The 115,343-nt window shown below is 41.2% G+C and carries 87 protein-coding genes, 3 tRNA genes, 1 rRNA gene and 5 pseudogenes (1 of these 96 running past the window's edge); 40 read left to right on the top strand and 56 right to left on the bottom strand.

Features of this window, described 5'->3' with window-relative positions; all coding sequences use genetic code 11:
* Window positions 1-149: 149 nt before the first annotated feature.
* The 3 genes from rrf (at window position 150) to LC608_RS00015 (ending at window position 4,301) form a co-directional block, all read left to right on the top strand.
* Window positions 150-267, top strand: a 5S ribosomal RNA gene (gene rrf, locus LC608_RS00005).
* A 303-nt stretch (window positions 268-570) separates the two neighbouring features.
* A complete protein-coding gene (locus LC608_RS00010; protein ID WP_229551586.1) occupies window positions 571-1,530 on the top strand; it encodes a ribonuclease Z in 960 nt (319 codons plus the stop codon).
* Window positions 1,531-2,087: 557 nt separating this feature from the next.
* Window positions 2,088-4,301: a polysaccharide biosynthesis tyrosine autokinase gene (locus tag LC608_RS00015; RefSeq protein WP_229551587.1), complete on the top strand. Its 2,214-nt coding sequence runs from the start codon at window positions 2,088-2,090 to the stop codon at window positions 4,299-4,301.
* Between the two features lie 274 nt (window positions 4,302-4,575).
* Here the strand turns inward: LC608_RS00015 and LC608_RS00020 are convergent, their stop codons facing one another.
* The gene (locus tag LC608_RS00020; RefSeq protein WP_229551588.1) at window positions 4,576-4,920 is read right to left on the bottom strand and encodes a hypothetical protein; all 345 of its coding nucleotides are present in this window, start codon (window positions 4,918-4,920) and stop codon (window positions 4,576-4,578) included.
* A gap of 481 nt (window positions 4,921-5,401) precedes the next feature.
* On the opposite strand from LC608_RS00020, the gene LC608_RS00025 reads away from it, so the two are divergent.
* On the top strand, window positions 5,402-6,547 hold the full coding sequence (locus LC608_RS00025) for a SpoIID/LytB domain-containing protein (protein ID WP_229551589.1): 1,146 nt from the start codon (window positions 5,402-5,404) through the stop codon (window positions 6,545-6,547).
* An 82-nt stretch (window positions 6,548-6,629) separates the two neighbouring features.
* Here LC608_RS00025 and LC608_RS00030 read toward each other — a convergent pair whose 3' ends face one another.
* The gene (locus tag LC608_RS00030) at window positions 6,630-7,928 is read right to left on the bottom strand and encodes a hypothetical protein (RefSeq protein ID WP_229551590.1); all 1,299 of its coding nucleotides are present in this window, start codon (window positions 7,926-7,928) and stop codon (window positions 6,630-6,632) included.
* 217 nt (window positions 7,929-8,145) lie between these two features.
* Here LC608_RS00030 and LC608_RS00035 point away from each other — a divergent pair, with 217 nt between their 5' ends.
* Window positions 8,146-8,625 (top strand): hypothetical protein, encoded by a 480-nt coding sequence (locus LC608_RS00035; protein ID WP_229551591.1) that lies wholly within the window; start codon window positions 8,146-8,148, stop codon window positions 8,623-8,625.
* An 89-nt stretch (window positions 8,626-8,714) separates the two neighbouring features.
* Here LC608_RS00035 and LC608_RS00040 read toward each other — a convergent pair.
* From LC608_RS00040 to murA, 10 genes and pseudogenes are all read right to left on the bottom strand, one after another.
* Window positions 8,715-8,786 (bottom strand) — tRNA-Gln (locus LC608_RS00040).
* Window positions 8,787-9,474: 688 nt separating this feature from the next.
* Window positions 9,475-10,320, bottom strand: a complete 846-nt coding sequence (locus LC608_RS00045; protein WP_229551592.1) for an FAD-binding protein — start codon at window positions 10,318-10,320, stop codon at window positions 9,475-9,477.
* Window positions 10,321-10,431: 111 nt separating this feature from the next.
* On the bottom strand, window positions 10,432-11,574 hold the full coding sequence (locus LC608_RS00050; protein ID WP_229551593.1) for a polysaccharide pyruvyl transferase family protein: 1,143 nt from the start codon (window positions 11,572-11,574) through the stop codon (window positions 10,432-10,434).
* A 163-nt stretch (window positions 11,575-11,737) separates the two neighbouring features.
* A complete protein-coding gene (locus LC608_RS00055) occupies window positions 11,738-13,219 on the bottom strand; it encodes a lipopolysaccharide biosynthesis protein (protein WP_229551594.1) in 1,482 nt (493 codons plus the stop codon).
* Between the two features lie 468 nt (window positions 13,220-13,687).
* On the bottom strand, window positions 13,688-14,485 hold the full coding sequence (locus LC608_RS00060) for a WecB/TagA/CpsF family glycosyltransferase (protein WP_229552059.1): 798 nt from the start codon (window positions 14,483-14,485) through the stop codon (window positions 13,688-13,690).
* Window positions 14,486-15,387: 902 nt separating this feature from the next.
* Window positions 15,388-15,471: transfer RNA gene (locus LC608_RS00065), tRNA-Leu, on the bottom strand.
* 109 nt (window positions 15,472-15,580) lie between these two features.
* Window positions 15,581-16,702 (bottom strand): alpha-hydroxy acid oxidase, encoded by a 1,122-nt coding sequence (locus tag LC608_RS00070; RefSeq protein ID WP_229551595.1) that lies wholly within the window; start codon window positions 16,700-16,702, stop codon window positions 15,581-15,583.
* Between the two features lie 84 nt (window positions 16,703-16,786).
* Window positions 16,787-17,904, bottom strand: a pseudogene (locus LC608_RS37425) (hypothetical protein).
* 177 nt (window positions 17,905-18,081) lie between these two features.
* Window positions 18,082-18,960 carry a M48 family metallopeptidase gene (locus tag LC608_RS00090; RefSeq protein ID WP_229551598.1) on the bottom strand — a complete coding sequence of 293 codons (879 nt, stop codon included), beginning with the start codon at window positions 18,958-18,960 and terminating at the stop codon, window positions 18,082-18,084.
* A gap of 308 nt (window positions 18,961-19,268) precedes the next feature.
* Window positions 19,269-20,636 carry a UDP-N-acetylglucosamine 1-carboxyvinyltransferase gene (murA, locus tag LC608_RS00095; protein ID WP_229552060.1) on the bottom strand — a complete coding sequence of 456 codons (1,368 nt, stop codon included), beginning with the start codon at window positions 20,634-20,636 and terminating at the stop codon, window positions 19,269-19,271.
* 409 nt (window positions 20,637-21,045) lie between these two features.
* Between murA and LC608_RS00100 the strand changes: the two genes are divergently transcribed.
* Window positions 21,046-21,127: transfer RNA gene (locus LC608_RS00100), tRNA-Leu, on the top strand.
* 228 nt (window positions 21,128-21,355) lie between these two features.
* Entirely contained in the window at window positions 21,356-22,153 is a 798-nt protein-coding gene (locus tag LC608_RS00105; RefSeq protein ID WP_229551599.1) for an RNA methyltransferase, read from the top strand.
* A gap of 3 nt (window positions 22,154-22,156) precedes the next feature.
* On the opposite strand, the gene LC608_RS00110 is transcribed toward LC608_RS00105, so the two are convergent.
* The 4 genes from LC608_RS00110 to LC608_RS00125 all read right to left on the bottom strand — a co-directional run bounded on the left by LC608_RS00110 (window position 22,157) and on the right by LC608_RS00125 (window position 24,555).
* The gene (locus tag LC608_RS00110; RefSeq protein WP_229551600.1) at window positions 22,157-22,414 is read right to left on the bottom strand and encodes a hypothetical protein; all 258 of its coding nucleotides are present in this window, start codon (window positions 22,412-22,414) and stop codon (window positions 22,157-22,159) included.
* A 181-nt stretch (window positions 22,415-22,595) separates the two neighbouring features.
* Window positions 22,596-23,021, bottom strand: a complete 426-nt coding sequence (locus tag LC608_RS00115; protein ID WP_229551601.1) for a thioesterase family protein — start codon at window positions 23,019-23,021, stop codon at window positions 22,596-22,598.
* Window positions 23,022-23,414: 393 nt separating this feature from the next.
* Window positions 23,415-23,759: an HNH endonuclease gene (locus tag LC608_RS00120; RefSeq protein WP_229551602.1), complete on the bottom strand. Its 345-nt coding sequence runs from the start codon at window positions 23,757-23,759 to the stop codon at window positions 23,415-23,417.
* 112 nt (window positions 23,760-23,871) lie between these two features.
* Window positions 23,872-24,555, bottom strand: coding sequence for a reverse transcriptase/maturase family protein (locus tag LC608_RS00125; RefSeq protein WP_229551603.1), 684 nt, complete (start codon window positions 24,553-24,555; stop codon window positions 23,872-23,874).
* A 785-nt stretch (window positions 24,556-25,340) separates the two neighbouring features.
* On the opposite strand from LC608_RS00125, the gene LC608_RS00130 reads away from it, so the two are divergent.
* Window positions 25,341-25,652 (top strand): S-layer protein, encoded by a 312-nt coding sequence (locus LC608_RS00130; RefSeq protein ID WP_229551604.1) that lies wholly within the window; start codon window positions 25,341-25,343, stop codon window positions 25,650-25,652.
* A gap of 120 nt (window positions 25,653-25,772) precedes the next feature.
* Here the strand turns inward: LC608_RS00130 and aroB are convergent, their stop codons facing one another.
* Window positions 25,773-26,885, bottom strand: coding sequence for a 3-dehydroquinate synthase (gene aroB, locus LC608_RS00135; RefSeq protein WP_229551605.1), 1,113 nt, complete (start codon window positions 26,883-26,885; stop codon window positions 25,773-25,775).
* Window positions 26,886-27,112: 227 nt separating this feature from the next.
* Here aroB and petL point away from each other — a divergent pair, with 227 nt between their 5' ends.
* Window positions 27,113-27,208, top strand: coding sequence for a cytochrome b6-f complex subunit PetL (petL, locus tag LC608_RS00140; protein WP_109007553.1), 96 nt, complete (start codon window positions 27,113-27,115; stop codon window positions 27,206-27,208).
* An 81-nt stretch (window positions 27,209-27,289) separates the two neighbouring features.
* Here the strand turns inward: petL and bioB are convergent, their stop codons facing one another.
* A complete protein-coding gene (gene bioB / locus LC608_RS00145; RefSeq protein ID WP_229551606.1) occupies window positions 27,290-28,297 on the bottom strand; it encodes a biotin synthase BioB in 1,008 nt (335 codons plus the stop codon).
* Between the two features lie 389 nt (window positions 28,298-28,686).
* On the opposite strand from bioB, the gene LC608_RS00150 reads away from it, so the two are divergent.
* The gene (locus LC608_RS00150) at window positions 28,687-29,262 is read left to right on the top strand and encodes a GNAT family N-acetyltransferase (protein ID WP_229551607.1); all 576 of its coding nucleotides are present in this window, start codon (window positions 28,687-28,689) and stop codon (window positions 29,260-29,262) included.
* A gap of 108 nt (window positions 29,263-29,370) precedes the next feature.
* On the opposite strand, the gene LC608_RS00155 is transcribed toward LC608_RS00150, so the two are convergent.
* Window positions 29,371-30,042, bottom strand: a complete 672-nt coding sequence (locus tag LC608_RS00155) for an SMI1/KNR4 family protein (protein WP_229551608.1) — start codon at window positions 30,040-30,042, stop codon at window positions 29,371-29,373.
* A gap of 122 nt (window positions 30,043-30,164) precedes the next feature.
* Between LC608_RS00155 and LC608_RS00160 the strand changes: the two genes are divergently transcribed.
* Window positions 30,165-31,643, top strand: coding sequence for a YdiU family protein (locus LC608_RS00160; protein ID WP_229551609.1), 1,479 nt, complete (start codon window positions 30,165-30,167; stop codon window positions 31,641-31,643).
* A 211-nt stretch (window positions 31,644-31,854) separates the two neighbouring features.
* Here the strand turns inward: LC608_RS00160 and LC608_RS00165 are convergent, their stop codons facing one another.
* From LC608_RS00165 to smc, 3 genes are all read right to left on the bottom strand, one after another.
* On the bottom strand, window positions 31,855-33,579 hold the full coding sequence (locus LC608_RS00165) for an ABC transporter ATP-binding protein (protein WP_229551610.1): 1,725 nt from the start codon (window positions 33,577-33,579) through the stop codon (window positions 31,855-31,857).
* Between the two features lie 281 nt (window positions 33,580-33,860).
* Window positions 33,861-34,859: a PRC-barrel domain-containing protein gene (locus LC608_RS00170; RefSeq protein WP_229551611.1), complete on the bottom strand. Its 999-nt coding sequence runs from the start codon at window positions 34,857-34,859 to the stop codon at window positions 33,861-33,863.
* Window positions 34,860-35,058: 199 nt separating this feature from the next.
* Window positions 35,059-38,697 (bottom strand): chromosome segregation protein SMC, encoded by a 3,639-nt coding sequence (smc, locus tag LC608_RS00175; RefSeq protein WP_229551612.1) that lies wholly within the window; start codon window positions 38,695-38,697, stop codon window positions 35,059-35,061.
* A gap of 400 nt (window positions 38,698-39,097) precedes the next feature.
* Between smc and LC608_RS00180 the strand changes: the two genes are divergently transcribed.
* On the top strand, window positions 39,098-39,406 hold the full coding sequence (locus tag LC608_RS00180; RefSeq protein ID WP_229552061.1) for a DUF433 domain-containing protein: 309 nt from the start codon (window positions 39,098-39,100) through the stop codon (window positions 39,404-39,406).
* Window positions 39,407-39,633: 227 nt separating this feature from the next.
* Here the strand turns inward: LC608_RS00180 and LC608_RS00185 are convergent, their stop codons facing one another.
* Window positions 39,634-40,107 (bottom strand): BON domain-containing protein, encoded by a 474-nt coding sequence (locus LC608_RS00185; protein ID WP_229551613.1) that lies wholly within the window; start codon window positions 40,105-40,107, stop codon window positions 39,634-39,636.
* Between the two features lie 467 nt (window positions 40,108-40,574).
* On the opposite strand from LC608_RS00185, the gene LC608_RS00190 reads away from it, so the two are divergent.
* Window positions 40,575-41,495 (top strand): ribonuclease D, encoded by a 921-nt coding sequence (locus LC608_RS00190; protein WP_229551614.1) that lies wholly within the window; start codon window positions 40,575-40,577, stop codon window positions 41,493-41,495.
* 359 nt (window positions 41,496-41,854) lie between these two features.
* The gene (locus LC608_RS00195) at window positions 41,855-42,697 is read left to right on the top strand and encodes a tetratricopeptide repeat protein (RefSeq protein WP_229551615.1); all 843 of its coding nucleotides are present in this window, start codon (window positions 41,855-41,857) and stop codon (window positions 42,695-42,697) included.
* 100 nt (window positions 42,698-42,797) lie between these two features.
* On the opposite strand, the gene LC608_RS00200 is transcribed toward LC608_RS00195, so the two are convergent.
* The 5 genes from LC608_RS00200 to LC608_RS00220 form a co-directional block, all read right to left on the bottom strand.
* On the bottom strand, window positions 42,798-44,453 hold the full coding sequence (locus LC608_RS00200; protein ID WP_229551616.1) for a sodium:solute symporter family protein: 1,656 nt from the start codon (window positions 44,451-44,453) through the stop codon (window positions 42,798-42,800).
* 8 nt (window positions 44,454-44,461) lie between these two features.
* Entirely contained in the window at window positions 44,462-44,716 is a 255-nt protein-coding gene (locus LC608_RS00205) for a DUF4212 domain-containing protein (protein ID WP_229551617.1), read from the bottom strand.
* 214 nt (window positions 44,717-44,930) lie between these two features.
* Window positions 44,931-45,158: an exodeoxyribonuclease VII small subunit gene (gene xseB / locus LC608_RS00210; protein ID WP_229551618.1), complete on the bottom strand. Its 228-nt coding sequence runs from the start codon at window positions 45,156-45,158 to the stop codon at window positions 44,931-44,933.
* 613 nt (window positions 45,159-45,771) lie between these two features.
* Entirely contained in the window at window positions 45,772-47,037 is a 1,266-nt protein-coding gene (xseA, locus tag LC608_RS00215) for an exodeoxyribonuclease VII large subunit (RefSeq protein WP_229551619.1), read from the bottom strand.
* Window positions 47,038-47,193: 156 nt separating this feature from the next.
* Window positions 47,194-47,511, bottom strand: a complete 318-nt coding sequence (locus LC608_RS00220) for a hypothetical protein (RefSeq protein WP_229551620.1) — start codon at window positions 47,509-47,511, stop codon at window positions 47,194-47,196.
* 1,183 nt (window positions 47,512-48,694) lie between these two features.
* Here LC608_RS00220 and recA point away from each other — a divergent pair.
* Complete coding sequence (gene recA, locus LC608_RS00225) at window positions 48,695-49,774, top strand: recombinase RecA (protein ID WP_118170154.1); 1,080 nt, start codon at window positions 48,695-48,697, stop codon at window positions 49,772-49,774.
* An 896-nt stretch (window positions 49,775-50,670) separates the two neighbouring features.
* Here recA and LC608_RS00230 read toward each other — a convergent pair.
* Together LC608_RS00230 and LC608_RS00235 are read right to left on the bottom strand one after the other, a co-directional pair.
* Window positions 50,671-52,272, bottom strand: a complete 1,602-nt coding sequence (locus tag LC608_RS00230; RefSeq protein ID WP_229551621.1) for a serine/threonine-protein kinase — start codon at window positions 52,270-52,272, stop codon at window positions 50,671-50,673.
* Between the two features lie 1,208 nt (window positions 52,273-53,480).
* Entirely contained in the window at window positions 53,481-54,311 is an 831-nt protein-coding gene (locus tag LC608_RS00235) for a squalene/phytoene synthase family protein (RefSeq protein WP_229551622.1), read from the bottom strand.
* 1,110 nt (window positions 54,312-55,421) lie between these two features.
* Here LC608_RS00235 and arsM point away from each other — a divergent pair.
* From arsM to LC608_RS00255, 4 genes are all read left to right on the top strand, one after another.
* Window positions 55,422-56,390: an arsenosugar biosynthesis arsenite methyltransferase ArsM gene (gene arsM / locus LC608_RS00240; RefSeq protein WP_229551623.1), complete on the top strand. Its 969-nt coding sequence runs from the start codon at window positions 55,422-55,424 to the stop codon at window positions 56,388-56,390.
* 118 nt (window positions 56,391-56,508) lie between these two features.
* Entirely contained in the window at window positions 56,509-57,540 is a 1,032-nt protein-coding gene (locus LC608_RS00245) for an inorganic phosphate transporter (protein ID WP_229551624.1), read from the top strand.
* 44 nt (window positions 57,541-57,584) lie between these two features.
* A complete protein-coding gene (gene arsS, locus LC608_RS00250; RefSeq protein WP_229551625.1) occupies window positions 57,585-58,574 on the top strand; it encodes an arsenosugar biosynthesis radical SAM (seleno)protein ArsS in 990 nt (329 codons plus the stop codon).
* Window positions 58,575-58,695: 121 nt separating this feature from the next.
* Complete coding sequence (locus tag LC608_RS00255; protein WP_229551626.1) at window positions 58,696-59,631, top strand: alpha/beta fold hydrolase; 936 nt, start codon at window positions 58,696-58,698, stop codon at window positions 59,629-59,631.
* A gap of 109 nt (window positions 59,632-59,740) precedes the next feature.
* Here the strand turns inward: LC608_RS00255 and LC608_RS00260 are convergent, their stop codons facing one another.
* Window positions 59,741-60,109, bottom strand: coding sequence for a BON domain-containing protein (locus LC608_RS00260; RefSeq protein WP_229551627.1), 369 nt, complete (start codon window positions 60,107-60,109; stop codon window positions 59,741-59,743).
* Between the two features lie 345 nt (window positions 60,110-60,454).
* Between LC608_RS00260 and ilvN the strand changes: the two genes are divergently transcribed.
* On the top strand, window positions 60,455-60,973 hold the full coding sequence (gene ilvN / locus LC608_RS00265) for an acetolactate synthase small subunit (RefSeq protein ID WP_229551628.1): 519 nt from the start codon (window positions 60,455-60,457) through the stop codon (window positions 60,971-60,973).
* 299 nt (window positions 60,974-61,272) lie between these two features.
* Here the strand turns inward: ilvN and LC608_RS00270 are convergent, their stop codons facing one another.
* On the bottom strand, window positions 61,273-63,558 hold the full coding sequence (locus LC608_RS00270) for a PhoD-like phosphatase (protein WP_229551629.1): 2,286 nt from the start codon (window positions 63,556-63,558) through the stop codon (window positions 61,273-61,275).
* A 285-nt stretch (window positions 63,559-63,843) separates the two neighbouring features.
* On the opposite strand from LC608_RS00270, the gene LC608_RS00275 reads away from it, so the two are divergent.
* A complete protein-coding gene (locus LC608_RS00275; RefSeq protein WP_229551630.1) occupies window positions 63,844-64,683 on the top strand; it encodes an Rpn family recombination-promoting nuclease/putative transposase in 840 nt (279 codons plus the stop codon).
* Between the two features lie 119 nt (window positions 64,684-64,802).
* Here the strand turns inward: LC608_RS00275 and LC608_RS00280 are convergent, their stop codons facing one another.
* From LC608_RS00280 to LC608_RS00295, 4 genes are all read right to left on the bottom strand, one after another.
* Window positions 64,803-66,194 carry a malic enzyme-like NAD(P)-binding protein gene (locus LC608_RS00280; RefSeq protein WP_229551631.1) on the bottom strand — a complete coding sequence of 464 codons (1,392 nt, stop codon included), beginning with the start codon at window positions 66,192-66,194 and terminating at the stop codon, window positions 64,803-64,805.
* Between the two features lie 467 nt (window positions 66,195-66,661).
* On the bottom strand, window positions 66,662-67,744 hold the full coding sequence (gene psbA, locus LC608_RS00285; protein ID WP_229551632.1) for a photosystem II q(b) protein: 1,083 nt from the start codon (window positions 67,742-67,744) through the stop codon (window positions 66,662-66,664).
* 354 nt (window positions 67,745-68,098) lie between these two features.
* A complete protein-coding gene (locus LC608_RS00290; protein WP_229551633.1) occupies window positions 68,099-69,598 on the bottom strand; it encodes an MBOAT family protein in 1,500 nt (499 codons plus the stop codon).
* A gap of 126 nt (window positions 69,599-69,724) precedes the next feature.
* Window positions 69,725-72,736: a DUF1574 family protein gene (locus LC608_RS00295; RefSeq protein WP_229551634.1), complete on the bottom strand. Its 3,012-nt coding sequence runs from the start codon at window positions 72,734-72,736 to the stop codon at window positions 69,725-69,727.
* 479 nt (window positions 72,737-73,215) lie between these two features.
* Here LC608_RS00295 and LC608_RS00300 point away from each other — a divergent pair, with 479 nt between their 5' ends.
* The 4 genes from LC608_RS00300 (at window position 73,216) to LC608_RS00315 (ending at window position 77,533) form a co-directional block, all read left to right on the top strand.
* Window positions 73,216-73,452: a hypothetical protein gene (locus LC608_RS00300; protein ID WP_229551635.1), complete on the top strand. Its 237-nt coding sequence runs from the start codon at window positions 73,216-73,218 to the stop codon at window positions 73,450-73,452.
* Between the two features lie 102 nt (window positions 73,453-73,554).
* Entirely contained in the window at window positions 73,555-76,623 is a 3,069-nt protein-coding gene (gene ppc, locus LC608_RS00305; protein WP_229551636.1) for a phosphoenolpyruvate carboxylase, read from the top strand.
* A gap of 88 nt (window positions 76,624-76,711) precedes the next feature.
* Window positions 76,712-76,966: a hypothetical protein gene (locus LC608_RS00310; RefSeq protein ID WP_229551637.1), complete on the top strand. Its 255-nt coding sequence runs from the start codon at window positions 76,712-76,714 to the stop codon at window positions 76,964-76,966.
* A 261-nt stretch (window positions 76,967-77,227) separates the two neighbouring features.
* A complete protein-coding gene (locus LC608_RS00315; protein ID WP_109007959.1) occupies window positions 77,228-77,533 on the top strand; it encodes a DUF4090 family protein in 306 nt (101 codons plus the stop codon).
* A gap of 392 nt (window positions 77,534-77,925) precedes the next feature.
* On the opposite strand, the gene LC608_RS00320 is transcribed toward LC608_RS00315, so the two are convergent.
* Entirely contained in the window at window positions 77,926-78,645 is a 720-nt protein-coding gene (locus tag LC608_RS00320; protein WP_229551638.1) for a response regulator transcription factor, read from the bottom strand.
* 647 nt (window positions 78,646-79,292) lie between these two features.
* Between LC608_RS00320 and LC608_RS00325 the strand changes: the two genes are divergently transcribed.
* A complete protein-coding gene (locus LC608_RS00325) occupies window positions 79,293-79,919 on the top strand; it encodes a CPP1-like family protein (protein ID WP_229551639.1) in 627 nt (208 codons plus the stop codon).
* A 169-nt stretch (window positions 79,920-80,088) separates the two neighbouring features.
* Here LC608_RS00325 and LC608_RS00330 read toward each other — a convergent pair whose 3' ends face one another.
* From LC608_RS00330 to LC608_RS00360, 7 genes and pseudogenes are all read right to left on the bottom strand, one after another.
* On the bottom strand, window positions 80,089-80,769 hold the full coding sequence (locus LC608_RS00330; RefSeq protein ID WP_229551640.1) for an HAD family hydrolase: 681 nt from the start codon (window positions 80,767-80,769) through the stop codon (window positions 80,089-80,091).
* A gap of 77 nt (window positions 80,770-80,846) precedes the next feature.
* Window positions 80,847-81,902, bottom strand: coding sequence for a 4-hydroxyphenylpyruvate dioxygenase (gene hppD / locus LC608_RS00335; RefSeq protein WP_229551641.1), 1,056 nt, complete (start codon window positions 81,900-81,902; stop codon window positions 80,847-80,849).
* Window positions 81,903-82,008: 106 nt separating this feature from the next.
* Window positions 82,009-82,713, bottom strand: a complete 705-nt coding sequence (locus LC608_RS00340; RefSeq protein ID WP_229551642.1) for an SDR family oxidoreductase — start codon at window positions 82,711-82,713, stop codon at window positions 82,009-82,011.
* 81 nt (window positions 82,714-82,794) lie between these two features.
* Window positions 82,795-83,907, bottom strand: a complete 1,113-nt coding sequence (locus LC608_RS00345) for an NYN domain-containing protein (protein WP_229551643.1) — start codon at window positions 83,905-83,907, stop codon at window positions 82,795-82,797.
* A gap of 354 nt (window positions 83,908-84,261) precedes the next feature.
* Window positions 84,262-85,041, bottom strand: a complete 780-nt coding sequence (locus tag LC608_RS00350; protein ID WP_229551644.1) for a phosphate ABC transporter ATP-binding protein — start codon at window positions 85,039-85,041, stop codon at window positions 84,262-84,264.
* A gap of 332 nt (window positions 85,042-85,373) precedes the next feature.
* A pseudogene (locus LC608_RS00355) lies at window positions 85,374-85,565 on the bottom strand (phosphate ABC transporter, permease protein PstA); the annotation flags it as partial.
* A gap of 270 nt (window positions 85,566-85,835) precedes the next feature.
* Window positions 85,836-86,789 carry a stage II sporulation protein M gene (locus LC608_RS00360; protein WP_229551645.1) on the bottom strand — a complete coding sequence of 318 codons (954 nt, stop codon included), beginning with the start codon at window positions 86,787-86,789 and terminating at the stop codon, window positions 85,836-85,838.
* A 76-nt stretch (window positions 86,790-86,865) separates the two neighbouring features.
* Here LC608_RS00360 and LC608_RS00365 point away from each other — a divergent pair, with 76 nt between their 5' ends.
* Entirely contained in the window at window positions 86,866-87,711 is an 846-nt protein-coding gene (locus LC608_RS00365) for a hypothetical protein (RefSeq protein ID WP_229551646.1), read from the top strand.
* Between the two features lie 48 nt (window positions 87,712-87,759).
* Window positions 87,760-88,545 (top strand): RDD family protein, encoded by a 786-nt coding sequence (locus LC608_RS00370; protein ID WP_229551647.1) that lies wholly within the window; start codon window positions 87,760-87,762, stop codon window positions 88,543-88,545.
* A 104-nt stretch (window positions 88,546-88,649) separates the two neighbouring features.
* Here LC608_RS00370 and LC608_RS00375 read toward each other — a convergent pair.
* Both LC608_RS00375 and LC608_RS00380 read right to left on the bottom strand, forming a co-directional pair.
* A pseudogene (locus LC608_RS00375) lies at window positions 88,650-88,748 on the bottom strand (VapC toxin family PIN domain ribonuclease); the annotation flags it as partial.
* A 207-nt stretch (window positions 88,749-88,955) separates the two neighbouring features.
* A complete protein-coding gene (locus LC608_RS00380; RefSeq protein WP_229551648.1) occupies window positions 88,956-89,744 on the bottom strand; it encodes a DUF1868 domain-containing protein in 789 nt (262 codons plus the stop codon).
* Between the two features lie 197 nt (window positions 89,745-89,941).
* Here LC608_RS00380 and holA point away from each other — a divergent pair, with 197 nt between their 5' ends.
* Both holA and LC608_RS00390 read left to right on the top strand, forming a co-directional pair.
* On the top strand, window positions 89,942-90,931 hold the full coding sequence (holA, locus tag LC608_RS00385; protein ID WP_229551649.1) for a DNA polymerase III subunit delta: 990 nt from the start codon (window positions 89,942-89,944) through the stop codon (window positions 90,929-90,931).
* Between the two features lie 110 nt (window positions 90,932-91,041).
* The gene (locus LC608_RS00390; protein WP_229551650.1) at window positions 91,042-91,524 is read left to right on the top strand and encodes a DUF4168 domain-containing protein; all 483 of its coding nucleotides are present in this window, start codon (window positions 91,042-91,044) and stop codon (window positions 91,522-91,524) included.
* Between the two features lie 290 nt (window positions 91,525-91,814).
* Here LC608_RS00390 and LC608_RS00395 read toward each other — a convergent pair whose 3' ends face one another.
* The 3 genes from LC608_RS00395 to LC608_RS00405 form a co-directional block, all read right to left on the bottom strand.
* The gene (locus LC608_RS00395; protein WP_229551651.1) at window positions 91,815-96,134 is read right to left on the bottom strand and encodes a PAS domain S-box protein; all 4,320 of its coding nucleotides are present in this window, start codon (window positions 96,132-96,134) and stop codon (window positions 91,815-91,817) included.
* 187 nt (window positions 96,135-96,321) lie between these two features.
* The gene (locus tag LC608_RS00400) at window positions 96,322-98,772 is read right to left on the bottom strand and encodes a glycoside hydrolase family 31 protein (RefSeq protein WP_229551652.1); all 2,451 of its coding nucleotides are present in this window, start codon (window positions 98,770-98,772) and stop codon (window positions 96,322-96,324) included.
* A 169-nt stretch (window positions 98,773-98,941) separates the two neighbouring features.
* Window positions 98,942-100,201, bottom strand: a complete 1,260-nt coding sequence (locus LC608_RS00405; protein WP_229551653.1) for a transposase — start codon at window positions 100,199-100,201, stop codon at window positions 98,942-98,944.
* A gap of 38 nt (window positions 100,202-100,239) precedes the next feature.
* Between LC608_RS00405 and LC608_RS00410 the strand changes: the two genes are divergently transcribed.
* Window positions 100,240-100,488 carry a hypothetical protein gene (locus tag LC608_RS00410; RefSeq protein WP_229551654.1) on the top strand — a complete coding sequence of 83 codons (249 nt, stop codon included), beginning with the start codon at window positions 100,240-100,242 and terminating at the stop codon, window positions 100,486-100,488.
* A 39-nt stretch (window positions 100,489-100,527) separates the two neighbouring features.
* Here the strand turns inward: LC608_RS00410 and LC608_RS00415 are convergent.
* Together LC608_RS00415 and LC608_RS00420 are read right to left on the bottom strand one after the other, a co-directional pair.
* Window positions 100,528-100,878, bottom strand: a pseudogene (locus LC608_RS00415) (response regulator transcription factor); the annotation flags it as partial.
* Between the two features lie 199 nt (window positions 100,879-101,077).
* The gene (locus tag LC608_RS00420) at window positions 101,078-101,365 is read right to left on the bottom strand and encodes a Mo-dependent nitrogenase C-terminal domain-containing protein (protein ID WP_229551655.1); all 288 of its coding nucleotides are present in this window, start codon (window positions 101,363-101,365) and stop codon (window positions 101,078-101,080) included.
* Window positions 101,366-101,668: 303 nt separating this feature from the next.
* Between LC608_RS00420 and LC608_RS00425 the strand changes: the two genes are divergently transcribed.
* On the top strand, window positions 101,669-102,286 hold the full coding sequence (locus LC608_RS00425) for a class I SAM-dependent methyltransferase (RefSeq protein WP_229551656.1): 618 nt from the start codon (window positions 101,669-101,671) through the stop codon (window positions 102,284-102,286).
* A gap of 200 nt (window positions 102,287-102,486) precedes the next feature.
* On the opposite strand, the gene LC608_RS00430 is transcribed toward LC608_RS00425, so the two are convergent.
* On the bottom strand, window positions 102,487-102,999 hold the full coding sequence (locus LC608_RS00430; protein ID WP_229551657.1) for a GNAT family N-acetyltransferase: 513 nt from the start codon (window positions 102,997-102,999) through the stop codon (window positions 102,487-102,489).
* A 270-nt stretch (window positions 103,000-103,269) separates the two neighbouring features.
* Between LC608_RS00430 and LC608_RS00435 the strand changes: the two genes are divergently transcribed.
* The 8 genes and pseudogenes from LC608_RS00435 to LC608_RS00470 all read left to right on the top strand — a co-directional run bounded on the left by LC608_RS00435 (window position 103,270) and on the right by LC608_RS00470 (window position 108,394).
* Window positions 103,270-103,461 (top strand): hypothetical protein, encoded by a 192-nt coding sequence (locus tag LC608_RS00435; RefSeq protein ID WP_229551658.1) that lies wholly within the window; start codon window positions 103,270-103,272, stop codon window positions 103,459-103,461.
* Between the two features lie 457 nt (window positions 103,462-103,918).
* Window positions 103,919-104,248, top strand: coding sequence for a hypothetical protein (locus LC608_RS00440; RefSeq protein ID WP_229551659.1), 330 nt, complete (start codon window positions 103,919-103,921; stop codon window positions 104,246-104,248).
* Between the two features lie 72 nt (window positions 104,249-104,320).
* Window positions 104,321-104,869: a GIY-YIG nuclease family protein gene (locus LC608_RS00445; protein WP_229551660.1), complete on the top strand. Its 549-nt coding sequence runs from the start codon at window positions 104,321-104,323 to the stop codon at window positions 104,867-104,869.
* A 49-nt stretch (window positions 104,870-104,918) separates the two neighbouring features.
* A complete protein-coding gene (locus tag LC608_RS00450) occupies window positions 104,919-105,071 on the top strand; it encodes a hypothetical protein (RefSeq protein ID WP_229551661.1) in 153 nt (50 codons plus the stop codon).
* A 94-nt stretch (window positions 105,072-105,165) separates the two neighbouring features.
* A pseudogene (locus LC608_RS00455) lies at window positions 105,166-105,432 on the top strand (YARHG domain-containing protein); the annotation flags it as partial.
* A 796-nt stretch (window positions 105,433-106,228) separates the two neighbouring features.
* On the top strand, window positions 106,229-106,588 hold the full coding sequence (locus LC608_RS00460; protein ID WP_229551662.1) for a Mo-dependent nitrogenase C-terminal domain-containing protein: 360 nt from the start codon (window positions 106,229-106,231) through the stop codon (window positions 106,586-106,588).
* A gap of 22 nt (window positions 106,589-106,610) precedes the next feature.
* Window positions 106,611-106,883 carry a cupin domain-containing protein gene (locus LC608_RS00465; RefSeq protein WP_229551663.1) on the top strand — a complete coding sequence of 91 codons (273 nt, stop codon included), beginning with the start codon at window positions 106,611-106,613 and terminating at the stop codon, window positions 106,881-106,883.
* 764 nt (window positions 106,884-107,647) lie between these two features.
* Complete coding sequence (locus LC608_RS00470) at window positions 107,648-108,394, top strand: creatininase family protein (RefSeq protein WP_229551664.1); 747 nt, start codon at window positions 107,648-107,650, stop codon at window positions 108,392-108,394.
* 74 nt (window positions 108,395-108,468) lie between these two features.
* Here LC608_RS00470 and LC608_RS00475 read toward each other — a convergent pair whose 3' ends face one another.
* From LC608_RS00475 to LC608_RS00490, 4 genes are all read right to left on the bottom strand, one after another.
* Window positions 108,469-109,146 (bottom strand): Uma2 family endonuclease, encoded by a 678-nt coding sequence (locus LC608_RS00475; protein WP_229551665.1) that lies wholly within the window; start codon window positions 109,144-109,146, stop codon window positions 108,469-108,471.
* A 525-nt stretch (window positions 109,147-109,671) separates the two neighbouring features.
* Window positions 109,672-113,694 carry an NACHT domain-containing NTPase gene (locus LC608_RS00480; RefSeq protein ID WP_229551666.1) on the bottom strand — a complete coding sequence of 1,341 codons (4,023 nt, stop codon included), beginning with the start codon at window positions 113,692-113,694 and terminating at the stop codon, window positions 109,672-109,674.
* 451 nt (window positions 113,695-114,145) lie between these two features.
* On the bottom strand, window positions 114,146-114,619 hold the full coding sequence (locus LC608_RS00485) for a hypothetical protein (RefSeq protein ID WP_229551667.1): 474 nt from the start codon (window positions 114,617-114,619) through the stop codon (window positions 114,146-114,148).
* 323 nt (window positions 114,620-114,942) lie between these two features.
* Window positions 114,943-115,343, bottom strand: the end of a protein-coding gene (locus LC608_RS00490; RefSeq protein WP_229551668.1) for a hypothetical protein. 1,213 nt of this gene lie beyond the right edge of the window; only the last 401 of its 1,614 coding nucleotides appear in the window; its start codon lies beyond the right edge, outside the window; it ends in the stop codon at window positions 114,943-114,945.

Below are 115,343 nucleotides of genomic sequence, written 5' to 3' on the forward strand. Positions count from 1 at the left end.
TTCGTAATTCGTAATTACCAATTACAAGTTATGAAAACATTTGGTTTCGCGTTACTGTGCAGTCTTCAGGGTTGCTGTTAAATTCTGATTTCTAATTCTTTAATTACGAATTACGAATTACGAATTACGAATTAGCAATTACAACTTTTCCTGGTGTCTATTGCGCGGTGGAACCACACTGAACCCTTCCCGAACTCAGAGGTGAAACGCTGCTGCGGCCACGATAGTTTAGGGGTAGCCCTACGCAAAAATAGCTCGATGCCAGGATTCATAATTCAATAAAAGCCTTCTCGAAGTCATTTGAGAAGGCTTTTGTTTTTGCTGAAAATCATTGGGCTAGAAAGAAATACTATTAACAAATTGGGATTACTTGTATGGATAATTATCTAGCAACAGTGCCTTCGCGGTTCGATAAATTGAGCTTTTTAGAGATTTTTGGGTAAGTCCTATAATCTTTATTGGGTGTTGGGTTTAAAAAAGCGATTTCCTCTCAAAAGTATTTTACTCATTAAGCATGTCACTATAGAAAATAGAGCAGCAAATTGAGCAAAAGGAAGGCTAAAGAACACTGTGCAGATAACATTCTTAGGCACAAGTTCCGGTGTACCCACGCGATCGCGCAATGTTTCCAGTGTCGCCCTGAGATTACCTCAAAGGGCAGAACTGTGGTTATTCGACTGTGGCGAAGGCACCCAGCATCAAATTATCCGGAGTGAACTGAAAATTAGCCAACTCTCGCGAATTTTTATTACTCACATGCACGGCGACCACATCTTTGGCTTAATGGGACTTCTTGCTACTTGCGGCTTGGCTGGCAATGTGGAACGAATTGATATATATGGCCCACCTGGATTAAATGATTACATTCAAGCCGCCTCCCGTTACTCCTACACACACTTTTCCTATCCCATTAAAGTCCATGCCATCCGTCCAGGGGTAATTTATGAAGACGATGACTTCACCGTAAGCTGCGATAATTTACATCATCGCATTACAGCTTTCGGCTACCGCGTAGCCGAAAAAGACCGATCAGGACGCTTTGATATTGAAAAAGCCAAGGCGTTGCAAATTCCTCCCGGTCGGGTTTATGGTCAACTTAAGCGCGGTGAAACAGTGACCCTTGCGGACGGACGAGTGATTGATGGCACTCAATTATGCGGTCCTACAGAAATTGGTCGAAAAATTGCCTATTGTACAGACACAATTTATTGTGATGGTGCAGTGAAGTTGGCAAAAGATGCAGATGTATTAATTCACGAAGCAACCTTTGCTCATCAAGATGCAGATATGGCTTTTCAGCGGTTGCATTCCACAACCACAATGGCAGCGCAAACAGCTTTAGCTGCTGGGGCACATCGGCTAATTATGAGTCATTTCAGTCCCCGCTATGCTCCTGGAAATATCTTGGAATTGAAGGATCTTCTTCAGGAAGCCCGTGCTATTTTTCCCCGTACTGACATCGCTTATGATTTCATGATTTATGAAGTACCGAGGCGGCGGGAAGTAGAGTTAACCAAGGTAAGCGTTTAAATTTTGGATTTTAGATTTCTTATTGAACGCTTCTAATCTAAAATTAACCAGGCTCTATCTTGGAGTTTAGTAGTCTAATTCATAACGTCTAGCAAATAGACAACAGTTTAACTTGAGGAGGAAGTCAAATAGTTACCTAAGAATTTACGTTTCCCTAAGTGTATCAATAATCTACAACTACTATGAGTTAGATATTTTTATCAATGTATTTCTTCTATTAAAAGTTATTTTAATAACTTTAATAGGATAGTACTATTGGAAATCAGAGAACTTTATACTTAAATAGTTAAGAAAAATAATTAATTTTCCATCAAGATTTTTCTTGCTTAAATAAAATATTTATTAAAAATTTATTCTTCCAACACTGATTAAGAATTTATATGCATGAATTGATGAACATGAAAGCGCCAATTGGCATAATATTGTGCCAAGTGAGCTTGTCATTATTGGAAGAATAATTAAGTATGCTATTGCAGCTATAGGTGTAAAAAAACATTTCACATTTTTCATAAATCTTCCAAATAAATATAGTGTTTCGATATTAGAGGAGTTTGATAGTGGCTAAGACTAGTCTGAATCAAGAGCAACAGGTTACTACTTCAGCACAAGGCGCAGTTGACATCAGACAAATATCTACTATTTTGCTTCGCCGACGTTTGCTGATTTTGGGGGTTTCCTGTGTAGTTATGTCAGCTGCTAGCCTTTTAGCTTTTATTGCCAAACCTACTTACCAGAGCAATATGCGGATATTGGTGAATTCCAATTTATCTGAAGGCACACAGTCAAATAATATCCCAGAAAGCGCAGACACCAAGGTTACTGAACCAAATTCTCAAGTTGTTGATTCCACTACTCAGATGAAACTCATGCTGAGTTCTAAGTTGCTTCAAAAAGCCGTAAATTTACTTCATCCTAATTATCCTGATATTACCTTAAAGGATATCAATGATCAAATAGAACAGAACAAAAAAGCACCTCTAGAAGTGACTCCAGAAGAGGGAGGTTTAGGATCTAATAAAGTTTTTAGTCAATTATTTAAAGTTTCCTTCAATGATGACGATCCAGTCAAAACACAAAGAGTACTTCAAGCTCTACAAAAAGTCTATCAAAACTACAATAAAGAGCAACAAAAAGAACGTGTCAATCAAGGACTGGCTTTTACAAATGCTCGCTTACCTGAAATCAAAAAAGAGGTGAGTAAAGCTGAGAAAAATTTGGAACAGTTTCGCAAGAAACATAAATTACTCGATCCTGAAGTCCAAAGTAAAATCCTGCTAGAATCTCTAGCTGATATTCAAAAACAGCTACAAAGCACTCGTGCCCACCTTCAAGATGTAAACGTTCGCTACGAGAATCTAGAGCAACAAATAGCCTCCTCATCTCAGCAGAATGCACTAATTTCTTCTCGTTTAAATCAGTCAAGTCGTTACCAAATGCTATTAAGTGAAATTCAAAAAACTGAACTAGCCTTAGCTAAGGAACGGCTGCGCTATACAGACGATTACCCATCGGTACAGAAACTAAAGCAGCAACGTCAAAGTCAACTGTCGCTATTACGACAAGAGGTGAAAACTATTACTACTAGCAGTAAGGGAGAACCGCTTTTAAAAGAGCAAATGCTAGGGGTTGAGCCAAAGCTAGTAGATGAGTTAATTTTGCTACAGACAACTGTCTTAGGACTAACTGCTAATGAAAAGAATTTAGCCGAGTCAGAACAGCGACTTCGCTCTGAGTTAAACAAATACCCAAGCTTAATAGCAGAGTATAACCGTCTGTTGCCAAAGGTGGAAACTAGTCGTAAAACCCTTGAACAATTACTCCAAGTGCAACAGTCTTTGGGTTTGAAAATAGCTCAGGAAGGATATAACTGGCAAGTTTTGGCAGAACCTGCTCTGGGTACTTATATGGGGAGCAACAGATTATTATTTTTGGTTGGAGGGGCGGTAATTGGGCCGATTCTAGGTATCTTAGCAGCCCTGATTTTGGAAAAGTTTAATGACGCTATTTATTGTGTCGGAGATTTAAAGAAACTGACGAATCTACGTGTATTGGGGTCAGTACCAAAACTACCGTCATGTAATGTCAAAAAGCGGCGGCTGGTCTTGCCTTGGAATGGGCGACGAAGCTTAGATTACTCTATAGTAGAAGCCACTACTAGATTACCTGTCCATGAAACCCTGGACATGATCTACCAAAATATTCAAATATTAAAATATCCCTTACCCTTTAAGTCATTGATGTTGACTTCAGCACTACCAGGGGAAGGGAAGACAACTTTAGTATTAGGGCTTGTAGCTAGCGCTACCCGAATGCATCGACGGGTATTAGTTATTGATGCTAATTTACATAATCCTAGCCTGCACAAAATCCTGGAACTATCCAATGACTGGGGACTATCTCTGTTATTACTTGATGAGACGACAACTCATTTTCAAGATTACATCCAGCCTATTCACCCCTGCATTGATATTTTGACTGCTGGGCCTGAAGCAGAAGACACGGTGAAGTTGCTCAGTTCTCAACGAATGAAAGAACTAATTGAGTTGTTTGAGCAAAGTTATGATCTAGTACTGATAGATGCTCCACCTATTTTAGGTACAGTTGATGCCAGAATTGTGGCAGCTTTTTGCAATGGGATCGTAATGGTAGAGCGCATGGGGAAAGTGACCCAAACTGAACTGATTCAAGCAACAGAAATTTTGAGTAAATTGAATTTAATTGGAATTATCGCTAATGAAGTGAGCAATTCTAAAAATTTATTGGCATCGTAGGCTGAAGAAGACACGGGGGGCTGATTTACCCGCGTCCTCTTTTGGACGATGACCGAATCAAACAGGGGTGTAGGGGGCAAGGGGGAAAAAAAGATTGAGAAAATTTGTTGTCCCCTGTATCCCTGCAATCTGGTCACAAGCCCCGAATTTATTCGTGGAAAAGTTGTACTGACATTTGATGCTTAGTTGGACAGTTGGGGGAAAAGGTTTGGTGACATCAAAGGTGGGTATGTCGGACGCGTAAATAAATTTTTCTTGATTTGCTTTTCTTTGCTTAGAAACAGTCAATATCCAAACAGAAGAGAAAGGTAATCGCACCATCTACATCTTTGCCATCCTTATCCTTGCTAAATTTTTCTTTAGAAGTAAGCATAGTGATCGGCAACTTAGATTTGCTCCAAGTCGCGCCAGCAATAATGCCAAAGTTATCAAAAAAACAAGAATCGTAGGCTTTTTCCCCTGAACTCTTTTCCAGTAACCAATAGCCAACCAATCCTGGTTCAATATTTTCTAAACGGCGAGAGAAATTGCCTTGGATTTGCATCTCTGACAAAAGCCCAATGAGTCCAGACATTGTAATCAGTAATTTGCACTGGTTTTTCAATGCGATCATACCCATTCTGATTACCCCCATCCCAAAAAATCCGACTAGTAGCTTGCTTAATGGCTCAATAGTTTTACTGAAAAAATAACTAATTACACATTTACTTTATAAATTCCTGTGTACTTTTTTGTTGAAAGTTTAGAAAATTAGGGATAAACTAGTAGTCCACTAAGCAAACATTGACACATTGACAGGTGTAAGTTTGAGGAAAAAAGGTTAAATATTGTCAGTTACCTTACTGCCGACAACATTTGCTCAAGGGTAAAATCACTGACTCCTTTAGCGAATTTTAAGTTTTGGATTGAAGATTCAAAATTTAAATCAGGTCTAAGGGCAAGGAAATTTATTTGTGGAACAAAATTACCCTATAGCTAAAGCAAAATGCATAATTAGTAGGAGGTGGCAACCTCCTACGTTGGAGAACTGTCTCATCTTAAAGTAGTAGACGCCATAGTTCGGAGCGTCAATTAGATACTAATGTGATTAGATGATCAGCATGAAATTCCAACTTTACTTAGGCTTTTTATTTTCCCAGGTTAAAGTACGTTATTGGTGGGTAAGTATCCTCTTGTGGATTGCTTTGGTTGCCCCAGCTCAAGCGTCTGTAATTCTGCGCGTGGCAATTGAAAGGGGCGTTAATCAGGTAAAAGTGGGTAGTTCCACCACTGGGATCATCAAGGATAGTACTGGCCGGACTCTCGGACAGTTGCCAGCGATGAGTGCATATTATGCCCAAGCCATTCCTGGCGGAGTTGCTTTAGATAAGTGGCAATCTGGTTTATTTTGGATTGAGCCAACAGGTAAAGGATTCGTTTATATTGGCGATCGCTGGTATCGCGGTAGAACTCTGGTTGTCCCCACAGACAAAGGCTTAACGGCTGTTAACTGGGTTGATGACCAAGAATATCTCTACAGCGTTCTTGGTGGTGAAATGGATGCTAGCTGGCCCCAAGAAGCTTTAAAAGCCCAGGCGATCGCAGCTCGCACTTACGCCCTCTACGAGCGAGAAAAACAACGGAATAATCCCGTTTACGATTTAGGTAATAGCCCGGATCGTTGGCAAATTTACAAAGGCGTCATCAGTGAAGCTCCTGCAACTTACAAAGCAGTTGATGAAACAGCAGGACAGGTATTAACTTACAAAAACCGGATTATTCTCTCAGTTTTCCACGCTTGTTCTGGGGGGCATACCGAAAATGTTGAAGACGTTTGGGGAAACACCCTGCCGTACCTGCGTGCTGTTCAAGACTACGATCAAAATATCCGCGAGTGTAATTGGATAAAAACTTTCTCCCCCAGTGAGATGAGCGCTAAATTCCCTGAAGTGGGCAGTGTGACGGCGATGATTCCAGAAACATTCTCACCTTTTCGCAGTGTTAAAGTTTTGAAAATTGTCGGCAACAAAGGGACGAAGGTGTTACAGGGCGAGGAAGTGCGGACAGCCCTCAAGTTAAAAAGTACCCGCTTTAGCGTCACCAAGGGAGCCGATGGTAGTTTTGTACTTCAAGGGCTTGGCTTCGGTCATGCTTTGGGCATGAGCCAGTGGGGGGCGTACAATCTGGCTCGGCAAGGAGTGAACCACCTGCAAATTTTGGGACATTATTATCAAGGTGTAGCTTTAACACCAATTCAGGCGAAGTAAAGAGAAAGTTAGGAGTTAGAAGTCAGGAGTTAGGAGTTTAAATAAATCTTAATTATTCACTCCTCACTCTCAACTCTTCACTCTATTCCCCACTCCCGCGTTCCAAGCGTTTTTTCCATTCAGCGTCAATTTTTGCGGAACGCTCAACTTCTTGGTCGAGTAAGTCAGTTTCGCTAGAATACACTAAATCTTCGTTGCCAATGACTTTTTCTCCTGCAAATTGTTGGGCATAGTCGATTTTTTGTTGCAAAGCTGCATCAGGACTTGCCAATATCCTTGCTCTGGAAAGGCGATCGCGATTGCGATCGCCTATTTTGCGATTACGCCACTGAATCCAGAAATAACGCAATAACGGGATGCCTAAGAAACCTGCTCCGTAAGCCAATAGTAGCCAATAAATTCCTTGCACAAAAGCTACCAGTCCACCTAATTGCACGGCAATAGTGCCATCTCCCAACAAACTTCCCAGTACTAACGCAAGAACAAAATTTAGTACACCCAACCCAGCACTCAGCATAATTTGCCCGGAACTTGCAGCACTAAAACGCCAGGGAAATTCCTCCAAGTGATCTGATATTGCATAACGGGGCTTTTTAACTGCACTCACCTGCAACTCTGGGAAGTAATAAACAATTTGCCCTTCTGGACTTACCGATGGTTGCCCATTAAATCGCGTCAGAACAGGCAGTATATAATCTTCGTACTCTCTTGTATATCCCTCGCCAATGTCATCCAAATATGGGGCAATTTGTTCCGCTACCACTGCACCACGGTTATTCCGAATCACCGTAGCAATTTCTTGCCACCGACGTTCTTCTAAGTTGGTGTTAGGATTACCATCGCCAAACAAAAATGAAAAGACAGCTTCAAAGAAATTCAGATTGCTTTCTTCTCGCCTTTCACGTTGCCGTTCCTGATAGTGGGCATCATAATTTGGGCTAAAATACCAAAATAAATTTGGAAAATAGAAGAAACCCCCACCGCCGTAATTACTGCCCCGATTGTCCCCGTTCCGGTCTGAATTAATAGAGCTAATGATAATGTAGATGGCTATAGTTATCAGGGTGATAGAAACAATTAAGAAAATTAGAAAAGAAATGCGAATCAGGTAAAACAGAACACTCCAGACTTTTTTCCACCATTCCTGCAATCGTAATCGGAAGTATTTATTACGCAAAATTGCTCGAAAATTTTGTGGAAAAAGGTAAACAATATCACCTGAATCTGCTACTTGCAAATGTCCCCCAGCATCAGATGCCAAGGTTAACAAGCTTTGATTAGCTTCAGCGATATTCAATCCTGCCTGGGTTGCCACATCACCAACAGTGACACGGTAGCCCAGTTTTTCTACAGCTTGCATGATGGTGGGACTAGGAGCCATTGCTCTCCCCTCCTGTTGAAACTTAATTGCCTTTCTTAAGTATAAAGTTTTATTTGAAGTGACTTGGCAGGAGCAGGGATGAAGCAGGAATTATTAAATATAGAAAATACATAAATTAGGCAAACCGACAAGTATGTTTACCAATAAATAAACGGACACGTAGTATGTTATAATTGTTTGCCTCAGCTTGGTTAACCAGCAAATTTTCTGCTCAAATATGGTTCAGTATACTCTCGCTCAAAGCCCAGAAATTATCCTTACTGTTTCTGGAAAAGATTCGGCAAAAGCCCGTGATAAAGCAATGGATCAGCTGATGGAACTGATGGATTCAGGAAAGCTACCTACGGAACTAGAAGAAGGATTTGGCCCTCAACAATTAATTGAGGTTAAAGAGTCAACTATTGATACTGCTAGCGGTGAGGATACCATTACACAAGCTGTCCAGGTTCTAAGTAACCTGGCCACACTCAAGCTGAAAGTTCAGGAATCACGAGCCGAAGCTTTGGAAATTCGCAAAGCGGTTGATGTTCTGTTCACCGACGAATCGGTGACAGAAGAGGAAATTACTCGACTCAAGGAAGGTTTTAAAGTTCTCAAAAATTTTGCCCAAGCTAATGTGCGTTATCAAGAAGCGCGATCTAAAGCAGAACAGGCTCGGCAGACTCTAGATCAAGCTCTCAAATCGCCTGACAAGTAACACTTACAGACTTAGATGCATTGAGATGCGTCTTAAAAAAATAATTAAACACTTCAAAAGACAGGCTCTTATACCTGTCTTTTGGTTTACTGGGGCGCTAGGATTCGAACCTAGGGATGGCGGGACCAAAACCCGCTGCCTTACCACTTGGCTACGCCCCAACGACTTTACTCTAGTTAATATAGCAGTTAGACCTAGGTTATTGTCAAGTACTTTTATAGTTAATTTCAGACAAAGGATTTTTACAGCAGAAAATTGATTGATTTAAATTCCTATAGTTCAAGTTAAGTTTACGCAAACAGGCAAAGGCAGAAAGTTTAATGAGTATGATACCTGTAATGCCTTCGCATCTACATTTGCTTCTGCTCTGTTTAAGTATGAATGGCTTTGGGAAGGTAATCATAGTATATCCTTATACTAAGGATAATTAATTGGGGAGGCAGGGAAGGTTATTGAGGAAAGAAAGAGGGTTATTGTTCAGAAATTCTTTTCTTCCCCTGCTTCTCTACCTGCCTCAACCAAAAAATTCCTTAACCGAACAGTATTGATAATCATCTTAGATAGGCGAATTGAGTAATTTAATTTTTTGATTTCTCTTATCTTATCCAGGGCTTGTTGCTAAAGTGCCATCATCTGCTAATAAACTCGCTTCAGGAACATATTTAGCCTTACTTCGAAGGGTAAACAAGTTGCTCCATCCTCTACAATTTCTACTATGTTACCTAATCTGGACATCAGTACAGCTAGACCACAGGTAAAAGCTTCAGCGATACTTAAAGTTATATCTGTGACTTATTTTCGCAAAAAAGTCAAACTTTAGGCATTATGTAGTATTTTGGCAGCAACTAATTAATCAATGGTAATTAGTTCAAGAGCAATTTTTTGTCCAGTTATAAAATGCAAAACTTTAGCTATTTTAATTAGCATAATTATTGAATAGCTACTTTGTGATTTAGCGAGTATCCAGTTACTAGTTTTAGCTGAAAACATAGATTTCCCTATAGATAGACCTTTGAGCTTTTCAAGTATTGCATAGTTAGCAGCTTTGAATACCGAGCCGCAGTTAGGTGCTGTGTTATCTTGATGTTCTTTTGCCCAAATTTGCCTTGAAGTTAGAGGATTTTCGGTAAATTCTGTTGGTTCAAACTTGAAAATTGCACTCAATATCAGTTTTGAGTGTATACCAGTAAACATAGTTTCTCGATAATCTCGTACAATTTGACTATTTTCAAGTGTTTTTATACATCCATCCTCAAAGAAGGTTACACTTTCAACAAAGTCATATATTGTACATCCATGTTGTCTTCCTCTGCCAGCGTTCATTGCTAATGCACCACCAATAGTTGCTGGTACAGATGCAAGATAATAGAAAGAATTCATGGACTTTTGATAACAATACTTTAATACTTCCATCACTGAAGCAGAAGAAGATACTTCAAGTCTGTTATTAGGTAATGGATTTGTGTACTTAGGTAGTTTATTTTTCAGTATCAATGATTGGATATTTTTTTTAACAAACAGCGTGTTAGAGCCATTTCCAATTATATAAATCTTTACTTTGTTTTCTTTGGCCCAATTACAGTATTCCTGAAGGTCATCTACACTATTGATCTCTCCCACTCGCTCAAAGTAATGTTGCGTTCTATAGTGCGAAAGACTGTTTGATGTTAAAGACTCAATCTTTAAATTAGACATCTTAATTCTTTCCAATCCTTTTAGATTTTTGATAAAGATAAAAAGTTGGCTTGCTATTTAGCAAACACAGTACAGCCATAAAATACCCTATTTTAAAACATTAGTTATTCTTTATTCCTGCTTTGATTTAACATTAATTTTAGTATCAGTTTCTCCTTGTAAAATCGCTTCAATTAAATGTTTTTTTGATTCCATAATTTTTGATTCTAGAGAAATAGATACCGATTCATAGTTAATATCAAAGATTTCCTCGCTGAATAATTCAGATTTTGATTTCTCCGAAAATATACGGTTTGTTAAGCCAAAATCATTAAGCAAATCTCTTACCTTATTCGATTTATCGCTAGGAAGAAATACTGTAAAAGGTTTTTGAAAAATAATAGAAAATACAGTGCCGTGAAAAGTATTAGTCACAATATAAGATGCTTCACTATGTAATCCAATCCACTCTTTTGGACTAGCAGTTTCTAAATTTATTTCTGCTAACGGTTCATCTCTACCGACTGAAACTATAGTTAAATTTTGTTCTTCTGCCAGGAATTTAATAAACTCTTCTTCCTCTGGTTGTATGTCAGCTTGAACATACAATAGAAGATATTTATTTGTTATTTTTGGCGAATTCTTAAGCGTATCATACTTAATTAAAAAAGTGGGATCTAGAACTTTTATCGCTTTTTTATTGCATTCATTAGCAATAATTTCTAAAGTATTAGAATCACGCACTAAAATGGTTTGAAACTGATTAATCAATGTATATATTTCTTTTTGATAAGGCCCTAATTTTGTCGTATTACCAAAACTGGCTGCATAACTTATCTTACGAGTAGTTTTATTGCTAACAAAGTCTAAAAAGAAAGAAGAATTATACCCTCTAAAGGAATCTATACACCATATTTGGTCACTGCCACATATCACTACATCATACTTATCATGATAGTATTTCAAGCCTTTTTTATCATAAAATCTTTTATGGCTTAACTTAACATGAGAATGGAGAAATCTTCTCATTTTCCAATATTTTGAAATATTAATTAAGGATTTTTGATTAATACGAATTTTCTTACTTTCATTAATGCTATTTACCCTTTTAATCGGAAGTAAAGGTCTGAAATACATCCACGCTATTTTAAGAGGTCGATAGTCTATTATTTCAACATCATAGCCTTGACTGTTAAGAAAAGTCCAAAGAGCACAAGCCTGGAGTGTTGCTCCATAATTGTCTACATGGTGAAAAGTTAGAATTCCGATTTTCATCTTTGCTCCCTTTGATAAACTATAAATCTTGTCTTAAATAATTAGTTTTATGAGATTAGATAGATTTAATTTCTTCGTTAAACTAACATAGCTTAATGTATATTAAATTAATTTATAAAGATATATTTATATTGAAATTCGCTATTATTTCTACATAATAAAGTTATACTTTTCTTTTGATTTTGATATTCAAACTTTCTCCTAACTCAAGTACCTGTCTGAAAAGCTTGGGCGATATTACTGAGAGAGTAAGAATATAAATAGAGATTCCAAATATCCCGGCAATAGCTAGTAACATCCATGCTTCAAGGAATTTTCCTAAGAAATATTTAGTAATTAATATAGTTACAACCATTGCTCCAGAAGCTACTAAAGGTACTATGTATAAACGCAAATAGTTATATAAATTTATTTTAACAAGTTTATTAATAGCTAATAAGGAAATAGGTAATATGAGGTAACCACGAACTACATAAGCAGAAGCAACCGCTACAATACCTAATCTTACTACTAGAGCAAAACCAATGACATTAGTAACTGTATTTATCACTTGTATCCATAGCCTCCACGAAGGTTTGCCAAGCGCCAGAATTACAGAATTGTTATAAAAGAAAATTAGATGAACAGGGCCAATAAGAGATAGTATTTGCAATACTGGAATGCTCTGAATCCACTGCTCACCAAAAAATACTTTTATAAATTCAGTTGCTAATACTGGTACACAAAGAAATATTGGAAAGGCAATGAGACTTGTGAACTGAGTAGCAGTATAGAAAGCGTTTAGTAATCGTTCTGGCTCTGCCTGTAACCTAGAAAATATGGGTAGTGCAACTTTAGTTGTAGTACTGATTAAAACCTGCATCATTACTAGCAGCAATTTATAGGCAACCGAGTAATAACCTAATGCAACTAGTCCTAGATAGTAGCCAATTAGTAAGTCATCGGCTCGGCGATTGAAAAAGTTAATTATGTTAAACGCAGATATATTAATGCCAAAGCTAAAAAGTTCTTTAACATGTATCCTAGAAAATTGGAATCCTGGTCGCCAATCGCTAACTCGCCACAAGACTACAACCTGTATAAAACTACCTGATAGTTGTTGACCTACTAGGCTCCAAACGCCATAACCTAAAAAAGCCATCCAAACGCCAACTATTCCACCTATTATCACTGCCAATAGTGAGCGAATTGCTAAACTTTTGAAGGCAAACTTACGTTCAAGAATCGCTTGCTGCACGCTGCTCAATCCATTAAATATAAAGCTTATAGATAAGCATTGAATGATTGGTACTAAATGCGGCTGTTTAAAGAAATTAGCTGCTAATCCAGCGCCAGCAACACTTAATACAGTTAAAAGTATACTGATTCCTAAAGTTGTCCAGAATGCAGTGTCTAAGTGTTCTGAATTTATCTCTTGACGTTGGATAATTGCTACAGAGAACCCTTGATCGACAAAAATTTGTACAAATTCAATAAATATAGATGCTAAAGCAATTAAACCAAAAGTTTCTGGATTAAGTAAACGAGCTAAAATAAAGAAAACAACTAAAGAGACTACTTGGCGCCCCCAACTTTCTATAACAGTCCAAATTACACTTCTAACAGCTTTTTGTCGTAAATTTGATGAATCTTTAGGTGATTCCATTACATAGTTTACCGATGAAAGAACCTAGAGTATATAGCTTTGATATTGCTAGCTATGAGCATTTGGATTATTTTTTTTCACGCCAATCAGATACACCTTATTTTATTTAGATTTTAGTTATAATCAAAAATTTTTACTCGAAAAATAACATAAAAACTATGTAAGGCAATGATTATCGGAAAGAAAATATTTTTGAGCTTAAGTAATTCTTCATAGAAGAGTCTACCACAATCTTCTTGTAAATTTGCAGCAATTCAAGAAACTATTAGCATAAAATTTACTGATGAGCCAGCCTATTGAAATTTTATATAAAACGCTCTGTTACTTATAATTTCTGGTTTTGAGCGGTAGCTAAGTTTGCTAATCAGTGGTTAAGACAACATAAAGTTTTTGATTTTTTGGTTACTGAGTTGATGTGTGTCTCAATAAGGTTGTGTTCCACAGAATACATATTCCCTTTGCTTTTTCTTAATCCCCAGTCTCGTGAAGGAAGACTGCTGCAATACGACTTGATGATAGTAGTTGCTTCGTAGCTAGCCATATAAATAGTGGAATAGTTTTAGCATAGCGGCCGCAAAGTCGGCGTGGTTCTTGAATCCATCGATACAGCCATTCAAGCCCTAAGTCTCGAACTATGCGGGGTGCCCGCTTGTGAATTCCTGCATAAACTGGGAAAACTCCACCCAGTCCAATCATTACAGCTTGTATCTTACCCTTATGTTGAGCTATCCAATTTTCTTGCTTAGGACATCCCAGAGATACTAATACGGCGCTAGCACCACTAGAGTTAATCTTTTGAACCAAAGCTTCGTCTTCAGTTTCAGTCAGAGGGCGAAAGGGTAGAGGTTCCATAGCCGCAATATTCATCTGCGGAAATTCCTGTTCTAACCTTTTTCGCATCCGAGAAAGAACTTCTGTTTGGGAACCTACAAAGAAAATACTAAGATTTTGTGTTTGAGTTAAGTGACACAATGCTAAGAAAATATCCATTCCTGCCACACGGTCTTGACGAAGCGCTCCCATCTTTCGCATCATCCATACCAGAGGCATACCATCAGGAGTAACTATGTCTGCATTTCGTAATACGCTGGCAAACTCTGGATTCCAATGAGCTTCAATGAGCATGTGTACATTGGCTACATATACAGTTTTACTTTCACGTCTCCTCGCCCACTTCAGCATTGTTTGTACTTGATCGTCAAAGCGTAAAGCAGTAATGGGAAAATCCAGTACTTTTTTAGTAGGTAGAAGCACTCTTGCCACCATCAATAACTCCTGTGTCCAAGAAAAAAATCCATAGATTACGTAGACCATTCCGAATATTCAATAATTCAGATGAAATGACTCCTGACTTTTTGTAGCCTTGTGTGATCGTTGGAAGTTAACACATGGAGATGCAATTGCTTTCTTAGTATACTTTTGACTTAACCGTTAATATTAGAATTATTTTGCTACTGTGTCCTAGTTTACTGTTTTAAGCTAAGGATTTCAGACGCTGTTTGACAAAATTCATACTTCCTTCATAATTAATTTTTGGTTTGTTCATGCAAGCATTACAATTGCGATAAATTGCTACAAACATTCGTAGTACTTTATACTTGCTTTAACTAGATAAGATGAAATACCAGACACTCAGCTTACCGATTTTGATACGTACATATGCGCTTAAAAGGTCTAATTCTAATTAGTATATTTTAAAGAATCGCTAATAGTTTTTTATTATGACTTTCCAAATTTATTACAAATTTAATTTAGGGACTGACAGATAATAAATATTCAATATAAATATTCAATTATTTATTGTGGGGTGGACGACACTCGTCATATAAGCTAGGCGGGCTTTTCGGTTCACCCCACAAAATTGGATAATTTATTTCTTAGAGTTCCCTTAGTCTATATATTGAAAAATCCCTAAATTTTATTTTTTTCTCAAATAAAAGCCCAAAAAATAAGGGGAAGATAAACTTATCTTCCCCTGCTCTATTATTTTTGTTATTTTCTGGCTTGTTAGCTTCTTTGAGTCTTTGTCGTAACATTTGCCTTTGTTTTTTGAGTTGTCTCTTCCTTGCAGAACCGCCTCTACCTTTGTCATTCCTGCCTTCTTTACGGGGAGACTCCCATCTTTTCAGTCGCATAACTTTTTTATCTCTCTTGTACTTGTTTGGTAGTGGGCAGGAGGAGAATCGAACTCCTATGACCGCAAGGCCGCCACATTTTGAGTGTGGTGCGTCTACCAATTCCGCCACCCGCCCATATATCTAACTTTAAACTATTATACTATAATTAAGTGATTTTGTAACAACTTTGAAAATTTATTTTCAAAGTTTTGCTGGAATAATGTAGGTCTAAGAGTTTTTGAGCTTACAGGCGTGGCAAGGTCAATAAGCTGGGGTCAATATCCTCTAGTTTGGCGCAGCCGCTAAGTGCCATTCCCAGATTTAACTCATCTTGTAGCAGTGAGATGACATGAGATACACCAATTTGCCCTGCTACTGCTAGTCCCCATAAAATGGGCCGTCCGATTAGTACGGCTTTTGCTCCTAATGCCAGAGCTTTCAGAATGTCTGTGCCCCTACGGATGCCTCCATCCAATAGTACTTCTACTTTACCATCCACTGCTGCTACTATTTCAGCTAGAGCGTCTAAAGAAGCGATCGCACCGTCGAGTTGTCTGCCACCATGATTGGAAACGATAATTGCTTTGGCTCCATATTCCACAGCCCGAACAGCATCATCTCCCCGTAAAATTCCTTTGATGACTAAAGGTAGTGGAGATAAAGATTGTAACCATTCTAAATCGTCCCAAGTTACTGCTGGGTTTAGCTGTTGGGCAAAATAGGTAAATAATCCAGATTCGCCTTTTTCATGGGAAATATCTAGCCCTGATATTGTGGCGAGATTAGCTAGATGTAAGTCTGAGGGTAAGGCAAACTCGTTACGTCTATCTCTTTCTCGCTGTCCGAGAACAGGTGCATCTACAGTTAGACAAAGTGCTTTGTAGCCTGCTTTATAAGCTTTTTCTACTAAAGCACGAGTTAATCCCCGATCTTTATGGATGTAAAGCTGGAACCATCGCAGAGAATCTGGAAAATTATCACATGCACTTGCCACTTCTTCAATGCTCTTTGTGGCCATTGTACTTAACACCATGCCCACACCAGCTGATGCCGCAGCTAGAGCCGTGGCAATTTCTCCATCTGGATGAGCTAGACATTGAAAAGCCATCGGCGCAATTAATAAAGGTAGTTGCAGGGGTTGTCCTAAAATGGAGGTAGTAAGATTGCGATCGCTAACATTGACTAATACACGAGGTCGTAGTTTGACTCGCTCAAAGGCAGCACAATTATCCCGTAATGTAACTTCATCCCAAGCACCACTGCTATAGTAATCAAGCGTCATTTGAGAGAGATGCTCTTTTGCTAGCTTTTCATACTCAAACAGATTTATGGGTTGAAAGCGATGGTCGTTGGATACAACTGTCATGGTAGAGGTTATGGGTTAAGCAATGGGATGTTTTTTAATCCGATTAGTAAAGCTATAAAACCCAGTATCTCCGACTGAGTTCTTCTAAAGGAATCTATTTAATAATTCTTCTTTAGATAGTTGCAGTAATAAAAAAGTAAATTCCTCTGGAGATAATGCCAATAAAGCTTCAGTAATTCCTCTTAGTTCTGCATCAAAAGAGCCAAAGCGAACTTGCAACAGATTTTCTATAACATTACGACGTTCTGCTAGAATTCCTTCTTGAATTCCTTCTTGTTTAACTTCTGCTAATTTTTGCTCGTAAATAGCTGATAAACGCATAATTAAATCTCTGTCTTCCTCGTCTATATTTTGATTGAATTCTAAGGTAAGCTGTTCCACATTTTACTTGCATATATTGGGCGGGCGAGAGGCCTACCCCACAAGAAATGTACAATTTCAGATTATGCAAACTAGATCTGGTTTAGCTTATCTTTAAATTCAATAATAAATCAATTGCTTTGGAACGTAAGGGATTATTTTGGGGTAGTGCTTCTAGTTCGTCTATCGCTTGTTGCTGGACTCTTCCCTTACCTAAAATTCTCAACCATAGTGTTTCTTTTGTACAGGGTAATTGGTGAATTACCACAATTGCTGTTTTAAAAAAATCGCCTAAAAAATGTACTCCTATTCCCCAATTTTCTTCATCTAAGTTAGTTCTAAAACCATCCAATATAGATTCAGAAGCCGTGGGTGATAAAATCCACAAACGTGGTAATTCTGATTCTGTAAGCCGAGTTTTATCACCTTTAGCTTGGCGTTTGAATTCAGCAAAGATATCAAACAAGTTATTTATGCAACTGCGGATCTCCGCAATTGTAGCTGCATTTCTAAATGGTTCAAATAATGCAGGTTCAGCCGCAAATCTTCCTAACAGCCCTAATTCTATAGGACTCATATTTGATTTTGAACAAAACTCAGTACACCTTTATCCCTTCTTCCCAGTCCCCAGTCCCCAGCCCCCAGTCCCTTACCTCTACGAGTGATTCAGAAATCAAATCGGATTGCTATATTGTATTTGTCCATTGGGGCGAAGGTACAAAATAAACATCAATTTCTCGGATTTGAGCCGGAACTTTCCGACTTGTTTCCACTTCTCCCAATGGTTGTAACAATTCTTTGAGATAATCTTTGGCAAACTGGTCGTAAGGAAACCTGATCATTAGCTGATTTGTGGGCTGTACCAGCATTTTACATTACAGCGAATCGCCCACAGCTTGCCTGAAGAACTTTAGCAAGTGCGATGTCTACTACGGGCTCCGCCAACGCATGAGCGAATCATCTGAAGTATTGTAAGTTAAAGCACATCTAATTTAGATAACCAAATTCCGTTAGTCCTTTTACCAGTTGCGCCATCCGCCTTTGGGTGCAACTTCATTACTTGTAGACTTCAGTCCATGACTTTGGATTAAAGATTGATATTCTGTACTGCTTGCCCAACGGTCGATTTCTCGCGCCCGCAGCACTGGCACTGGATGGGTTAATTGGGCTGTGCGGGCAGCTTTGACCATTTCACCTAATTCGGTCTTGCTAATATCATCGTAAGCGCGGGCTTGGGCAACAAAGGCATCAAGATTCAGTTGTGGCGCTAAGGTGGGGGAACCACCCGCCAGCTTCATCAATACTGACATGACAACTTTGGGGTCTTGGGTTGCTAGTAATGCGGCGCGATCGCAGGTAAACTCAGCACAGCGTACCCATTCTAAAAGTTGTGCCTGTATTGCTTGAGCAACTAAGGTTCCAACATTGGGCACAATCGCCGCAGCTAATATTAATAAATTTACAGGAGTCAAATAAACGCTATGGTCACACTTGAGATGCCCCAACTCGTGGGCAATTACTGCCTGTATTTCCTCTGGTGTGAGGATATCAATCAGGGATGTGTGTAACACAACAAACGGCTGCTTACCCCGCACAGCAAAAGTATAGGCGTTGGGAGCCGGATGTTGCCGGACGTACAACTGAGGAGGCTCTATATCCAGGATTTTACAGGCATCTAACAACAGCTTGTATAAATCGGGCAGTTGCTTTTCACCCACCAGAATGCTGGAGGCAATATTTTCCACATAGAAAACCTGCTCTGCCATTGGCCCAAGCCAATTTCGCACCAACATATCTATGCCTGGTATTTGCTTGAGCGTTTTGGTAGCTTCCAGGTCTAATGGATGACGAAATGAGTCAGCTTTTAAACCAATTAGCGGGGTTTTAAAGAAGGACATAGTGCAGCAAGCTATAAAAAACACAACTATAGAATCTGGCTGGTTAGACAGCCACCCACAGTTAGTATAACGATTTAACTAGGCTCGACAGGGGGAATTGGGGGAGAAAATTTTACCTTGTCTCCCTCATTCCCCTAGTTCCCGCCTCAGTCTCAACGAAGAGGCAGAGGGCAGGGGGCAGGGGAGACAAGGTGACAAGAGGTGAGAATTTGCAACAAGTCTTTCCCTTTGTCCCCAATTCTCCTTGTCCCCAATTCTCCTTGTCCTGAATTCCTCTTCCCCCTGCTTCCTGCTCCCTTGCCTCTTCTTCAACTCGACAGGCTACTGATAGTGGAAGCGATTTCGGCATCTGCTGATGTTTCGCCCACACGCAGGATTTTAGCTCCCAATTGCTGCAATTTCATATCAAGTCGATCATAGCCGCGATCAAGGTGCTGTAATCCTTGAATTGTGGTTTTTCCTTCTGCCGCCAGTCCTGCTATGACTAGCGCTGCCGATGCTCGCAAGTCTGTACCTAATACTGGTGCGCCAGACAATTTCGGTACTCCCCGAACGAAAGCAGCGTTGCCTTTAACACGAATGTCTGCCCCCAAGCGATTTAACTCTGAGGCATGACGCAAGCGATTTTCAAAGACAGATTCGTTAATCACGCTGTCGCCTTCGGCCAATGTCAGCAAAGCCATGAATGGCGCTTGCATATCTGTGGGAAAACCAGGATGGTATTGAGTTTCAATATCCGTTGCCTTGAGAGTTTCCGCCGGCAGAATATGTAAGTGTTCAGGCTTTTCCTCAATTATAGTTACCCCAATATCCCGCAGTTTGGCAATCACTGGTATGAGATGTTCTGGAGCGACTGGCGAGAGAAGAAGTTCGGAACGGGTAATTGCTGCTGCCAGCAAAAACGTTCCGGCCTCAATGCGATCGGGAATGATACTGTAGTCAACAGAATGCAACTTGGGGACTCCTTCGATAATAATCCTGCTAGTCCCCGCGCCCTTAATCTTCGCTCCCATTGCGTTACAGAAGTTAGCTAAATCAACTACTTCTGGTTCTCTGGCAGCATTTTCGATGATCGTTTCGCCCTCTGCTAGGGTAGCCGCCATCATCAAGTTTTCCGTAGCTCCGACACTGGCGATGTCTAAGTAAATCTTCGCACCTTGTAATCTCCGGCTGCTGCCAGGGACGTAGGCATTACAAATGCCATGCTCAATTTGTACTTCCGCTCCCATTGCTTGCAGTCCTCGAACATGCAAGTCAACTGGTCTTGCCCCAATAGCACAACCGCCTGGTAAGGGCATCTGCGCTACTCCCAATCTTGCCAGAATGGCACCAATGGCGAAGAAACTCGCCCTCAGTTGGGTAACTAGTTCATAGGGAGCTTTTGATGTTTTAATTTCGCTGGCGTTGATGTCTAAAATATCGCCTTGCCGCGTTAAGGTTACACCCAAAGCCGATAATACCTGACCCATCCGCTCTACATCCGCCAATAAGGGAACATTGCGGATACGACAATCGCCCGGACACAGCAAGGCTCCAGCCATGATTACCAGCGCTGCATTTTTTGCGCCGCTAATTTTCACATGACCTCGCAAAGGATGCCCACCCCAAATTTGCAAGACTGAGGAGTCTGGTTCTGGGGCAATTTTGACATCTGGTAAGCTGGTAGAAGGATTGATAAGCCTACCTCCAAAAGTAATACGTATTTTATATGTTTGAAGTTGGTTTTGATTCTACAGTAAAGATTCAAATTGTCCACATTTTAGAGCAGCATATTGCATAAAAAAAATGTTTTTTTGGGGAAAATACAGGCTAAAATGCAGCAACAGCAAGCATTTTGAGAATTTAAAAAATTTAACAAAACTGGACGAATGAGTAGTAGTTTTAAGCTAAATTAAATACTCAGTAAAATAACTTAAGTGTTCTCTAAAAATCAATGCTGTATTGTTCAGTTAATATTTTGATTCGGACTAATGCCCTAAAAAACTTGTTTCCAGTCTGAACCTCTTAAACGAGGCGTTATGTTTTAACTTGACAAAGGTAAAACATAACGCAATAATAGGAAATTGTCGATAAAGATAAATGCCAGCGGAACTGGCGGAATTGGCAGACGCGCTAGATTCAGGTTCTAGTGCCGCAAGGCTTCCGGGTTCAAGTCCCGGGTTCCGCATATGAATTTTAGATTTTAGATTGCCGATAGGGCAGCGTAAAGCCTTCTCTACGAGACGCTGTGCGTAGCTTGCTTCCACGTTCGCGTAGCGTCCCGTAGGGAAGTGGTACGGCATAGCTTGTCTGTGACACGCTGCGCGCAGCTTGCTTACCCGTAGGGGTATGCTTAGAGCGAGTCCGCGAGCGTCTTTTCGATTAATCTAAAATCCAAAATCCAAAATTTAAAATCGTGTTGACCAGTTTACAAAATTCCCTAGTCAAGCAAATCCGCAAACTCCACTCCACCAAGGAGCGGCACAAACAGCAGTTATTTTTACTAGAAGGGACACACCTGTTAGAAGAAGCTTGTGCGGTGAATTACCCACTAGAAACAGTGTGTTGTACTCCAGATTGGCAAGCAGCCCACGCCTTACTCTGGGAAGAAGCTTGTAGCCGATGCGATCGCACCGAAATTGTCAGTAAAGAAATTTTGGATGCGATCGCTACTACAGTCCAACCAGATGGTGTAGTTGCAACCGCAAAACGAAGCGGAGTCCAAACTCAACTACCATTTACTGGTATAATTCTGGCTTTAGAAACCGTGCAAGATCCCGGCAACCTGGGCACGATGATCCGCGCTGCTGCTGCTGCTGGAGCATCCGGGTTGTGGGTAAGTGGAGACAGTGTAGATTTAGACAGTCCTAAAGTTCTCCGGGCTTCAGCAGGACAATGGTTTCGCCTCCCAACAGCCGTAACAGAAGATTTAAAAGCTACAGTTCAACAAAGTCAGCAGGCAGGAATGCAAGTAGTGGCAACCTTACCTAGTGCGACTTTAACTTATTGGGAGGTGGACTGGCGCAAACCCAGTCTGATTTTACTGGGAAATGAGGGTGCTGGATTGTCGGCAGAATTAGCTGCGATCGCAGACAAACAAGTAAGAATTCCTTTGAGTCCTGGGGTAGAATCTTTGAATGTAGCGATCGCAGCCGCTTTAATGTTGTACGAAGCTCGGCGGCAAATAAGTCAAGAGTTAGGAGTTAGGAGTTAGAACTCATAACTTTTCTTTAGTTTTTGTTATTTCTTCGAGATATTGTTCAATATCAGCAACTGCGTCCTCAAGAGCCGCTAAATCAATATCTATCAACTCTTGATCGAGTTCGACTCCACTGAGACTACTAGTATGCAGCTGTGCTTGGGGGATTTCTTCATCCTCAGTTAAATTTTCTTGTAAGATATCCTCCAACTGATCGAGGGATTCTTGAAATACTTGATCGGCGACACGGCGCTGTTGTGGCTGACTTTGCTCCATAATATTGACTTGAAAATCCTGATTTACTAAGCTAATTTTGATTGCAGTTCCTACAAATTTAAATTTTGCACTTATAACATCATAGTTGTGTATTCTTGCTCGTCAGCATTGCCTAGGTAAAAAATCATTTGTTTTCATTAGAAGAACTAAAATTTATTAAATGGCGAATAACAAACCATTTTTAGTTTGTAACACCTGAGTTTTGGATTTGCAAAAATTTGTCTAACATGACACTGGGAATTGGTCGTGGGCGCATTGTCTGTGCATCCACCCAAACCCATAGCGCCTCTGCCGTTACTAACAAATTATCTTGGTTTTGTTTACGAATCTCGTAGCATCGCAAGGCACGAGTCCCGCGCATTTCCTTCAACCAGGTAGTGACTTCTAGGGTATCGCCTGCTACTGCTGGGCGTAAATAGTCAATTTCCACCCGCCGCATCACAAATACGCCACCTACTTGCCGATATACATCCAAAGTTAAGCCCAGGTATTCTGAGTGTTCTATGGCTGCTTGTTCTAGATAATTTTGGTAGACGGCGTTATTTACATGCCCAAGGGCGTCCATCTCATAGTGGCGGACGCGTAGCAGAATTTTGAACGGTAGCATAGTTTAGTTGGTAGTGCGGCGCTGTTTTTTACACTTCTCTATATTAGTTTTTCTATTTCAGTGCCTTTACTACCTCATGCGTAGGCATAGCCTAGGGTGTTGACGTCGCCTGTTCGTGTTCAGCGCGAGTAGTAATTTTTAATGGCTCAACCACCTTGATTTTATATAGCTCTGCGCTCTTGAGGGGCACACCACTGGGCTATTAGTTCAATTCGTGCCTGCTGAATTAATTCCAAAACTTCTGATTGATTACAACCATAGGTAGATGCTAACAATTCCTCACCTTGTTTTTTTGCATCGTCGGCTGATGCACCAAAGGGGTAGGGTCGAGGTGTGCATTACTGCAACACCCCTCCCATTCGGAACCGTGCTTGCGACTTTCACCGCACACGGCTACTCAGTGTGTTGCCCATTTGTCATATCGGACTTCCTGACAGCATGACCTATGAAATTAGGAATATCATTTATCCACTCCCAATCGAACTTTTTCCAGAATTGAGATAATTTCTCTAGAAATTTTGAGTGGTTTTTCTTCTGAATTTCTTTTAAGTCAATTGCGGTCTTTTCGTCGTGACAATGCCGATGCAATAGTTGCAGATTTTTGTATTCATCCTTGCCGCTTAACGCTCTGGGGATGATGTGGTCTACCTCTAAAACATCCCATTCTTGGAAGCTTAAGCCGCACCAAGGACATTTACCCTTTTGAAGTTTTAACAACTTAGCCTTACGATTAGGCATTTGGGGGTATGTCCCTAGTCTTTTACTCCAATAAACTGTGTCGCCATCGTAGGGGCTTTTATCGCTTTTAACTTTTACATAATCAGTGCTACTGCAAGCAAACTCATTATGATTAAGGTGTATGAGTTAACCGAGTTTTTTCTGGTTTTAATTCAAGTCCTATACCAGCTAACCATTCTGAGATTATTTCTCGGCATCTTTGGACAACGGCTTTATCTTTGTGGAACACTACGAAGTCATCTGCATATCTTATGAAAGCAAGTGACGTCCTTCTTAGGTCTTTTGATAATGTCCCCTTGTTTTTCTTAAGAGGTAGTGTCTCGGCATATTGCTTTAACTTTTCCTCTAAGCCGTGGAGGGCTATGTTTGCCAGTAGTGGAGAGATGACCCCACCTTGAGGCGTTCCCTCAGATGTGGCAGTGAATGCTCCAGAATCTATAACCCCGGATTTTAGCCAAGCTTTAATTTGTTGCCTGACTTTGCCCTTGATGTTCAGCTTTTGGAGCAGTGGGTTGATGCGGTCAAAACACTTGGCTATATCCGCGTCTAGTACGAATTTTGCCTTGCCTTGAATACAGTTTTTAATCTGTTTTATCGCATCGTGGCATGACCTTCCAGGTCTAAAACCATAGGAATTCGGTTCAAATACCGCCTCCGATTCTGGTTCAAGTGCAGCTTTTGCTACAGCTTGTAGTGCGCGGTCGTACATTACGGGTATTCCTAATGGGCGTTTTTCATCTCTTCCTGGTTTTGGAATCCAAACTCTACGGGTAGGTAAAGTGCGAACTCTACCCAAAGGGGTTACTCAATCAAAGCCAGTCATCCTCCTTATTCAGGTTTCTCATGATTTCTTCGTCTTGGTTAGCTGTAATTCTCTCGATTGGAATGATACATATATATTGCGGTTCATTATGTCTTATTTGTTGCACCATTATTTACCTGCCTTTTTCCTGTTAGTTATGTATATTTTCAAGTCTAGATAAATCACGAGTCAAAGTGAAACATCGTCAATATTTAAGTAGTTTGTGATTTGAAAACACTAACTTTTATACATAATTAAGACAACGTTAAGAATTTTCTCAAAATCGCAAAATTTTGGAGTGTAAACAGTTACGTATGGGAAAATTAATTTAAGCATCAACAAATATCTTTTTGTAAATTTTTGTTAGTTTTTTAGATTTCAGTAATGCGTTGAGATACATGCATTCGCACTGGCTGGATGAATTAATTTAAATCTCTGTTGGTTAATCTCTGGGATTCAGTAATAAAAGCTGATATCCCTAAAGATTAACTTTTATTTCCTCAATACAGGCTTAATGCATTGAGTCAGTGCAAGTTTAATAAAAATTGGAGGTTATAAAATGGCAATTCGGAATAACTTATTTAGCAATTTTTGGCAAAAAGTACAAAAAGATTCAGTTAGTTGGGGATCGTTAGCTCTTTGGATCAGTGCATTAGTTGTTATGTTAGTAATGCTTACCATGTTTTCTAACGCTTAATCTCAGCAAGTTTATTCTAGTTCCTGGGCAACAGCCTGGGAACTAACATAGGGTAGACTTTCATCCCTAGAAAACTTAAATTATGAACTACAAACTTCTAGCAACAGTCGTAGTGCTAGCTACTAGCTTTATAACCCCTGTTAAATCTCAAGAACCTACTACCGACACTCCAGCAAAATCGAATCAAGTTTTGAATGCTTGTGTTCAGAATCAAGCAGAAACTTTACCGAATCCCTTTAGTGATGTGCCAGCAGACCATTGGGCTTTCAAGGCGGTTATGACTATGCACTACTGCGGTGCTTTCCGCAAAGCTACGCCACCAGCTTTATTTCAAAAACTGCAACCAACAAATAGCCAGCAGCAACCGCAGAAAGAACCGCAGCTTCAAAAATAGGGTGTTGCTGACTAAAAATGTAAAAGTTTGAGTAGTAAAAGCCGCCGAGTAAAATTTCGATGGACTTTGAGATGAAGAGAATTGTGGTAAATGTAAAAAGTTTACTATTCTTCAAATTCTTCACATTCCTCGCAAAACTTGCCGAATGATATCTGATGGCACTTCATCGGTAACTGTTACTACACCAATCTCTGTTGGTAAAACGAACCGCACTTTCCCCGCTTTGACTTTCTTATCTAACTGCAAAGCGTCAATAATTGCTTCAATATCTACCCCACTTGGTAACTGAGTCGGTAAACCTGCTTTTTGAATTAAAGCATTTTGACGTTCTGTGTCTTCTTTTTGCCACATTCCCAATTCCACAGCAATTTGACCGGCTGCTACCATGCCAATGGCCACCGCTTCACCGTGATTTACTAGACGATAACCAGTCAAACTTTCCACTGCATGACCGATAGTATGTCCGTAGTTGAGAATTGCCCGCAATCCGCCTTCTTTCTCATCTTTGCTAACAACATCAGCTTTAGCTTGACAAGACCGCACCAATATGGTCTGTATCAGGTCAGATTTTACATAGCGGAGTTGGTCGAGGCGTTTACTTGCTTCCAATTGGGCAAACAATTCGGCATCCCAAATTACACCATATTTAATAACTTCTGCCATTCCTGCGCGAAACTCACGCATAGGAAGAGTTTTTAACACATCTGGGTCAATCAAAACCAAGCGCGGTTGATGGAATGCCCCAATCAAGTTTTTGCCGTGGGGATGATTCACGCCAGTTTTGCCACCAATTGCCGAATCCACCATCGCTAAGAGAGTAGTAGGAACTTGGACAACATTAATGCCGCGCAGCCAAGTTGCGGCTGCAAAGCCAGTCATATCGCCAATTACACCTCCGCCCAAAGCCACCATTGTAGAAGAGCGTTCTAGGCGGTTTTCTAAGGCGATATCGTAAAGTTTTTGGATGGAATTGAGGGTTTTGTAGCGTTCCCCTGGTGGTAGGGTGTAGCTAGCAACTTCAAATCCAGCAGATGTCAGGGATGCGATCGCTCTTTCCCCAAAATGCTTAAAAATAGTAGGATTAGAAACCAGCAATACCTTCTTGCCTAGCTTGAGACTGGCCATCTGTTGACCCAGTTGATCTAAACTCGAAGGTGCGTTAGCGTAGCTCAACGAAGTTATCGCAATCTCATAAGACTGCTCTGGTAAATTCACATTAATTACAGAAGTCATTGCCCAACCCCTAAACAAGCGCCCGTGGGCTGTATTGTATCGCAATCTGGGGAGTGGGGAGTGGGAGATGAGGGAGCAGAGGGAGCAGGGGAAGCAGGGGAAGCAGGGGAGGCAGGGGAAGAAATTGACTAATGTCCAATGACAAAGGACAAAGGACAAATAACTAATGACCAATGACCAATGACTAGTGATTCAATAGATTTAGGAAGTATTGTGGAGAAAAATAAATGTTTGCCATTGCAGCTTACATCGGATTTTTAGCTTTGTTCTTTGGTTTGGCTGTCGGTCTGCTGTTCGGTCTACGGACTGCCAAGATAATTTAACCTAGACTCTTGTGGGGCGGGCATCTTGCCTGCCCTCAGTTTACTAAGGACGGGCGAGACACCCATCCTACAAAAAGATATTTATCCCACAATAGCCGGACTTGCTACCTTCTCTTGCCTTTGGGAAGGCGGACGCATTCCCAAACCAAGTAAATTCAGCATTTCTCGATCGCTATCATAATCTGGACAGGGAGTTGTCACTGTCAACATTTTGTTGTCGTCGCTAGAAAAGATAGAATTGGCTCCTGCCATAAAGCAGAAAGCTTGTTCAACTTGAGAAAGTCTAGCCCTACCTGCACTAAGACGCACATCAGAAGCTGGCATTAAAATTCTGGCTGTGGCAATCATCCGCACAATATCCCAAATGGGGACATCAGGCTGATTTTCTAAGGGTGTGCCCGGTACTTGTGAAAGAATATTAATTGGTACTGACTCTGGATGTGGATGTAAGTTTGCCAGAGTTTGTAACATCCCAACCCGGTCATCGACAGTTTCGCCCAAACCGAGGATACCGCCGGAACAGACAGTAACATTTGTCTGACGGACATTCTCAATTGTGTTCAAGCGATCGCTATAAGTTCTCGTGGTAATAATTGTGCTGTAATATTCCTGCGAGGTATCTAAGTTATGGTTGTAGGCGTAAAGTCCCGCTTCTTCCAATTTCCTGGCTTGATTTGCTGTCAACATACCTAGAGTGCAGCACACTTCTAAACCCATTGCGGTTACATCCTTGACCATTTCTAGGACTTCCTCAAATTGTGAGTTATCCCGGACTTCGCGCCAAGCAGCACCCATGCAGATGCGACTAACACCAGTTTCTTTCGCTTTCTGAGCGATATTAACTACCGTTTCCTTTTGTAGGAGTGCTTCCGCCTTTACCTCTGTTTTATAGCGGGAAGATTGGGCACAGTAGCTGCAATCTTCTGGGCAACCTCCTGTTTTGATAGATATAAGCTTACAAACTTGTATTTTTGTTGGGTCATGATATTGGCGATGCACGCTAGCAGCTTGATAAATCAGCTCTAGCAATGGCGTGTTGTATATCGCCCGAATCTCTAATTCCTGCCAATCGTAGCGTATTCCCACCACATCACTATCCTTCTTGTAAACTGGGTTAAATCTTGAGCTGTTTTTTGGTTGAATTTCCTGCGGTACAGCGTTTGGGCAAAGCGATTTTATCGAAGTTATGCCGCGTACTGTGCTTTATCACCCATTGGCTCTCAATCCTTGCGCTCTAGATATTAGACATCAGCTTATCAAGATTTTGGTGGAATGGCAGATTCACAGCCAAAATACTCAGCCTATCTGTTGCAAGTAAAGCGAAAGCATCACGTTTTCGCCAAAGAAGCCATACCTACACCACTGATTATCTAAGTGAAAAAAGAATACAACTCATCTTGCTGCTGCTAAACCACGGTATGAGAGAATTTAAAATCTAGAGAATGTTTTAGGAACAGATCCCGCCGATTAAGTAATTTATGATATCCGAACTGCCACTAATTACAAGCGATCGCCTGTTCTTACGAGCGGCTATCCATGAAGATATACCCCAAATTCTCAAATACTTCATTCATCACAAAACCTATCTCACTCCATTTTATCCTGTTTGGGTTGATGGGTTTTTCACCCAAGAGTATTGGCAGTATCAGATAGAGAACAATTTCCTGGAATTTATTAATGGTCAATCGTTAAAGCTATTTATCTTTACTAAAAAAAATCCTACCGTAATTATTGGAACTGTAAATTTTAGTAATTTTATCCGAGGAGCCGCTCATTTTTGCTATGTGGGATATAGCCTTGCTGAAAGTAAACAAGGTAAAGGATATATGACAGAAGGGTTAAAATCCGCCATTCAATATCTTTTTCAAGAATTAAATTTTCACCGAGTTATGGCTAATTATATGCCTCACAATCGGCGCAGTGGCAATGTACTCAAAAGACTCGGTTTTGCCATTGAAGGATATGCTAGAGATTATTTGTTAATTAATGGGCAATGGGAAGATCATATTATGACAAGTCTGATCAATCCTAATTGGCAAGCACCTAATTTTTAAAATCATCCTTAATTGAAGTATTATATTTATAAATCCCGAACTAACTCTAGCTCATATATTTTTCAATATGGTGTGGTGTTTAGCCTAAAATAAATAAGGAATTACGAATTACGAAGACTGACGTATTTGATCCAAACTTCGGTTGAGCCAGTCTTCATACCACTCATAAAAACTTAAAGGCTGCTCCTCATCGCTATTTGGATAAGAATCATCAGGGTTGATGTCATGAAAAGCATGGCAAAAACTCAAACAAGCAGGATATATTCCATTATCATTAGTGCGGTCATCTATCCAGATTTTTCCTGACTGCTCACCAGTAACAACTAACATCGCATAAATTCCACAACCATAATTTGTAATGGGAAGAGTACCCTGGATAAATTTATCATCGAAGTAGTCATCATTGTTGGTAACAAAATCTGTATTATTCTTAACAATTAAATCCAAATCATTCCATGCTTTTGTGAAAGGAAATGGTTTAGAGAGAATTTCGTAGTTCTCAGGGTATACTTTTTCTGAGATCACATCTTCAGATTCAATTCCCGATAGTCCAGATAAGCCGTATCCTGGCCCTGCACCACCATTACCAATTTCTAAGAGAAAGTTTCGATATTCACTTGGTAGCGTAATATTATATCTAGATTCAAACACCTGAATATCCTTGTTACTCAAGCAAGGTTTAAATTGATATTGGTGTGATTCTGAGCCAAAAACCTCAAATGTAGCGTCTAAAATAGCTAATTGAGTTAAGTTTTTCTTTAATTGCAAAACTTTATCCATTATGCGCTCTAGATTTTGATGGTGGCGCTGCCATATTTTAGATATGGGTCGCTTTTTGCGTCTATGCTGATGCCAAAGCCAGAGCTAGTATTAAGGGAAGAATGAATTAAGCTTTGCTCGTAATGACTCTGGCTGAAACTCCGAACTACAAAAATTCTAGCAATCCTTTTCTCTCCCTCAACTACGAAAGCGCCTTGGAATCTCTAGGCGACGACTACTACGACGAGGTTGCAGCAGAGGAATTTCCTCAACACCTGTTGCGTTGGCGTAACGATGCGCTACTACCCCGCTTGGGTTTAGACCCCCAAGTAGTCAAAGACGAAGATTTTATCACAGCTTTTGGCAAATTTCAGGGGCGTAAACCCTTGCTGGCGCTGCGTTACCACGGCTATCAATTTGGTCAATATAACAGACAGTTAGGTGATGGTAGAGGCTTCCTCTACGGGCAAGTACGCGCCACTGATGGCGAATTGTACGATTTTGGCACAAAAGGCTCTGGGAGAACACCTTACTCCCGTGGTGGCGATGGTATGCTGACGCTCAAAGGTGGGGTGCGGGAAGTTCTGGCTGCGGAAGCACTACACCACTTGGGTGTACGTACCTCGCGCTGTCTGAGCATGATTGAAACAGGTTTACCCCTCTGGCGAGGCGATGAACCTTCGCCTACCCGCTCATCTGTGATGATTAGGATGAGCAGTTCTCATATTCGGTTTGGCACTTTTGAGCGACTGCACTTTTTCCAGCGTCCAGATTTAACTAAGAAGTTATTAGACCACGTAATTGAGCAGTATTATCGACACTTAAGTGCTGAACAAAATAAATATGTCTTGTTTTACGCCGAATTAGTGAAACGAGTTGCAGAACTAGTAGCGCAGTGGATGGCGGCTGGCTTTTGTCATGCAGTCCTAAATACTGACAATATGTCGATTACCGGAGAGAGTTTTGACTATGGCCCTTACGCATTTATCCCGACTTATGACCCATCCTTTATAGCTGCATATTTCGACTATTCTGGACGCTACTGTTACGGTAATCAACCAATTATTTGCCAGTTAAATTTAGAAATGCTCCAGGAACCTTTAAAGGCGATTATCGATAAAGGCGAAATGGAAGCTGGATTGGCAATGTTTGCTGAGTATTATCAAGCTGAATACAGTTCTTTGATGTTGAAAAAATTAGGTTTTGAGGATTTGCCACATCCAGAAGCACTGAAACTGTTGAATCTAACGATTGAATTTTTGAAAGATAGTCAAGTTGGTTATCACCAGTTTTTTTATGAAATGGCTCGGACTTTTTCATCGAAATGGCGAGATGATCCAGGTTTTGTGATGAATGGTTCAGATATTGTGCCAGTACCGGGTGCGTCAGGATTTTTTGATGATTGGTGCATACTGTATCATAAAATTTTGAATGATTTGGAGAGCGATGTCTACGACGGGCTACGCCTACGCATTGATGGAATTGCCCAAACTCTAGCTGTTAATAATCCGAAAACGGCATTATTAAGACCTGTGATTGAATCTATTTGGGAAGCAATTGCTCAGGAAGATAACTGGCAACCTTTTTATGAGTTAATCAAGGCAATTCAGTCTAGGGGGTAGTTAAAGTCAGATAGTTGTGTTTACTGACATCCCGCCCGGAACTGAAGTTCCAGGCTGATAGCTTAAGTCCACTCAAGTGGACTAGAATCATCTATTCAGTCCGCGTTTACAGGACTTTAGCTATTAGCCTTGGAATTCTATTCCGAGGCGGGATAGTAACAAAGTGAGGATTGTCGAATGTGGGTAATAAGCTCATAAGTCTTTAATCTGCCTAACTAAACTGCTGGGCATAAAACCGCGCATAGCGACGTTCTAAGGCTAATAATTCTTCATGGGTTCCCGATTCGACAATTTGCCCCTGTTCGAGAACTAAAATGCGATCGCACCGCCTAACTGTCGATAAATGGTGAGCAATAATAAACACCGTCCGTTTTTCCATCAGTCTTTCCAGCGCTTCCTGTACCAGTGCTTCTGACTCAGAATCGAATGCTGATGTCGCTTCATCCAGAATCAATATTTGGGGATTGAGCAGAACAGCACGAGCGATCGCAATTCTTTGTCTTTGTCCACCTGATAAGTTTACCCCACGTTCACCCACCCAAGTCTGATAACCTTCTGGTAGTTGGCTAATAAACTGATGGGCATTAGCAATTTTCGCCGCTTCTTTAACTGCTTCCATGTCAAAAACATCTTGCCCAAAGGCGATATTTTGGGCAATTGTCCCGGAAAACATAATGGTTTCTTGAGGAACAATCCCAATTTGTCGCCGCAGACTATGCAGCTTGACATCTCGAATATCAACACCGTCAATTAATATTTGACCAACTTCGGGATCGTAAAAACGGGGTAGAAGATTAACAAATGTGGTTTTACCAGCACCAGAAGCACCCACAAGAGCGATCGCTTCACCTGGGGATACTAATAAACTGATATCTTTTAATACAGGTTCACCCGGTTTATAGGCGAAGGAAATATGACGATATTCTATTTTGCCTTTGACTGGGGGGAGAGCGATCGCATTTATCTTTTCGATCACCGTCGGCTGAATTGCCATCAATTCAAAAACACGGTCAACAGATGCTTCACGCTGCTTAAATTCGTTGTAATTATTAGTAGTATGACCAATGGGATCAATTAACAGCGCCGCCGCCGCCAGATAGCTGAAAAAATTCGCTACTGTTAAGTTATTTTGGGAAATTTGCCACGCTCCCACAATGAGTAACGATAACGCACTTAAGGCTTCCAGAAATCCGATGATGGGAATCTGAATTGCTTTGAGGCGTTCGGCTGAGTATTTGGCTTTGAGACTGCGTTCTGCTTCATGGCCAAAGCGGGCGATTTCGTAATTTTCGGCTGCAAAAGCCTGTACCAAACGAATACCATTGAAAACTTCCGCGAGGATAGCTGATAAACCCGATACGCGATTTTGACTTTTTAAAGAATATTTGCGTAACCGTTCACCAAACCAGCCAACTAAAATACCCATCAGTGGTGCAACTATCACCGTTGCTAGCGTTAGTTGCCAATTCAGGTAAATCATGTAAATCGGAATTGCTAGCAACTGCAAAATGCAGGGGATAAAGTCGTGAAATACTTTATTTACAACTTCGCCAACGCGGTCAACATCTTCAGTGAGGCGGTAAGATAAATCACCTGCTTTTGCCGTTTCAAAATAGCTGAGATTTAGCTTTTGGAGATGTGTGTACACTTGCTGACGGAGATGAAAAGCAATTCTTAAAGCAGCTTTTGCCATGTACATATCTTGTATAGACTGAAACAAGCCTCTAACAAGAAATACTAAAGCACAACTGCCAGTTATTTGAGCGATCGCTACTACATTACCTTGGGCAAAAGGAGTTGCCAATTTACCGGCAACATTTATCAACACTAATGTCGCCAGAACGTATCCCAAAATACTAATAAGTCCCTTGGTGATGGTTCGCCACTGGAGCCGGATATAAGGCAGCAGTTGCCAGTAATTAGAACGCGTTTTCAAGCTCGAAAGTCCACAACGATATTTTCCTTTGTTTGACGCTAGCAGTTTTTGGTGAGTTTCTGAACAGTTAACTAATTAGTTACAAACTGTTTTAGCGTTGATCCTAGAGTTAACTAGTTCATAAGTACTAGATAGATCCATTGTAGAAAACTGGCTCTAACCTCGCTAAAATCAGAAATATCTAAAAAATTAGCCCTCTCCTTGCTTGCAAGGAAAGGGCTGAACTTATCGGAGAAATACTTCCTAATTTTCTAGTTGAATTACGAATTACGAATTACGAATTAATATCCGCCTTCTTCTTCGTATTCTGGCTGTCTTTCCTTAACTTTCTTGGGAATATTCACGGGTTTCGGCGCATCTTCCCAAGCATCACCGTCTACATCGTCATAATCATCGTATTCATCAACATAAGGCTTCTTGCTATAGGGCTGGGCATCATACTTTAGCGGCTGCGGTTGTTGATACCTGTCGCTGCCTGTTGCCTCGCTCCAGTTATCTTCTTCCTCGTCTTCTTCGTATTGAATAGATTCATACTGCCGCGCTTTCATTACCTGACGCTGTGGCCTTTCTTCTTCCACATAGTCTTCTGTCCATTCCTCTTCCCGCGCTACGGGTTCAGGGGCGCGAACTTTTTGCCTGGGTGGCTGCAATGGCACTCCACTAGGCAGTTGATTGGCTGGTGCAACTGTACGCGGTGGAGTATAGCCGTATTCTTCTTCTATATCTCGCTCCCAAGGTGCTTTGCCAATACCCAAACGCTCTAGTAAACCAACTGTCAACTGGTTTACCCGTTCTTCGGCTCCCTCAAACACAATCAACCGATTGGGGCCAGTGCTGACAATTTCATCCACTGAGAACTCGTAAGTACTCAGAAATTGATCGGGAATTTGGGGCAATCCTAAAGAAGCAATAACTATGGAGTTAAGCTTCCCGGTTTCGCCGTTGAACTTGAAGCCCCGAACTTTGCCTAAGACTTCACCTGTTTCTGTAATTACTTCCCAGTTAATTAGATTACTGAGAGATTCAACTTCGATATCTTCAATTACATCTTCGTTATCAACCAGGATGACATCACCAATCTGGCTGATGTTGTTGAGGTACATATAGCGCGGTATGCCCGAAATGGAGATCAGGCTGTCTCGCAAACCAAGAGCCACAACCTCTCGTTGATCTATATCAACCCAGACTTGACTGATGATGCCTAGCCGCTTGCCGTTGTCGCGGGTAATCACCTGGGTATTTAATATGTCGGAACGCCTAATTATCTGTTCAGAGGTCATTCTATACCGAGTCCTGATCTCGAATCCGGTTTAACGCGATGTGCAACTTATTCTTAGAACCCTTCTCCAAACCTCTCTGCCTGTGGGGGAGAGGCTTTAATTTTTGCTCTCTTTCCGTGGTAGGGAAGGGTTTGGCGGTTAGGTTTGAGAGAAACTCGCACATTACGTGGTTTATCTATACACTATTATTAACAAAAACTCAAGCAGATGTATTGGATGATTGTAACTTAATCCCCAAAACTTGAGTGTAAGCTCCTCGTGCTTGAGTAACGCCAATTGTGCGTTCGGCTGATTCTATCATCGGACGACGCAAACTCACAACTATAAATTGCGCTTGTTGTGACTGTTGTTTAATCATTTTAGCTAATCGCTCTACGTTTGCCCCATCTAGGAACATATCTACTTCGTCAAAGGCGTAAAATGGCGATGGACGGTAGCGTTGCAGGGCAAAGATAAAGCTCAAGGCTGTAAGTGATTTTTCTCCCCCAGACATGGAAGCTAGGCGCTGTACTGGTTTACCTTTGGGATGTGCGACTAAATTTAGCCCACTACTAAAGGGATCTTCAGGATTTTCAAGTTGCAAGAAGCCGTCACCGTCTGAAAGAATGGCAAAAATTGATTGAAAGTTTTCGTTAACAGCATCAAAAGCTTCTTTAAAGGCAAGTTGCCGCAATGTGGTAAAGTTTTCAATCCGCAAAAGTAGTTCGGTGCGTTCCCCTTCTAGTGTCTCTAATTTTTGCGTCAGTTCTTGGAGACGGTTTTGAGTGCGTTCGTATTCTTCCAACGCCAGCATATTAACAGGTTCCATTGCCTGTAAACGTTTGGTAAGCGATCGCAATTCTTTTTGCAATTCTTCTAAATCTACCTTATCTGGAACTTCCGGCAAAGGATTTGGTAATTCTGCTCCCACATCTCGCAACTGAGTTCGCAGTGCAATTAGTTCTTCCCGCCGCTTCTCTTGGGTTTCTTTGAGTTTTTGGATTTCCCATTGCAATTGTTGTTGGCGCAAAAGGTGCGATCGCACTTCTAGTTCTGTAGCATCGCGTTTTTGTTTCTCTTCTCCCAAATTTTGCTCCATTTGATTTAACGATAAACGGGTTTGGGTGATTTGCTCGTCTATCGTTGTGATTTCTGTGGAGACGCGATAAATCGCGTCTCTACAAGAGATTTGTTGGGTTTCGTATTCGGTGATTCGCGTTTCTGCTTCTTGGATTTTTTCTTGTAAACGTTGTTGCTGATTTTCTAAATTTTTTAATCTTTGTTCAGCTTCGCGTAATGCCGTTTCCCGTTGTTGCAATTGTTGCTCTTGAATTTTAATTGTCGCCTGGATTTGCTGCCATTCGCTGGGAGTTTGGGATGCTTCCAACTCTGCTAAAGCGTGTCGCAATTGTTGCAATTGATTTTCTTGTCCAGGTAATTCCCGCTCCAAAATTTCTAATCGGGATTGAGCAGTGGCTAATTTTTCGCTGTTTTGGGCGAGTTGCGATCGCGTCCCCTCTAATTGCGCTGTCAAATTCTTAATATCTTTTTGCAACTGTTCCAATTGCAACTGCTGTTCGCGTCGCGCCTGACGCGCTTCTGTGAGTTCTTGGGTGAGTTTTTTGGTTCTGGCTGACAAAGTAGCGATCGCTTCTGTACAACGCTCTAAAACCCGCTCAATGTCCACCAAGCGATTTTTTAAAGCGATCGCTTCATCAGATTCTGCGGCTTCCGCATTGCCAAACCGCAACGCCGAACGCTGGGTATTGCTACCACCAGTCATTGCACCACTGGTTTCTAAGAGTTCCCCGTCTAAGGTGACGATGCGATATAATCCTAAATTTTTCCGCGCCGTCTCCAGGTTGGCGAATACCACCGTGTTACCGAAAACATAGCTAAATACATCTTTGTAACGGCGATCGCAATCGACTAAATTAACAGCATAATTAACGAAACCGCTAGCAAAACGCAGTGTTGCATCTTGAGTAAATTTGGGAGCGTGAATTTTATTCAGGGGTAAAAAAGTCGCTCTCCCTGCACGTTTCTGTTTGAGCAATTCAATCCCTGCGGCGGCGATGCTGTCATCTTCCACCACAATATGTCCCAAACGTCCACCGGCAGCCATTTCTAAAGCTAGTTGATGACGGGGTTCCACCTTTGCTAACTGCACAACTAAACCACAAAGTCCAGGCATTCCGGATTGTAAAATGACTTTACTGGCTTGAGTTCCTTGGACTTCTTGCTGTGCCTGCGCTTGCGCCTCTATTTTATCCAACTGACGTTGTTTTTCTCGTTGTTCAAAAAGTAACCGTTTTTGAGTTTCCTGTTGGATTTGCAGTTCTTGTTCTGTAGCTGAGAGATTTTGGGCTAAATTTTGGATGGGTTCGCTAGAGGCGTTAAATTCCGTTTCAATTTGACTACACTCAGTTTGTTTTTGGGCTAATAGCGGTTCGTCGCGTTCAATTAACTGGGTTTGTTCTTGGATTAACTGCTGTAACTGATTATTGCGTTCCCTGAGTTGTGCTTGTTCGGTACGTTGAGGTTCTAGAGTTTGCAGTAAAGTTTCAATTTGACGGTTGAATGCCGTTTGTTGCTGCACCCACGCTTCCGAAGCCGAGGCGATTTCTGCGGCTGCTTCGCGGGAAGTTTCTAAAGCTTGCTGTGCCTCATCCCTTTGCTGCTGACAGTAGACAATAGATTGTCCCTCTACAACTTGTGTTTTGGCAATTTCTTCAAGGGAATGACGGTATTTTTGAGTTTCTTGCTGAGTTTGAGTCAGACGTTTGGCAGTTTCTTGAGAAGCTGTTTCTAATTCCGTTAGCTGACGCTGGAGTTGTTTCCGTTCTGCTTCTTGGGTGGCGAGGGTAGATTGTACTGCCAAAAGTTCATCTTCTCCCAATGCTTTTACATGAGCATTGAGTTGTTCAAGTTCAGCCGTTTTTTGGACGATTTCGGAATTTAGGTTTGTGAGTTGGGTAGTGAGTTCATTAAAATTACGATCACCTGTTTGAATTTCGTGAACTAACTTTTCTTGTTGTGCTTGTAGCGATCGCCATGATAAAACAGCTTCCCAGGATTGTTTCGCTAGAAATTCTGTGCGGAGTTTTTGATATTTCTCAGCTTTAGCACGATCTTGAGAAAGGCGATCGCGCTGTGCAGTTAATTCCGTCTCAATAATCCGACAGCTATCTTCTTTTTCCTTTACCTCATCTAAAGTTGATTTGGCTTGGACAATCTTGCGATCAAATGCAGCCACCCCAGCCAATTCATCAATAATTTCCCGCCGTTCTCGCGCATTCATCGAGATTATGCTGGTGACATCCCCTTGCAGCACCACGTTATAGCCTTCAGGATAAACCCGCAGGTTACTTAGTTGTTCATGCAATTCCGTCAGCGTGCAAGGTACACCATTGATATAGTAATTCGATGTGTAAGTACCTTGGTGAGTGACTCGCAGCCTTCTAGTAACACTCCATTCTGCCGATTTTGGATTTTGGATTTTGGATTTTGGATTTTCTTCCCCTGCTTCCCCTGCTTCCTCAACTTCCCCTGCTGCATCACTCTGCGCTGCGACTTTGGGTGAGTCCTCTCCTGACAAATCAAACGTTACCGTGACGCTAGCTTCAATAGAAGCTCGTCCTTTAGAGGTTTGGGTGTTATTTACCAAATCCGGGAGGCGATCGGCTCGCATTCCCTTAGAACTGGAGAGTCCGAGGCAAAATAGCAGTGCATCTAGAATATTAGACTTACCCGAACCATTTGGCCCAGATATGACAGTACACCCCGGTAGCAAAGGGACTGAGGTAGTGCCACCGAAGGATTTGAAGTTCGTAAGTTCCACGCGCTTGATATGCACCATAGGCGCTGGTCACTGGGCTAATGAAGAACAAGTGTATCAACTAATTAAAAATTCGCAAGAGGGTAGGGGGAAAATTAGAGATTTTCACACCACAGAGACAAGAGAGAGGCAAAGAGGGTAGGAGAATCGTGGTTTAGAGAAAAAACAATACTGCTAAAGTTAGCACAAGCACGAGATTTCATTGCAGGCGTTCAGAAGCAACTATATCAAATCATTCCAGTTTTAATTGACATAACTAACTGCCAGGACGATCACCTAATGTAGCAAGTTGTTGGCAAAGCGATCGCTATCAGTTTATTACAAGAATATTTTACAAGTATGTAAGATGATTTTAGGGGTAAATATAATAAAGTAAATTATGCAACTATAAGATTACTTCGACTTTCAGCGTCCTGATGATATTCGACTCAAAGGTACAAGAGTAGGAATTGAAACTATACTCTATGATTTTATCCATCGGTGTCGGACTCCAGAGGAAATTTCCCAAAGTTATCCATCAGTAACTTTAGAGCAAGTATATGCAACTATTCTTTATTACCTGCATAACAAGGAAACAGTCAGTGCTTACATAGCTAATTGGCTAGAACATAGTCACCGAATGCGAGAAGAACAGCGATGCAATCCACCGCCAGTTGTAACCAAATTGCTAAAACTGAAAGCTGAAAGAGAAGCAATGAAAAAAATGCATTACTCTCAAATATCTTCTTGATGAAAATGTTGATAAAGTCTACAACCGTCAATTTGTCCAGCGACTAAAACTGACGTAAGTTGGATTGAGGAACTAAATCCAACATTATCAAATCTTTGGGGCGTGACTACTAATTAACTCACCCTTATTTAAGCAAAAAAACAGGACTTACGCAGATGTAAGTCCTGTTTAAATTTTATGACGATGTAAGCTGATTCCACCGTTAACTGAGAGCTTCAGTTATTCTTTTATGGCATTTTTACAGCTTCAACTTTTGCTTCTATCTTCACTGTCTTCACACCTTGAACTTCTTTAGCCAAGGTTTCAGCTTTCTGGAGTTCTTCAGCAGAAGTTGCTGTGCCTTTGAGGATAATTTCACCCTCTTTATTTTCAACTTCTAACTTATTGCCTGGTAAGCCTTTATTCAACTTTTCGCTAACTTCAGTTTTCAAGTTGCTTTTAGCTTTTGTTGCTGCCGTTTTTTCAGAATCGGTTTTAACTTTAGTATCTGTACTAACTGCTAAAGGAGTTGTTTGTGTTCCGGGAATTTTGGCAATAAATTTATCCGCAGTTTGATTTATCTGAGAAGCTGGTGTTGCTGGTGCTTGAGCGGCTTCATTAGTAGTACTAGAACTTTCTGAACCAGTTTTAGTAGCCTCTTGGCAGCCAAAAGTACCAACTACCAAAATGCTACTAACTAGCAATAGAATTAGCTTTTTCATTATCTTCTCCGAATTGAATACTAGAAGCGATTAATTGAGGTGTGTGATTGTGAGGAGCAGATGTTAAAAAGCAATTAAATGTGAAGTAGCAAAAGTTCCCAAGCAATTGCTCAGGTTACTGGAAATTGAAACTTAGACATTTCTTAAGGCTAAGATTTTGCAGCCATTTCTCAGAAGCGCTAATCCAATTTTCCTGACGGTTGCTAACCAGGATGCGTCTACATACAGTCTGTAACTCTCTATGAATTTAATGTAGATGCCCAGTAGCTCTTTCAGTGGTAGACTATGCAGCCTTGCAGTAGTGACTCGATGTTATCAGATTTAAGTCAGTTTGGCGATATCTAAGCCTATGCAACTAAAAACTTCAGCATTTTTGCAATTTTGTGGCAGCAAAATTACCAACAAAATGTTACTTTAGAAAACTATGGCTTACTTACAATGCCCCAAATATCAGGAAATATTAGCCAATGCCATACCTTACTTCCGCCCGCGAAATTAGTGCCATTGTCGCTGAATATACCAGCGCTAAAACGCTGTGGATAGATACAGAAGTTGCTGATTATAAAAGCCGTAATCCCCGACTATCGCTGATTCAGGTATTAGATGATCCCAAAGATATGAGTGGCGATCGCGTCTACCTTTTAGATGCCCTAGATCAGCCTAATATTATAGCTGAATTTATTGAAAAAATTATGATCAATTCTGACATTGAAAAAGTTTTTCACAACGCTAGTTATGATCTAAAATTTCTCGGTAACAAGAAAGCCAAAAATATTACTTGTACTTTAGATATGGCAAAAAAAATTCCCTACTATCTTTTACCTTTACCTAATTACCAACTCAAAACCATAGCTACATCACTTTGTAGCTTTAACAATATTGAGAAACAAGAACAAACAAGCGATTGGGGAAAACGCCCCCTGACTGAAGAACAGATAGAATATGCTTACTTAGATTGTATTTATCTGGCTCAAATCCATTCAAATTTATTAGATTTAGAAGCCCAAGCCAGCCCCGATCCTGCAACGGAAGACTTAATATCACTAAGTAGCAGATATTCGCAACTTGAGCAACAATGCAAGTTGTTAAATTCAGAATCTGAGCATTTACAAGAACGCATGAAAAAAGCCATGCAAATTCAGAATATATCTGAAACTGCCTATTACAAACTGACTAGTTATGAACGTACTACAGTCAAAGCTACTTTTACAGAATTAGCAAGGCTAGCGCAAAATGAAGGTATTAATTTAGATTTCCCAATCACACTCACTCAGAAACTCCAAAAAGACTTAGGGCAAAATCTGGAACAACTTTCTGTAGATATTGAAAAAACCACCTCTTGGCGGCTAAATTCCAAAACTCAAGAAAATGATATTGAGGATGATTAAATTGTTTAGTTGGCTACAAATGCCAGATTTTCTAGAGTTAGTATTTAGAATAAATCTTAATATTATTTTTCTCAAAAAGTATTCTAAAAAACACGATAAACACTAGGTTACTGCTCATAAAGCCATTGTCAAAAATTACAGAGATGAAAATAGCACAGAGCCAAAATGACAAGTTTTATACTTTATCTTTTATGATTTTTCATTACTATAAATATTAAATAAATTTATTGAAGTTCAGGGAAATTTATAAATTAGTTTTACATGTCTATCCAAAGTTAAAATAACTATTGAGTTAAAGAATTAAAATATAGGTTTTGGTAGTAATTACGTTCAGATGTTATGGCAGCTTATATTAAATTATGAAACGGCGTTTATTTAAACAAAAGCGAACAAAGGTAAATCAAGTATTTACCATAGCTATTTTTACTACATTGACTGCAATTAGCAGTGTTTCTTGTAGTAAGAATGAAAATGTTTTGGTAACAGAAATAGGAGTAAGTCAACCTAGCCGTCGTTCAGCTACAGCATCCATTGGTGGGGAATTTTATCTTCAAGGAAAGAATCAGCATTTAAACGGCGATTTACAAGCTGCGATCGCTTCTTATGGTAAGGCAATTGCTCAAAACTCTCAATATGGCGCTGCCTACAACGGCCGGGGATTAGTCTACTTTGATTTGGGAGACAAGGAAAAAGCGATCGCAGATTACAATCAAGCACTTAGCATCAACCCTAACGACGCGGAAGCCTATAATAACCTGGGAAATGCCCGCGCCTCACTAGGAAATAACAGAGAAGCAGTAAAAGATTACAGTGAAGCGATTCGCCTGAATCCCAATTATGCCGAAGCCTACAATAACCGAGGAAATGCCCACGCCGCCTTGGGAGAAAAAAGAGGCGCGCTAGATGATTTTGACCAAGCAATTCTCCTCAACCCCAAATATGCGATCGCCTATAATAACCGAGGAAATGCCCGTGCTGCCAATGGAGAGCCACAGGGTGCGATTGAAGATTACAATCAAGCCATTCGCCTCAACCCTAACTTTGCCGCGGCCTATAATAACCGGGGAAATGCCCGTGCCACCAATGGAGACAAGCAGGGAGCGCTCAAGGACTTACAACAAGCAGCAAGCATTTTTCAAAGTCAAGGTAACAACGACTTATATGAACAAGTGATGAAAAATATTAAAGAACTTGGGCAGTAGGGAGTGGGGAGTGGGGAGTGGGGAGCAGGGGGAGCAGGGGAGGCAGGGGAGGCAGGGGAAGAAATAAGCAATGAATGCCCCATGCCCTATTCCCTATTCCCTATTCTTCAATAATCGGGCTGCGGAGGTCTTCTACCAGCGCTTGAATTTCTGCTGGAGGAGGTGGCGTTAGGCGCGAAACTACTAGGGTGACAGCGAAGTTGATTAGCATACCCAAAGTACCAATTCCTTCGGGAGAAACCCCAAAAAACCAGGGTTGCATACCCCCAAACTTGACGCCGATAATGTAGATTATCGTAAAAATTAAACCCGTCAACATGCCGGCGATCGCACCTTCAGAATTGGTACGCTTGTCGAAAATCCCCAGAAAAATCACCGGAAAGAAACTAGCGGCGGCTAAACCGAAGGCAAAAGCTACCACTTCACTCACAAATCCCGGCGGATTCACCCCAAAATATCCAGCGAGGACGAGGGAAAAGCCTACCATGATCCGCCCGATAAACACCCGTTTTTGTTCTGAGGCTGATGAATCTATGATGCGGTAGTAAATATCGTGGGCGATGGAACTGGAAATTACCAGCAATAAACCTGATGCTGTAGACAAAGCAGCAGCCAAACCGCCAGCCGCTACCAAGCCAATTACCCACGGAGGCAGGTTAGCTACCTCTGGGGTAGAAAGCACAATGATATCTCGGTCAATCTTGATTTCATTGGTGTCTTTATTTGGTGTTAACTGGAGACGCCCATCTTTATTTATGTCATCAAAAGCCAACAGTTTAGTTTTTTCCCACTTGGCCGCCCAGTCTAGCTGCTGCACTTCTGCAACTGTATGATTGTGCAGGGAATCGATCAGGTTGTAGCGGGCAAACATAGAGAGAGCTGGAGCAGTCGTATAAAGAATGGCAATAAATAGTAGTGCCCAACCAGCAGAAAAGCGAGCTGCACGTACACTTTTTACTGTGTAAAACCTGACAATTATATGGGGTAAGCCAGCCGTGCCTACCATCAAAGCAATGGTAGTAAACAGTACATCTAGCATCGACTTGTTCACAAATGGCTCAGTATACGGCTTAAACCCCAGGTCAACCTGGATTTTATTGAGTTTGTCAGCAATATCACTGAAGGTAAATGCTAGCTGAGGAACAGGATTACCAGTAAGAAACCAGGCGAGCGCGATCGCTGGAATCAGGTAAGCAAAAATCAACACACAGTATTGTGCTACTTGTGTCCAGGTAATGCCTTTCATCCCCCCCAACACAGAGAAAAAGCCGACAATCACCATACCGATGATTACGCCTGTATTGATATCTACTTGTAGGAAGCGGCTAAAAACAATGCCCACGCCCCGCATTTGTCCAGCAACGTAGGTGAGGGAGACGAAAATGGCTGCAACTACTGCCACCAGACGAGCGATATTAGAGTAGTAGCGATCGCCTACGAAATCTGGCACCGTATACTTACCAAATTTCCGTAAGTAGGGAGCTAGTAATAATGCTAGCAGTACATAGCCGCCAGTCCACCCCATTAAATAAATAGAACCATCGTAGCCCAAAAAAGAAATCAGCCCCGCCATTGAAATAAACGATGCTGCGGACATCCAATCGGCGGCGGTAGCCGCACCATTAGCAATTGAAGGTATCCCTTGGCCTGCTATAAAGAAGTCTTTACTATTTTCGACTCGTGATTGCCAACCAATATAAATGTAGGCAAGGAAGGAAAGTCCAACTAATACAATAGTCCAAATTTCAACTGACACGGTTTTCCTCACTTCTTAATATTGTATTTTTGGTCTAACTTGTCCATTTGAAAGGCATAAATGAAAATTAAGGCCACAAATACCAGGATTGATCCCTGTTGCGCCATCCAAAAGCCAAAGGGTACGCCAAAAAACCGTATCGCATTCAAAGGTTGAACCAACAAAATACTAAAAACTAGAGAAACCAATGCCCAGACAATTAAAAGATTACGAATTAAAGCAGTATTAGCACGCCAATAAGAACGGCGCTGATTCTCATCCATCGTTGTTCATCATCATTGCGTTAGTGCATCAAAATAATACCAATAAGCCGTTAATATCCTGCTTAATAACTGTATTAATTTTTAAATTATTTAGTAAATAATATTTACCACTTGAGTAATAAATGCAACTAAGTAAATGAGATGTATCTTAACTTATTCATGTCCGCTTGATTACTTATAAAACCCGAAGAACCCCACCAGATGGTTCTCGCTCCTACTCATCGCTTAAGGTTTCAATCAACAACTCTACCTGTTGCTGTCGTTGCTGCAAAAAACTTTCGCACTGACGCAAATACTCAACAGCACTTGCAAATTGCTCAAACACAGCTTCCAAATCCAACTCACCCGCTTCAATGCGAGCAATAATTCCCTCTATTTCAGCAACCTTTGCCTCATAATTCCAACCTTCCTCAGAACTAGAAGCATTCTTACGTTTAACCATCAACCTCTCTGTGTCCTTTGCCTCTGGAGCGGTTCGTTTACCGAAAAATTGGGTCTAGAGCTACGTTCTTCTAGCACGGCTTTTGTTCTATTAACGATCGAAAAAACTCCCTTATAATATCTGTTTTGGTTCGCTAAGATTTTTTCCATATCGCTCAAAAGCTAACATCTCTTAAGAGGGAAACTCTAACGTGTAACTGTTTTTTAAGCATTTAGTGTAGCACATTGGTACACTAATTATAGTGGAAAGGTAATCAACCACTTAAAAAACCTTGTTGTCGAAAGACGCCTGAACCTTCTCCCAAAGGGAGAGGCTTCGCCAAGACAATTAAATCTATGCGGTTCTACTGCATTGTTCTAGTTTCCTCCTAGCAGTAGGTAAAAGATTTATACCGAGCGTGACGACTCAGAATTTTGAGACTATTTGTTTCAAACTAAACAGGACTTGCACGGCAGTTGCTTCTCCCAAGGGGAGACGCTACGCGAACAAGTCGGCATAGCCGCTCAACGCACTGCCTCAGCAATGCAACTACCGAGGGGCACTCGGAAAGTTAACGCTTGGGGAGAGTCTCACCTCTGGCTTAGATGACGCAAGGACTCTAAGTTAAGTGATCTCATTGAGCCAAGAATCCCCGTCGATTTATCGCGGGGAGTGTCAATTCCATAACCTTCACTTTAACCCCACCCTGCCCCAACTGAATCAACAAATCTTCTCCCACAGTCAACTCCGCAGCAGAACGAGCGATCGCCCCATCTTCTTGCCTCACCACCGCATAACCACGCTGTAACACCGCTTTCGGGTCAAGACTAGCTAACTTTTGCCGCAACAACTCTAAATGCTGCGTTGCTTGCTGCGATCGCCCCGTCGTAATTTGCACCAAATGCTGACGCTTCCAAGCTAACTTGTCCATCTCCAGCTGCACTTGCCGATCTAACCGCAAACGTCGCAAACGATTTCGTAATACTTCCAGTTTATTAAGAGCAGTTTTTCCAGAGTCATATATCGCTTCATGTAAAGCCACAACTCGTCCCCGATGCTCAGTATACAACTCTGAAAGTGATGGCACAACCATTTCTGCTGCCGCAGTTGGTGTATGCACACAAGCATCTGCAACTAAATCTGCTAAAGATTCATCTCGTTGATGACCGATACCAGTAATTACAGGGATAGAACAAGTAGCAAGCGATCGCACTACTCGTTCATCATTAAAACAAGCCAACTCTTCCACCGCGCCACCACCCCGCGATAAAATTAGCACTTCGGCGCGTCCATCTCTTTCCACTCGCTCAATTGCCTTAACGATAGATTCAGGCGCTTGCTCACCTTGTACTGTTGCGGGAGAAAATAAAACCTGTAAACCTGGATACCTTTGTCTGAGAGTTTTTTGAATATCACCCCAAGCAGCCGCAGTGGGTGAAGTGACAACAGCGATTGTTTGGGGGTGAGTTGGGAGCGATCGCTTTCTTTGCGCGTCGAACAACCCCTCAGCCAGCAAGCGATTTTTGAGTTGTTGATAGCGCAACGCCTGTAAACCAACACCAGCAGGTAGAGTCTGCCAAACTGATAACTGATACTCTCCCCGTTGCGGATACAGGCGAATACTGCCCAAAATGATTATCTGCTCACCGGGAACTGGTATCTGGGCGAGTTTTGGCAATTGGCTATTCCATACCACACATTTAATTCCGGCGGTGCGATCGGTATCTTGCAGCGTAAAAAATAAACCACTGCGATGATGGTTAGCGCTGGAAACTTCGCCAGTTACCCAAACTTGGCGTAATTGTTCATCTTGCTCTAACAGCAAGCGGATATAGTCAGTTAATCCAGAAACTGAAAGTGCAGTATCGAGAATTAGAGAGTCGGGAAGGTCAAAAGTCATCAAAGATGCGCGGGAGCAAAAACCTAATCAAATCTTAGCAAATAACGTTAATTATTTTTTTTGTGTTGAATTATAAAATTGGAAATACCCCAAAGTTAAATGGATAAGACCCTGACAAATTTTACATTTTTGTACATTTATTTCTTAACGCATCCTTTATATAAATCTCGCTTTTTTTATTTGTATTAAAGTCTTGTGCGATGAATGAATTTCCTGATTTACTGTACGAATAGTCAAATACTGAAAATGATTGCTAGATATAATCTCATTTAGAATATTATGAATTGCTTCTTCTGTTTGTAAATTAGTTACAAATTTTTGAAATAATTTTGATACATCTTTGTAGCTTTTTTGAACAGACCTATATTTTAAATAAATTTGCTGAATCAAATAATCATATTTTATGAGGCATTCTTCAAACTGTTCTCGTACTTTAATGAAGTCATTGATTTTTTGTCTTTTATCAAGTTCCATTACAAAATCAACTACAGCGAGTAAGGATAATGTTCTATGTCGTCCAGGGTAAGCGCATCTCAAACCCTATTGACACGGTAGTTTTGAGGTTCACCTAAAGCACAAATAAGTTCAAAATTACTACACTGAGCCAAGGGGTGGGATTGACATTCTCGTATTTATGTGGTCAAAAAACATAAAAACCGATTTGACCGATGTTTTTTCAATCATTTACAACAATTCGTCCTATTTTGAATGAAAAATTGATATTTAGATAGAGTTTAAAACTTCTTGTCTGTATCAAGAGCTACAAAATTAGATGCGCTTACCCTGCTATGTCGTCCCTCTTTTGAGTAAAAGTATATAACTGGATGTAACCCCAAAGATGAGGAATTATTACTATTTAATCTATACACAATCTTTCTGGTCTTCTTTAAAATCTGTATTGTTGCTTCACCAGTTAAATCACCATTAATTCCTTTATTTATTAAAATCTAGATTGTTAACAAAATTCACAAAATCTAAAATTATTCATTAGTTTCTCTTTGAAAATCAGGTTTTCTGATGTTTGAAAAGAAGAATGAGTCTATTTAAAGGTCTTCAATAGAAATTGTTTCTTTTTTCTTACCTAGATTAATATTTTCTTCTACATCAAAATCTTCTCGTGGAATCAGAGCATCTAGATTAACTTTAGCCATGATGTTTTCCCCTGTATTGGTACAATTATACGTCAAGCTCATAGTCAGCAAGTACGACTGAACATAATAGCCTCTCAAAGCTGAAAGTCACTTCAAGCATTGTAAATCCCTTTACTACTACCCTAAAAGCTTTCTATATCTAACCCCGACCCGATGAAGCTGCTGTAGATGATATGATAATTGCCATAGCGATCGCCCCTAAATTGAGCAACCTCCGCAAATGCTCACGAGTCTGGTTCTACTGACAGTGTTGTTTCGGTAATTTATTTTTTCTTTGAAAGCCCTTGCTTACCCAGCCAAAAAAAGCTATCTCTGAATGCTAGTTGGTATCATTGTGCAAGACTACCCTAATATGGTAGCGATCGAGTTACGATCTTGTTACACCCCTTTTTTGATTTGAGAAGTCCTATTCCAGAATTTTCTGGTTAAAATAGTATATCTGTTCTACTCAAACTTCCAGAGCAACACTCCTTAAAACCATATATTTAGAGGCATTAGAGGCAGGAATGGCTATCAACACGGATACTTCTGGCAAGCAAAAAGCGCTGACTATGGTGCTTAACCAGATTGAGCGCAGCTTTGGTAAAGGAGCAATCATGCGCCTGGGCGATGCCACCCGGATGCGGGTGGAGACAATTTCTAGTGGGGCGCTCACCCTAGATTTAGCATTGGGCGGTGGTTTACCCAAAGGGCGGGTAATTGAAATTTATGGGCCGGAAAGTTCCGGGAAGACTACAGTAGCGCTACATGCGCTCGCCGAAGTGCAAAGAAATGGAGGTATTGCAGCCTTTGTTGATGCAGAACACGCCCTTGATCCCACTTATGCTGCGGCATTGGGTGTAGATATTGACAATTTGCTGATTTCCCAACCTGACACAGGTGAATCAGCTTTGGAGATTGTCGATCAGCTTGTTCGCTCTGCTGCGGTTGATATTGTAGTCATTGACTCAGTAGCAGCACTGGTTCCCCGTGCTGAAATTGAAGGCGATATGGGTGACACCCACGTTGGCCTGCAAGCGCGGTTAATGAGCCAAGCCCTGCGTAAAATTACTGGCAACATTGGTAAATCTGGTTGTACAGTAATTTTCATTAACCAGTTGCGCCAAAAAATCGGTGTTACTTACGGTAGCCCAGAAACTACCACTGGCGGTAACGCATTGAAATTTTACGCTTCGGTGCGCTTAGATATTCGCCGAATTCAAACCTTGAAAAAAGGTACAGATGAATATGGTAATCGCGTTAAAGTCAAAGTTGCCAAAAATAAAGTAGCGCCGCCTTTCAGAATAGCGGAATTTGACATTATTTTTGGTAAAGGTATTTCTACCTTGGGTTGTGTTGTTGACTTAGCAGAAGAAACTGGCATTATTGTCCGCAAAGGAGCTTGGTATAGTTACAACGGCGATAATATCTCTCAAGGACGAGACAACGCCATTAAGTATCTAGAAGAAAAGCCCGAATTTGCTGACGAAATTAAGAAACTGGTGCGGGAAAAGCTAGATAAAGGTGCTGTTGTTTCTGCTAACTCTGTAGCTAAAGCCAGTGAAGAGGATGAAGAGGAAGAAGTGGATTTAGAGCCAGAAGAATAAGGAATGCGGATTTATCTGCAACTTTAATATGCAGTGGGTTACATAGACAGCTAACCCACGTTTTATAGCAAGCCTTAGAGAATGATTGCCACTATATGACGAGCAATCATTTTATTTTTATGGCGTTTGTCCTTAGAATCAGTTAAAAGATGGGACACAAAAATTTTATGTCGTGCCCCTGCAAATTGTGTATACTTCACGCAATTAAAAATTGCTATAATTTTCAATTTTTTAGTTGAGATTCTATGGTATTTGTCTGCTAAAAAAGCGGTCTAAAATTTCTGATTTCTGTTCTGAACTGAAGTTGTCATACCAATGTTCAAACTTCTCAACTAATCCAGAATTTCTGAAAATCTCTGAATTATCGTTTTTCAATCAAAAGTTTTGGTCTGTTACAGGTATAAGTAAATATTTTTACTTGATTATCCCTCTTTCGATGTATAAGTTGCATCAATAGCTCCATTGCTACAGTTGGCAACATGCGGCAGGTAGAACTCATGAAAAAATCAAAAGTCATACTACCTAGACGGATGCGATCGCCATCTTTGAGCTTGATCGGCCCAAAAGTGCGATCGCCTATCTATTTGGTCAGTTCTGGATAAATCTGAGTTTTCTTGATAAGAATAAGGGCTGATTTATCTAAGCTCATAAGAAAATAGAAGGCTTGTGAGCTTTATAAAACAATACACTTGAGTTTAAGACTTGGCTTAAGTACCCTTAAAAAGACCGAACTACTTACCGCAAGGCGGAAGTCAAAAGCCAAAAGTAAAAAGTCACATATACTTTAATTTTGGGCTTTATAACTGTAATGAAATGGTAGGTTTATTTCCGCCTTGCGGTACTAGTCTGGGAGGCAGGGCAAGCAAGTAACTCTCAAATATTATTAAACTTTCAACTTATAACAAGCCTCGTTTCCCATTGGGGCGGATGGTCATCCAATTTGTTTTTGCTAGTGCAAGCTGCTCATCTGAAATTTTGGCACTGGTGAGATTAGCACCACAAAGATTAGCTCCTCGGAGGTTGGCATTACTAAGACAAGCATTGCTGAGGTCTGCGCCTCGCAGGTCTGCCCCTTCTAAATCAGCATGGTTAAAGTATGCTTTGGTTAAATTAGCATCCTTGAGATTTGCTCGAGTGAGACTGGCTCTGCCAAAGTCACTATTGTGAAGATTAGCTCCCTGGAGATTAGTTTTTTGCAATTGAGTGGAATGGAAATTTGTTTGGGATAAGTCAGCACCTTGCAGATTCAGCAAACTTAAATTGTGTAGAGCAAAATCTCGTCTTCCTTTCTGATAGGCAGTTAATAAAGCTTGAGTATCTAATTTACGCTCAACTTTAGAAGTTTTAACTTGTGAACCATTACTGTTGCTGTTAACAAAAGTTGTTGATTTGGCCATCCCAGAAGCCTGGTGTAATCCACCTGCTTCCGTTGCTGCCTTGGCTCGTCTAGCGCGAATTGCTGCCGCTACCTGTGCTACTCCTGTACTGGTAGCAGCAGAGTTGTTACATAAAACAGCAGAATTATCCAGGTGGTTCTGTGTTCGCTCTTTAGACCCAGTATCTGATTTAATTAATAAACCCTTTGCTAAACTTTCTAAATATGGTTCTATTTCCAATGCTCTGAGAGCTTCTGTCGCTGACTGATAGCGATTACGTACAGACACCTCTAACATTTTTCGCAATACATTGCCCAAGTGGTCACTCACTTGCACAAGTTGCTCCCACATCATCTCGCCAGTGTTGGGATTGTAATCTAAATCTTTAGGAGTTTTGCTAGTCAGTAAATAAATGCATGTCACCCCCAGTGCATAGATATCACTGGCGTAGACTGGACGCATAGCCATTTGCTCTGGAGGTGCAAAACCAGGAGTACCAATAGCATAGGCAGTTAATGCTGTCTGTCCTGATTGATTTACCGCACCTTGGCTGATCTGGTTTTTTACGGCACCAAAGTCGATTAGTACCATTCTGGCATCTTGAGTGCGGCGAATTAAGTTGGCTGGCTTGATATCACGGTGAATCACCTTTTGCTCGTGGATGTATTGCAGTAGTGGCAAAGTCTCGCTCAAAAATTGCTTGACTCCAGTTTCGCTTAAGATGCCGTTAAGTTTGACCTCTTCCTGCAAGGTATCACCACTAATGTATTCTTGAACTAAGTAGAATTGTTCATGATCTTCAAAATAGTCTAACAATCTTGGTACTTGGGGATGATTGCCAATCTTACCTAAAGTTTTGGCTTCTCGTTCAAAGAGTTCTCTAGCCATCTGTAAAACGTGTGGGGCGCTTCCTGATGGGCGTAATTGTTTGATTACGCAACTCGGTTCTCCTGGTAAGCCTTGATCGTTGGCTAAGAAGGTTGCTCCAAAGCCACCCTGACCTAATGGTTTGATCACCTGATAGCGATCGCGCAACAGTAGTTGCGAGCCACAAGACTGGCACTTTTGGCTATATACCAAATTTTCTGGATTGGGACAGGTAGGATTTAAGCAGTAGCTCATGCACTGTCAACTCGCTGCACGAAGAATCACGGTGAGTTATTATACTCTCTTTCAATTATTTAGATATTAATCAACTCTTGCCAGGTAATTTTTGCTGGAAATGCTTTGAAGATTTATTAAAGTTTAGCTAATATTACGTAAACTGTTTGCCAAATAAGAAATTTATTATACCCAGAATGTTAAATAGTATTTAAATTACTTTATAGTATATACTAATTGGTTATAATGCTCTCTTAAGAGTAAGAGCTTTTTACACGTAACGTGCTGCTCTACCAACTGGCTAATGTCATTCAATAATTGTGAAAGTCGGCTTTAATTTAGGTTTTTGGATGATTTAAGACTTACACACTGTACAAATGCATCCTGATGTGAATTAACGATCTTGAGGTTGTTTCAGGCTTTTGTTAATTATTCTGCGAGCGGAAATAGACCATGCTGTAGGCAACATTGCTATGTCCTTACGAAAGATGTAGTTTTTAAATTTATGCATATTTTGCATTGATTATCAATGCCTAATACCAATTCTGCATGAAGATGCACGTAACAAGACCCCCCTGTAGTCCCCCCTTGGTAAGGGGGGACGGCTTAGCCGGGGGGTAAATATATGCAGCTTCACAAAGAAACGGTATAAGTCCTAGATTGTTTCTGTAGTCTTATTTTCAAGAATTGGTATTTAAAGCTATTGAAGGGCAGTGCCCAACGCCAGTTGCTCTACTTGAAGCAAACTCGAAATGGCGGCTTAGACTGATAGCGCAGCATTAGCGGCGTGCTATCGACCTACACCTAAAACGGGCGTCTCCTCTTCTCGCAAAGGGCAAGGTTAGCACCAAGGGATAATATCAAGTTCGGGTGATAAATTATTATAATAAAATCTATCAATGTAAGTTGGTTGGGTTTTAGCAAGATCCCTGTAGGAATACAGCAGTGAAACCCAACATAAACAAGGATAAAATGTTGGGTTTCCCTGCGGAAAAGCCCTTCTTTACCAGACGCTGTTCGCGTTTGGGTCTATGTTTCTAATACGCCATTTGCTTGGTTGTCCAGAAACCGTAAGGGCGCAGTGGCTCCCCAAGCTACAGACATTATAAGTGTTGAACCGAACCTGATATAAGACCACACTAACTCCCTTAGAGAAAATCGCTGTAGAATTTTGGATGCCCAAATTTGGAGGCAATTTAGAATCATCTCCATTAGTTGTTAAGAGACTATTAGCTGGCTTTCATATTTACACTAATTAGTTGTTCGAGAAGTGCAAAAACATCACTGCGACTGAGTTTCTCTTTCCCACTAGCAAGGGCATCAAGAGTGCCATTAGCCAACGTTAAGGGAATTTGGCAAAAATCTAAGGCTGGGCCAGTAGGAAGGTTTTTGGTATAAACTTCTGCCAGGGCTAGATTGCGCCGGGCATACTCTTGCATATTTTCTGCACTCCAACCCTCTGGAAAAAAGTCTACCCCACGCCCTAAATCTTCAGTATGGTTACGCAGGATATTAACTGCTTGTAAACCCCGGCCAAAACCGATCGCCTGGGTACGGTTAGTTTGCGTTCCATCGTACCATGTCCATAGATCCGATAGTAACAATCCGACTGCACCTGCAACCCCGAAGGTATAACGATCCAAATCAGATTCTGTATAAATTTTCCAGTTTCTTTCTGCCCAGTAAGCCATCCGGTCTGCCATTGCAGCAGTGGCATCCCAAATTCGAGGCGCAATAGTCTCTGGTGCTAGTATCGACCATTCTCTAATCCTCACTGTAACTTCTTCTAAGGTATTCTCATACCCACTAAATCCTGCAAAGAAAGCATCTACTGCGAAGCCATCAACCCCTGCCTGTAATGTCAGGCTAATCGTTCTTAACAGCTTTGCTTTAGTAGCGTTATCTAATTCGGGATGATCTTCTATTTCATCAATGGCACGCATACACAAATATGCTGATGCTACTGCTTCTTGTAATCCTGGCGGTAAAACACTAATTGGGATATAAAAAGTTCGGCTAGTTTCTTTGAGGATTTGCAATGCATCTCTACGTAAATTCATGTTTTCACTCCCCGATTGATTTTTGCACCACATGAAGTTTGCAGTTTTTTGATGATACTGGATATAGTTTTGACTAAACTTTAAAAACTATAGACTATAAGATACGCTAGTATTTCATCTAAAAATTAATAGTTTTTGGTGTTGCAATTAACAAAACTCTCAAATTTATCAAAGTCTAATTTAGTATATAGGGTTTTGGTCGCAAAAATTTTTAATGTGCCGTTTGATATAGCTATCATCAGGTTTTAGTGGATATATAAAGAATTATGCTAATATTTGGTTGATTAGTGCGAATTTTTTCCATGAGGAAACATCCATAGTCTGGATTTGAAAGTATTTTAAGTCTGCGTTAAATTGACTAAGAAATTATAATTATTGTATATATAAAGACAATTGAAGAGAAGCTGGTAATAGATAACAGTAAGTGTAAGCACCTTTAGATGCGAACGGCGGTATGTCGAAGAGTTAGGGTAAGTAAGAACCTATCCCACTAATATAAAAATGTGGTAACCCCCTGGGAAAGGAGGAGCTGAAGAAGTTGCGTATAGTGGCAAAGGAAAAGGTATTCTTATCCACACGGTCACTGAGGGGAATGGAATGCCCTTGTCTAACTCAACAACTCCAGCTAAGGGCAACGAGAGGGAACAGGTATTACCAATACTCGAATAAAGTCAAATTAAAAACCTTGAAACGCGGTAGACCACGTAAACGGCTTAAGGTGTTGGCTGCCGATAAGGGGTATGACTCGAAACAACAACGTGCAAGTCTACGCAAACGAGGGATTCGACCCCAAATACCAAAAAGAGTTTGGAAAACTAAGAAAAATAAAGGTAGACCGATCAAAATATCTGTGACAAGATACTGGCAAGAACGTTGTTTTGCTTGGTATCAACGCAAATACCGTTGTTTAGCTGTTCCTTGGGAACGTCGAAAAGTGTATTTTGATTCTCCTTCTTTCCCCCCCTTCCAGTGTGAAACAACGGTAAAATCCCAAAGTTTTCTATTCTAGGAAGATTTAGGGTTTTTGGCAATCTGAGTAAAAACTCATCCAACTCCGGGTTAATTATATTAGGATGCACAAAGCTGTCATCATCTAAAATCTAAAACTGCATGACCTATCTAGAAACAGCAGCGCAATTCTACCGCGAAGTTGCCGAAACCCCGCAAGTTGGACTTTGTTGTGTGCAAAGTACACCCCTGCAACTACCAGGATTAAAAATTCCTGTGCCAATGCAGGAAATGAACTATGGTTGTGGCACTACCGTTCACCCCACTGAATTAGGAAATCAACCTACTGTGCTGTATGTCGGTGTTGGCGGCGGCTTAGAAGCGTTGCAATTCGCTTATTTTTCCCGCCATGCAGGAGCTGTAATTGCTGTTGAACCGGTTGGGGCCATGAGGGAAGCTGCTGCACGCAATCTGGAAATTGCTGCTCAAGAAAATCCGTGGTTTGACACCAGTTTTGTAGAAATCCGCGAAGGCGATGCTTTTAACTTACCTGTTGCTGATCTTCGCGTCGATATTGTGGCGCAAAATTGCCTTTTCAATATTTTTGAACCAGAAGATTTAACCCGTGCTTTAAAAGAAGCCTATCGGGTATTAAAACCAGGCGGGCGTTTGCAAATGAGCGATCCAATTGCCACTAGTCAAATTCCAGCACATCTTCAACAAGATGACCGACTAAGAGCCATGTGTTTATCAGGCGCACTTACATATCAAGAGTATACTGAACGGATTACAAATGCTGGTTTTGGTCAAGTTGAAATTCGTGCCCGTCGTCCTTATCGTTTACTAGATTCCCAGACTTATAATTTAGAAGAACACCTACTTTTAGAAAGTCTGGATTCCGTCTCCTTTAAAGTTGCTATTCCAGAAGATGGCGCTTGTATATTCACGGGAAGAACAGCAGTTTATGCTGGCTTAGAACCCTTCTTCGATGACTCAGCAGGTCATCTACTCCAGCGTGGTATTCCCGCCGCAGTATGTGATAAAACTGCTGCTAAACTTGCGGCTATCAACCCAGCAGAAATAATTGTGACCAATTCAACCTGGCACTATAGCGGTGGTGGTTGCTGTTAATTTTGTAAAAAAGAATTCAGGTGTCAGGAGCGGAGCTGGAGCCGCTCCGCCGAGGCGTCAGAATGGGCTAAACGCCCCGCTACCTCTAACAGAATTATTCTGTACGACTGGGGTATGAATGCATAATTGGAATATTTTACAAATTGCATTCTTAATTCTGGATTCTAACTTCTTCTTTATAAACCCCAAAATGTTGTTAATTAGTGTATTTATCGCCACGCTTTTTTTAGCATATTCCAATGGTGCAAATGACAACTTTAAAGGGGTAGCAACGTTATTTGGTAGCCGAACAAGCAGCTATCAAACAGCAATTTTGTGGGCAACTTTTACAACTTTAGCTGGTGCGGTTGCTGCAACTTTTTTGGCAAGTACATTAATTAAAAATTTCTCTGGGAAAGGACTAGTGCCTGATGCGATCGCAAATTCACCGGAGTTTCATCTGGCAGTTGCGATCGCTGCTGGTTTAACTGTACTGATAGCCACCTTCATGGGGTTTCCCATTTCCACAACTCACAGTTTAACAGGTGCGCTGGTTGGCGCTGGATTAGTTGCGATCGGACTCCAAGTTAATTTTGCAGCTTTGGGAACTTCTTTTATTTTGCCTCTATTACTCAGTCCAATTATTGCTATTCCTTTGGGAGCAGGAATTTCCAGTTTATATAACTATATAATTTTAAAATGTAATCTATCAGTCAATCAAAAAATGATTGATATTTTCCATTTTATCAGCGCTGGGATTGTCAGTTTTGCTAGAGGCTTAAATGATACTCCCAAGATTTTTTCACTCATTCTAGTTATTGAGTACTTTTCGGTTCAGGGGGGAATGATCACGATTGCGATCGCAATGGCACTTGGTGGTTTACTTAACTCCCAAAAAGTTGCAGTAACCATGAGTGAAAAGATTACCTCATTAAATCATACTCAGGGCTTATCAGCAAATATAGTAACTGGAATTCTAGTAATTGCAGCTAGTCACTTTGGGCTTCCGGTTTCTACCACTCATGTTTCAGTTGGTTCTATTTTTGGAGTAGGGTTGACAGGCAAAAAAGCCAATATGCGTGTTTTTTATCAGATACTATTATCGTGGGTTCTAACTTTACCAACTGCTGCAATTATTAGTGCAATAACCTACAGATTATTACAAAGATAGAAAAAAATAATATATTTCTACTATATTAAAGGAGTAGTTAATTAATGCAAACTCAATCTAAAGTTACACCATTTAAAAACAAACTCAATTCTCCTTTCACAAAAAAGGGAATCACTGTTTTACAAATTAATCTAGGTAAGCGTTGTAACCTTGCTTGTACCCACTGTCATGTCGAAGCTGGGCCAAAACGTACAGAAGAACTTTCTCCTGAAGTTTGCGAACAATTGATTTCGCTAATCCATAAATTTCCTGAAATTAAAATTGTGGATTTGACTGGTGGCGCACCAGAAATGAATTATGGATTTAAGCCATTAGTAGAAGCAGCAAGAGCAACTGGTAAACAGGTGATTGTCCGGTCTAATTTGACCATTTATTTTGAAGATGGATTTGCTGATTTACCAGAATACTTTGCTCAACACCAAATAAGAGTTGTGGCTTCCCTACCCTGCTACCTAGCAGATAATGTTGATAAAATGCGCGGCGCTGGTGTTTTTGATAGTTCAGTCAAAGCTTTGCAGTGGCTTAACCAACTCGGCTATGGTAAAGAGCCAAATTTAATTTTGGACTTGGTATTTAATCCCCAATTACCCACGGATGAAAAATTTTCCTTAGCTCCCGAACAGACTAATCTAGAACGAGATTACAAAATGTTCTTAAAAGAACATTTTAATATTGTGTTTAGCAACCTCTTCACCATTACCAACCTACCAGTTGGTAGAACCAAAATGCATTTAGAACGTAAAAAACTGTACACCAGCTATTTGCAGTTTTTAGAGTCGCATTTTAATCCCGGCACAGTTGAACATTTAATGTGCCGCGATGAACTCTCAATTGACTATCTAGGCAATATATATGATTGCGATTTTAACCAAATGATGAATTTGCCTGCAAAAAGTCGTAATGGTGAAACTTTGACAGTTAGCAAACTATTAGAAGCTGACAGTTTAGACCTGATTAGTGATATACAAACTGCTGCTTATTGCTATGGTTGTACTGCTGGATGTGGTTCTAGTTGTGGTGGTGCTTTGCTCTAAAGATAAATAAAATAGCATGAGAGTTTCTTTCAACACTCTCATTTTTTAAGACTTTTAAATCTCTGTCTCAATTCAAGAACGTTTTATATAGTATTTTCACGCTGCTGAATTAAAGGAGACTGTGACCACTACATTACACTGGCAGGAACGAGTTGGTAATCAAAGAGATTGGGTTTGGCGTGGCTGGCAAACACGCTACACTTACATTCGCCCTAGCCAAAATTACCAAAAGACAACACCACTGATATTGCTACATGGCTTTGGCGCTTCTATTGGTCATTGGCGACATAATTTAGAAGTGTTAGGTGAGCATCACACAGTGTATGCCATCGATATGCTGGGTTTTGGCGCTTCTGAAAAAGCCGCAGCTAATTACAGCATCGAACTCTGGGTTGAGCAGGTTTACGATTTCTGGAAAACATTTATCCGTCAACCAGCAATTTTGGTGGGCAATTCCAACGGTTCACTGATTTCTATGGCTGCCGCCGCTACTCACCCCGATATGGTGCTGGGTATGGTGATGATGAGTTTACCCGACCCTTCACTAGAGCAAGAAGCAATTCCGCCTGTACTGCAACCAGTTGTCAGAGCAATTAAAAATATTGTCGCTTCGCCGTTGATTCTTAAACCTGTATTTAACTTCGTGCGTCGTCCAGGGGTGCTGCGTCGGTGGGCTAGTCTTGCCTACGCTAACCCAGAGGCGATTACTGATGAACTCATAGAAATTTTAGCAGGGCCTCCCCAAGATAGAGGTTCCGCCAGAGCTTTCAGTGCTTTGTTCAAAGCGGCGATTGGTATTAACTTTAGTCCCAGTGTCAAGACAGTATTACCAACCTTAACAATTCCCATGCTGTTAATTTGGGGACAAAAGGATCGGTTTGTTCCCCCAGCCCTTGCTAACCAATTTGCCCAATATAACGAGAAATTGGAAGTGCTGAATTTAGAGGATGTGGGTCATTGTCCCCATGATGAATGTCCCGAACAAGTCAACCAAGCTATTTTAGATTGGATTGGGAGGTGGGTTAGCGTAGGCGTAGCCCGCCCCAGGCATCGCTAACCGTTGCTTACTCCCTAAATATTATGCAATGGGAGCGTAGGCGTAGCCCGCCGTAGGCATCGCGCCAACCAATACCTTTGCCGCTATTGAATTTTGAATTGCTTAATACCTAGCCAATCGTGGCTTGGTTAGTGTCAACATCTGTAGCCCCACTAACAGAACTAGCTACAGAAACCATCTTGTTGAGAATTTCTTGACTAGGAACTTTACCTTTCAACACCACAGTGCTACCCGTTTGAGCAACCCAAAGGGTATTAACATCATCGAGTTGGGGGTCTTGATCAAATGCCAACGCTACCCGCTTTGCCAACCCACTTTGATCATATTCCCCGCTTAACCCCACACGTTCTGGGGGTATTGATTGAGTAGCAGTAGACCCAACGTTAGTATTAGGAGCTTGCGCTATTGACTGTGCAGTAGGATTTACTTCTGCATTTTGAGGTTTTTCCATCCCAAATAGTCTTTTTAACCAACCCATAAAAACTTTTCTCCTATTAGAGCCTTATGAAGTCTGAGTATAAAAGCTTCATAAAAATACCGCATCTGCCAAAGAAAAGAGATGCATTCAATGAAATTACTCCTTGCAGGATGATTTCTGCCCAATTATTTATCTCTAGACAATGCAATGAGTGCAGCTATTGAGTTTACAATAAAAGGTCGCACTGACAATTAGTGCAGTAGTACGCTACGACAGAAGTAAACATACATTTCACAAAATGTCAAGAGTTTGTAACTCAAGGAATTTTGATTAAATGAGTGAATTCTGCAAAGCGGTGCTAGAGTCTGCGTTCCTCAAATCCTGTGCTAGCCTCTGTTGGCGAAGATGAAACATACCCTTTCAGTTCTTGTAGAAGATGAGGCGGGTGTTCTTTCCCGCATTTCTGGTTTATTCGCCCGTCGCGGCTTTAATATTGAAAGCCTTGCTGTTGGCCCTGCTGAACAAGGAGGAGTCTCTCGAATTACGATGGTTGTACCTGGTGACGATCGCGTTATCGAGCAACTCACCAAGCAACTATACAAGTTAGTCAATGTCCTTAAGGTACAGGATATTACTGAAACTCCTTGTGTAGAGCGGGAATTGATGCTCTTGAAGGTGAATGCTACTACCAGCAATCGTTCAGAAGTGATCGAACTGTCTCAGATTTTCCGGGCGCGAGTCGTGGACGTGGCGGAAGATTCTCTCACCTTAGAAGTTGTAGGAGATCCAGGTAAAATGGTAGCGATCGTGCAGGTGTTGCAAAAATTTGGTTTGAGAGAAGTCGCCCGCACTGGCAAAGTTGCCCTAACTCGTGAATCGGGTGTGAATACAGAGTTACTCAAGTCTTTGGAAGCAAAAGTTTAGTTGGGAACATCAGAACCCCACCCCTAGCCCCTTCCCCACTTTTCGAGCGTGTATACACAAGTCGGATGTAAAGTAGGTGGAGAGAATGTTTGAGAAGCAAAAACTATGGATAATCCAATCTTAATTCAAGCTTCGACGACCCCAGAAAGTTTATACCTCTGGTAGACGTCCTAGAATGCCTACCCTTTTTCATGATTTAAGACAATTTGAATCCATCTTTGCTTGGCTGGAAACTCGCTCTGGATGCACTTGTGTATACACGGTAGCTTTTTACGGGGGGTTGGGGGGATCTTCCGGGGTTATCGCAACAATAGCTGATTAGGCGTTAACTGACTCTCAAAACGGCTGTAAACAACTTGGGTTGGATACCAAGAAGAAAACCAATACAAATCTTGAATAACTTTGCAATAGCTACTCCCATCTACTAACTCAAAGTGAACCAGACCTAAATTATTAAATCCAACTACTTCTCGCCCCTCCTGAACCCAACGAAATTTCCAAAACATTAGGGGTTGTAACCATTTCCATTTTGCATTTTCGGCTCGTTTCCAGGGAGCTATCAACGATGATATATCTGCTCCGAAGCAAGAAGTCTGAACACTGTTTCGAGGTATCCACTTCAACACACAATGCCATTCAGAGTTAGTCAGTAACTGGCGATTATGCTGTAATTGTTTATCTGAAATTTCTACCATATTGGGTGGATTAATCCAACCTATCCAATGTCGCACCTTTTCTGGTAGCAGCCAATGTTTCAATCGTGTATGAATGAGCCGTGTCAAAATCTCTTCATTCTTCAATGCACTAGCGGTTAGCTGCACTAAGACAGACTGTAATTTGGAATGAGTGCGTGCATAAGACAAGTGAGCAACAGAACTGTAGTGAATATCTCCTGATAGAATAACGACTTGTTGACGTTCCTCAAACAAGGTGGTTAGGAATTTCGCCAGTGCTTCAGTATTAATGTTCCAGGCATCTCCAACATCGGTTGAAAAAACTTTCTCCCGTTGTAAGTGCCAATGGTGTATCCAATCAATCACTTGTAGTCCAAATACATTCGTGGGCGCAATCACAAATGTAGTTTGAATCTGAGTTTGTTCAACTATTTCTTGTAAAGGTAAAACTAGTTGTTGCTCAAAGGCTTTTGGAGACAGCAGCATCGGTGGTGCAATTGGTTTTTGATCGGCTGGATAACCCCGCCGAGTCCGCGTATCCAGCACAATTACTTTATAGCAGTCGCTCCTGACTATGTAGTGCCAAGTGATTGCTTCAGGATGTCGATCTAAAATGAACACTGCACCATCTCGAACTAAAATCGGTAAGTCTGTGTGGGGATCGTAGGCTGGCATACCTACATAATGAGCGATCGCCTCATCAGCCTTTGCATCTCTCCCTTGAGAAGCTGACCAAGCTTGTGCAGCCTCCAACAGCTTTTCACCTGGTTTACCTTCTGCAAATTGCTCAGGTGTATTGCCCCAACCTTGAAACACCGTATAGGCTAACAATGCATTTTGGACTATTCTTCGCCCCAAGGGACGCCCTAGTACTCGCAAACACCAAGCTTGGTTCAAATTCCAGTCATCAGTAACATCATGGTCATCAAAGATGGTGTACATGGGAATATTGGCAAGGGCGCGGCGCACTTTCCCAAGGGTATAAATAAATTGTCGCAAATGCTGGACTTCCCGGTTCCATTTCTTGATAGCTTTGCGATCGCGCGTTACTTGGTGTCCTTTGGGAAATGCGGCCGGCCAGCACACTGGCGACCAAGCTAGTAAATAAGTAGCGTAATATTCACCCAGGCTGAAAAGATGACTGCTAACTTTCTCAGATTTATTATGTAATCCTGCGGTCAATCCAGCTTGATTTGTCGCAACATCAGTCCTCTGTCCAGGGGGTAGCTGCTGGGGAGTGCAGTATACTCCATTCACAGAAAGTTGTTCTTCCCAACCCAAGAGGGCATCACCAAGAGTACTAGCAACCCACAGCGATGGTTCTGCTACATCATCGCCGTAAATTTGATCTCCGGTGAGGAATAGCTGGTGGGGGCGGTGTTGGGGTTGATTTGCTTTTGACTCAATCAAACCGTCGAGAATCGGCAGTGCATCAAATCCATGACCATGAGGTTTACGGCAGGAAGCATGGATAATTTGCAAATCTTGCAGACGGTTTGGCGGCAAAACAAAGGTTGGTTTTTGATGCTCAAAGTAGCTGATGCTGACTGTAGGAGAAGAGTTTGAGCATAATGCTTGTTGCATTTGCAGGCAATGGTGAGCGAGAGTAAATTGGAGATCGTATGCATAGATGCGGTTATTAGTTAAACGATGCTCCTCTATAGACCGAGCTGTTATAGCAGCAATGTGAAGATACTTACCCAAAGCAACTGTGAAGTATTCCCCCTCCAACAAGCAATTTCCTACTACTTCACCATCATTTGTTGTGTCATAAACCTTGAGTTCTATCTGACAAGACTGTTTTAGTGCCACCCATACCGTCACTGACTCCGGTTCAGTATGTTTTAGAATTGGCCCCGCCAAAATTAGTGGCAGTTCTCGTAAAAACTCGTCCCCAACTTGATACTTCATTACAAACAGTTGACATGATGGTATTTTGGATGATCCTGCTTTATTTATAATCCAATCACCAAATGGGGACGAGTGTTTCGCCAGCCCTCAATCATATTGAGCGATGGCAAAAGTGTAAAATAAGTAGGTGGGCGCTAAAAAATACAACTAAATTAAGAAATGTAAATCGCTTAAAAGCTTATATTCAAAGCGTTTCTGGTGCTTTACATAAGTTTACATAGTTTGGCTTAATTGTGCCTACCTACTTATGCTCATCAACTGTAAAACTAGCTTCAATTGTCTAGAGTGAAAACCGACAGTATCTTTTATCGCATCTTTCAAAGCTTCCCCAGCACGTTCTTTGAACTAATTAACCAACCGCCATCACTAGCCAGTGCTTACCAATTTTCTTCAGTCGAAGTCAAACAATTGGCATTTAGAATTGATGGTGTATTTTTACCCAATACTCTAGAACTACCCATTTATTTTGCTGAGGTGCAATTTCAACCAGATAAAAAAATTTATTCCCGTTTATTCGCCGAAATCTTTAACTATCTCGACAAAACTGAATTAACTAACACCTGGCGTGGTGTTGTCATCTTCCCCAATCGCAGCGTTGATAGTGGAGATACAGAAAGATACGCAGAATTACTTAACTCACAACGAGTGACTCGCGTTTACCTCAACGAATTAAGCTCAATTCCCACATCATCAATCGGGATTGAGACAGTCAAACTAATCATAGAACCAGAATCAACTGCAACAACGAAAGCTATAGAGATTGTAAACAGCGCCCGAAAAGAAATTCTCAATGCCGCCCAACAAAGGGAAATTATACAATTGATAGAAACGATATTAATCTACAAATTGCCGCGCTTGAGCCGGGAGGAGATGGGAAAAATGTTCGGATTAAGTGAGTTAAAGCAAACTAAATTTTACCAAGAAGTTTTTGCAGAGGGTAAAGAAGAGGGTAAAGAAGAAGGCAAGCTAGAAGGCAAGCTAGAAGGCAAATTAGAAGGCAAGCTAGAAGGCAAGTTAGAAACAATACCTCAGCTATGGGCGTTAGGATTGAGTATTGAACAGATAGCTCAAGCGTTAGGTTTGGACGAACAAGTTGTTAGGCAAGCTGTACAACCCAAATCATAAAATGATTGGGACTAACCAAAATGGTTTGCTGGTTTTGGCAATTTCACTATAGGAGATTGCGTATAAAAATGTGCTGTGGGACGGGCGAAATGCCCATCCCATAAGAGTCATTACTTGAATTAATTTCCAGCGATACCTTCTTGACGCGCTGCTTGTTGTACAGCAGCAGCAACAGCAGTGACGACGCGCTCATCAAAGACGGAAGGTATAATATGTTCCCGATCCAAGTCTGAAGGCTTAACTAAAGAAGCGATCGCACTTGCAGCTTCTAGGTACATTGTGGTGGTAATTGTATGGGCGCGACAATCTAAAGCACCACGGAATACCCCAGGAAAAGCTAAAACGTTATTGATTTGATTCGGGTAATCACTGCGACCGGTAGCGATCACAGCTACATCTTTACTGATTAATTCTGGCTGAATCTCTGGAATCGGATTTGCCATTGCAAAGACAATTGGATCTTTCGCCATCGCTTGCACCATTTCTGGTGTCAAAACTCCCGGTGCGCTGACTCCAATAAACACATCTGCCCCTTGCATTGCACCCGCTAATGTACCCTGCGCTTTCACGGCAAATTCGAGTTTTTCTTCTGTCAAATCGCTGCGACTGGTTGAGATAATTCCTTTAGAGTCGCACATCCAGATTTTTTCTGCCCCAGCTTTCCGGAGTAACCGAGCGATCGCTACTCCAGCCGCCCCAGCACCATTAATCACGATGCGGATTTCCGCCATTGACTTATGTACCAGCTTTAGGGAGTTAAACAATGCTGCCAAGGTGACAATTGCTGTACCATGCTGGTCATCGTGAAAAACGGGGATATCTAACTCTTGGCGCAATCTCTTTTCAATTTCAAAGCAGCGAGGTGCAGCGATATCCTCTAAATTCACACCCCCAAAAACTGGCGCGATATTCTTGACTGTCTGGATAATTTCTTCTGTATCTTGGGTGGCCAGACAAATGGGAAAAGCATCTAGCCCCGCAAATTCCTTGAACAGCATTGCTTTACCTTCCATGACTGGTAGAGCTGCTGCTGGGCCGAGATTTCCCAATCCCAAAACGGCGCTACCATCGGTAACAATGGCAACAGTGTTTTGTTTGATGGTTAATTTGTAAACTTCCTCTGGATCTTGAGCGATCGCTGTACAAATTCGACCAACTCCGGGTGTGTAAGCCATTGCTAAATCAGACACACTTCTTAAGGGAATTCTGCTAGTAATGCTGATTTTGCCACCGCGATGCAAATTAAAGGTGCGATCGTAAACGCTGAGTAACTTGATGTCTGGCAATGCTTTGACTGCTTGCACAATGGTTTCAGCATGTTCGGTACTAGCAGCATCCACAGTCAGATCGCGGGTGGATTCTTTGCGGGTTTGCTCGATTAAATCAATTTGACCGAGATTACCGCCAGTAGCTGCGATCGCCTGGGTTATCGATGCTAACATTCCCACACGATTGGGAATCTGCAAGCGCAGTGTCAAACTAAAACTAGAATTAGGAGTTAGGTTTGCCATGTTGATTTTGGATTTTAAGTTTTAGATTTTATATTGAATTGAGACAAAACTAAAATTTCAGAGTTGTAGTCAGTGGAAATACAATGAATATTAACTCTGGAGAGAACCGTCAGTAGTTAGTTTACTCACTGATTACAGTTTTGATAATTATTTTTATTTATACCAATGCATTTACTAATATAGATGAGTAACAATTTAGTAATTGTACCCAAATACACCAGATATTTTTTTAAAATTTTATCTGTGTAAATTTTTATATAAAAAAAGCGCCCTCTAGACGGAGAGCGCGGTGAATTTTAAATTACAATTAACCGTGAATTGCAGGTGCGTAGGCGTAGCCCGTCGTAGACATCATTGCCAGAGGTACTGCCTCACCAGTCGCTAAATCCAGGGGGAAGTTGTGAGCATTAACAAAAAAGCGCCCCCCATTTCTGGAGGACGCTTTTTATTCAGCTAAATCTTCAGAATTAACCGTTGATAGCAGGAGCAGTCATCGCTACAGGTCTAACTTGACCAGCAGCTAAATCTAGGGGGAAGTTGTGAGCGTTACGCTCGTGCATTACTTCCATACCCAAGTTAGCGCGGTTGATTACGTCTGCCCAGGTGCTGATAACGCGACCTTGGGAGTCAATTACTGATTGGTTGAAGTTGAAACCGTTCAAGTTGAATGCCATCGTGCTGATACCCAAAGCGGTGAACCAGATACCGACGACAGGCCAAGCTGCTAGGAAGAAGTGCAGTGAACGGCTGTTGTTGAAGGAAGCGTATTGGAAAATCAAACGACCGAAGTAGCCGTGGGCTGCAACGATGTTGTAGGTTTCTTCTTCTTGACCGAATTTGTAACCGTAGTTAAGAGATTCGGTTTCGGTGGTTTCACGCACCAAGGAAGAAGTTACTAGAGAACCGTGCATTGCAGAGAACAATGAACCGCCGAATACACCAGCCACACCTAACATGTGGAAGGGGTGCATCAAGATGTTGTGTTCTGCTTGGAACACAATCATGAAGTTGAAGGTTCCAGAGATACCCAAAGGCATACCATCAGAGAATGAACCTTGACCAATTGGGTAGATCAAGAATACTGCGGTAGCGGAAGCCAAAGGTGCGCTGTAAGCTACGCAAATCCAAGGACGCATACCTAAGCGGTAAGAAAGTTCCCACTGACGACCAAGGTAGCAAGCGCAACCGATCAAGAAGTGGAAAACTACCAATTGGTAAGGGCCGCCGTTGTACAACCACTCATCTAAGGAAGCTGCTTCCCATATTGGGTAGAAGTGCAAGCCAATAGCGTTGGAGGAAGGAACAACTGCACCAGAGATGATGTTGTTTCCGTAGATCAATGAACCTGCAACAGGTTCACGGATACCGTCGATGTCTACTGGAGGTGCGGCGATGAAAGCGATTACGAAGCAAGCAGTAGCAGCTAGCAGGGTTGGGATCATCAGTACACCAAACCAACCAATGTAGATACGGTTGTCGGTGCTAGTAATCCACTCGCAAAAGCGATCCCATACGTTAGCGTCGGAGCGCCGTTGTAAGGTTGTGGTCATTGTTTTATAAGTGCTATATGTTGTTATTAAAAATCGAACAAGCAGATTGTGTTTTAGCCTGTTGAATTACAGTCTACATTAATTTACTTTGACGCGATCTCTGACTTAATATTGTGTAACAAAATTCTTTAACAAGCTCATCGAACTGTAAAGTTTTCCTACTATAACCAATAGTGATAAAAGTAGTAAATTAAGGCTTTGTCAGCCGTTTCAACACCAAACTAGCTATAACTTTCAATGACGCGATCGCTTAGTTAATTCTCTTTACATTCCTTTACAAATAGTCTGTTGCAAAAATTTTAAGTTTTGTTGATTTGTAAAGAAATAATAAGTTGTAAGTTGTCTTATGTTTTATCAAAAATCAAAGTAGATGTAGGGCAAACTGCCTTCAGGAGCTAATAACCAAACAGCGTAGAAACATAGGGGAACGAAGACAAGTTTAAGAGGCCAGTTAAACTCTAACTTCAGTATTCGGTTGAAGGTATAGACTACAGCCATAAGGGTAGCTATAGCTACAAGTACCCAAGCGAGTTGAGATTGGCTCATATTTAAGGCATCCACATAGACTTTTTGAGCAAACTGGGCGTCAGCCGGATAACCCCAAAGATGCCGAATTACCAAAGAAGAGTCTTCGAGGTTAGGTAGACGGAACCAAATCCAAGATGTAAAAACCATCAGTTGGGTTAATAACCAAGCGACAAAGATACCCAGAGGATTTTGCCAGAATTGTTCTAGATTTTCAAAGCGATCGCTCATAGTATCTGTAAGTCGATGAACCACCAAGGCTAACCCGTGCAATATGCCCCAAACTACATAACCCAAAGCAGCACCGTGCCAGATACCAGCGATTAGCATCACAATAAATAAATTCCAGCAGGTACGGACTAAACCCTGACGGGAACCACCTAAAGGAAAGTAGACATAGTTACGTAGCCAATCTCCTAGAGTGATATGCCAGCGCCGCCAAAATTCTGAAATATTGGTGCTGAAGTAGGGAAAATCGAAATTCTCAGGTAGAACCAAGCCAAAAAGCATAGCACTACCACGAGCGATGTCTACATAACCGTTGAAATCTAGATATAACTGCAAACCGTAGGCAAATGTAGCTAACCAGAGATCGGTACTACCCGCCCGTTGTAAATTACCAAAACATAAATCGACAAAAATACCAAGATGGTCTGCAAAAATACCTTTTTTGACTGCGCCTCTAGCAATCAACCACAGCGCCTGGGCGACTCTATCGCTATTGGGTAATTCTATTGTATTGAATTGATTTGCTAAGTTGTGGTAGCGTGTAATCGGCCCTGAAATCAGTTTGACGAAGAATAATTTGTAGGTAGCAAATTTGAGAAACTGCTCAGTAGCAGGGGCACCGCGATAAACATCTATTAAATAGGCAATGCATTCAAAGGTAAAAAATGAAATTCCCAAAGGTGCAATTAATTTAAAAGAGCTATCGGGTGAGTTTGTTTGCACATTAAAAACAAACTTGAATAAAGGGGTAAAATACTTATAACCTAATAACAGTAAAACATTTAGAACTATCCCTAGCCACAAAACTTTTAAACGACGGCGATTCCAGTCACCTTGGGCAAATTGCCACTCTTCATTAGAAATTTGCCAGTCAAGAGAATGTTTTCCTGGTGAGGTATTTTTACCAATCTCTAGCCCCACACGGAAATTAATATATGTCAATGCTAATAGTAATGGCATGTACTGGATCTGCAAAGATCCGTAGAAAACCAAGCTCGCAATTAGCAGCGTCCATAATCGCAATTTCTGTTGTGCTAAAGACCAATAAATTCCTAACACACTCAACAAAAACAGCCCATAAAAAATTGATATAAAGTTCATTTTTTAGTTATTTGTCATTTGTCATTTGTCATTGGGCATTGAAAAGAGGCAAAGGTGAAAATTCTTCTCCCTTGCTCCCTGCTCCCTGCCCCCCTGCCTCTTCCCCACTCACCACTCCCCACTTCCCTACTTCACTGGCCAGGGAATCATCGGATCATTAGCCAGCTTTTTGGAGACTTCGTATGCTCCAAAGCGGTTGAGGTGGCTGGGATCAGAAAAGTAATCATTTGCTTTTGGCCACTGTTGGCTCAAATCTCGATAAATAAAGTTGGGACTAGTAGCTAGACGCAACATATATTCCTGAAATTCTTGCTCATGTTGTTTACGCACTGGATCTAAATAGTCTGCCGTGAGAGGCATGTTGACAAACACTAAGGAAATTTTCTGAGACTGGGCAAACTGAAGCACTTCTTGAAAGGCAGCATCTTGCTGTCCTTCTATTTGGAAAGATTTATAGTCGTTGTCGTAATTTCCGGGAACTCTAGAATGTTTTTGATAGTATCTTGCAGGATTGAAGCGAATCGACAAAGGTAGAAAGCCATCAAAATCAACTGCTTGCTGGGAAGTAATTTCATCTGAAGTACCGTCTGTTAACTGTTTTTGTGATCCAACCGTCTGATTGCGACCACTTATAAGCAGTTGTTTTTGCAGTAAACTTTTAATTTGGTCGCGGTTTAGATAGCTAGCAGAAAGAGATGCTAAAGCCTGATTTAACGACTGATTCACAGCCTCATAGGCGCTAACCTCTGGTTTTTCTTCTTTTATCTTTTCTTCCCCCGAATTTACCGTATTTTCGGGCAAATCGCTGCTATTGGCAGTTGTTGGCGCTTTTTGAAATGCTTGTTTATAACCAGCCGATGCAGCGATGGATTTAAAGGTAATATCCTCACGTCCACCGTTGAAGGCACGGGCCCCATCTGCCCAGATAATTACTTTAGGCAGTTCTGATGCTTCCAGTACGTAGCGAATCACAAAGTCTACAACTTGTGCAGTAGCACCGTTGATTCCAAAGTTAAATACATCAAGATTTGGATAGCCCTGAGTCGCTAAAGCTTTAGAAAGCGCTGCGGGATCTACTCCCCTGAGAGCGCGGGAGGAGCCAATAATCAACACATCTGGCGGAGTCCCAGTTCTAGCCAAACGCTGTTTATACAGTGCTAGTTGCTCGTCTAACTGCCTGACATTAAAACTTGGCATCTGCGATCGCGCTGCTAAAAGAATAGCGGTAGCGGTTGCTTTTTCCTTCAGTGGTGCGGCTGCCAAATTATTTGTCGGGGTATCATCACTTTGGGTAAACTCAGAAGCATTAAATACAGAACTCTGATTTGGAGAAGATTTTGTTTTGGAAGTGCTGGTAAAAAATGTTGTTTTCTCACTCTGAGTTTTTCCCGATGTCAAAGATGCCTCTTGACCAGAAGATGATGAAGGCAAGACACTGGCTACTTTTGGTGCCGACATAGTACTTGCAATAATTCGACCCAATACCCAATCAGTTTGAAGGGTAAGTAATAATCCCAGTGTTCCCCACACTAAAGCAACCTTAAGTCCTTTAACATCAGGGCTTTGTTCTGCTGACTGATCGCTTTCGATAAATAACTGGCTTTGTAACAGGAATTTTTTCGCGGTTGCACTCGCCGTTGTTATCCAATCTCGCGCGATTTCTGTGACAAAAGTTTGAACTTCTTCTGTGGTTAAGTCAGGGCGCAAAATTGGTTCACTAGTCTCAGAGGTTACTAAATCATTAACGTATTTAGAAGTAGCAGCAAATTCTGGAGTTGCTTCTGGGACTAAACGTTGGCGATGTTCAATATCAAGCCCATAGTTCCAAAAAGGCTCTTTATTCCCAGCCCGACGACCGTAGACACGTACCCCCATAATACCGGGAATTTTTAACTGGCGGATAAACTGTGTAACTTTACTTGCTACTTGTTGACGCCCTGGACAAACAGGTGCATCACACATGATGTGCAATAAATCATTTTTGTTCAGCAGAAGTACGCGAACTCCACCCGTTAATAAACGCCAATCCAGGTCAGGATTTAGTAAACGCTCTAGTAAAAATATGATGGCTGGTTCATCGCCAGTATTCGCCAAATCTAGCGGTGATGTGGCAAAGGCGGGATATTTTGTAGCAGGTAAAGCTACCCAATCAATCCAAGTTGGTTCATTGTCGCCTGCTTTTTGTCCGTATATGGTGGCGGCGAGAATGCCTTGAGGTGCGATCGCTTCTAGCTGCGGTAAAATCGCCTCTAAGCACACTTCTTTGTCGGGGATTGGCGCTGTTCCCAAAGGATCAAAAGCTGGGCTACAAAAGATATGTAGTGTTGATTCTTTTAGAAAAGCTTGGACAGCAACTTTTAACCCAGACAACACCTCAGTTAATAATCGCGCGATCGCTTGTATATCGCCCCAACGCGCCCATTCCTTCAGCATTACCTCTGGTGGCGTCAAATCCACCCGCAGCAGCCAATCAGGGGCAGTTTCGCCGTTCACCTGGGAAACAATTACTGCATCTTGGCAGCCAGTCAGCTTGAGATAACGCAACTTCTGTGCTATCGGTTCAGCAAGCAACGATGCATCAGGGCTATAGCTCGACTGACAAAATATCCACAGACGATTTTCTTCTGGCTGAGAGTTCTTTGGCTTATATAGCTTAATCTTTGCCTGTACTGATACACCTAACGTACTCAGAGTTTCGCTCAGATATCGAGCGATCGCTTCTGGGTTCCCTTGGCGTGCCAAACTTTCATTAGAGACAATCAGCGCCCCAGCCGACTGTTTTGATTTTTCCGAATCTTTTAGCAGCGCTTGCTTTACCTGCTCTAGATGCTTATCTATTTGATTCAAGTAAACCCGATGACACCATAAGGGGCGCTGTTCCCCTTTTCTTCGGCCATAGACAAATACTTGATATATTGAGGGTTGTTCGTCACTTGTGAGAACATCCAAGTCTGTTTGCTGTAATGCTTGCAGCAAGTCAGATAAAGTATGCCAACGCTGCGGACATTCTGTACCTTCACAAAGAATGTGAAGGTTATTTCCCCGTAACCGGACTTTCACCCCGAAAGTGTTGATCCCTGTTGCTTGGCTTATCCACTGCACTAAGGATTGCTGGCGATCTGGTAATACTGTTTTCATGCTCAGTTAACTTTACAAGAAGCGATTGTTGGGGGATAGTGCCTGCACTTGTAAACTAGAACCATAGGTCTACCACACTCTGACGTTTTTTTTTAACAATTTTGTTACCTTCGTAGCTCATAAAATCGGCCAAGATAGTCTTGTATAGGTTGCAAGTCTGACTAATGTTGAGTTTTGCGTTTATTTTACTAATAGGGAGTCAGAATTAAGAAGTTAGGAGTTAGGAGTTAGGAGTTAAAAGTTATGAGCCAAGAGTCAGAATAATTCTATATGACTGGCTGATGACTTGTCCTTTAAAACCAGACTCGTATCCCAATGTGCTAACGCCTCTGATGGGCAAAACAAACAATAAGCTTATCTCATTTAAACTCCCTCCCTTTATCGTTGGAGTCATCTTAACTCCAAACTCTTAACTCCTAACTCCTAACTTTTAACTCCAAACTTCTTTTGACTCATATTCCCATAATCAAGAATTAGCAATGCCTCCTGCCTACCAACAACCCTCAACTAACCCCGCATCCAATCTGGATTTCTTTAGCATTCCCCAATCTTTCCTTTTACAAATAGGTACAGCGTCTATATTACTGCTGCTCATTACCGGAAAAACTACAGTAAGGGCACTAGAAGCCATAGGGGAGGCAAGTGAAGAATTATTGCGAGGCGATCGCTTACCCAATCTCGACTTTCCAGAGGATAGCGAAACTAATCAAACTTAGAAAATATACACTAAATAATTATTTGCTCAGGAACAACTTGGTGAGCATTAATTGCACAACCTAAAAGCGTAAACAGTAATTAGCTTTACAACAATAGAGAATATGGGTTCCCTTTTATACTCTTCGTCTCAAACTGCGGATATATACCCGGTGTCGGAATTATTTTTGCGTCATCGTCTCCAGGTAGTGGAAGAATTGTGGGAGTCAGTTCTCCGGCAAGAATGCGGTCAAAACATGGTAGACTTGTTGCGGGAGTTGCGAGATTTGTGTTCACCAGAAGGACAAGCAACAAATGACCAAGCATCCTCAGCCGTAAAATTGATTGAACAACTAAATATCAACGAAGCAATTCGCGCGGCTCGTGCTTTCGCTCTGTATTTTCAGTTGATTAACATCATAGAGCAGGAATACGAACAACGGCAGCAATTAAGTCGCTATGAGGCAGAAACAGAGGCTACAGATGCAGAAAGAGCATCTAATGTCAACTATTCTTCTAATCAAAGAGAAGATGACGCGCCTGTTAGCAGGGGAATAGCAGCAGAGTTGCTCAGAAAGAATTATTTAGAAAAAGCGCAAGTCAAACCAAAAGGTACTTTTGCTGCCTTGTTTCCCTATTTATTCAAACTAAATGTTCCACCCCAGCAAATTCAACGTTTAATTGCACATCTGGATGTGCGCTTAGTTTTCACAGCGCACCCGACGGAAATTGTTCGTCATACCATCCGGGATAAGCAGCGCCAGGTGGTACAACTTTTGCAAAAACTGGATGCCTTGGAAAACCATTCTGGTGCAACAGCTGGGGGATATGCTTGGGAAGCAGCAGATGTACGCGAACAATTGCTCGAAGAAATTCGCCTCTGGTGGCGTACAGACGAACTTCACCAGTTTAAACCCACTGTGCTAGATGAAGTAGATTATGCCCTGCACTACTTCCAAGAAGTTTTATTTGATGGCATTCCTCAACTTTATAAACGTTTTAAACACACCCTGTCTAATACCTTTCCTTGGCTAGAACCACCGAGTAAAAACTTTTGCTCTTTCGGTTCCTGGGTAGGCTCAGACAGAGATGGGAACCCATCAGTCACACCAGAAATTACTTGGCAAACAGCTTGCTATCAGCGCAAAATGGTGCTTGGGAAATATATTCAGTCAGTGAAAAATCTGATTGAATTATTGAGTGTGTCGATGCACTGGAGTGATGTCTTACCAGATTTACTAGAATCTCTAGAATTGGATCAGTCCCAGTTGAGTGAGGTATATGACGCACTGGCGCTACGTTATCGGCAAGAACCATATCGGCTCAAACTGGCTTATGTGCTCAAACGGCTAGAAAATACTCGCGATCGCAATCTAGCTTTGTACAATCGGGAAACGCCAAAAAATCAAGATAGTCCCCTGTATCTTTCAGGAGCCGATTTTTTAGCAGAACTGCGGATGATTCAGCGCAACTTGACAGAAACAGGTTTAAGCTGTCGAGGATTAGAAAATCTGATCTGTCAGGTAGAAATTTTTGGTTTTAATTTGACACAGCTAGATATTCGCCAAGAATCATCTCGCCATGCTGATGCGCTCAATGAGATATTGGAATACTTGCAAATATTACCTCAACCTTACAACGAACTATCTGAGGAGCAAAGAGTCGCTTGGCTTACAGGAGAACTGCAAACCCGGAGGCCGTTAATTCCGGCAGAATTGCCATTTTCTGAGAAAACCAACGATGTAATTGAAACCTTTCGCGTCGTGCGATCGCTGCAACAAGAATTTGGTCTAAATATCTGCCAAACTTACATTATCAGCATGTGCCGCGACGTGAGCGACGTGCTGGAAGTATTACTTTTAGCCAAAGAAGCCAGACTTTTTGACCCCGCCATTGCTGTCGGCACAATTCAAGTTGTCCCCCTATTTGAAACAGTAGAAGACTTACAACGCTCCAGAAGCGTCATGCGGAAACTGTTTGAACTCCCCTTATATCGCGCTTTATTAGCTGGCGGCTACGAACAGACAAAAACAGAAAGTGTTGTGGATGAAAATTCATCCCCCCCTGCACCCTCCCCCCTCTCCCCAAACTTACAAGAAGTGATGCTGGGGTATTCTGATAGCAACAAAGACTCTGGGTTTTTAAGTAGCAACTGGGAAATTCATAAAGCCCAAAAATCACTGCAACAAATAGCAGAAAACTATGATATAAATTTGCGAATTTTCCACGGACGCGGCGGTTCTGTGGGACGGGGTGGGGGCCCTGCTTACGAGGCGATATTGGCTCAACCGGGTCATAGTATCAATGGGCGAATCAAGATTACCGAACAAGGGGAAGTTTTGGCTTCTAAATACTCCTTGTTGGACTTGGCTTTATACCACATGGAAACCATCACCACTGCGGTGATTCAAGCTAGTCTGTTGCGGACAGGGTTTGATGATATTGAACCCTGGAATGAAATTATGGAAGAATTAGCAGTGCGATCGCGTCAACATTATCGTGCTTTAATCTACGAACAGCCTGATTTTGTTGACTTCTTCCACGAAGTAACTCCCATTGAAGAAATTAGCCAGCTACAAATTAGTTCCCGTCCAGCTCGCCGTCCATCTGGTAAGAAAGATTTAAGTAGTCTACGAGCTATTCCTTGGGTATTTAGCTGGACACAAACCCGCTTTTTACTTCCTTCCTGGTACGGTGTTGGCACAGCTTTACAAGAATTTTTGAACGAAGAACCAGAAGAACACTTGAAATTGCTGCGCTACTTTTACGTTAAATGGCCGTTCTTCAAGATGGTAATTTCTAAAGCTGAGATGACCTTGGCAAAAGTAGATATGCAAATGGCACATCACTACGTCCAGGAATTATCAAAACCAGAAGATCAACTTCGTTTCGCCAAGGTTTTTGACCAAATTGCTAGCGAGTTCTATCTCACAAGAGATTTGGTATTAAAAATCACCGATCACAATCGACTTTTAGATGGCGATCCTGTCTTGCAACGATCTGTGCAGTTACGCAATGGCACAATTGTCCCCTTGGGATTTATCCAAGTTTCACTACTCAAGCGGCTACGGCAGTCCCTAAATACTACTGCTACTTCTGGAGTCATTCACTCTCGTTACAGCAAAGGCGAGTTACTGCGAGGAGCATTGTTAACTATTAATGGCATTGCAGCTGGAATGAGAAATACAGGTTGATTGGGAATGGGGAGTGGGGAGATGAGGCAGCAGGGGAGGCAGGGGAAGAATTTCTAACTCTTGACAAATGACTAATGACAAATGACTAATGGCAAAAAATAGAATTTTAATTTGCACTATTTTGGCGCTATCAGCAGGTTTTTTTGGTGCTTACACCAGTGGGCAAATCACCATAATCCTGCATAGCCAAAAGTGCCAAAACCAACCTTGGGGTTTAAAGGAGATGTGCAATGCTTGGATGACACCAGGAGCAATATGGCAAGGTAGCACAACAGGACTATGGACAGGTACTATCTTAGGGGCGTTTGTTGGTGGTTTAGTGACCCGACAAGCTCGTGATTAGTCTAGTGTGAGTTCGATGAACCTTTCCCTGCCTTGAACTAAAGTTCAAGTCTGTCCCTCTCCGACTCAGAGAGGGACAGGTTTTGCGTAGTAAAACCTTCTTAGAGGTTTTTTTGATTCAGATCACTTAGACAGGCTTAATTAAGATAGATTTATCACGCGAAGAATTGCAAATAATCCTCGATCGCAAAAAAGCCAGTAAGCAGGTTTGGTGTCAACAAGGCTGGTAAAATCTACCCATAACGAAGAAGAGTAAATCACCATGCCTACCGAAACTAACCCAGGAAATCAAACTACCACAGGTGCTGATGCTATTGATGAAGCGATCGCACAGGGAATTGATTTTGATGGTTCTCCCATTCCACCTGCCAAACTAGAACTTTATGGTAAAGTTATGGCGCTAGAAGCCAATAGACAGCGCAGTGGCGTATCTAATACTATGCGATCGCGCATTGTGCGAATTGGTGCAAAACACATTCCCCAAGCAGAACTCGACCAATTACTTGTAGATGCTGGTTTCGCACCCCTAAAAGAAAAAGAAATTGCCTTTTTCTATAGTGGTAAATAATTGTTAATGTTTTACAACAGTTTTCATTTATTTGAACCAAATATGTTGTAGGGGCGCAGCAATGCCCATTGGTGTCAAATTAGGAAGATAAAGCCCAAATATTGTTGGGTGTTGACACCAATGATAGTTGTGCGCCGCTACAAACTCCAACCTAAGCAACGTTGTATCTACCAAAATGGTCTAGATGCAAATAAATATTTTCCAGTGGACTCTTTCCCCTGCTCAGTGTCTTAAACGCATAAATAAATATCTCAAATAACTAGCTGGTGTGTATTTGAGCAATATTTACCTATTTGACTGTTTAAATTTGTCTTTTACTAAAGCCAAAGAAATTCACAAATCACTCCCCCGAGAATTAACAGTCAAGAGTTAAAAAACTCTAGACTGTTAACTCAAGACTTAGCTTCCAAGTGCTGGGGATGAGCAGGAGATTCAAACTTATACCCTACGCCACGTACAGTTTGAATTAATGCTGGCTGACTAGCATCAATTTCAATCTTCTTGCGAATTTGCCCAATATGGACATCTACAACCCGTTGGTCGCCGACGTATTCATAGTCCCATACCTCTTGGATTAACTCCGCACGCCGCCAAACTCGACCTGGATGACTGGCTAAAAAATGCAACAAATCAAATTCCAGAGCGGTTAAAGGTACTGCTTGGTTATTAAGCGCCACCTCCCGCCGCACTGGGTCAATCATCAGTTTTTCAAATACCAAGCGTTTTTGCTCGGCATTAGTTATCACTCGTTGACGCCTCAAAATAGCTCCGACTCTGACTTCTAACTCTCCTAGCCCAAAAGGCTTGGTGAGATAATCGTCAGCACCTTTAGCAAAGCCGCGAATTTTGTCAGCTTCGTCAGCACGGCTAGTCAACATCAAAACAAACACACCATTACGACTTTGCATCTCTTGGCAGAGGTTAAACCCAGTTACATCTGGTAAATTCACATCTAGAATCACCAAGTCGGGGTTAAATTGCTCAAATAGAGTTAAGGCTGTCTTTCCATCTTCGGCAGCCTCCACCTGATAGTTCTGCTTAATCAGAAAGCGTTGGATTAAATTCCGAACCGCAGGGTCGTCGTCAACTACAAGAATCTTGGCAGGAGCCATGACCATTACTTTGCACAAAAATTCGTAAGATTAACAAAAGGTTTGCGTAAAAACGCAGTTGCCACTTAGAGGCTAACTAAGAATCTACATGTCTACGGTATGAGATTCCTGATTATTCAAAAAGAAATACTCTAATCAGGATTGTGGGCAATGAGAACGCTAAATATCTGTTAGGCACAGTATATAAGCGCTCTGAGTTTAGCCGCAACAGTTCTTAACACCAAGACACGTTCTTGATCCCAGTTAGGTGGTAACTCAAAACGTCTCAATTTTAAATCGATATGCGGATATATACCACAAGCGATTATTCAGTATAATTAAAAAAATTCTATTAGGGCACAGTAAGTTGCCAAATTTGAAAGATTAAAGTTGATATTTTCATGAAAAACTATGTGTTTTAGGTACTCTCCGTTCAAATTCTAGATTAGAGCCAGAACCAGACAACGACATGAGGGTATACACGGAGTTATAGCGATATGTTAAAGTGGCTATAGTTAAAATTACAAAGTCGATTAAACTAACCCGTGCTACTATCCTGTTAGGGCATAAAATAAGTCGAGACTTTAGTTTCGATTAAAAGAAAACCTAAAGCTGTTTTTTATTCGACAAAAGACTGCCGCTGACTGAGGCTGAAGTAACAAACTCCCATGAGCGATCAAAATCCCTACGAAAAACTTGGGGTATCAGAAGAGGCTAGCTTCGATGAAATTCAGGATGCTCGTAATCGCCTATTCGAGCAATATAGTAGCGATGCCAAGCATTTAGAAGTAATTGAAGCTGCTTACGATGCGATTTTAATGGATCGCTTACGGATGCGCCAAGAAGGTAAAATTAAAGTCCCTGAGCGTATTCGGTTTCCAGAGTTGCGAGTGCAATCGCCTCCTAAAGAAAGCCCAGCCCCTCGTGAGCAGTCACCTGCATGGCTGCAACGGATGCTGGATCAGCCAACACCTGCCGATATATTCTTACCAGGAGCTTGGTTTCTTGGTTTGAGTTCTATCAGTGTGTTTTACCCAGAGGGAGGCGATCAAGTTTTGCAGTTGGCATTGGTAGTTGGGGTAGGCACTAGTATTTACTTCCTCAATCGCAAGGAAAGCAAATTTGGCCGAGCAGTTTTGTTCACCCTAGTCAGTTTAATAATTGGCTTAATCGCTGGGGGACTAGTTGCTGGCTGGCTTTTACTACAAATACCATTCCTCAATTTGTCATCAAATCAGTTCTCTAGTGTAGTAACGTTTATATTGTTGTGGTTGGTTAGTAGCTTTCTACGGTAAATGCTACCTGTAAGCAACTTTCCGTAAAGAAGACATGGTTTATATGTGTTCTTCTCAAAATTTGAGAGTCAGGAGTCAGAATACCTATTTTGACTCCTATTTTAATTTGCAACCTGAATATCGATTAATTCAATCTGTTGCAGCTAGAAAGCTTTTCTAGACAAATTGTTTAGGTTTTAAGACTTAAATCTACAGCAGCGCTGAAATCCTTAACAATTAAGTCGGGGTGGTAAAGTTCCAATTGGGTGCGATCGCGGATGCCACATTCCACAGCCATCACCTTAACCCCATAATTTTTAGCTGCGGTGATGTCGGCTTCCGTATCTCCCACCATCCAGGTATCAGTAGCCGGGGGCAGTTCTTTTAATGCCCTAGCCATTAACAAGGGCTTATCTTCAATATCACGAGTTTTAACGTAGTCGTTACTCAAGCAATAACAACGGTTTTCTGGGAAAAATCTTCCTAAATCGTGTTTTTTGAAGGCATAATCTAGTTCCCGAACTCGGCGCATGGTCATTACTGCTAAATCAATTCCAGCTTGTTGAATTTTTAACAGTGCATCTACAGCACCAGGCGCAAGGGTGTCATAGTCAAAGTAGGGTTCTGTATGCACAGTTTGCCGCCGCAGTTGGGTAAATTCTTGGGCTTGGGCTTCGTCTAATCCAGAATTCAAGGCAATTTGTTTTTCGGGAACGCGCGATCGCTTTAATCGCCAAAATTCCGCTTTCGGAAGTTCTTGCACTACTTGGTCTGGGCGACGGGTTTCCTTTAAGCAGAATTGATAAACACGGTAGTACCGTTCGGAAACATCAATAATTGGGCCGTCGAAGTCAGTAATAAGTCTTAGCATCGGCGGAAAATGTTAATTTTTATTAAGTTTATCTCAGATGCCTGGCTGAATTTCAATTGATATTTTGTACTCAGGCATTATTGCAACGTACCGCGTTTGATTTGTTCGCTTTCAATGGCTTCAAATAAGGCGCGAAAGTTCCCTTCGCCAAAACCTTGAGCTTGGAAACGGCGCTCAATAAACTCAAAGAAAAATGTCGGCTGTTCAAATATTGGTTGGGTAAAAATTTGTAGTAATAAAGGAGCGATATTTCCTCCCTCTAAAGGAGTAGATTCTTGCCAATCCACCAAAATTTCCTGTTGAGCGATCGCTTCCAATTCTAGAGGTGATAAGCTAAGTCCTGGACGTTGTTTTAATTGCGAGTAGTAGGTTTGGGGAACTGAGAGTAAGGATAAACCACTGGCACGAAATTGAGCGATCGCACTCACAAGATTAGTCGTCCGCAAGGCAATATGTTGAATTCCTGGCCCCCGATTAACATCTAAAAATTCCTGAATTTGGGAATTTTTGGAAGCTGGTTCATTAATTGGCAATTGGACACTGCCATTGTGCGAAACCATCACTTGACTGTGTAAAGCAGAACGATTGGTTTTAATTTTAAAAGCCTGCTGGGGTTGAAAATCTAGGATTTTTCCGTACCAAGCTACAGCATTTTCCAATTCACCAACTGCCACGTTTAACACTATGTGGTCTATGGCGGTAAAAGTGTTGTCATTAGTCATTTGTCCTTTGTCAAAAACCAATGACCTTTCGATCAACGTATGAGTCAGTCCACCCCAGGCGGCAATTTTGCCACACTTGAGTAATTCCGTACCCACCAGGCGTTCTTGGATGGGTTGTAGGATTGTAGCACCGTGTTTTTGAGCTAGTGCGATCGCGCTTTCTACATCTTCGACAGCAAAAGCGACATCTGCCACACCAGGTGGATATTGACGCAGAAACTCAGCTACTGGACTTGTGCGTAACAGTGGAGAAGATAGAAAAAAGCAGACAGCACCACTTTTTACTACTTCTGTACAAGTGTGAAATGAACTAATGCGATCGGCTACTGCATGAAAACCAAGATGGTGTATGAACCAATCCCGCCATACTTTGGCGTCTTCTACATAGAAGTGAACGTGATCAATTTTCATAGATACTGAAAATCCAGCATAACAGCTTATATCTCTGTAAATTTTGCCTTTTTTGCTAAATTTTCAGGTCTTTCCCAGGCAAGAATTATGTAGGCGTACTGCCACTTTAAAAGAACAGATGACTATCAGGTTGAATATTAATTTCCATTGGTACAGCTTGCGGTTCGGCAGAAAGGGCAAAGAAAATCGCATTGGCAGCAGTTTCAGGACTAAGCATTTTTTTCCGGTCTACTTTTAGGCTGACGTTATCCCAGAAAGGAGAATCTACCCCACCAAAGTAGAATAGCGTGAACTTGATACCAAAACGCTTGAGTTCCTCTGCCATGCATTTGCTGAAACCGACAACACCAAACTTAGAAGCAGAATAAGCTGCTGCCATTCCCATCGAATGCTTGCCCAGAATTCCAACCACATTACAGATGTGACCAGACTTGCGCTTTTGCATCTCTTCAGCAGCCGCTTGAGTCGTGTAAAAGCTGCCTTTTAAGTTGATATCTAACATCTTGTCTAAATCAGCAGGTTCCAGGCTGTTGTAAGGCTTGAGTATACCAGCACCAGCCGCATTCACTAAAACATCGATTTGACCAAACTCAGCGATCGCCTTTTCTATTAAAATATCTACTTGTTGCGGGTCAGTAATATCGGTGGGAACACTCAAAACTTGCCCTGGTAAATCAGCAGCCAATGTTGTTAAACGAACCGCATCTCTGGCAGCCAATACCAACCGGACTCCGGTAGGCGCAAGTTTGTGTGTTAAAGCTGAACCAATGCCACCAGTAGCACCGACAACAACAACGACTTTATCCTGCATTAGATTATTTATATTTCTTTACATGTTTATACATAATACTGAATTACAGACTCAGGGTGTACGTAAACATCCAGAAAGTATTTACTCGCTCAGTAGCGCCATTACCTCATATTCCTTGCCACTCATTTTTAATGTAAATGTGGGAGATGATTCTAAATATTTAGTAAAGCTAGAACCTAACTTTAATTTTTTGATAATTGAATTAGGAGATTCTCCAGTTATTTTCTGTAACTCTGAGCCTAGCTTAGGCACAGATAATTTCGTTTTAGGAGACTTTGTTTTTATATTTTGAATAATTTTTAATAATAATTTATCTAATGTTTTTAAATTAGGAACTTTCACATAATCTTCTTTTTTTACTTTTTGAATAGATTCTGTAAAAGAGTTATCTAAAACAGGGATGATTTTCTCACTTTCTGGTTGCTTTGGATTATGTTTAATATTAACATCACATTTCTCTTGAAATAAAGTTGCAACAGCCACTAAACTGTTTAATCGAGCATTGATTGATTCATGTTCACTTTTAATTAAATCTTGAATTTGCTCAACCACCTTTTCCAAAAATGGAACTTCTGTTGCCATTGTTAAAGAATAATAAGTTAATTTGCCAGTATTTCGGTTTTCTATATGCAAAGTTTGTCCTTGTCTACGTACCCAATAGACAATCAATCCCTGGTTTTGGAGTTCGTTACAGAGGTGAATTAAAATTCCATCGCTAGAACAGACCAAAATTTCTTTAACTGTTGGATAAGAGCGTAAAACACAAGCACCGAATGCAATCATTTTTGCATCAGCACTATCCTTACCCTCAGGCACATGGACAAGTTGATAGCCACGGTTATATAGTTCAATATCTTGTTTTCCAATACTTGGATTTCTCCAGTTAGCAAATGCTATTTTCACTTGGAGAGGATACTCACAGACACTAGCTAAAAATAATTCTGAATTAATATCTAATTTTAAGTTTTCTGCATCCAAAAGTAGAAGAGAGATTCCCGTTTCTAACTGATGTTTAATTTCATTTTTTTGCTGAAATTTTTGGATAAATTGGCTGAACACATCAGATTCTAGGCAATCAGGCGATAATATAGCTTGCAGCAGTTCTTCAGCTAATGTAAGAGAGCCAAGACTCTTCTCTGTAATTTTTTCTTCTGGCAAGTCTTTTACTAAAGCAGCTTCTGTAGTTGCGTCCATAGAGACTTTAGTCTGTCCATTACTGTTAACAAGCAACTCACCTTCCAAGGAACGAGGGAATGCAGGTTCAAGAAATTGTTTACCACAATTTTTGCAGAGGTAATTCTGCTTGTCATTCCGACGACCATTTTTACGATATAAAGTAGATTCGCACCGAGGACATTTCATTTTGTGATTCAAGTGGTCTAGAGTAGATGCTTGCCTCTAAATATACAGTATAAAAAATTACTGTCAACATCACTTTGCATTGCTCAACACAACAAAAACTCAAAACAAGCGGAAATTAAATTTAACTCTTAATTTCCGCTTGTACTATGTGGTAGTTCTCTGAATAGCTAGATTTTTAAAATAACTTCAACTAACCCGGGCAAAAACATAGTCACGCGTGCGAGAATCCACGGGGTTAGTAAAGATTTTATTTGTAGTACCAAATTCAACCATTTGAGTAATGCGATTTTCATGACTGTAAAAGAAAGCCGTAAAATCAGATAGGCGAGTAACTTGCTGCATATTGTGAGTAACCATCACAATTGTCAACTCAGAGCGCAAGTTATGGATCAAATGCTCAACTTTCATACTACCAACAGGATCAAGACCTGAACAAGGTTCATCCATTAATAGAACGTTCGGTTTGACTGCTAAAGCACGCGCAATACATAGTCTTTGTTGTTGGCCGCCAGAAAGATCTAAAGCAGATTTGTGCAGCTTATTTTTCACTTCATCCCAAAGTTCGGCAGCTTTGATGGCAGATTCAACGATTCCATCTAATTCTACTTTTGGATGCCATCCAACTAATTTCACCCCGTATGCAACATTATCGTAAATGCTCATGGGAAAAAGATTTGGCTTGGGAAAAACCATACTGACTTGGCGACGTAAACGATTGATGTTGACACGACGTTCATAAATACTTTGTCCAAAAAATTCTACTTTTCCTTCAACCTTCACATCTCCTTCTAATTCACTCATGCGATTTAACGATTTAAGAAAAGTAGACTTGCCACAACCACTAGAACCAATAATTGCCGTGACTTGGTTTTGGTAAATATCCATTGACACGCCTTCAACTATCTTTTGAGTGTCGTAAGAGAAGCTGAAGTTTTTGACTCTGATGGCTGGAATTAGTTTACTCATATCCCCAAAACGTGTGAAATAAAAGTTGACGAAGTAAAGTAGTACAAATCAGGAACGCTGTTTCACTATGTTACTCCTAAAAGGGAATATTCATGGAAATTACGTAGTTACACAGTACTCATCAAGCAAATAAACTGTTAATAAGTATTTGTATTAAAGCTATGCTTTAAAAATAATCTTTTATAGACTTCTTTTATAGACTTTTTATACCAGCCTTTGGCACATTTGCCTATATATAGCAATCCCATTTGATTATTGAAAAAATTTAGGTAATAGAAATAAAAATATTAATATTATATACCCCTCATGGGTAGTGAGGAGCTAGTTTCTCTAATAGAGATAAATATTCCGGGAATTGCAGCAGTGACAACAATTCGAAGAGTAGTTTGAAAGCGAGTTCCACCCAAAGCAGCAGAGGCTAGACGTTGTGATATGGGAATCAGTTTTAAGGATTCTTCTGTTGTCAGTATAATTACAGGTAACATAATTACGGCTAAAGCAAAACCACCTGCGATCGCACCAAAAAATGGACTAAGTGCAACAGAAGTTGTCACCACTGAAGTAGCGACGACACGATTCAAAATGGTGGTCGAAAAAATCATATAACCTCTGACTTAAAGGAATACTTTCCTGCTGTAATTTCAGCCTTAAAATAAGTTACATTTTTTTCGGTTAACGATGAATAAACAAAACATTAACAAGAGTTTAATTTTGTTTTAAATATAACTATTTTTACTTATTAATATTATTAGTTGGATTTTGCAATTTTCCAATTAGATGGTATCTAGATTATTTCAAGTTTCCTTACGGCAACAATACAGCACCAAAAGTATAAACAATCCTATTCCTGCCAAATATTTAATTGCATCAGGTACGCTGGGATTAGGTGAAAAAAAGCCTTCGATCGCACCAGCAATAACTAACATTGGTACAATTCCAAATATTAGCTGTACTGATTGAGAACCATAAAATTTCAGTGCATCCCCACGGCGATATTTACCAGGAAATAAAATTGCTCTTGCTAATAAAAATCCTGCACCCCCAGCAAAAAAGATGGCGGGTAATTCTAAGGAACCATGCGGCAACACAAACGCCCAAAAAGGATAAGCCAGATTATTTTGACCCACTAAAGCGCCAACAGCACCAATCAATAAGCCATTAAATACCATCAAATAGACTGTGTATAGCCCAGCCGTGATGCCACCGGCAACAGCACCAAAGGACACCGACAGATTATTGATCATAATACTGCTGGATGCTAGAGGTTCAACGCCGACAATTGACCCCATCCATAATTTATGATCATCTCGCACCTTGGTAATCAAACTTTCAGGTACGATCAAACGCATAAAGCTGGGGTTTTGCCAAGAATACCACCAAGCCACTAATGCCCCTAGTAGAAACAGCGCTGTTGCAGCAGCAATATATGCAAATGTTTTCTGAACTACAGATGGTAATCCCCATTCGTAAAATTTTAGGATTGCCTGCCATTCCTGTCGCCGCGAACCTTGGTAAATCTGCGTATAGGCACGAGTTGTTAAAGATTGTAAACTTTGTATCAAAGTGTTGCCGATTTGCTGAGTTCGGGCACGGGCCAAATCTGCCGCTACTGAACGATACAAACTCGCTAACTCTCTAATTTCTGCTGCTCGTAGGGACTTTAACCCTTTTTTTTCTATCTGCCTTAATAGGGCATCTAAACGCTGCCAATTTGGCTCTCGTCGCGCAATCCAACGTTGAATATTCATGAATTTTGGGAAGACTTTAACTTAACTTAAGATAACCTCAAATTAATCTCCGTAGTTTCAAGGGAAATTTGCCATTATGTCTGAAAGTTTTGGATCTCCTGGCCAAATACAACCACTGAGTATTGGTAACGTTGTTAGTGCTGCCGTGCGGTTGTATCGTTCTCATCTGAAGACTTATCTTAATCTGGCTGCGATCGCTCACTTGTGGATTCTAGTTCCGATTTATGGCTGGGCAAAATATGCAGCCATTTCTGGACTTATTTCACGCTTGGCTTTTGGAGAATTAATTTACCAACCTGAAAGCGTTCAAGCGGCCAGGAGCCATGTTAATCCGCGTCTGTGGTCATTTTTAAGAGTTGGGTTTCAAATAGGAATATCTTTACTGGTAATTTATTTTGGATTAGCGATCGTCGGTGGCATTGTGGGTGGCTTGCTGGGAGTGGTATTAGGAAGCATATTAGGTACTACAGGCGTTGTAGTCGCAACTACATTGGCAATAATCTTAATGGTATGTATTTTGCTGTTGGGGCTAACCTGGTGCTACTCGCGTTGGGTGATAGCTGAAGTGCCCTTAGCAGTTGAGGAAAATATTAATGGTAGCGAAAGTGTTGCCAGAAGTTGGGAGTTAACTAAAGGCTCAGTATTTCGCATTCAAGGTGTTGTTTTAGTTGCTTTTATCGTTACATTGCCCTTGGTGCTTGTATTAAACTATTTACCTAGCATATTCCTTATAAGGCTTGAGTCAGGTTCTACTATTTATTCAATTGTGTCTTTTATTTCTTGGATTGGAAGCTTGATAGGTGGGATTTTAATCATGCCATTCTGGCAAGCACTAAAAGCTGTTTTATATTTGGACTTGCGTAGTCGGCGTGAGGGTCTGGGTTTGCAATTAAGAGAACCTCCTTTGCAAGATTTTCGTTAACTCAACGCCTTAATTGAACTCTATTAATTTTGAATTATTTAAAATATTATGCGCTTTTTTAATCGCATTACATTCCAGACTCCAGAAAGTGTAGAGTTGGAATTCACTTTAGCGGGAATTGGCAATCGAGCTTTGGCACTGCTGATAGACTATACAATTTTGGCTGTAACCTTGCTTGTTTTTCTCCTCACTTGGACTGTCTTTTCGACGCAACTGTTCAACTTTTTTGAGGACTTAATTACGAATGCTCAAAATTTAGGAATTTGGTTAATAGCAGTTTTTTTCCTAATCGCCTTTGCAATTTATATTGGCTATTTTGTATTTTTTGAAACCTTCTGGTTCGGGCAAACCCCTGGTAAACGGGTTGCTAAAATTCGCGTAGTTCGAGATGATGGGAGACTAATCGGGCTACAGCAAGCAACTCTACGTGCCTTATTGCGACCTTTTGATGAAACTTTGTTTATTGGCGCTTTTTTAATTATGTTGAGTCATCGAGAAAAGCGTTTAGGTGATTTAGCTGCTGGCACAATTGTAATTCAAGCCGAAACACTCACCGCATCGGCGACATTGATAATTTCAGAACAGGCAAAAGAACTGCATGAAAAGTTAATCGAAGTTGCTGATTTTTCGCAATTGATGCCAGATGATTTTGCTGTAATTCGTGAGTATTTACAGCGACGTGGTGCAATGTCGTTAAAGGCAAGAGCATCACTATCTCTAAAGCTAGCCGAGCAAGTTAAAGCTATTATTAATTTAGAAAAGTTGCCAGAAGCTGTTACACCTGATGTATTTTTAGAAGCTGTTTATCTTCTTTATCAACAACCGGAATTTTAGGCTAGAGATGTTATTGAGAGCATTGGCAAAAATTTAGGTTTACGCGAAAAAAATTATCTTTGAGCTTATTTTGTCTGCTATGTATGTCTACAACTAGCACGTAATTACGGGTTCTCGCTTTCCAACTCATACACCACTAAAACCCTTAACTCCGTCACCCGCTTCAAAGCTGCATCATTGGTCAAAAACGCCTTACAACCAGTCCCAATTATTTCAAAAATCCCAACATTCCTATAGATTAACTTAAAGGATGTTTGTATTGGACTAATACCATTTCACTTTAATAATGATACAAATACACTGGTAGGGGCATTTAAATAAACAGGATTTTAATAAATTTATCTCAAGTGGTTGAGGAATTGAGTAGTCAGTAAGTGGAAACTACTGACTACTAACTGCTAACTAATCACTTAAAAATCTAAAATCGGCCAGTCTGGTTCACGATAATAGCGTGTCATGTTGTCAAACTTCCGCAATTCGACGCGATTGATCAAAAATTCTGGCAAATTTAACAGCCATTGATCATTCAATTGAGAAAGCATTGTGCTGAAACTTGTGCGGTCTAAGTCAGATGAAACCTCCCCAAAATAGGCTAATGTAACATGGGCTGTCAAGTGATAATGCTGCTCAATACCCAAAGCAATTAACTTGGGATTTTGATAAATTGTTCGGCGAAATTTAATAATTTCCTCGTAACAACGTTCGTCTTGGGGTATTAAACAAACGGCTACAGCCCTTGGCATCAGTATCAGTCCCAGCATCTGCCATTTAATCGGATGACTCCTATTTGTCATCAATTGTTGATATTGCTGAAAGGTTTCGGCTAAACAAGAGTGTAATTCTTCGTCAAATTTGGGATTTTTTTCGCAAGCGTCAAGGTAAGCATTGTCCCAAATTAAATCCGCTAAAGTCATGTGGAAACTAGCAGGAGGTAAAGGCACAATCAAATCACGGCTTACAGGCAACTGCAAAAGTTCCTGTTGGTAAGCCTGTAATTTGGCATAGAAAGCAGAATTTTGTGATTCTTCTCCTGCTGGCGGGGTAATTAGCGTATAGCCAGGAAAGGACGCTGCTTGTCTCAACCCAGAATGTGGCTGAAATTTAGAAGATTCCTGGATATGCTGGACTTGGGATCTGTAGGCTTCTGGCAGCGTTAGCCGTGCTAACCGATTTAAGTAAGTTTGATAGTTGTCGTCCAATCTTCATAGCCTCATGCTCTCACTTGATAGATTTTAGGGAAAATTACCTTGATTAACAGAATGATTTTAAAAGTATTTAATTTTGGGAGTGGGGAAGAGGCAGGGGAGCAGGGAGCAGGGAGCAGGGGGAAATGAGGGAGATGAGGAAGACAAGAAGAATAACCAATGCCCCATTCCCTAATATACGAGGTTAGTCTATGCCAATTTATGTTTACTGGGGTGAGGATGATTTTGCTATGGAAAAGGCGATCGCTATGCTGCGCGATCGCGTCCTCGATCCCCAATGGATAAGTTTTAATTACACTGCATTCACCCCAGACCAAGCTGATGCTGCTATCCAGGGGTTAAATCAGGCTATGACACCCACTTTTGGGGCTGGTGGGCGCTTGGTATGGCTGATAAATACTACTCTGTGCCAGCAGTGTCCAGAGAATGTGTTAGCAGAACTGGTGCGATCGCTATCTGTCATTCCCGAAAACTCATTTTTATTGCTCACCAGCCGCAACAAACCAGATGAACGCCTCAAATCCACAAAATTATTAAAACAATTTGCTACCGAATTCCGAGAATTTCCCCTCATTCCCCCTTGGAAAACCGAATTGCTGGTGCAATCTGTTAATCAAGCAGCTCAGACTATGGGCGTAAAACTAACTGCCAATGCTGCCCAGTTTTTAGCAGAATCTGTAGGAAATGATACACGCCTGCTCTATAATGAGTTAGAGAAACTGCGGTTATATGCCCAAGGTAGCAACAAGCCTTTAGACACAGATACTGTTACCAAGTTAGTAAGAAATACTACTCAAAATAGCTTACAATTAGCAGCAGCAATCAGAACAGGAGATACACCTAAAGCTTTGACGACACTGGCAGATTTGAGCAATGCTTCCGAGCCGGGATTACGGATAGTCGCCACGCTGATTGGGCAATTTCGCACATGGCTGTGGGTAAAGATTATGATAGAAAGTGGGGAGCGCAATCAACAAGCGATCGCTATGGCTGCTGATATCGGTAATCCCAAACGGATCTACTTCTTACAGCAAGAAATCAGGCTGCTTTCTGTGCAACAGTTAATTTCTTGCTTACCCCTACTATTGGAATTAGAAGTGAGTCTCAAGCAAGGATCATCAGAAATGTCAACACTCCAGACTAAAGTAATCGAACTTTGTCAAGTTTGCCGAGGGAATTGACAATCAAATATAAAAGCTTGATGTATTGAGCAGTTGCTGGAACTTCCAACTCCGAAAATAATTCAACGTTCTTAATAATATCCCTGATGTAGTTTTGTGTCACACACTATATGAATAAAATTTCTGATTTATTTTCTCGATCTAGCCGAAAGCGAATCCTTTCCCAATCATTATTTTTCGGCGCGATCGCTACTGTGGGTGTAATTTCCAACGCTTTTTCCTTTAGTTCAAAAGCTTATGGTCAAACTCCACCACCAATAGTTAACAATACTGAAATCAACAGCTATGCTAAAGCTGTGCTAGCAATGGAGCCAGCGCGTCAAAATGCCTTTGAAGAAATCAAAAAACTTATTGGCAATGGAGAAATTCCCCAGATTGTTTGTAACGACTCTAACAGCATAAATGGTCTTCCAAAGAAGGCTCAAGATATCGCAGTGAATTACTGTAGCTACGCTCAAAAAGTTGTCGAAGAAAAGGGTTTGAGATTTGAGCAGTTCAACAAAATCACTATAGAGCTACAAAATAACGATGTCTTAAAACGGCAGGTTTACAATACCTTATTACGCCTGCAAAAAAGTCCTGATTCTCCATAGTTAAAAGTGCATAAAAATTAGAAAGGAACGCCTTAAAATTAACTAAAGCTGCATGAAAATGAAGGCTAGTATTGCATTTACATAAAAGTCTGCGAACATTAATTCATGAAACACTTGTTTGTGAATATTAGGTTAATTGCTAATCAGCTATTGCATTTTACAAAGGAATTTTTATATGCAGGTATTTACCTTGTAATAAAATTGGTATTTTGTATAAATTTTGATATTAGTAACAAAGAGAATGGGACATGGAGTAGAATTTAATTCCTATTCCCCATACCCCATTTTCTCTAAGTCCGTCCAGCAAGTCTGGCAACTACTGTAGCTAACTCAGCTGCCTCAATAGGTTTAGGTAAATGTAGCTGATAACCTTCTTGTATAGCTCGCATCCGATCCTCTGCCGTGGTATAAGCTGTTAACGCTGCGGCGGGAATATTTCCGCCTAGTTCTGGTGGTTGCGATCGCAGTTTGCGGATCAAAGAATAACCATCCTCATCGGGCATACCAATGTCGCTAACTAAAACATCTGGTTTCCACTGTGTAATTAGCTGTAATGCTTTTGCAACTGATTCTACAGCCTGAACTTCGGCTTGGTACTGTTCGAGGATTGTGGTGATGAAGTCACGGGTATCGGCTTGATCATCTACAACTAGCACGCGTACACCAAGGAGGGAGAGAGGGATGGAGGGAGAGAGGGGCAAAGGGGCAATGGGGTGGAGGGGCGGACTCTTGAGAAGTGGTAATTTGACTGTAAACGTCGCCCCTTGTCCTTTTCCGGGACTATTTGCGTGAATAGTACCGCCATGTAATTCTACTAAATTACGCGCGATCGCTAATCCTAGTCCTAATCCACCATAAGATCTAGTGCTAGAACTATCAGCTTGACGAAAGCGATCAAAAACGTAAGGAAGAAAATCAGGGCTGATACCAATACCTGTGTCAACTACTTGAATCTGGGCGTATTTATCCGTTGTGTCTTGTTTTTCTTGACTAGTGACTACAGACAATTGCACCTCTACCCGTCCTCCTCTGGGTGTGAATTTGATGGCATTGGATAGCAGATTCCAGATTATTTGCTGTAAGCGCTCGAAATCACCGGATACTAAGAATTGAGAATTTTCGCCTAACATGGTTTGGGATTGTGATTCTCTTGATTCTAAATTTTCGTGATTGATTCCTAATTCCAAATCTGAATTTTGCGTTTCTTTTGAAGGAATAAGAGAAAATCTTAAATCGATTTCCTTAGATTGGGCGGCGAGGCTGACAGTCTCTAGGCTCGACTCAATCATTGGAACCAAATTACAAGTACGGACATTAAGGCGTAACTTGCCTCTCATCATCCGTGATATATCCAGGAGGTCTTCAATTAGCTGGGTTTGCGCTTTTGCATTGCGCTCAATTGTCTCCGTAGCCCTAGCTATTAAGGTTTCACTAAGCTTACTTCGTTGCAGTAATTGCGCCCAGCCAAGGATGGCATTGAGAGGCGATCGCAATTCGTGAGACAATATTCCTAGAAACTCATCCTTCATGCGGTTAGCCTCTTGCAACTGCTCAGTTTGTTGTTGCAAAGAAGCAATTAAACTAGCTCGTTCCATTGCGATCGCTATTTGGTCGCATACTGCTTGCATCATCCCTTTTTGATTCTCGGTGAAGCTTAACCGAGTGCGGCTGCCAAAAGAAAGAGTGCCTAACAAGCGTCCTTGGGCGATCAATGGGTATGCATAATAAGCAGTTATCCCTAAAGAGCGAATCAATTCTGTTTGCGAGTCAGTAGATTGCTGCACATTCTCTACAGCTAAGGGATGGCGTTTCTGCGCTACACCACCGGAAACCCCTTCACCCACTGCCAACCATTCGATTTCCTTTGCTATCTCCTGGGAAATACCACTGTAAGACCCCAACCGCATTATTTGAGACTTATCCTCAACCAAATAGTTCAAATAAACTTCTATTCCAATTTGCTCTCTTAGTTTTCGGTAGACACTATCGATTAGTAATACTGGTTCCTGGCTTGATAGCAAATCGTTAGCTGTGTCAAATAGTAGCTTTAGCCTTTTGTAACCTAACGAGAGGGCTTTTTCTGCCTGCTTGAGGTTGCTAATCTCTTGGAACACCAAGATACAGGTAGCAGGATGACCATGCATTGCTGGCAAGGTGTCAGCAAATACTAATAGAGAACGCACACCACCGGGGGTGTGCCAGTCTACCTCCAATCCATTTAGGCGTTCGCCAAGGGCAACCCGGACTCCTGGCATTTGTTCATTGGGGATGCGATCGCCAGCCGCATCTGTATAGTGGTAGACTGTGTGATACTCTGCGGCTGGTACACCTTTGGGAAATTCTCCCCCAGCTAATTCGTTAGCAGAACGATTGGCAAAAGTTACCCGCGCCGTTCCTGGTTCAATAAACAGCAAGGGTCTTGGCATCAGATTTAAGACATTCTCTAGCCATTTTTGCTGATTTAGGAGTACTTCCTCTGCCTGTTTACGCTCCGTAATATCTAAAAATGCACCAACGCTTCCTCTAGTTTTACCCTCTTCGTCAAACAAAGGTGCAACGTACTCCAACAGGTTGACAATTGTTCCATTTTCATGCACAACATCGAGTTCACAACCTAGAACTTCAACACCATGAGTTGCAGAGTATTGCATTGGGAGTTCTTCTGCTGACAGTTCCCTTCCCTCGCGGTAGATTTTAAAGCTTGTCGGTTTTTCGTCTAAAGGAGCGTTGAGGGAGGCATTTGTATCTGACGATATTCCCAACTGCTTGGCAAAAGCAGGGTTAACCTTGATATTTTGGCATTCTGGATCTTCGGCAATGCCAATTCCAATCGGAATTACTTCCAACAGAGTTTGTAACTCAGTAATGCGGCGCTGTAGATCCTTGTTTAGTTGTAAGATTTTTTCTTTAGCTACTTTTTGTTCGCTGATGTTGCGAGTCACAGTTGCTAAGGCAATTGGCTCACCTGTTTTATTGTCTGTAACAGTGAAGATATTGTAATCAACTGGTATTGGTTGACCTGTTTGGAGATGGCAAAAGCAGAATTCTCCTTGCCAGCGCCCTTCTAATAGCACAGTCGGCAGTATATATTTTTGAAAATAGGCTTTATCTTTGGGCATGAAGTAATCTGATACTACCTTTTGCCTGACTTCATCAAGGCTGGAAAGCCCTACCAGCTTTTGACCTGCATCATTTATGTAGAGTAATTGACCCTCAAGGGTGGCGATGCCGATAAAGTCAGAGCTATTTTCTACCAGCGATACTAATTTTTGTTGCTCTGCTTCTGCTTGCTTGCGTTCGCTCAAGTCGAGAATAAACGCTACTGACTCTTCCCGTTTTTCTCCTAGTAGCACGTAACCAACTAAAACCGGGATGCGCCTACCATCCTTGTGAATATATTCTTTTTCGTAAGGCGTACAAGCAGCGTTGGTGCTTCCCTTTGCTTCGGCGACACCTCGCTCATCCAAGTATAAATACTCTGGTGGTGTGATATTGCTCCAACTTAACCTATCTGCTAACAAATCCTCCTGCGTGTAACCAATCATCCTCAGAAATTCGTCGTTTGCCTGTTGGATATTGCCATACACATCGCCAAATAGAATGCCGATAACGTTAGAATCTACGAAACTTCCCAGTTTAGCTTCGTAGGTTCTCAGTGCTTCCTGGGCAAGATCGCGCTGATGGCTGAGGCCTTCAATAACCCTGGCACTTTGCCAAATCAAAATAGTAAAAATCACAATCAGGACGATCGCAAATACCGATACTGCAAAAGCCGGATCGTATTGTCCTGCTCGTTGACCTTCAACAATTACCCACCCCAATATAGAAGGTACTGCGATCGCGGCAATTAATAAACGACGTGCAAGTAAGCCGCCATAACTATCACTTGTAACTACTTTCATTAACCCCTGTTCTGACCGCGCCCACAGAACCCCTACACTTAATAAGCTGAACAACACCGCCGTGTGTAAAGCCATTGATGTTGTATAAGGGGCAAGTCCGTATAGAACTTTCACTTTGTAGGCATAGCCCATGAGCGCCTGAAAGGAAATTAAAGTAGCTATCAGAGCGATAATCTGAGCATACCAATAACTGCGGTGGGTTTTTGGATGAATCAAAATCTGTAAGGCAACGCTAACCAGCATAAAGTTCAGTGCTGTGTTCGCGCCCATTCGCCCTGGATGTGATGTCGCTATGCTAGTTGACAAATCACGAAACAGTAGCTCGTCAATGCCAAAATTCCAGCCAAACAGATATTCAGAAAGTGTAAGCGCAGCTATTGTGGTGACAGCTATTGCACAGACCCTAGAAATTAGAAGGGAGCTATGGGGGTAATTTTCAATTCTTCTTTCCCCCCTGCTCCCCTGATTTGTTGCTTTTAAAAATAGCCACAGTGACACACCACATAGCACAAAACACAGCGCTGTATTTACTTTCATTGTGGCAGGACTACCAGGGAAGCCACGCTTAAGAACTTCAATGCCAAGACACCAACCAACTAGTACCAAGCTGCCAACAAAAACAGCGATCGCACTTGCGAATTTTGCCAAAAGTGAATTTGTAGAGATTTTAGATATATCTTGCAGCCGCAAGCGGTTAACATTTAACATTGATTGTTCTCTAACCGCATGTATCTAGGGTAGTAAACTTAGGTATTTCTTACGGTTTAGCCATTTCTATCCTTTGCATTTTATGTTACCCATTGACTTTGTTTTCATCTATCTCTATGCATATTTTTTCTTGCACAATTTAGAGTAGGAAATAATTGTGGCTCAAAAAACCACCTTTGCGAGTATCTCAAAATTGCAGAGTATGTTGCTTACCATCATCTTGGAAACGTTGCTCCCCAACCCCAACAAGTTCTACAATTACTTCACGCGGTGGAGGTGTCCATTCTCCCATTCTCGCTCCAATTTCCACTACTGTTTGATTAGATTCAGTAAATACGCTGATAGTTGCTAGCGAAAACTTTTTATCTAGATACTCGTTGGTCTGTCCATCATCTTCAAATAGCTGATATTCGTTATTACCAGGCCAAATCCGTAATCGGATCTCATCGAGTGGGGCTTGATCAACGTATTGCCTGACAGGTTGCATAGGAACGATCGCACCACCACGGACATACAGTGGCATTCTTTCAAGCGGTGCATGAGCAAGAATGTGAATCGGACCTTGGTAGCGATCGCCGCTCCACCAATCATACCAAGTGCCAGCAGGTAAATAGACAGATCGATGCTCAACTCCAGGGCGGTAAATTGGTGCAGCCATCAGCGACGCACCTAGTAATACTTGATCGTAGAGGCTATAGGTTTTCAGATCATTGGGGAAGTGGTATAGTAGTGGTCTTAAAATCGGTGCGCCCGTCGTTGCCGCTTCCCAGAAAAGACTATAAATATAGGGAAGTAATTGGTAACGTAGATTAATGTATTCTCGACAGATATTTTCAACGCGATCGCCAAATACCCAAGGTTCATGACGAGCAGTAGACATTGCCGAATGAGCGCGCATCAATGGGTAGAGCATTCCTACCTGCATCCACCGAGCGAATAATTCACCTGTAGCATTACCAGCAAACCCGCCAATATCGCAACCCACAAACCCCACACCCGAAAGTCCCATATTGCAAAGCATCGGCAGAGACATTTCTAAATGCTCCCACAACGATTGGTTATCTCCCATCCACACAGAAGACCAGCGTTGCACACCAGCATAACCCGATCGCGTTAACACAAATGATCGCTGTGAACTTCGATGCCGTTGCAACCCTTCATAGCAAGCTTTAGCCATCATCAACCCATACAAATTATGTACTTCTGTATGAGTCACATCAATTCTTAATTTTGTTAGCGCAGCGTTAGCGAGTCCGCGAGCGTCATTTTGAATTTTTAATTGAAAGTTCTCCTCCTCTCCCCCTGCTGCCCCTGCCCCCTGCCCCTTGCCCCTTGCCTCCTCACCCCCCTGCGGTGCATCTAGGGGAAACCAAATCTTTTCACCATCATCGCCGAAAGGGCGATCGTTTATGGCAGGTTCATTCATATCATTCCAAATTCCTGCCACACCAACATCAGTTAAGCTTTTGTGTAAATCAGCCCACCAGTTAGACACATCAGGACGCAAAAAATCAGGAAAAACAGCTTTATCAGGCCAAACGTAGCCGTGGAACAACTCGCCATCAGCTTTCCGCACAAAATAGTCGTTTTCTAAGCCTTGGTCAAAAACATGATAATTACCTTCTGGTTCATACTTCACACCAGGGTCAATGATTGTTACTGTTTTGAAACCATCCTGTGCTAAATCACTAATGAGTTTTGCTGGGTTGGGGAAGCGTTGAGGACTCCAAGTAAATACCCGATAACCCCGCATATAGTCAATATCCAAGTGAATAACATCACAGGGAATACGACGCTGACGAAATTCTTGCGCCAGTTCCCGCACAACGGTTTCTGATTCGTAACTCCAGCGACATTGATGATAACCTAGTGCCCATTTCGGCGGTAATGACATTCTTCCAGTTAGCTGAGTATAAGTCTCCAGGATTTGGGATGGTTCGGGGCCATAGATAATGTAATAATCCAATTCACCGCCACGAGTTTCCATCTTCCAAATACCTGGTTGTTCAGCACCGATATCAAATTGACTCCAAAAAGAGGTGTTGAAAAAGATGCCATAGCCTAACTCTGGGCGCAAAGCCATAAAAAATGGAATTGCTTGGTACATTTCATCAGTCAGTGCATCATAATCTAAGGCATCCGTTGTCCAGTTAGTTTTTACTTCGCTGAGTTTATCCAGAAAGCCTGTGCGTTCACCAAAACCATAGAAATGTTCATCGGCTGCAATTTCCTTCCATCCTGCAACTGCACCCATCCGCCAACCTATACCCATCTCTGCATCTTGGGCAAAAGGGCGATTAGCTTTGTCGAAACAGGCAATGCGGCACTTTTCTCGCTGTACGCACACACGAATTTGTGCTGTTTCAATTTCTACCGTTGCTTCATTTTCTTGCACCGTAAAAGGTGTTGTTGCCCATTCTGCATCATCCAGCGCCACTGCCCAAGAACGGCGGGGTATAAATTCCCCAGTTGGTGCGAAACGCACACGGAGTAAATTGGCTGCAAGTACACTGATAGTAAGGCGTGAGTCGCCACAGTCAAAATTAATAATATTATTGTCGGAGGTTACAGCTTTTACATTGCTAACAGTTGTCCAAGGTTGGTTTGTAGTGGGTAGTTTTCCGAAATATTGCGGCATATCAGTTATTCAGCAGGTTAAGACTTGTCCGCATTCATGATTACAGAGATACTTAGCCTCAAACTCTTTCTTTCGCTAGAAGTTGGGTGAAAGATTATGTAGATATTTTTTAACAGAGAGTGGTTTTCTTGACATCCTCACCGGGCTAAAGCCACGGTGATTCCAAAGATCACTCTTTGGGATTCCTCTTTCCACGACTCGACTTACATTGAGGAGTTTCCCCACCAATGCAGAGGTCGATGTCTCCAGAGGCGTTAAGCGTTCCCGTGTGCCCCACGGTACGAAGTCCAATCTCAAGTATGTTCCGAGCGGCGTTCCAGTCTCTATCTAGCACAAACCCACATTCAGGACATTTATGAGTTCTTGTACTCAAAGACTTCTTGACGACTTCCCCACAGTTGGAGCAATTGGCACTGGTGTAGTGGGGTGGAACTGCAACAGTTGCGACGCCAAACACTTTGCCAAAATACTCCAACCAATCTCGGAAAGCCGACCACGCAGCGTCAGAAATGGACTTGGAAAGTTTTTTGTTTTTGACCCTTACGGGTTCGCCAGTCGCTTCAAGTCGGGGAACCCGCCCAACGCGCTGGCTCACCATGTTCCGCACCATCAAATCCTCATAAGCAACCAAGTCGCTAGACTGGATAACGCATCTTGCCAACTTCACGGCAAAATCTTTACGCTGCCTACTTACTTTGAGGTGTTTCCTACTCAAGCGATTCCGACGCTTGACTCTATTTTTAGAACCCTTCTTAGAATGGACAAGTTTACGCCCAAGACGCTTGAGGGACTTTTCAGACTTCCTGAGATGTCGGGGATTCTCAACCGTTTGCCCATCCGAATCGGTGTAGAAATGAGTCAAACCAACATCCAACCCAATAGTTTTACCCGTTGGCTCTCGTTTCTCAATCCGCTCAATATCAAGACAAAACTGAGCGTAGTATCCGTCAGCACGACGAACAACCCGAACTCGCTTAATCTGATTCAACTGATAAAAATGCAAGTCGCGGGTTCCCCACAGACTGAAGTTTCCTGCTTTAAAGCCATCGGTAAAGGCGATAGTCCGTCTATCCTCCGACAGCTTGTAGCCCGTGGTTTTGTATTCCACGGAACCATGAGTCTGATGCTTCTTAAAGCGTGGGAAACCCTTCTTCGCTACATTCTTCTTGCAGTTGTCATAGAACCGAGTGATTGCAGACCAAGCCCGTTCAGCAGATGCTTGTCGTGCCATCGAATTGAGGTTGTTAGCAAAAAAGAATTGTTTGGCAAGAACAGCGCAATAAGCACTCAGTTCATACTTTCCAATACCTTTGTTCTCCATCCAGTAGCGAAGGCAAGAATTTCTGATAAAACGAGCAGTCCGAATGGCTTCATCAAGCTTTTCGTACTGCTCATTGCTACCCTTAAGTTTTGCCTCAAATACAATCATGGTTACACTGCTACACCTAGCGTAACTATACCACAATTATGAGCAATCATGAAAAAGCCGTCGTAGAACGACGGGGCTTTAAACCCATTTTTTCGGTAAATGCACAAGCTTGTGTCTTTACCACCCAAAAAAGACAGAATTTTATTAATTCGTACTCTGGTAAAACTATTTCTATTTGGATGACAACGGCAGAAGTCCCAGAGCAACCAGTGCTTACCGAAAATACTCATGCAGATGTGTGCGTTGTCGGTGCAGGGATAGCGGGGATGTTAACTGCTCTCAGATGAGAAGTAAGTTACCACATTTTTATATTAGTGGGATAGGTTCAAGTGAGCGCCGACTCTGGCTAATAATTCATCAACGCTGAAGGGTTTAACGAGGTAATCATCAGCACCAGCGTCTAAGCCTGCAATGCGATCGGTCACTTCATCTTTGACAGTTAATAAGATTATCGGCACTTTCTCAGCAATACTTCGCAGGCGGTGGCAAATTTCCAAACCCGATAAACCAGGCAACATCCAGTCTAAAATTACTAAATCTAAATGTAACTTACGCGCTGCGGTAAGTGCAGTTAATCCATCGTAGGCAATACTGACTTGATAGCCTTCATAATTCAATTCCAATTCGACAAATCGTGCCAGTTTGACTTCATCTTCAACCAGTAAGATGTGCGTCATGATAATGTTAATAATTTCAGCAGGATACGGTAAGTAAAAATACTGTCTGGAAACACTTTAGCGAGGTGTCAGCTACTCAAATAGCCAAACATCTAAATTGGGTGTACGTTAGCTTAGTATAAACCTAAGTAAGTAACAACCGTAAATCTACAATTACCGATTGCTGCTTGATCAAATAACGAAACGATCCAACTGGCTATTAACAATAGGCTGTGACATCTTCACCGCATTCATCGGCAAGATAACAGAGCGCTTTAAAACGCAAACCAACCACTTCCTCGTATAGGGGATTTAATTTACACATTGGAGGAATGTGAAACAGCTTCCGGCTAAAAAGCGTGATGTCTCGCTCAAAGGGACACTGAGCAGGAATAGCTTTGCACAAGAAATGAGCCAATTTGGAGTTATGAATTTCTATCGCTTCCAACCACTGGCGGGCTGGATGGAGTAAATCATTGTGTAACCGGGTTTGAATAAAACTTGTCATAATTTTTCACCTTAATAATTTCAAACTAGATCAGTTGGTTGTATTTGAACCTCTATAAATACATACGGTTAAGTTCTATAGTTTTATGCACTGATTGCTCGTTTTTTGGTTTTCTACAGAGATACAATGAGTCTCTAGGCACACTGTTAGCTACAGATTCAATTGCCAAAATTCCGGATGATTTGCCAGGGTGAGAGCATACTAGATATTGTCGGACTGCAAAACTATAGTTAACCAACTTATTTGGAGGCGCAGCTACTTACCCAAAAAAAGTATCGAGCTTCAGGGAAGCTGCGAAAACTAATGACAAATGACTTTTTTAGTAACAAAAAGTTCCTTTTTGACCGATGGGCACCAAGTTATGACTGGCTCTTTCCTTCAGTGTTTTATCGAGCCGTTCACAAACGCTTGCTGGAGTACATCGATTTACCAGAGTCAGCAAATGTACTTGATATCGGCTGTGGTACTGGACGCTTACTTGAGCGCCTTGCGACTCAGTTTCCCGACCTGCAAGCGATAGGATTGGATTTATCTGCTAATATGTTGCGGGTAGCCAGACAGAGTAACCGCCACCGTCCACGCTTAATTTATGTTGAGGGCAAAGCTGAGTCTCTTCCCTTTGCTGATGCTCAATTTGATGGTGTTTTCAGCACTATCAGCTTTTTACACTATTTAGAACCTAACCAGGTGCTTAGTGAGATAGCACGGGTACTTTCCCCCGGTGGACGCTTTTACTTGGTTGATTTTACCTCCATAAAAGAGACAGAACCTCAATTATTGCCAGTCTCTCCCCTTGGAATTAGACTCTACAGCTCTAATCAACGTCAACTTCTTGGCTCCTCGGCTGGGTTATTGTGTTTGAATCACCACTATTTACTAGGGCCTGTGTTGCTAACAGTTTTTGCTAAACCTCAGATTTGAAAATGGGGAGTGGGGAGTGGGGAATGGGGAATGGGCGAAAGTAAAGGGTTGGAAACAGCTTGTATTAAGCCTTTTTCTGGGATCTTTATTACGAATTACGTTAGCGAGTACGCGTTCCGCGTACTCTGTAAGAGTTGCAAGCTACGCTTTTAGCGTTTGTCTGCGACACGCTGCGCGAACGTAAAGAGCGTTATTACGAGTTACGAATTACCTCGATGTTCCATAAACACCACAGGAACTCTGAATAGCCTTTTAGCTAATTGCGAAAATCTAAATTTCCCCTTGAGCGAAGACTTGCCTCTTGTGCTGGGGAATTCTGGCAAGTCTTCAAAAGATATTGGCACAAAACCAAAGCGACTGTAAAACTGCGCCAATCGTTCACCTAAACATTCAAGATAAAGTGGTTGCGTTGCTGTATTAATTAAATGCTGCGTTAGCAAAGTACCCAAACCGCGACCTCTCCAAGGTGATGCAACAACCAAACTACCAAGTTCTTGTGCCCCTGAGAAATTACGTAGCTGTCCACAAGCTACCAGATTGCGTAGGCTTTGCCCGCTGTAGGCATCGCATTCAACTACCCAAAATTGCTGCCAATTTAATTGGGTTGGGTCGAGTTTCGCTGAAAACACCAGCAATCGAATCGACCACTGATCCCCAGAAGTTGCCTTGCGAAGCATACACCCAGATGGTAACGACAGATTGCTCTGATTCATTAATTACACAATGATTAGTTTGTATCACACATCACATCATATTATTATTCACTTAGCACAGGCAGGCGGAAATAAACCTCCCTTAACCATAGGAAGCCTTGTCAGGTTAAAAAACTCTACATTCCTGGATTTTTATCAGTATACATGAGTAGTACTAAACAATACTTCCGATAGAGGCAGAAATCAGCCATAACTATATCTGGATAGATGCACTCACACTGTTAATCTTCTTAAGATAATACCAACAATAAAATTATTAGGAATGTAATAATGTCTGAACCACAAAAATCTGGTAGCCAAGAAAATACACCCGCTTCTGGTAATTACGAAACCCCTCTTGACGAAAGTCAGCGCAAAACTGGTGATGATGAAAAGAGCGATGCTAAACCCACTGCTACACCAGAAGCACCAGAAAATGATTCTGTAGCAGGTAGCCCCAATCAGGGAACTGAGTCACGTTAATTGGTTTGAAGTTTATACCACGTTTCAATGATCTACTTGGGTTTTTCTAGTAAACCCGATTTACAAAACTTTGAGTGGATAGTTGTGGTTTATATCACGATTATCCACTCATTTTTGTTGTGTGAGAATTGTTTTTAGGGAGGATAGAGGCTGGTGTGATAAGTGCGTAGGCGCAGCCCACCATAGACTATCGCTTTAGTACAATATCTGAAGTTTATCAGTACAGCATTAAGGAGAAATCATCTATCCTTAGAAATCTGCTAAACTTCACGATTCTTAATCATGTCAGCTTACTCCTGTGGCTGACAGAAGTCACACAATCCAATAGGCTGATCTTAAAGTGGTAATTTTTCATAAAGCTCATCTGCACTAAAAAGCAGGCTTCGTTGTCCAGCACTTTTGGATTGCTGCCTATCCTCTATCATCACTTAGTCATTAATAGCGACCTATACAGAAAATGACCCTGAAAATCGTCCAGAACTTTGATAGCAGTTTCACTCTTGAAACACAAGCTCAAGAAACTTTATTCAATTTATTGACAAGCGTTGCTTTCTTAAACCAAATTTGTCAACAGTTACAGTGTGAGCAAGTTAAATTTACAGAATTACTTTTTCAACCAGTTCCTTACAGCTTAACTACAACTAAAGGAATGCCAGCAGAATTTGAAAAGTATCATGATTCTGATGAATATGCCATTATCAACGTTCCACCAAATTTTATGTTTAGTGCTAAGATTTTTAAACCCAGTCGCCTTTGTGCAATTTACCAAAAAGTGAATAACGTGTAATTTTAAAGATAGTTTTTCCCTAATTAGCAATTCTTAATTTTGCAGGCAAATAGTAAGTTTAATATTTGATGTATGGCTCTTGAAACGAATCTTTCTTCTTTGGCAGCCTTGGAATACATTCCTTACATTGACGATCGCGGCCAATTACCCGAACACTTTCAAGGTAAAATCGGGGTATATGCTATCTTTGACCAAGGAAAAGTGCTGCAATTTGTAGGATATTCTCGTGATGTTTATCTCAGCCTCAAACAGCATTTAGTCCGTCAGCCACAGCAATGCTATTGGGTCAAAGTTCAAACTATTGAACGCCCTAGTCGCACAATTTTAGAAAATACTGAAAATGCTTGGATTGCTGAAAATGGCAGTGTCCCTTGGGGAAATGGGGATCAAAAGAAAAAATGGACTCATCCCATTGATGTCAAATTCGTAATGACACCTGAAGAACAAGCAAAATATCAACATCCAGGTAATGATGAATTAGCACAAATAAAAATTATTAAAAATGTGGCGCGGAGAGTAGAAGCAGAAATTTCAACCCATTTATTACAAGTGCGTGGTTTGCAAATGCAAATTCGCTTCAATCCGAAATTGAAAGAAGAAGGTTTACTAGATTTGAAATGAAGATAGTTTTGGGGAAAACAATAGACATGAATATCGCTTGTAATTTCCCATGACAATACAGCTGCTGAACGATCGCTATCAAGTTATCCGCACACTGGGCGCTGGTGGGTTTGGTGAAACCTATCTAGCAGAAGATACCTATATGCCCTCAAAGCGCCGTTGTGTGGTTAAACAGCTCAAACCGCCTGATAGAAACTCCTAAATTTATACCAACCACCCCATTTCCAACTCAATCTACATCTTCGCTAAATACAAAATCACCAGATGCTACCACGGCTGCCAGTGCTTATTTCTGACTTTCCCAAAGACTTGTAACTGATACAGATTTGGATGGGAAAGACGGTTTTGAACTAGATACTATGCAAAATTCGATTTTTGCCAGTCATGGCCGCCGTTTTGATACTCCTGAATTACAAGATTACTTTAATAAGCAACCTTGGTATCGTCCTATATATTGACCAAAAGCATTTCCACCTAAATTGCTGTCAAAATTAGAGCAACAGAATGTAGAGTATATTAGCAAATATCAAGATCGTTACGGCTTGAGATATTTTAAGAAATAAGATTTCTGTTATTATACCATTTTTTTGTAATTAAACCATTTCACAAAATATCTGATATATATATAACGGTTATCCTTTGGATAAACTACTTTTTTAAACCTCACTTCCAACCCCTCTCATTGCTAAGGAGAGGGGAGTATTTGCACGCCTCAAATACGGGGTGAGCTTCAGACTGTATCGTGCCCAAGTGAGAAGCGCTATATTGGTAGGGGCATAGTGCTGTACCCCCTTACACGCGATGCATTTATTGCAAAATACTCTCGTAAACGGTATAAGTTATAAGTATATTAACTTGGACTTATCAAACGATTTATTGCTACTTATTAGATAATATCTAGGCTAGCTAGTGTAACATACCAGACAGATTACTAGATATTAAATAGTCTAAAATCGCTAGATATTAGAGGCTAATCCTAGCGAAGTCTATATGAAGTAAGAGCTAAAGTGTTATTTTATTAACCAAAGTCCATCTATAGATACTAGGCAGTTTTAGAACCAGGCATTTATATTTAATATATAACATTGCTATCTCGGATATTAGCAATCCATAAGTTAAAGAAATGCCATTTTTATATTTTCTTTGTTATTTTGTATTTAACGGGACAGTTCTTCCCGATTTGGTGGGGTTAAATAACAATTAGTTAAACAATTTCCCCCCAAAGATGCATGTAAATTATTTGCCTTGTGCTTCTTCTTCCTAATTTCCAAGCATAATGCAAATTGCTTAACAGATTACATGTTAATATTCGCAATCGGCAAATAGTTCATCAACACAAGGAAAACCTTGCCTACTACTATGCTTAAAACAATTAATCAGCGTATTTTTCTGCCTGCTTTTGTTAGCCCTTTAGGAGAAAAGAATCAAAAAGGTAGTAAAAAGCAATTTGCTAAACCTAAATTAGATTTACTGCAACCATTACGTCAATGGGTGGATAAAATTGACATTCAGAATCGGAAATCAGCTAAATTTATTGCTAAACTAATTCCTGCCCAGTGTCCATTCGAGCGCGATATCATGCTTTTTGGTCGCAAAATAGGGCATATTCCGCCAATGTGCAAACTTAATCCGCTTTATAACGAACTTGTCTACTTGCGTTTTCGTGCTTTGTGTTATCTAGTAGATCAGTGTGGAGAAGACATTCAATCCTACTGCTAAACATAACTAGAGAAAACACAATATGGAAATTAAAATTGAGCATCAACCCAGGCAACAACGCCTCAATGAATTGGGTGTTTTTAAATGGGATATTTGGAAAAAGGAAGTCTCAAAATTTCCTTGGACTTATGATTCTCAAGAAACTTGCTACTTTTTGGAAGGTGATGTTCTTGTTACTCCTGATGGTGGACTGCCAGTGCAAATGGGTAAAGGCGATTTGGTGGCTTTTCCTGCTGGCATGTCCTGCACCTGGGAAATTACAAGCAACGTGAAAAAATATTATTACTTTGATTAGTCAACAGAAAACATTGATCCCCGTTGTTTAGTTGATGATCCACAATAGCAACATCTCATAACTAAATTTGGATTTCTACTATAAGGGGGTTCGCAGCGATTGTCGTAGGATAAAGTGGCAGAATCGGTAAATTGCTTATATCCATATCTGTCGAAACTTGTTGCGACTCCATCCCCTAAACAATATTCATAGAAATAAATAGTCTCATTTCCTCCAAATTTGGCAGAAAGTTCTTACCAGATTGGTGGCTGATAACTAAAAATATAGTTGTAAAATTTTGCTGCCTCAGCTTGGTTGTAATTATAACTTCCTTGGTATTGAGAAAAATCACCGTTGAAATTTAGCTTGATATATTTTACCTGATTGTTCACAAAGACGATCGAGAAATTGCTTTTAGGAAACTGACGAAATAGCCGTCGAAAGCTTATTGGAGTATATCTATAGCTAATGGTATCGCCATTGATTTAGTTTGGTAATATAACGGACAAAATAACGCTCGATTCTTTGAGACGTTTGATTGAAAACATAGCGTCCGGCCATAGCAGAAGCACTATAAATACTGGTGATGAGCAAAAATATTCCAGCTAATCCGATAAAAGTTTAGCAGAGATGATGGAATTTCATAGATATGTTTATGACAAGCCTCTTCTCTACGAGAGGCTACGCCACCACAAAAAATCTAGAGAGTTCATAATCATGTTAGTGGGAGTTTAGCAGAGAAAGGTTTCGTCCCACTGCAATTTTATTGAGGAAAATCATTAAAAATGTTACTACATTTAAGTACTTGGCAAGAAGTCGAAGCTTATTTACAGCAGTCAAAAGGGATTATTTTCCCTATTGGTTCTACAGAACAACATGGGCCAACGGGGTTAATTGGCACTGACGCCATTTGTGCAGAAGCGATCGCAGCTGGTGTAGGAGATGCAACTGGCGCGATCGTTGGCCCTACAATCAATGTAGGGATGGCGCTGCATCATACTGCCTTTCCTGGCTCAATCAGTCTACGTCCTAGCACTTTAATTCAAGTAGTGCGAGATTATGTAACTTGTTTAGCCAAAGCTGGTTTTAGCAAGTTCTACTTTATTAACGGACATGGCGGTAATATCGCCACCCTCAAAGCTGCTTTTTCCGAAACTTACGCGCATTTAGAAGATTTACAGATTCCTAATGCTCAACAGGTGCAATGTCAAGTGGCAAACTGGTTTATGTGCGGTTCTGTATATAAACTAGCTAAAGAATTATATGGGGATCAAGAAGGTTCTCATGCAACGCCAAGTGAAGTAGCCCTCACGCAGTATGTTTATCCAGAGGCGATTAAGCAAGCATATCTTTCACCAGAAGTTGCAAGCGGACATCGGATTTATAGCGCTGCTGACTTTCGAGTGCGTTATCCAGATGGACGTATGGGATCAAATCCGGCTTTAGCAACGCCTGAACATGGTAAGCAATTTTATGACTTGGCGGTGAAAGAACTTAGCAGTGGGTATTTGGAATTTGTGAACGCTGAATAAAAGTCATAGAAAGAGATTGTGGAGATGCGAGTAAAATCGTGTCTCTGCACAAAATATCTTGAGAACAGTTATACTCAATGCTCCTTTTGCTGAAACTGGCTCAATAACCAAGCTGCAACTTCAGATTGATTTATTTCACGGCTACGGCATAAAGCTTCTTCTAAAATAGACATCGCCAATCCAGGCAATACCTGTGATTCTTGAATACGTTTACTGCCTTGATCTGCGATCGCATAGGCGATAATTTGGGTATTTTGTACATCTACTACCCAATATTCGGCAATACCTAACTCTTCATAGAGCGTAGACGCGAAGCGGCTTGTCGCCAGACATCGCTTCGTACCTAAATCATCCAATAGAGATGTTTTTGCAATCTCAATCACTAAATCTGGTGCAGGATACCTATCAAGGTTGACAATCCCTGTACCTGCTGGGATAGTTTGGGCGCGTTCTCTGAGGTAATACGCCACATCGGGCTGACAATCCTGAACACCAGTTTTACGAAAGGTAGTGGTATCTAAACCTGTGGCTGGAATGCCTTTAAGTGCTGCAAATAAAGTCACTGCAAAAATAATTACAACATGATCTTTACCATGATCAAAACTAACTGGTGGCATCTCCAGCCTCATATATCCTTTGTAGTAGTAACTCTTTCCCTTCTCGTTGAGCAAGTTAGCGATCGCTTGCTCATACTCCTGCCAAGAAGCACAAATCCATGTATCTGTCGGTAACTGGGTTTGTAAATCACTCATTGTCTAACCCTCCCGCCAAAAGGAAAACTTTTGTTTCTCGGCAAAGTCAAAATTCGCTTGGGTTTCTTAACTTCCACAATAGTATATGACGTGAATATATGCTGTATTGGGATAATTCTATTGAATTGGCTCTATACATTCTCAGCTTTTACTGATTAGAACACCAAAATTGAGCCTCTGAACTCGGAAGTTGCACCTTTTTGCTCGAACGTTGAGCCTCTGAACTCGGAAGTTGCACCTTTTTGCTCGAACGTTGAGCTTCTGAACTCGGAAGTTACACCTTTTTACTCGAACGTTGAGCTTCTGAACTCGGAAGTCCGACCTTTTTGCTCAAACGTTGAGCTTCTGAACTCGGAAGTTGCACCTTTTTGCTCAAACGTTGAGCCTTTGAACTCAGAAGTTGCACCTTTTTGCTTGAACGTTGAGCCTCAGAACTCGGAATGTTGAGTTCTGAGGTTGAGACTTGAGACTTTGATGTTAGATGATGGTGACTGAAAAGACAATCACCTAATTTTTGACTTAAGTTTATTCTCCCTTCACCCCAGCCTCAATTGCTTTCACAAATGGAGCGACCCACCACTGATCTGAAGCTTTCTGAAGTGCTTCAAATATAAATGCTTTTCCTCCCAATTCCAAGCGCTTCCTCAAAGTTGGATTCTGCTTCACCTGCTCTACTGCTTCTGCAATAATGATTTGTTTCTCTGCTTCAGTTTGAGTGGGATAATTCTGAGTTATACGATTTACGATTTGCTGAATCTCTTCAAAAGCCTCTGTGAGATTTTGCTTTTGAGCATAGTTATGCTGTGTTCCAATCTGATCTCCATTGACTGTGCTATTGAGATTGACTGCACCCACAGATCCACTAAAGTTTAGATTTGGGTTGTTTGATCCTTGCATAATAAAGACTCCTGCTTGAATTTGTGTACTTTGATTTTTTAGTTTATTGGTCACAATCTGAAGAATCTGCTCTGGTTTAAGTGGTTGCCAAGTTTTGCGCCGCGTAACGTTCTGGGCGTTTAGCAAAGTTCTTTTAAGCCAGGTCAATTTAGGAAATTGTTCGGAAATGCGCTCAATCTCAATACACGCCTGAGATGTCCCAGTTTCTCTAAGTTGTGTTAAAACACTGTCTCTTAAGTTAGCAACGCTCTCTCTAGCGCCCATATTGTGAGCAAGAACATCATTACTGTAATCAGGATCTTCAGCATGAGGATACTGACAAACTAGCCAGATGTATAAATCCGCTAGCTGTTTTTCAGTCAGCTTCAAATGCAAACCATGCGAGTAGCGGTAAGCGACTGCTTCAAATACTTCTCGCCCAAAGTCTGTATCTTGCTGAATAGCCGACCAAATAACCGCCCAGCTAATAGGTTCTGCACATTCGACTAATACTTTACCTGCAACTACAGCTTTCTGGTGTGCTTCATCTTCTAAAGGTAAAGGAATAGAAACAAGGGATTGAGCAAACTCTCTAGCTCCAATCGATTCACGCTTTAAAAGTTCTTCAAGTAACTGTCCTATACATTTAGGCTTAATTGCTGCATCCTTAACCTTTTCGATAAGAACAGCTTTAAAACGCTCATCCCAGCATTTCTTAAATTTATTAAGAATAAAGATATAGCCATGTTCCTCATTTTCATTATTAATAATGGACAGCAGCGTATTCAGGGTTTCAGAGGGAGCATTTATGTATGCACGCTTGACTAATTCCGTATAGTAATGTTCTCGTTTGGTGGTGCTGTTATGAGGAAAGGCGACAATAACAGATGCCCACCGTTGCCATATCTCAGATGATATAGTATCTAAAAATTCTGGAGTTTCTTGTAAAAGCAATTGTAAAGCTTTACAGCCAGCTAATGCTGGACAATCATACGTATTTGTCTTTATCCATTCATAAGCTACTTGATTATATTCTTGAATATACTTTTTAGCGCCGTTTATAATTCTTTCACGAGTTTTTCTATCAGCTTCTTGCCATCCGGGAAGTTTTGTTAAATCTGATTCAAGCTCTTGTTTATAAAATTGACTATCTGGCTTAAGCAGCATCTCCATATTTACTTGCCACCAAGCTAATAAATTTCCTGACTCTAGCTGCTCTAAAAATAGAAGTACTCGTTCTTTAGGTGGTGGGTCTAAAATAGGTTTTTGTCTGCGATTCTGCTGTTCTTGCTTCCTTTGATAGTTAGACCTCAAATTCTCAGCCTGCGTTGACTCCAGATCAATTGTTGAAAAATAGAATGCAAATTCTTCACGCAAGATATTATTAGTCGGAGTAGCTTCAAGGACAGCATCTATCTGTTTTAAATCATCACGGTTAAATTTCCACTGAATTAGCGCTGCCCAAATTCGCTCTTGCTGAGAATCAATATTTTGAAGTTTTCCGAGCATCCAAAAAACATCTTCTGTCGAAAGGATATTTTGTGTTAATGAATCTAATAAAAAATATATATTTTCTCCTGATTGGGAAACTGTTATAACTGCCTGCTCAACAAGCTTGCGCCGTCTTTCAAGATTATTAACAAGTAATAATTCAAATTGTGCTTGAATCTCATCGTCAAAAGTTATGATTTTCTGGTCTTCTCTCCACTGTATTAAAGCGACTTTAGTAAAATTTTCTGCTATGTCAGGTAAATCGAGATGTTCCCAAGCTTTTAACATTATCGCATCTGCAAGTATTTCAAATGAATGTCCAAAGCACCTAACACCTTGCTTTTCGACCCACTTAAGAGCAACTAACAAATCACATGGCTGTAGTTTTGGTACGAGTTCAAAGTCAAGAAATACTCGATACGATCCTGTAAAGTTTCTCCTCTTAGGTGGAGTTAAGACATTAAACAATTCTTCTACTGGTAGATGACTTGACCAAATGGCTCTGAAAATATACCCTTTAAGTTGGTCATCCTCGTCTTCTGGCATTTGACTAAAAATCAGAGACTTCAGCCGTAATCTTGCACTCGCATTACCAACTGTGCAGATTGCTTTTGCTGCACTAGCTCGGAGGTAAATTGATTGAGATGAATCAAGTGCTAGGTTTACCAACTCCTCCTGAAGTTCATCTACTTTACAAGCCTCAGCAATGTCTATCGCTGCATTTCGTGCATCGATTGGCTTGCTTAAATCCTGAATATATGGAAGCAATTGTACAGCTAACCCGGAATGTTTAAACTTCTCGTATGTGGGATAATTATCTCTATGTGAATCAAATAGCTTTCCCTGCTCATACTGTTTTAATAAGTTATCAACTATTGCTGCTCGAAGATTTGCATCTGTAGGTATGTCGCTTCGCAACAGTACATCAGGATCAGTCTTCATGATTTCCTGAAGTACGTCAGTCCTCATACTAGCTAGCCATGCTACTATTTCATGAAGTTGTGGAATTAATTTATGTTCAGGATCTTCAGGTGAAACAATTAATTTCATCACCTGATTTAAAGGGGTTTCGTGCTGAACTAAGTACCATGCTGCTAGAAATTCAGCATAGGTCTGATGAGCAAAACCAATTCGATGCATCCCACGCGAAGAAAATAACTCCGTAACAGATAAAATCTCTTTTTTCATACAGTTTTCGTCAAAAGAAAACTCTTGCTGATCAATGTTTTCTTTACCTATCAAATCCCGAATAGCAATATCGGTTTTAGGCATATCCCCATATTCTGGATTGACCCAGATAGCAGACTTTTTAGAAAATAGAAGTAATGCAGCAATTCGACTTGCTATAATTAATCGTTTTTTGGCACTTAAACTGCCAATATTTTCTGAATCACGGCGATCTGGGTTAACCTCTTCACACATTTGTAAACAACCTTCTTCGTACAATTCTTTCTGAGAAGAAGGAAACCGTCCGTTTTGATAAATACCCAGAAGAAATTTTAATGTTATTGGCTTGATAGCAAGAGGAATAGCATTTTTGTTGAAAACTTCCTGTAAAAAACTGTTAGAGTTTATGCCACGCTTATTTGCCTCTTCAATTACATTTTCTCGAAGTAGAGGAGCTAGCTGATATACCCCAAAATTCGCTTCTCCCCACTTGTCTTTTAGCTTTTTTTCTAGGCTATCCTTCCAATCAGCCGTTCTGCAAGTGATCCGAAAATACAAGCGATCGCAAGGTAACTTTTCTATTTCACGCTTGAGAATGATGACAAGTTTATTGATGGAAAGTAATCCTTCATCTAGACTATCCAAAAAAAGATATAGTTTATGTTTTCCTCTGCACCAAGCTTGAAACGTTTCGTCGCGGAAAATTGCATCACACAGATCCTTATCTGAGTCATAATTAATAAGTTTGAACCACAAACATACATCTTCTGAACCACTAAGTTTCTGACTTATTTGAGAATATGCTTGTTCGGCTGCTGTAGTCTTACCCATACCAGCTTCACCTAGCAGCACCAAACAGGGTTTTTCAGATATGGTATCAAAAGCAACTAAGTCAGGATTATATATATGTCCCCACTTTTCTTCTGGATTGCATAAATAACCTCCGCAAGCAAAGTTGAGGTTAATTGATGGAGGATACCAGAATCGCTTCCATTTGTAATCTTGACTTGGCATTTTTACTGACAAGAGGCTGAGAATATTTTTACTATGTTAACCTCACCCAACCTTTAGTGATGCCCCATCATAAACGAGCTTTTAGGATAAGATGCTTTTGCGATCGCTCTCAAAATCTCAACTTTCAACCTCTGAACTCGGAAGTTGCACCTTTTTACTCGAACTTTCAACCTCTGAACTCGAAAGTTGCACCTTTTTACTCGAACGTTGAGCCTTTGAACTCGGAAGTTGCACCTTTTTACTCGAACGTTGAGCCTTTGAACTCGAAAGTTGCACCTTTTTACTCGAACATTGAGCCTCTGAACTCGGAAGTTGCACCTTTTTGCTCGAACGTTGAGCCTCTGAACTCAAAAAATGAAGCTCAGAACTCGAAATGTCGTGCTTTTAACTCCAACATTTAAATTCTGAGCCTCAACGTTGCATCTTTTAAGTGCAAGTACTGAGCTATTTTCTACAACGCTGCTTTTTGAGACTTGGATTTTCCAGGTTTACGAGCAAATCGTTGTCCCATTTCCACAACCACTGCATCTAAACCCGCGCCTTGTCCACTGGCTTTGGCGTAGTTGTATACTTGCAACGCGGCTGCATAAGCTTCACTACCGACTGCAAGAGATGTATCATCTACCAACTCTTGTAACTGAGTCAACGACAACAACACCGGATACAACGCTTCAAATAATTGCACGTCCTTCCGCATCTCTTCTAAGTCGAACGATCGCGGTAAAAACTCTGGATTCTGCGTTGCCACCTCTAATGCTTTGCTTACAAACGCCCGACTCTTATCTCCCATCTTGGGTAAAGTCTTGCGATCGTCGGAACTCAAATCAACCAAAAATGGTAGCTTTTCTTTAATGGTGGTAATGGCTTGCAACACAGCATCTCTGTCTGTTTGTGCCAATGTTGCACTAATTGGGGTCGTAGACATAGAAATCACTCTCCAGTAAGTTTCTTTAATCTAGAGTTCCCATATATACGACTCAAATTTCAATGTGTACAAAGTCAATCGTACACACTGTATTGCCTGATAAACAAGGTAGAAAATTCAAAGCCTTCCTCTTTTAGAAGAGAGTAGAACTTACGCAAACTCTACGATTCTTCTCTACGAGACGCTACGCGTTGGCGGAAGTCTCTCGTAGAGAAGGCGGTTCGATAAATTAAGCTTTTTAGCACTTTTTGCGTAAGCCCTAGAGAGATCAGAAAATTAACATGAGCTTCCAAGGAACGGCATTTGTTATGCCTCACGTTACTTTAACAGTGTTGTTGTTTTTTGAACAGTGACAACAGCAAACACACGAGTCCCATTACTACCAATGGCACTGAAGAAGCAGGTTCTGAGACAGGCTGAGGGTTTTGCACAGGCTGATAATTGATGAAATTTTCTTGAATTGGGCTGAGTGATGCCAAAAGTTGCTCAATATCGATAGATATATCAGTATCATTGCCAACACTTTTAGAAGAGATGAGGCGGTTAAAGGTTTGGCTACTCGATTCATCAAAATCTTTTGTGAACCCAAGAAAATTTTGACCTATTTTACCTATAAGAGAGTCAATAAGATTGTTAACATCAGTCTTGATCCCTAGTGGGGATAACTGTAAACTGCTGAGATTATTAACGTTTCCAATCGTTGTATTGTCAGTTTCTGCTAACC

Origin of the sequence: Nostoc sp. XA010 (assembly GCF_020829625.1) — a bacterium.
In the GTDB taxonomy this organism is placed as follows: domain Bacteria; phylum Cyanobacteriota; class Cyanobacteriia; order Cyanobacteriales; family Nostocaceae; genus Nostoc.

What these genes read in the sequence shown, in the direction of transcription:
- ppc (WP_229551636.1), top strand. Translation starts at nt 73,555, where the DNA reads ATGGGTTCCCTTTTATACTCTTCGTCTCAAACTGCGGATATATACCCG.
- LC608_RS00155 (WP_229551608.1), bottom strand. Translation starts at nt 30,042, where the DNA reads ATGGATAAAGTTTTGCAATTAAAGAAAAACTTAACTCAATTAGCTATT.
- petL (WP_109007553.1), top strand. Translation starts at nt 27,113, where the DNA reads ATGTTTGCCATTGCAGCTTACATCGGATTTTTAGCTTTGTTCTTTGGT.
- LC608_RS00440 (WP_229551659.1), top strand. Translation starts at nt 103,919, where the DNA reads ATGACCCTGAAAATCGTCCAGAACTTTGATAGCAGTTTCACTCTTGAA.
- arsM (WP_229551623.1), top strand. Translation starts at nt 55,422, where the DNA reads ATGACCTATCTAGAAACAGCAGCGCAATTCTACCGCGAAGTTGCCGAA.
- LC608_RS00115 (WP_229551601.1), bottom strand. Translation starts at nt 23,021, where the DNA reads ATGCTACCGTTCAAAATTCTGCTACGCGTCCGCCACTATGAGATGGAC.
- LC608_RS00365 (WP_229551646.1), top strand. Translation starts at nt 86,866, where the DNA reads ATGTCTGAAAGTTTTGGATCTCCTGGCCAAATACAACCACTGAGTATT.
- LC608_RS00235 (WP_229551622.1), bottom strand. Translation starts at nt 54,311, where the DNA reads ATGAATTTACGTAGAGATGCATTGCAAATCCTCAAAGAAACTAGCCGA.
- LC608_RS00475 (WP_229551665.1), bottom strand. Translation starts at nt 109,146, where the DNA reads ATGAGTGATTTACAAACCCAGTTACCGACAGATACATGGATTTGTGCT.
- LC608_RS00260 (WP_229551627.1), bottom strand. Translation starts at nt 60,109, where the DNA reads ATGGGTTGGTTAAAAAGACTATTTGGGATGGAAAAACCTCAAAATGCA.
- LC608_RS00050 (WP_229551593.1), bottom strand. Translation starts at nt 11,574, where the DNA reads ATGAAAATCGGAATTCTAACTTTTCACCATGTAGACAATTATGGAGCA.
- LC608_RS00150 (WP_229551607.1), top strand. Translation starts at nt 28,687, where the DNA reads ATGATATCCGAACTGCCACTAATTACAAGCGATCGCCTGTTCTTACGA.
- LC608_RS00300 (WP_229551635.1), top strand. Translation starts at nt 73,216, where the DNA reads ATGCCTCCTGCCTACCAACAACCCTCAACTAACCCCGCATCCAATCTG.
- LC608_RS00245 (WP_229551624.1), top strand. Translation starts at nt 56,509, where the DNA reads ATGCATAATTGGAATATTTTACAAATTGCATTCTTAATTCTGGATTCT.
- LC608_RS00295 (WP_229551634.1), bottom strand. Translation starts at nt 72,736, where the DNA reads ATGAAAACAGTATTACCAGATCGCCAGCAATCCTTAGTGCAGTGGATA.
- xseB (WP_229551618.1), bottom strand. Translation starts at nt 45,158, where the DNA reads ATGGTTAAACGTAAGAATGCTTCTAGTTCTGAGGAAGGTTGGAATTAT.
- psbA (WP_229551632.1), bottom strand. Translation starts at nt 67,744, where the DNA reads ATGACCACAACCTTACAACGGCGCTCCGACGCTAACGTATGGGATCGC.
- LC608_RS00055 (WP_229551594.1), bottom strand. Translation starts at nt 13,219, where the DNA reads ATGGAATCACCTAAAGATTCATCAAATTTACGACAAAAAGCTGTTAGA.
- LC608_RS00430 (WP_229551657.1), bottom strand. Translation starts at nt 102,999, where the DNA reads ATGAATCAGAGCAATCTGTCGTTACCATCTGGGTGTATGCTTCGCAAG.
- LC608_RS00185 (WP_229551613.1), bottom strand. Translation starts at nt 40,107, where the DNA reads ATGAAAAAGCTAATTCTATTGCTAGTTAGTAGCATTTTGGTAGTTGGT.
- LC608_RS00310 (WP_229551637.1), top strand. Translation starts at nt 76,712, where the DNA reads ATGGCAAAAAATAGAATTTTAATTTGCACTATTTTGGCGCTATCAGCA.
- LC608_RS00350 (WP_229551644.1), bottom strand. Translation starts at nt 85,041, where the DNA reads ATGAGTAAACTAATTCCAGCCATCAGAGTCAAAAACTTCAGCTTCTCT.
- arsS (WP_229551625.1), top strand. Translation starts at nt 57,585, where the DNA reads ATGCAAACTCAATCTAAAGTTACACCATTTAAAAACAAACTCAATTCT.
- LC608_RS00070 (WP_229551595.1), bottom strand. Translation starts at nt 16,702, where the DNA reads ATGACAGTTGTATCCAACGACCATCGCTTTCAACCCATAAATCTGTTT.
- LC608_RS00030 (WP_229551590.1), bottom strand. Translation starts at nt 7,928, where the DNA reads ATGGCTCCTAGTCCCACCATCATGCAAGCTGTAGAAAAACTGGGCTAC.
- LC608_RS00390 (WP_229551650.1), top strand. Translation starts at nt 91,042, where the DNA reads ATGAATAAAATTTCTGATTTATTTTCTCGATCTAGCCGAAAGCGAATC.
- LC608_RS00060 (WP_229552059.1), bottom strand. Translation starts at nt 14,485, where the DNA reads ATGGTGGCAAGAGTGCTTCTACCTACTAAAAAAGTACTGGATTTTCCC.
- LC608_RS00460 (WP_229551662.1), top strand. Translation starts at nt 106,229, where the DNA reads ATGCTTAAAACAATTAATCAGCGTATTTTTCTGCCTGCTTTTGTTAGC.
- LC608_RS00120 (WP_229551602.1), bottom strand. Translation starts at nt 23,759, where the DNA reads ATGCCTAATCGTAAGGCTAAGTTGTTAAAACTTCAAAAGGGTAAATGT.
- LC608_RS00425 (WP_229551656.1), top strand. Translation starts at nt 101,669, where the DNA reads ATGACAAATGACTTTTTTAGTAACAAAAAGTTCCTTTTTGACCGATGG.
- LC608_RS00345 (WP_229551643.1), bottom strand. Translation starts at nt 83,907, where the DNA reads ATGGACGCAACTACAGAAGCTGCTTTAGTAAAAGACTTGCCAGAAGAA.
- xseA (WP_229551619.1), bottom strand. Translation starts at nt 47,037, where the DNA reads ATGACTTTTGACCTTCCCGACTCTCTAATTCTCGATACTGCACTTTCA.
- LC608_RS00340 (WP_229551642.1), bottom strand. Translation starts at nt 82,713, where the DNA reads ATGCAGGATAAAGTCGTTGTTGTTGTCGGTGCTACTGGTGGCATTGGT.
- LC608_RS00280 (WP_229551631.1), bottom strand. Translation starts at nt 66,194, where the DNA reads ATGGCAAACCTAACTCCTAATTCTAGTTTTAGTTTGACACTGCGCTTG.
- LC608_RS00410 (WP_229551654.1), top strand. Translation starts at nt 100,240, where the DNA reads ATGAGCAATCATGAAAAAGCCGTCGTAGAACGACGGGGCTTTAAACCC.
- LC608_RS00025 (WP_229551589.1), top strand. Translation starts at nt 5,402, where the DNA reads ATGAAATTCCAACTTTACTTAGGCTTTTTATTTTCCCAGGTTAAAGTA.
- LC608_RS00480 (WP_229551666.1), bottom strand. Translation starts at nt 113,694, where the DNA reads ATGCCAAGTCAAGATTACAAATGGAAGCGATTCTGGTATCCTCCATCA.
- LC608_RS00170 (WP_229551611.1), bottom strand. Translation starts at nt 34,859, where the DNA reads ATGACCTCTGAACAGATAATTAGGCGTTCCGACATATTAAATACCCAG.
- LC608_RS00470 (WP_229551664.1), top strand. Translation starts at nt 107,648, where the DNA reads ATGTTACTACATTTAAGTACTTGGCAAGAAGTCGAAGCTTATTTACAG.
- LC608_RS00205 (WP_229551617.1), bottom strand. Translation starts at nt 44,716, where the DNA reads ATGGATGAGAATCAGCGCCGTTCTTATTGGCGTGCTAATACTGCTTTA.
- LC608_RS00465 (WP_229551663.1), top strand. Translation starts at nt 106,611, where the DNA reads ATGGAAATTAAAATTGAGCATCAACCCAGGCAACAACGCCTCAATGAA.
- hppD (WP_229551641.1), bottom strand. Translation starts at nt 81,902, where the DNA reads ATGAAAATTGATCACGTTCACTTCTATGTAGAAGACGCCAAAGTATGG.
- LC608_RS00370 (WP_229551647.1), top strand. Translation starts at nt 87,760, where the DNA reads ATGCGCTTTTTTAATCGCATTACATTCCAGACTCCAGAAAGTGTAGAG.
- LC608_RS00160 (WP_229551609.1), top strand. Translation starts at nt 30,165, where the DNA reads ATGACTCTGGCTGAAACTCCGAACTACAAAAATTCTAGCAATCCTTTT.
- holA (WP_229551649.1), top strand. Translation starts at nt 89,942, where the DNA reads ATGCCAATTTATGTTTACTGGGGTGAGGATGATTTTGCTATGGAAAAG.
- LC608_RS00320 (WP_229551638.1), bottom strand. Translation starts at nt 78,645, where the DNA reads ATGGCTCCTGCCAAGATTCTTGTAGTTGACGACGACCCTGCGGTTCGG.
- LC608_RS00330 (WP_229551640.1), bottom strand. Translation starts at nt 80,769, where the DNA reads ATGCTAAGACTTATTACTGACTTCGACGGCCCAATTATTGATGTTTCC.
- LC608_RS00420 (WP_229551655.1), bottom strand. Translation starts at nt 101,365, where the DNA reads ATGACAAGTTTTATTCAAACCCGGTTACACAATGATTTACTCCATCCA.
- LC608_RS00045 (WP_229551592.1), bottom strand. Translation starts at nt 10,320, where the DNA reads ATGTCTAATTTAAAGATTGAGTCTTTAACATCAAACAGTCTTTCGCAC.
- LC608_RS00445 (WP_229551660.1), top strand. Translation starts at nt 104,321, where the DNA reads ATGGCTCTTGAAACGAATCTTTCTTCTTTGGCAGCCTTGGAATACATT.
- LC608_RS00230 (WP_229551621.1), bottom strand. Translation starts at nt 52,272, where the DNA reads ATGAGCTACTGCTTAAATCCTACCTGTCCCAATCCAGAAAATTTGGTA.
- ilvN (WP_229551628.1), top strand. Translation starts at nt 60,455, where the DNA reads ATGAAACATACCCTTTCAGTTCTTGTAGAAGATGAGGCGGGTGTTCTT.
- LC608_RS00315 (WP_109007959.1), top strand. Translation starts at nt 77,228, where the DNA reads ATGCCTACCGAAACTAACCCAGGAAATCAAACTACCACAGGTGCTGAT.
- LC608_RS00020 (WP_229551588.1), bottom strand. Translation starts at nt 4,920, where the DNA reads ATGGGTATGATCGCATTGAAAAACCAGTGCAAATTACTGATTACAATG.
- LC608_RS00090 (WP_229551598.1), bottom strand. Translation starts at nt 18,960, where the DNA reads ATGTCCTTCTTTAAAACCCCGCTAATTGGTTTAAAAGCTGACTCATTT.
- LC608_RS00270 (WP_229551629.1), bottom strand. Translation starts at nt 63,558, where the DNA reads ATGAAGTATCAAGTTGGGGACGAGTTTTTACGAGAACTGCCACTAATT.
- aroB (WP_229551605.1), bottom strand. Translation starts at nt 26,885, where the DNA reads ATGACTTCTGTAATTAATGTGAATTTACCAGAGCAGTCTTATGAGATT.
- LC608_RS00220 (WP_229551620.1), bottom strand. Translation starts at nt 47,511, where the DNA reads ATGGAACTTGATAAAAGACAAAAAATCAATGACTTCATTAAAGTACGA.
- recA (WP_118170154.1), top strand. Translation starts at nt 48,695, where the DNA reads ATGGCTATCAACACGGATACTTCTGGCAAGCAAAAAGCGCTGACTATG.
- LC608_RS00400 (WP_229551652.1), bottom strand. Translation starts at nt 98,772, where the DNA reads ATGCCGCAATATTTCGGAAAACTACCCACTACAAACCAACCTTGGACA.
- LC608_RS00395 (WP_229551651.1), bottom strand. Translation starts at nt 96,134, where the DNA reads ATGTTAAATGTTAACCGCTTGCGGCTGCAAGATATATCTAAAATCTCT.
- LC608_RS00035 (WP_229551591.1), top strand. Translation starts at nt 8,146, where the DNA reads ATGGTTCAGTATACTCTCGCTCAAAGCCCAGAAATTATCCTTACTGTT.
- LC608_RS00190 (WP_229551614.1), top strand. Translation starts at nt 40,575, where the DNA reads ATGCCATACCTTACTTCCGCCCGCGAAATTAGTGCCATTGTCGCTGAA.
- LC608_RS00450 (WP_229551661.1), top strand. Translation starts at nt 104,919, where the DNA reads ATGACAATACAGCTGCTGAACGATCGCTATCAAGTTATCCGCACACTG.
- LC608_RS00110 (WP_229551600.1), bottom strand. Translation starts at nt 22,414, where the DNA reads ATGGAGCAAAGTCAGCCACAACAGCGCCGTGTCGCCGATCAAGTATTT.
- LC608_RS00360 (WP_229551645.1), bottom strand. Translation starts at nt 86,789, where the DNA reads ATGAATATTCAACGTTGGATTGCGCGACGAGAGCCAAATTGGCAGCGT.
- LC608_RS00130 (WP_229551604.1), top strand. Translation starts at nt 25,341, where the DNA reads ATGAACTACAAACTTCTAGCAACAGTCGTAGTGCTAGCTACTAGCTTT.
- LC608_RS00435 (WP_229551658.1), top strand. Translation starts at nt 103,270, where the DNA reads ATGTCTGAACCACAAAAATCTGGTAGCCAAGAAAATACACCCGCTTCT.
- smc (WP_229551612.1), bottom strand. Translation starts at nt 38,697, where the DNA reads ATGGTGCATATCAAGCGCGTGGAACTTACGAACTTCAAATCCTTCGGT.
- LC608_RS00485 (WP_229551667.1), bottom strand. Translation starts at nt 114,619, where the DNA reads ATGTCTACGACCCCAATTAGTGCAACATTGGCACAAACAGACAGAGAT.
- LC608_RS00325 (WP_229551639.1), top strand. Translation starts at nt 79,293, where the DNA reads ATGAGCGATCAAAATCCCTACGAAAAACTTGGGGTATCAGAAGAGGCT.
- LC608_RS00290 (WP_229551633.1), bottom strand. Translation starts at nt 69,598, where the DNA reads ATGAACTTTATATCAATTTTTTATGGGCTGTTTTTGTTGAGTGTGTTA.
- LC608_RS00195 (WP_229551615.1), top strand. Translation starts at nt 41,855, where the DNA reads ATGAAACGGCGTTTATTTAAACAAAAGCGAACAAAGGTAAATCAAGTA.
- LC608_RS00405 (WP_229551653.1), bottom strand. Translation starts at nt 100,201, where the DNA reads ATGATTGTATTTGAGGCAAAACTTAAGGGTAGCAATGAGCAGTACGAA.